This window comes from Pigmentiphaga sp. NML030171 (genome assembly GCF_002188635.1).
GTDB classification, from domain to species: domain Bacteria; phylum Pseudomonadota; class Gammaproteobacteria; order Burkholderiales; family Burkholderiaceae_B; genus Pigmentiphaga; species Pigmentiphaga daeguensis.
The window spans coordinates 54,537-165,397 of sequence record NZ_NINX01000025.1 but is presented as its reverse complement, the minus strand read 5'-3'; the positions used below and the strand labels follow the sequence as shown (position 1 = coordinate 165,397).

At 68.7% G+C, this 110,861-nt stretch carries 110 protein-coding genes and 1 riboswitch (2 of these 111 cut by a window edge); of the genes, 78 read left to right on the top strand and 32 right to left on the bottom strand.

Annotation, left to right across the window (positions count from 1 at the left end; translation table 11 throughout):
• The 7 genes from CDO46_RS08680 to CDO46_RS08650 form a co-directional block, all read left to right on the top strand.
• Window positions 1-395, top strand: the final stretch of a protein-coding gene (locus CDO46_RS08680) for an NADH:ubiquinone reductase (Na(+)-transporting) subunit F (RefSeq protein ID WP_087838140.1). 673 nt of this gene lie to the left of the window's left edge; 395 of the gene's 1,068 nt are visible here — the last part of the coding sequence; the start codon falls outside the window, past its left edge; it ends in the stop codon at window positions 393-395.
• 5 nt (window positions 396-400) lie between these two features.
• Window positions 401-766 carry a 2Fe-2S iron-sulfur cluster-binding protein gene (locus tag CDO46_RS08675; protein ID WP_087838139.1) on the top strand — a complete coding sequence of 122 codons (366 nt, stop codon included), beginning with the start codon at window positions 401-403 and terminating at the stop codon, window positions 764-766.
• Between the two features lie 8 nt (window positions 767-774).
• Window positions 775-1,857: a porin gene (locus tag CDO46_RS08670; RefSeq protein WP_087838138.1), complete on the top strand. Its 1,083-nt coding sequence runs from the start codon at window positions 775-777 to the stop codon at window positions 1,855-1,857.
• 33 nt (window positions 1,858-1,890) lie between these two features.
• On the top strand, window positions 1,891-2,835 hold the full coding sequence (locus CDO46_RS08665) for a catechol 2,3-dioxygenase (protein ID WP_087838137.1): 945 nt from the start codon (window positions 1,891-1,893) through the stop codon (window positions 2,833-2,835).
• A gap of 13 nt (window positions 2,836-2,848) precedes the next feature.
• Entirely contained in the window at window positions 2,849-3,286 is a 438-nt protein-coding gene (locus tag CDO46_RS08660; protein WP_087838136.1) for a heme-binding protein, read from the top strand.
• 176 nt (window positions 3,287-3,462) lie between these two features.
• Window positions 3,463-3,783, top strand: coding sequence for a YciI family protein (locus CDO46_RS08655; RefSeq protein WP_087838135.1), 321 nt, complete (start codon window positions 3,463-3,465; stop codon window positions 3,781-3,783).
• Window positions 3,780-4,745 (top strand): tripartite tricarboxylate transporter substrate binding protein, encoded by a 966-nt coding sequence (locus CDO46_RS08650; RefSeq protein WP_087838134.1) that lies wholly within the window; start codon window positions 3,780-3,782, stop codon window positions 4,743-4,745. The genes CDO46_RS08655 and CDO46_RS08650 overlap by 4 nt, the downstream gene beginning before the upstream one ends.
• Window positions 4,746-4,808: 63 nt before the next feature.
• On the opposite strand, the gene CDO46_RS08645 is transcribed toward CDO46_RS08650, so the two are convergent.
• Entirely contained in the window at window positions 4,809-5,075 is a 267-nt protein-coding gene (locus CDO46_RS08645) for an accessory factor UbiK family protein (RefSeq protein WP_087838133.1), read from the bottom strand.
• Window positions 5,076-5,356: 281 nt separating this feature from the next.
• Here CDO46_RS08645 and CDO46_RS08640 point away from each other — a divergent pair, with 281 nt between their 5' ends.
• The 9 genes from CDO46_RS08640 (at window position 5,357) to CDO46_RS08600 (ending at window position 13,786) form a co-directional block, all read left to right on the top strand.
• The gene (locus CDO46_RS08640) at window positions 5,357-6,079 is read left to right on the top strand and encodes a TorF family putative porin (RefSeq protein WP_087838132.1); all 723 of its coding nucleotides are present in this window, start codon (window positions 5,357-5,359) and stop codon (window positions 6,077-6,079) included.
• Between the two features lie 61 nt (window positions 6,080-6,140).
• Window positions 6,141-6,479, top strand: a complete 339-nt coding sequence (gene glnK, locus CDO46_RS08635) for a P-II family nitrogen regulator (RefSeq protein ID WP_087838131.1) — start codon at window positions 6,141-6,143, stop codon at window positions 6,477-6,479.
• A 120-nt stretch (window positions 6,480-6,599) separates the two neighbouring features.
• Entirely contained in the window at window positions 6,600-7,832 is a 1,233-nt protein-coding gene (gene amt / locus CDO46_RS08630) for an ammonium transporter (RefSeq protein ID WP_087838159.1), read from the top strand.
• Between the two features lie 344 nt (window positions 7,833-8,176).
• Window positions 8,177-8,959, top strand: a complete 783-nt coding sequence (locus CDO46_RS08625) for a GntR family transcriptional regulator (RefSeq protein ID WP_087838130.1) — start codon at window positions 8,177-8,179, stop codon at window positions 8,957-8,959.
• Between the two features lie 135 nt (window positions 8,960-9,094).
• Window positions 9,095-10,270: an ABC transporter substrate-binding protein gene (locus CDO46_RS08620; RefSeq protein ID WP_087838129.1), complete on the top strand. Its 1,176-nt coding sequence runs from the start codon at window positions 9,095-9,097 to the stop codon at window positions 10,268-10,270.
• Between the two features lie 178 nt (window positions 10,271-10,448).
• Window positions 10,449-11,309, top strand: a complete 861-nt coding sequence (locus tag CDO46_RS08615) for a branched-chain amino acid ABC transporter permease (protein WP_087838128.1) — start codon at window positions 10,449-10,451, stop codon at window positions 11,307-11,309.
• Window positions 11,309-12,325 (top strand): branched-chain amino acid ABC transporter permease, encoded by a 1,017-nt coding sequence (locus CDO46_RS08610; RefSeq protein ID WP_087838127.1) that lies wholly within the window; start codon window positions 11,309-11,311, stop codon window positions 12,323-12,325. The genes CDO46_RS08615 and CDO46_RS08610 overlap by 1 nt, the downstream gene beginning before the upstream one ends.
• Entirely contained in the window at window positions 12,322-13,086 is a 765-nt protein-coding gene (locus CDO46_RS08605) for an ABC transporter ATP-binding protein (protein ID WP_087838126.1), read from the top strand. Before CDO46_RS08610 ends, CDO46_RS08605 begins: the two co-directional genes overlap by 4 nt.
• Window positions 13,079-13,786 (top strand): ABC transporter ATP-binding protein, encoded by a 708-nt coding sequence (locus CDO46_RS08600; protein ID WP_087838125.1) that lies wholly within the window; start codon window positions 13,079-13,081, stop codon window positions 13,784-13,786. The genes CDO46_RS08605 and CDO46_RS08600 overlap by 8 nt, the downstream gene beginning before the upstream one ends.
• 47 nt (window positions 13,787-13,833) lie before the next feature.
• On the opposite strand, the gene CDO46_RS08595 is transcribed toward CDO46_RS08600, so the two are convergent.
• On the bottom strand, window positions 13,834-14,691 hold the full coding sequence (locus CDO46_RS08595; protein ID WP_132979489.1) for a helix-turn-helix domain-containing protein: 858 nt from the start codon (window positions 14,689-14,691) through the stop codon (window positions 13,834-13,836).
• Window positions 14,692-14,899: 208 nt separating this feature from the next.
• Here CDO46_RS08595 and CDO46_RS08590 point away from each other — a divergent pair, with 208 nt between their 5' ends.
• On the top strand, window positions 14,900-15,973 hold the full coding sequence (locus tag CDO46_RS08590) for a hypothetical protein (RefSeq protein ID WP_087838123.1): 1,074 nt from the start codon (window positions 14,900-14,902) through the stop codon (window positions 15,971-15,973).
• A complete protein-coding gene (locus CDO46_RS08585; protein WP_087838122.1) occupies window positions 15,970-17,409 on the top strand; it encodes an aldehyde dehydrogenase family protein in 1,440 nt (479 codons plus the stop codon). Before CDO46_RS08590 ends, CDO46_RS08585 begins: the two co-directional genes overlap by 4 nt.
• A 42-nt stretch (window positions 17,410-17,451) precedes the next feature.
• On the opposite strand, the gene CDO46_RS08580 is transcribed toward CDO46_RS08585, so the two are convergent.
• Window positions 17,452-18,441: a tripartite tricarboxylate transporter substrate binding protein gene (locus CDO46_RS08580; protein WP_087838121.1), complete on the bottom strand. Its 990-nt coding sequence runs from the start codon at window positions 18,439-18,441 to the stop codon at window positions 17,452-17,454.
• A gap of 255 nt (window positions 18,442-18,696) precedes the next feature.
• On the opposite strand from CDO46_RS08580, the gene CDO46_RS08575 reads away from it, so the two are divergent.
• The 3 genes from CDO46_RS08575 to CDO46_RS08565 are packed head-to-tail and all read left to right on the top strand — an operon-like array spanning window position 18,697 to window position 21,333.
• Window positions 18,697-19,665 (top strand): tripartite tricarboxylate transporter substrate binding protein, encoded by a 969-nt coding sequence (locus CDO46_RS08575; protein WP_087838120.1) that lies wholly within the window; start codon window positions 18,697-18,699, stop codon window positions 19,663-19,665.
• Window positions 19,666-19,697: 32 nt separating this feature from the next.
• Window positions 19,698-20,615 (top strand): amidohydrolase family protein, encoded by a 918-nt coding sequence (locus CDO46_RS08570; protein WP_087838119.1) that lies wholly within the window; start codon window positions 19,698-19,700, stop codon window positions 20,613-20,615.
• Window positions 20,596-21,333, top strand: a complete 738-nt coding sequence (locus CDO46_RS08565) for an SDR family NAD(P)-dependent oxidoreductase (protein WP_087838118.1) — start codon at window positions 20,596-20,598, stop codon at window positions 21,331-21,333. The genes CDO46_RS08570 and CDO46_RS08565 overlap by 20 nt, the downstream gene beginning before the upstream one ends.
• A gap of 8 nt (window positions 21,334-21,341) precedes the next feature.
• Here CDO46_RS08565 and CDO46_RS08560 read toward each other — a convergent pair whose 3' ends face one another.
• Window positions 21,342-22,109, bottom strand: coding sequence for an SDR family oxidoreductase (locus CDO46_RS08560; protein WP_087838117.1), 768 nt, complete (start codon window positions 22,107-22,109; stop codon window positions 21,342-21,344).
• Window positions 22,110-22,260: 151 nt separating this feature from the next.
• On the opposite strand from CDO46_RS08560, the gene CDO46_RS08555 reads away from it, so the two are divergent.
• From CDO46_RS08555 to CDO46_RS28635, 7 genes are all read left to right on the top strand, one after another.
• Window positions 22,261-24,075 (top strand): ABC transporter ATP-binding protein, encoded by a 1,815-nt coding sequence (locus CDO46_RS08555; RefSeq protein WP_087838116.1) that lies wholly within the window; start codon window positions 22,261-22,263, stop codon window positions 24,073-24,075.
• On the top strand, window positions 24,050-25,462 hold the full coding sequence (gene guaD, locus CDO46_RS08550) for a guanine deaminase (protein ID WP_087838115.1): 1,413 nt from the start codon (window positions 24,050-24,052) through the stop codon (window positions 25,460-25,462). The genes CDO46_RS08555 and guaD overlap by 26 nt, the downstream gene beginning before the upstream one ends.
• Window positions 25,463-25,511: 49 nt before the next feature.
• Complete coding sequence (gene gshB / locus CDO46_RS08545) at window positions 25,512-26,489, top strand: glutathione synthase (protein ID WP_087838114.1); 978 nt, start codon at window positions 25,512-25,514, stop codon at window positions 26,487-26,489.
• Window positions 26,486-26,899 (top strand): PTS sugar transporter subunit IIA, encoded by a 414-nt coding sequence (locus CDO46_RS08540; RefSeq protein ID WP_087838113.1) that lies wholly within the window; start codon window positions 26,486-26,488, stop codon window positions 26,897-26,899. The genes gshB and CDO46_RS08540 overlap by 4 nt, the downstream gene beginning before the upstream one ends.
• 2 nt (window positions 26,900-26,901) lie before the next feature.
• Window positions 26,902-27,171, top strand: a complete 270-nt coding sequence (locus CDO46_RS08535) for an HPr family phosphocarrier protein (RefSeq protein ID WP_087838112.1) — start codon at window positions 26,902-26,904, stop codon at window positions 27,169-27,171.
• A gap of 3 nt (window positions 27,172-27,174) precedes the next feature.
• A complete protein-coding gene (gene ptsP / locus CDO46_RS08530; RefSeq protein WP_254914574.1) occupies window positions 27,175-28,911 on the top strand; it encodes a phosphoenolpyruvate--protein phosphotransferase in 1,737 nt (578 codons plus the stop codon).
• Window positions 28,912-29,067: 156 nt separating this feature from the next.
• Entirely contained in the window at window positions 29,068-29,784 is a 717-nt protein-coding gene (locus CDO46_RS28635; RefSeq protein ID WP_254914573.1) for a response regulator transcription factor, read from the top strand.
• A gap of 26 nt (window positions 29,785-29,810) precedes the next feature.
• Here the strand turns inward: CDO46_RS28635 and CDO46_RS08520 are convergent, their stop codons facing one another.
• Entirely contained in the window at window positions 29,811-30,818 is a 1,008-nt protein-coding gene (locus CDO46_RS08520; RefSeq protein ID WP_087838111.1) for a tripartite tricarboxylate transporter substrate binding protein, read from the bottom strand.
• Window positions 30,819-31,037: 219 nt separating this feature from the next.
• On the opposite strand from CDO46_RS08520, the gene CDO46_RS08515 reads away from it, so the two are divergent.
• From CDO46_RS08515 to CDO46_RS08495, 5 genes are read left to right on the top strand one after another with little or no spacing between them, the layout of a single operon-like run.
• The gene (locus CDO46_RS08515; RefSeq protein ID WP_087838110.1) at window positions 31,038-32,315 is read left to right on the top strand and encodes an aromatic ring-hydroxylating dioxygenase subunit alpha; all 1,278 of its coding nucleotides are present in this window, start codon (window positions 31,038-31,040) and stop codon (window positions 32,313-32,315) included.
• Window positions 32,315-32,815: an aromatic-ring-hydroxylating dioxygenase subunit beta gene (locus CDO46_RS08510; RefSeq protein WP_087838109.1), complete on the top strand. Its 501-nt coding sequence runs from the start codon at window positions 32,315-32,317 to the stop codon at window positions 32,813-32,815. Before CDO46_RS08515 ends, CDO46_RS08510 begins: the two co-directional genes overlap by 1 nt.
• Window positions 32,816-32,828: 13 nt before the next feature.
• Entirely contained in the window at window positions 32,829-33,554 is a 726-nt protein-coding gene (locus tag CDO46_RS08505) for a class II aldolase/adducin family protein (protein WP_087838108.1), read from the top strand.
• Window positions 33,555-33,581: 27 nt separating this feature from the next.
• Window positions 33,582-34,526 carry an MqnA/MqnD/SBP family protein gene (locus tag CDO46_RS08500; protein ID WP_087838107.1) on the top strand — a complete coding sequence of 315 codons (945 nt, stop codon included), beginning with the start codon at window positions 33,582-33,584 and terminating at the stop codon, window positions 34,524-34,526.
• A gap of 17 nt (window positions 34,527-34,543) precedes the next feature.
• Complete coding sequence (locus CDO46_RS08495; protein WP_087838106.1) at window positions 34,544-35,449, top strand: VOC family protein; 906 nt, start codon at window positions 34,544-34,546, stop codon at window positions 35,447-35,449.
• A 10-nt stretch (window positions 35,450-35,459) separates the two neighbouring features.
• On the opposite strand, the gene CDO46_RS08490 is transcribed toward CDO46_RS08495, so the two are convergent.
• The gene (locus CDO46_RS08490) at window positions 35,460-36,296 is read right to left on the bottom strand and encodes an IclR family transcriptional regulator (protein ID WP_087838105.1); all 837 of its coding nucleotides are present in this window, start codon (window positions 36,294-36,296) and stop codon (window positions 35,460-35,462) included.
• Between the two features lie 121 nt (window positions 36,297-36,417).
• Between CDO46_RS08490 and CDO46_RS08485 the strand changes: the two genes are divergently transcribed.
• The 4 genes from CDO46_RS08485 (at window position 36,418) to CDO46_RS08470 (ending at window position 40,702) form a co-directional block, all read left to right on the top strand.
• On the top strand, window positions 36,418-37,461 hold the full coding sequence (locus tag CDO46_RS08485; RefSeq protein ID WP_087838104.1) for a tripartite tricarboxylate transporter substrate binding protein: 1,044 nt from the start codon (window positions 36,418-36,420) through the stop codon (window positions 37,459-37,461).
• Between the two features lie 83 nt (window positions 37,462-37,544).
• A riboswitch (SAM riboswitch) is annotated at window positions 37,545-37,623 on the top strand.
• 60 nt (window positions 37,624-37,683) lie between these two features.
• Entirely contained in the window at window positions 37,684-38,853 is a 1,170-nt protein-coding gene (locus CDO46_RS08480; RefSeq protein WP_243724496.1) for a homoserine O-acetyltransferase, read from the top strand.
• Window positions 38,850-39,470, top strand: a complete 621-nt coding sequence (metW, locus tag CDO46_RS08475) for a methionine biosynthesis protein MetW (protein WP_087838103.1) — start codon at window positions 38,850-38,852, stop codon at window positions 39,468-39,470. The genes CDO46_RS08480 and metW overlap by 4 nt, the downstream gene beginning before the upstream one ends.
• Before the next feature lie 59 nt (window positions 39,471-39,529).
• Window positions 39,530-40,702: a metallophosphoesterase gene (locus CDO46_RS08470; protein WP_254914572.1), complete on the top strand. Its 1,173-nt coding sequence runs from the start codon at window positions 39,530-39,532 to the stop codon at window positions 40,700-40,702.
• Between the two features lie 18 nt (window positions 40,703-40,720).
• Here CDO46_RS08470 and CDO46_RS08465 read toward each other — a convergent pair whose 3' ends face one another.
• Window positions 40,721-41,629 carry a DMT family transporter gene (locus CDO46_RS08465; protein ID WP_087838102.1) on the bottom strand — a complete coding sequence of 303 codons (909 nt, stop codon included), beginning with the start codon at window positions 41,627-41,629 and terminating at the stop codon, window positions 40,721-40,723.
• Between the two features lie 97 nt (window positions 41,630-41,726).
• Between CDO46_RS08465 and CDO46_RS08460 the strand changes: the two genes are divergently transcribed.
• Window positions 41,727-42,494: a helix-turn-helix transcriptional regulator gene (locus CDO46_RS08460; protein WP_087838101.1), complete on the top strand. Its 768-nt coding sequence runs from the start codon at window positions 41,727-41,729 to the stop codon at window positions 42,492-42,494.
• A gap of 19 nt (window positions 42,495-42,513) precedes the next feature.
• Entirely contained in the window at window positions 42,514-42,819 is a 306-nt protein-coding gene (locus tag CDO46_RS08455; RefSeq protein ID WP_087838100.1) for an I78 family peptidase inhibitor, read from the top strand.
• A 10-nt stretch (window positions 42,820-42,829) separates the two neighbouring features.
• Here the strand turns inward: CDO46_RS08455 and CDO46_RS08450 are convergent, their stop codons facing one another.
• A complete protein-coding gene (locus CDO46_RS08450; protein WP_165963115.1) occupies window positions 42,830-43,777 on the bottom strand; it encodes a LysR family transcriptional regulator in 948 nt (315 codons plus the stop codon).
• A 175-nt stretch (window positions 43,778-43,952) separates the two neighbouring features.
• Here CDO46_RS08450 and CDO46_RS08445 point away from each other — a divergent pair, with 175 nt between their 5' ends.
• The 3 genes from CDO46_RS08445 (at window position 43,953) to CDO46_RS08435 (ending at window position 47,691) form a co-directional block, all read left to right on the top strand.
• Entirely contained in the window at window positions 43,953-44,915 is a 963-nt protein-coding gene (locus CDO46_RS08445) for a tripartite tricarboxylate transporter substrate binding protein (protein ID WP_087838098.1), read from the top strand.
• Window positions 44,916-45,040: 125 nt separating this feature from the next.
• The gene (locus CDO46_RS08440) at window positions 45,041-46,195 is read left to right on the top strand and encodes an iron-containing alcohol dehydrogenase (RefSeq protein ID WP_087838154.1); all 1,155 of its coding nucleotides are present in this window, start codon (window positions 45,041-45,043) and stop codon (window positions 46,193-46,195) included.
• A gap of 26 nt (window positions 46,196-46,221) precedes the next feature.
• The gene (locus CDO46_RS08435; RefSeq protein ID WP_087838097.1) at window positions 46,222-47,691 is read left to right on the top strand and encodes an aldehyde dehydrogenase; all 1,470 of its coding nucleotides are present in this window, start codon (window positions 46,222-46,224) and stop codon (window positions 47,689-47,691) included.
• Window positions 47,692-47,775: 84 nt separating this feature from the next.
• Here CDO46_RS08435 and CDO46_RS08430 read toward each other — a convergent pair whose 3' ends face one another.
• Together CDO46_RS08430 and CDO46_RS08425 are read right to left on the bottom strand one after the other, a co-directional pair.
• A complete protein-coding gene (locus tag CDO46_RS08430) occupies window positions 47,776-48,387 on the bottom strand; it encodes a DUF502 domain-containing protein (protein WP_087838096.1) in 612 nt (203 codons plus the stop codon).
• 105 nt (window positions 48,388-48,492) lie between these two features.
• Window positions 48,493-49,551, bottom strand: a complete 1,059-nt coding sequence (locus CDO46_RS08425) for an MBL fold metallo-hydrolase (protein WP_087838095.1) — start codon at window positions 49,549-49,551, stop codon at window positions 48,493-48,495.
• Window positions 49,552-49,728: 177 nt separating this feature from the next.
• Between CDO46_RS08425 and CDO46_RS08420 the strand changes: the two genes are divergently transcribed.
• The 7 genes from CDO46_RS08420 (at window position 49,729) to cls (ending at window position 55,952) form a co-directional block, all read left to right on the top strand.
• Window positions 49,729-50,910, top strand: a complete 1,182-nt coding sequence (locus tag CDO46_RS08420; protein ID WP_087838094.1) for an acetyl-CoA C-acetyltransferase — start codon at window positions 49,729-49,731, stop codon at window positions 50,908-50,910.
• A gap of 13 nt (window positions 50,911-50,923) precedes the next feature.
• A complete protein-coding gene (locus CDO46_RS08415) occupies window positions 50,924-51,784 on the top strand; it encodes an IclR family transcriptional regulator (protein WP_087838093.1) in 861 nt (286 codons plus the stop codon).
• Window positions 51,785-51,794: 10 nt separating this feature from the next.
• Window positions 51,795-52,763: a DNA-binding protein YbiB gene (ybiB, locus tag CDO46_RS08410; RefSeq protein ID WP_087838092.1), complete on the top strand. Its 969-nt coding sequence runs from the start codon at window positions 51,795-51,797 to the stop codon at window positions 52,761-52,763.
• The gene (locus CDO46_RS08405; RefSeq protein ID WP_087838091.1) at window positions 52,760-53,152 is read left to right on the top strand and encodes a sirohydrochlorin chelatase; all 393 of its coding nucleotides are present in this window, start codon (window positions 52,760-52,762) and stop codon (window positions 53,150-53,152) included. Before ybiB ends, CDO46_RS08405 begins: the two co-directional genes overlap by 4 nt.
• 45 nt (window positions 53,153-53,197) lie before the next feature.
• Entirely contained in the window at window positions 53,198-53,821 is a 624-nt protein-coding gene (locus CDO46_RS08400; RefSeq protein WP_087838090.1) for a glutathione S-transferase family protein, read from the top strand.
• 142 nt (window positions 53,822-53,963) lie between these two features.
• Window positions 53,964-54,497, top strand: a complete 534-nt coding sequence (gene def / locus CDO46_RS08395) for a peptide deformylase (RefSeq protein ID WP_087838089.1) — start codon at window positions 53,964-53,966, stop codon at window positions 54,495-54,497.
• An 18-nt stretch (window positions 54,498-54,515) separates the two neighbouring features.
• Entirely contained in the window at window positions 54,516-55,952 is a 1,437-nt protein-coding gene (gene cls / locus CDO46_RS08390) for a cardiolipin synthase (protein ID WP_087838088.1), read from the top strand.
• Between the two features lie 15 nt (window positions 55,953-55,967).
• On the opposite strand, the gene CDO46_RS08385 is transcribed toward cls, so the two are convergent.
• Entirely contained in the window at window positions 55,968-56,390 is a 423-nt protein-coding gene (locus CDO46_RS08385) for a hypothetical protein (RefSeq protein WP_087838087.1), read from the bottom strand.
• Window positions 56,391-56,428: 38 nt separating this feature from the next.
• A complete protein-coding gene (locus CDO46_RS08380) occupies window positions 56,429-57,568 on the bottom strand; it encodes an alpha-hydroxy acid oxidase (RefSeq protein ID WP_087838153.1) in 1,140 nt (379 codons plus the stop codon).
• Between the two features lie 164 nt (window positions 57,569-57,732).
• On the opposite strand from CDO46_RS08380, the gene CDO46_RS08375 reads away from it, so the two are divergent.
• Window positions 57,733-58,137 carry a hypothetical protein gene (locus tag CDO46_RS08375; protein WP_087838086.1) on the top strand — a complete coding sequence of 135 codons (405 nt, stop codon included), beginning with the start codon at window positions 57,733-57,735 and terminating at the stop codon, window positions 58,135-58,137.
• Window positions 58,138-58,169: 32 nt separating this feature from the next.
• Here the strand turns inward: CDO46_RS08375 and CDO46_RS08370 are convergent, their stop codons facing one another.
• Entirely contained in the window at window positions 58,170-58,394 is a 225-nt protein-coding gene (locus CDO46_RS08370; RefSeq protein WP_087838085.1) for a hypothetical protein, read from the bottom strand.
• 62 nt (window positions 58,395-58,456) lie between these two features.
• On the opposite strand from CDO46_RS08370, the gene CDO46_RS08365 reads away from it, so the two are divergent.
• The gene (locus tag CDO46_RS08365; RefSeq protein WP_087838084.1) at window positions 58,457-59,251 is read left to right on the top strand and encodes a DUF2243 domain-containing protein; all 795 of its coding nucleotides are present in this window, start codon (window positions 58,457-58,459) and stop codon (window positions 59,249-59,251) included.
• A 9-nt stretch (window positions 59,252-59,260) separates the two neighbouring features.
• Here CDO46_RS08365 and CDO46_RS08360 read toward each other — a convergent pair whose 3' ends face one another.
• A complete protein-coding gene (locus CDO46_RS08360; RefSeq protein WP_087838083.1) occupies window positions 59,261-60,301 on the bottom strand; it encodes an aldo/keto reductase in 1,041 nt (346 codons plus the stop codon).
• A gap of 160 nt (window positions 60,302-60,461) precedes the next feature.
• Here CDO46_RS08360 and CDO46_RS08355 point away from each other — a divergent pair, with 160 nt between their 5' ends.
• Genes CDO46_RS08355 through CDO46_RS08335 form a run of 5 tightly spaced genes read left to right on the top strand, consistent with a single transcriptional unit; the run spans window position 60,462 to window position 65,711 of the window.
• Window positions 60,462-61,301: an ABC transporter permease gene (locus CDO46_RS08355; protein WP_087838082.1), complete on the top strand. Its 840-nt coding sequence runs from the start codon at window positions 60,462-60,464 to the stop codon at window positions 61,299-61,301.
• Window positions 61,302-61,343: 42 nt separating this feature from the next.
• Entirely contained in the window at window positions 61,344-62,360 is a 1,017-nt protein-coding gene (locus CDO46_RS08350; RefSeq protein WP_087838081.1) for an ABC transporter substrate-binding protein, read from the top strand.
• A 17-nt stretch (window positions 62,361-62,377) separates the two neighbouring features.
• On the top strand, window positions 62,378-63,175 hold the full coding sequence (locus CDO46_RS08345; RefSeq protein ID WP_087838080.1) for an ABC transporter ATP-binding protein: 798 nt from the start codon (window positions 62,378-62,380) through the stop codon (window positions 63,173-63,175).
• 20 nt (window positions 63,176-63,195) lie between these two features.
• On the top strand, window positions 63,196-64,326 hold the full coding sequence (locus CDO46_RS08340; protein ID WP_087838079.1) for an LLM class flavin-dependent oxidoreductase: 1,131 nt from the start codon (window positions 63,196-63,198) through the stop codon (window positions 64,324-64,326).
• Between the two features lie 5 nt (window positions 64,327-64,331).
• Window positions 64,332-65,711, top strand: coding sequence for an NtaA/DmoA family FMN-dependent monooxygenase (locus CDO46_RS08335; RefSeq protein WP_087838078.1), 1,380 nt, complete (start codon window positions 64,332-64,334; stop codon window positions 65,709-65,711).
• On the opposite strand, the gene CDO46_RS08330 is transcribed toward CDO46_RS08335, so the two are convergent.
• Window positions 65,693-66,769 (bottom strand): Ig-like domain-containing protein, encoded by a 1,077-nt coding sequence (locus tag CDO46_RS08330; protein WP_087838077.1) that lies wholly within the window; start codon window positions 66,767-66,769, stop codon window positions 65,693-65,695. The genes CDO46_RS08335 and CDO46_RS08330 overlap by 19 nt on opposite strands.
• 206 nt (window positions 66,770-66,975) lie before the next feature.
• On the opposite strand from CDO46_RS08330, the gene CDO46_RS08325 reads away from it, so the two are divergent.
• Together CDO46_RS08325 and CDO46_RS08320 are read left to right on the top strand one after the other, a co-directional pair.
• Window positions 66,976-69,234: an ATP-binding protein gene (locus CDO46_RS08325; protein WP_176400686.1), complete on the top strand. Its 2,259-nt coding sequence runs from the start codon at window positions 66,976-66,978 to the stop codon at window positions 69,232-69,234.
• Window positions 69,231-69,857, top strand: coding sequence for a response regulator transcription factor (locus tag CDO46_RS08320; RefSeq protein ID WP_087838075.1), 627 nt, complete (start codon window positions 69,231-69,233; stop codon window positions 69,855-69,857). Before CDO46_RS08325 ends, CDO46_RS08320 begins: the two co-directional genes overlap by 4 nt.
• Window positions 69,858-69,867: 10 nt before the next feature.
• On the opposite strand, the gene CDO46_RS08315 is transcribed toward CDO46_RS08320, so the two are convergent.
• A complete protein-coding gene (locus CDO46_RS08315) occupies window positions 69,868-70,704 on the bottom strand; it encodes an NAD(P)-dependent oxidoreductase (protein WP_176400685.1) in 837 nt (278 codons plus the stop codon).
• Window positions 70,705-70,817: 113 nt separating this feature from the next.
• Here CDO46_RS08315 and CDO46_RS08310 point away from each other — a divergent pair, with 113 nt between their 5' ends.
• The 3 genes from CDO46_RS08310 (at window position 70,818) to CDO46_RS08300 (ending at window position 73,030) form a co-directional block, all read left to right on the top strand.
• Entirely contained in the window at window positions 70,818-71,318 is a 501-nt protein-coding gene (locus tag CDO46_RS08310) for an acyl-CoA thioesterase (RefSeq protein ID WP_087838073.1), read from the top strand.
• Window positions 71,319-71,404: 86 nt separating this feature from the next.
• Window positions 71,405-72,355 (top strand): aldo/keto reductase, encoded by a 951-nt coding sequence (locus tag CDO46_RS08305; RefSeq protein WP_087838072.1) that lies wholly within the window; start codon window positions 71,405-71,407, stop codon window positions 72,353-72,355.
• Between the two features lie 114 nt (window positions 72,356-72,469).
• Window positions 72,470-73,030 carry a hypothetical protein gene (locus CDO46_RS08300; RefSeq protein ID WP_087838071.1) on the top strand — a complete coding sequence of 187 codons (561 nt, stop codon included), beginning with the start codon at window positions 72,470-72,472 and terminating at the stop codon, window positions 73,028-73,030.
• On the opposite strand, the gene CDO46_RS08295 is transcribed toward CDO46_RS08300, so the two are convergent.
• A complete protein-coding gene (locus CDO46_RS08295) occupies window positions 73,005-74,240 on the bottom strand; it encodes a PepSY domain-containing protein (protein WP_087838152.1) in 1,236 nt (411 codons plus the stop codon). The genes CDO46_RS08300 and CDO46_RS08295 overlap by 26 nt on opposite strands.
• A 107-nt stretch (window positions 74,241-74,347) precedes the next feature.
• Complete coding sequence (locus CDO46_RS08290; RefSeq protein ID WP_087838070.1) at window positions 74,348-75,550, bottom strand: 3-hydroxybenzoate 6-monooxygenase; 1,203 nt, start codon at window positions 75,548-75,550, stop codon at window positions 74,348-74,350.
• A 111-nt stretch (window positions 75,551-75,661) separates the two neighbouring features.
• Here CDO46_RS08290 and CDO46_RS08285 point away from each other — a divergent pair, with 111 nt between their 5' ends.
• Window positions 75,662-76,609: a LysR family transcriptional regulator gene (locus CDO46_RS08285; RefSeq protein WP_087838069.1), complete on the top strand. Its 948-nt coding sequence runs from the start codon at window positions 75,662-75,664 to the stop codon at window positions 76,607-76,609.
• On the opposite strand, the gene CDO46_RS08280 is transcribed toward CDO46_RS08285, so the two are convergent.
• Entirely contained in the window at window positions 76,563-76,877 is a 315-nt protein-coding gene (locus tag CDO46_RS08280; RefSeq protein WP_087838068.1) for a 2Fe-2S iron-sulfur cluster-binding protein, read from the bottom strand. The genes CDO46_RS08285 and CDO46_RS08280 overlap by 47 nt on opposite strands.
• A 188-nt stretch (window positions 76,878-77,065) precedes the next feature.
• Between CDO46_RS08280 and CDO46_RS08275 the strand changes: the two genes are divergently transcribed.
• Window positions 77,066-78,766, top strand: coding sequence for an ATP-binding protein (locus CDO46_RS08275; protein ID WP_087838067.1), 1,701 nt, complete (start codon window positions 77,066-77,068; stop codon window positions 78,764-78,766).
• Here the strand turns inward: CDO46_RS08275 and CDO46_RS08270 are convergent.
• Genes CDO46_RS08270 through CDO46_RS08250 form a run of 5 tightly spaced genes read right to left on the bottom strand, consistent with a single transcriptional unit; the run spans window position 78,763 to window position 83,867 of the window.
• Window positions 78,763-79,995, bottom strand: coding sequence for a cystathionine gamma-synthase family protein (locus CDO46_RS08270; RefSeq protein ID WP_087838066.1), 1,233 nt, complete (start codon window positions 79,993-79,995; stop codon window positions 78,763-78,765). The two genes, CDO46_RS08275 and CDO46_RS08270, sit on opposite strands and share 4 nt — an antisense overlap.
• 34 nt (window positions 79,996-80,029) lie before the next feature.
• Entirely contained in the window at window positions 80,030-80,989 is a 960-nt protein-coding gene (locus CDO46_RS08265) for a LysR family transcriptional regulator (RefSeq protein ID WP_087838065.1), read from the bottom strand.
• A gap of 36 nt (window positions 80,990-81,025) precedes the next feature.
• Complete coding sequence (locus CDO46_RS08260) at window positions 81,026-81,802, bottom strand: aspartate/glutamate racemase family protein (protein WP_243724476.1); 777 nt, start codon at window positions 81,800-81,802, stop codon at window positions 81,026-81,028.
• Between the two features lie 25 nt (window positions 81,803-81,827).
• On the bottom strand, window positions 81,828-82,805 hold the full coding sequence (locus CDO46_RS08255) for a tripartite tricarboxylate transporter substrate binding protein (protein WP_087838063.1): 978 nt from the start codon (window positions 82,803-82,805) through the stop codon (window positions 81,828-81,830).
• Window positions 82,806-82,829: 24 nt separating this feature from the next.
• Window positions 82,830-83,867, bottom strand: coding sequence for a glutamate cyclase domain-containing protein (locus CDO46_RS08250; protein WP_087838062.1), 1,038 nt, complete (start codon window positions 83,865-83,867; stop codon window positions 82,830-82,832).
• A 162-nt stretch (window positions 83,868-84,029) separates the two neighbouring features.
• Here CDO46_RS08250 and CDO46_RS08245 point away from each other — a divergent pair, with 162 nt between their 5' ends.
• The 6 genes from CDO46_RS08245 to CDO46_RS08220 all read left to right on the top strand — a co-directional run bounded on the left by CDO46_RS08245 (window position 84,030) and on the right by CDO46_RS08220 (window position 90,054).
• Window positions 84,030-84,971, top strand: coding sequence for a LysR substrate-binding domain-containing protein (locus CDO46_RS08245; RefSeq protein ID WP_176400684.1), 942 nt, complete (start codon window positions 84,030-84,032; stop codon window positions 84,969-84,971).
• Between the two features lie 78 nt (window positions 84,972-85,049).
• Window positions 85,050-86,018, top strand: coding sequence for a tripartite tricarboxylate transporter substrate binding protein (locus CDO46_RS08240; RefSeq protein WP_087838060.1), 969 nt, complete (start codon window positions 85,050-85,052; stop codon window positions 86,016-86,018).
• A gap of 44 nt (window positions 86,019-86,062) precedes the next feature.
• Complete coding sequence (locus CDO46_RS08235) at window positions 86,063-86,734, top strand: dienelactone hydrolase family protein (protein ID WP_087838059.1); 672 nt, start codon at window positions 86,063-86,065, stop codon at window positions 86,732-86,734.
• Complete coding sequence (locus CDO46_RS08230) at window positions 86,731-88,059, top strand: M28 family metallopeptidase (protein ID WP_087838058.1); 1,329 nt, start codon at window positions 86,731-86,733, stop codon at window positions 88,057-88,059. The genes CDO46_RS08235 and CDO46_RS08230 overlap by 4 nt, the downstream gene beginning before the upstream one ends.
• Window positions 88,056-89,303 (top strand): FAD-binding oxidoreductase, encoded by a 1,248-nt coding sequence (locus tag CDO46_RS08225; RefSeq protein ID WP_087838057.1) that lies wholly within the window; start codon window positions 88,056-88,058, stop codon window positions 89,301-89,303. Before CDO46_RS08230 ends, CDO46_RS08225 begins: the two co-directional genes overlap by 4 nt.
• Window positions 89,304-89,316: 13 nt before the next feature.
• The gene (locus CDO46_RS08220) at window positions 89,317-90,054 is read left to right on the top strand and encodes a sulfite exporter TauE/SafE family protein (RefSeq protein WP_087838056.1); all 738 of its coding nucleotides are present in this window, start codon (window positions 89,317-89,319) and stop codon (window positions 90,052-90,054) included.
• Here the strand turns inward: CDO46_RS08220 and CDO46_RS08215 are convergent.
• Complete coding sequence (locus tag CDO46_RS08215; protein WP_087838055.1) at window positions 90,035-91,312, bottom strand: cyclopropane-fatty-acyl-phospholipid synthase family protein; 1,278 nt, start codon at window positions 91,310-91,312, stop codon at window positions 90,035-90,037. The genes CDO46_RS08220 and CDO46_RS08215 overlap by 20 nt on opposite strands.
• 112 nt (window positions 91,313-91,424) lie before the next feature.
• Between CDO46_RS08215 and CDO46_RS08210 the strand changes: the two genes are divergently transcribed.
• On the top strand, window positions 91,425-92,108 hold the full coding sequence (locus CDO46_RS08210; RefSeq protein WP_087838054.1) for a Crp/Fnr family transcriptional regulator: 684 nt from the start codon (window positions 91,425-91,427) through the stop codon (window positions 92,106-92,108).
• On the opposite strand, the gene CDO46_RS08205 is transcribed toward CDO46_RS08210, so the two are convergent.
• Window positions 92,090-92,512 (bottom strand): RidA family protein, encoded by a 423-nt coding sequence (locus tag CDO46_RS08205; RefSeq protein WP_087838053.1) that lies wholly within the window; start codon window positions 92,510-92,512, stop codon window positions 92,090-92,092. The genes CDO46_RS08210 and CDO46_RS08205 overlap by 19 nt on opposite strands.
• Before the next feature lie 8 nt (window positions 92,513-92,520).
• Complete coding sequence (locus tag CDO46_RS08200; RefSeq protein WP_087838052.1) at window positions 92,521-93,489, bottom strand: tripartite tricarboxylate transporter substrate binding protein; 969 nt, start codon at window positions 93,487-93,489, stop codon at window positions 92,521-92,523.
• A gap of 173 nt (window positions 93,490-93,662) precedes the next feature.
• On the opposite strand from CDO46_RS08200, the gene CDO46_RS08195 reads away from it, so the two are divergent.
• Window positions 93,663-95,612 carry a choline BCCT transporter BetT gene (locus CDO46_RS08195; RefSeq protein WP_087838051.1) on the top strand — a complete coding sequence of 650 codons (1,950 nt, stop codon included), beginning with the start codon at window positions 93,663-93,665 and terminating at the stop codon, window positions 95,610-95,612.
• A gap of 6 nt (window positions 95,613-95,618) precedes the next feature.
• On the opposite strand, the gene CDO46_RS08190 is transcribed toward CDO46_RS08195, so the two are convergent.
• Both CDO46_RS08190 and CDO46_RS08185 read right to left on the bottom strand, forming a co-directional pair.
• Window positions 95,619-96,260, bottom strand: a complete 642-nt coding sequence (locus CDO46_RS08190) for a glutathione S-transferase family protein (RefSeq protein ID WP_087838050.1) — start codon at window positions 96,258-96,260, stop codon at window positions 95,619-95,621.
• On the bottom strand, window positions 96,250-98,193 hold the full coding sequence (locus CDO46_RS08185; protein ID WP_254914571.1) for a PAS domain S-box protein: 1,944 nt from the start codon (window positions 98,191-98,193) through the stop codon (window positions 96,250-96,252). The genes CDO46_RS08190 and CDO46_RS08185 overlap by 11 nt, the downstream gene beginning before the upstream one ends.
• 292 nt (window positions 98,194-98,485) lie before the next feature.
• Here CDO46_RS08185 and CDO46_RS08180 point away from each other — a divergent pair, with 292 nt between their 5' ends.
• From CDO46_RS08180 to CDO46_RS08155, 6 genes are all read left to right on the top strand, one after another.
• A complete protein-coding gene (locus CDO46_RS08180; RefSeq protein WP_087838049.1) occupies window positions 98,486-99,673 on the top strand; it encodes an alpha/beta hydrolase in 1,188 nt (395 codons plus the stop codon).
• 31 nt (window positions 99,674-99,704) lie between these two features.
• Window positions 99,705-101,393: an AMP-binding protein gene (locus tag CDO46_RS08175; RefSeq protein WP_087838048.1), complete on the top strand. Its 1,689-nt coding sequence runs from the start codon at window positions 99,705-99,707 to the stop codon at window positions 101,391-101,393.
• Window positions 101,390-102,238 (top strand): VOC family protein, encoded by an 849-nt coding sequence (locus tag CDO46_RS08170; RefSeq protein WP_087838047.1) that lies wholly within the window; start codon window positions 101,390-101,392, stop codon window positions 102,236-102,238. Before CDO46_RS08175 ends, CDO46_RS08170 begins: the two co-directional genes overlap by 4 nt.
• Window positions 102,235-103,383, top strand: a complete 1,149-nt coding sequence (locus tag CDO46_RS08165; RefSeq protein WP_087838046.1) for an FAD-dependent monooxygenase — start codon at window positions 102,235-102,237, stop codon at window positions 103,381-103,383. Before CDO46_RS08170 ends, CDO46_RS08165 begins: the two co-directional genes overlap by 4 nt.
• Before the next feature lie 78 nt (window positions 103,384-103,461).
• Window positions 103,462-104,232: a TetR/AcrR family transcriptional regulator gene (locus CDO46_RS08160; protein ID WP_087838045.1), complete on the top strand. Its 771-nt coding sequence runs from the start codon at window positions 103,462-103,464 to the stop codon at window positions 104,230-104,232.
• Between the two features lie 149 nt (window positions 104,233-104,381).
• A complete protein-coding gene (locus CDO46_RS08155; protein WP_087838044.1) occupies window positions 104,382-105,350 on the top strand; it encodes a tripartite tricarboxylate transporter substrate binding protein in 969 nt (322 codons plus the stop codon).
• A 273-nt stretch (window positions 105,351-105,623) separates the two neighbouring features.
• Here CDO46_RS08155 and CDO46_RS08150 read toward each other — a convergent pair whose 3' ends face one another.
• Window positions 105,624-106,820 (bottom strand): MFS transporter, encoded by a 1,197-nt coding sequence (locus CDO46_RS08150; protein ID WP_087838043.1) that lies wholly within the window; start codon window positions 106,818-106,820, stop codon window positions 105,624-105,626.
• A 100-nt stretch (window positions 106,821-106,920) separates the two neighbouring features.
• Window positions 106,921-107,835 (bottom strand): hypothetical protein, encoded by a 915-nt coding sequence (locus CDO46_RS08145; RefSeq protein ID WP_176400683.1) that lies wholly within the window; start codon window positions 107,833-107,835, stop codon window positions 106,921-106,923.
• Between the two features lie 577 nt (window positions 107,836-108,412).
• Between CDO46_RS08145 and CDO46_RS08140 the strand changes: the two genes are divergently transcribed.
• Window positions 108,413-110,641 carry an NADP-dependent isocitrate dehydrogenase gene (locus CDO46_RS08140; protein ID WP_087838042.1) on the top strand — a complete coding sequence of 743 codons (2,229 nt, stop codon included), beginning with the start codon at window positions 108,413-108,415 and terminating at the stop codon, window positions 110,639-110,641.
• 106 nt (window positions 110,642-110,747) lie between these two features.
• Here the strand turns inward: CDO46_RS08140 and CDO46_RS08135 are convergent, their stop codons facing one another.
• Window positions 110,748-110,861 carry the end of a LysR family transcriptional regulator gene (locus tag CDO46_RS08135; RefSeq protein WP_087838041.1) on the bottom strand. It continues 810 nt past the right edge of the window, so only the last 114 of its 924 coding nucleotides appear in the window; its start codon lies beyond the right edge, outside the window; the stop codon is at window positions 110,748-110,750.

Below are 110,861 nucleotides of genomic sequence, written 5' to 3'. Positions count from 1 at the left end.
AACTGCTGGCCGAGGGTTGCCGGCAGCCCATCACGCTGGTGCACGGCGCGCGCCATGCGGGCGAGCTGTATTGCTCGGACTGGTTCCAGGAACTGGCCGTGCGGCATCCCAATTTCCGCTACGTGCCGGCGCTGTCCGAGGCGCACGACGGGGAAGGGCGGTGCGAGACGGGCTTCGTGCACGAGGTGCTGGCGCGGCTGTACGCGGGCCAGGACGGGCGCGCGGATTTTCGCGGCCACAAGGCCTACCTGTGCGGCCCGCCGCCCATGATCGAGGCCTGCATCGCGACGCTGATGCAGGGCCGGCTGTTCGAGCGCGATATCCACGTCGAGAAATTCCTGACGGCGGCGCAGGCGCAGGAAGGCCGCCGCAGTCCGCTGTTCAAGGCGATCTGACACCCATGGACGCCGACACCCACGAGGTCCACATCCTGGATACCGGCGAGCGCTACCGCTGCGCGCCGTCGCAGACCTTGCTGGCCGGCATGGAGGCCCTGGGCCGCAAGGGCATTCCGGTGGGCTGCCGCGGCGGCGGCTGCGGGGTCTGCAAGAGCCGCGTCGTGCGCGGCGCCTACCTGGCCTTGAAGATGAGCCGCGGCTGCGTCAGCGCCGAGGAAGAGGCGGCGGGCGTGGTGCTGGCTTGCCGCGCCATGCCGCGCGGCGACGTCGAGCTCCAGGCGCTGGACCGGATGCGCCGCTGCGTGACCCGGCACGTTTCCCGGGACGCCCTGGAGGAGGGGCGTCCCATTTCAACCTCCGACGAGTGACCATAACGATGAAAACCGCGAGACTCCTGCTTCCGCTGGCACTGGCCAGCGCCACCCCGGCGATGGCGCAGACCACGACCACGCTGTACGGCATCATCGATGCCGGCGTGAACTACCTGTCCAACCAGGGCGGCCATGGCACCTGGTCCATGGACACGGGGCTGTTGTCGCCCAACCTGTTCGGCCTGCGCGGCAGCGAGGCGCTGGGCAACGACCTGAAGGCGGTGTTCACGCTGGAAGGCCAGTTCGCGGCCGACAACGGCGCCAGCGTGGGGCCGCTGTTCGGCCGCCAGGCCTACGTGGGCCTGAGTTCCACGTCCTGGGGCACGCTGACCCTGGGCAAGCAGTACGACTTCAGCTTCGACATGCTGGGGCCGGGCCGCTACGGGCCGTCCTTCCCGATGATCGGCCTGTACAACCTGCGCTTGGGACCCTTCGGCGGATTGGGCGTGCCCGGCATGCCGGGCGGGGCCATGGACTTCGACGGCGTGGCCGGCGCCAAGCGGGTCGACAACTCGGTCAAGTTCACCAGCGCCAACTACGGCGGCCTGACCTTCGGCGCACTGTACGGCTTCGGCGAACAGCCGGGCAGCATGGGGCAGGGCCGCACCTACAGCGCCGGCGCATCCTACGCACGCGGCCCGTTCGCGTTGACGGCCGCCATCACCGACGCCCGCAACGCGGCCATCAACAACGGCAACGACGGCATCCGCACCTGGGGCCTGGGCGGCCGCTACCAGCTCGGCGCCGCCGTGCTGAACGCGCTGTACACCAACACGCGCAATACCTTTACCGGCGGCTCGGTACAGGTGGCGCAGGTCGGCACGACCCTGCCGGTGGCGGCCAGCACCACGCTGCTGCTGGATTACCAGTACCAGTGGGCCAACGCCACGCTGAACAAGGTGCACGCCCACCAGGCCAGCGCCACGCTGGGCTACGCGCTGTCCAAGCGCACCGATGCCTACGCGGCCCTGGTCTACCAGCGCGCCGGCGGCGCGCCCGGCGCCACCGCCTGGATCGCCGGCCTGAACGGCCCCTCGGACGGCAAGACCCAGACCCTGGTGCGGCTCGGCATGCGCCACATATTCTGAACCCACCCCTGTGCACACACCAAGGAGACTCACATGGCAATTACCGGAGTGCTGCGGCCCGGGCACGTCTGCATACGCGTGCTCGAACTCGAGCCGGCGGTACGGCATTACGTGGACACCATCGGCCTGACCGAAATCATGCGCGATAAGGCCGCCGACGGCAGCCCGCGCGTGTTCCTGAAAGGCTGGGACGAATCGGACCATCACAGCGTGGTGCTGCGCGAGGCCGACGAATCCGGCATGGACTACATGGGATGGAAGGTGGACTCGGAAGCGACGCTAGAGAAATTGTCGGCCGACGTGGAGGCCAGCGGGCTGGCCACCGACATGCATTGGATCGCGGCCGGCGAACATCCCGAGACCGGCAAGCGCTTCCGCTTCACCGTGCCCACCGGACACATCATGGAGCTGTACGCCTACCGCAAGGCCACCGGCTGCGCGACGGGTTCGCTGAACCCCGATCCGTGGCCGGACGACATGCACGGCATGGGTGCGCGGCGCTTCGACCACTGCCTGCTGTATGGCGACGACCTGGCCAATACCTACAAGCTGTTCACCGAGGTGCTGGGCTTCGGGCTGAGCGAGGCCGTGGTGGCGGGGCCGGGGGAACAGATGATCGGCGCCTTCCTGAGCTGCGCCAACAAGGCGCATGACGTGGCCTTCATCCAGCAGCCGGTCAAGAACAAGCTGCACCACGTGTCCTTCCTGCTGGACAACTGGGGCGAGGTGCTGAAGGCGGCGGACATCATCTCCAAGCGTCGCGTGTCGCTGGACATCGGGCCGACGCGGCACGGCATCACGCGCGGCGAGACGGTGTACTTCTTCGACCCCAGCGGCAACCGCAACGAGGTGTTCGCGGGCGGCTACACCTGGTATCCGGACAAGCCGGTGATCAAGTGGACGGACGACCAGCTCGGCACGGGCATCTTCTATCACGACCGCAAGCTGAACGAGAAATTCCTGAGCGTATTCACCTGAAGCGGGAGCCGGCATGGAAGACTGGACGCGCATCACGCGCGCGCTGACCCTCGAGGCCGTGCGCACGGCGCTGGACGCCGCGGTGCGGAAAGCCTCGGCACAAGGCATCCGCATCAACGTGGCCGTGGTGGACGCCAGTGGCGTGCCGCTGGGTTTCCTGCGCATGCCGGGGGCGTTCCTGCATTCGGCCGACATCGCGGTCGACAAGGCCTACACGGCGGCCGGTTTCCGGCTGCCCACCGGGGCCTGGAACGACGTCCTGAAGGGGCTTTCCCCGGCGGTGCGCCAGGGCCTGCCGGCCCGGCCCCGGTTCGCGGGCTTCGGCGGCGGTTTTCCGTTGATCGCCGAAGGCGAACTGGTGGGCGGCATAGGGGTGTCGGGCGGAAGCGAGGAACAGGACGAGGCCTGTGCGCGGGCGGCATGCGTAGTATTGGGTATGGCGCCGGACTGAGTTGCCCACGGGCGGATGCGGGTTTGCCCGATCGCCTTTGGTCCATATAACGGACCAAAGGCGATTAATTTTTTTCATGGTCCGAATAACATTCCTGCCTGGTTCATCACGAACGTTCCGTTTTTCGGACTGTGCCCGCTCATGTCCCGTATCCCTTGCCTTGCGGCCCGGCTGCCATGACCGGCCGCGCGCTCTACCTGATGTACGCCGAGGACGTCGACCACAGCGAGGCGCTGCGCGCGCCCCTGCGCGACGCGCACATCCGCCGCCGCAGTGAACTGGCCGCCCAGGGCCGCGTGGTCGTATCGGGTCCCTTGTGGGACTCGGACGCCGGCCAGGGCGACTACTGCGGCAGCCTGCTGGTGGCCGCCTTCGATTCGATGGACGAGGCCCAGGCCTGGGCCGATGCGGACCCGTACGCGCAGGCCGGCGTCTATCGCCGCATGGTCGTGCGCCGCGTCAACACGCACTTCCTGGGCCAGGAGTCCTCTTCATGATCACGCGCCGCGCCTTCGGCCTCGCCTCGCTGGCCACGCTGGGCCTGCCCGCGCTGGCGGCCTTTCCCGACAAGCCTGTCCGCATTCTGGTGGGCTTCGCCGCGGGCGGCCCGGCGGACACGTGCGCGCGGCTGGTCGCGCGCCTGCTGGGCGACAGCCTGGGCCAGCAGGTGGTGGTGGAGAACCGCCCCGGCGCCGGCGGCGCGCTGGCGACCCGGGCGGTGAAGAGCGCGCCGGCCGACGGCCATACGCTGTTGCTGTGCGCCTTCGCCGACGTGCTCAATCCCATCATCGATCCGGCCGAGGCCAACTACAACCTGGTGAACGACTTCGCGCCCATCACGCGCATCACGGGCGTGGGCAACGTGCTGGTCGTGCACCCCTCGCTGCCGGCCAGGACGGTGCCCGAACTGGTGGCGTACGCGCGCGCGCGGCCGGGTCAACTGAATTACGGTTCGGCGGGCATCGGTTCGGCCAGCCACCTGGCGGGCGAGCTGTTCGGCGGGCTGGCGGGAATCAAGGTGACGCACGTGCCCTACAAGGGCACGGCGCAGGCGCAGGTGGACATGCAGACGGGCACGCTGGCCTTCATGTTCGACAGCCTGATCAGCGCGCTGCCCAATATCCAGGCGGGCAAGCTGCGTGCGCTGGCGGTCACCACGGCGGTGCGCTCGCCGGGCGCGCCCGAGGTGCCGACGATGGTGGAGGCGGGGGTGCCGGAGTATGACCTGACGTCGTGGTTCGGCCTGGCCGCGCCCAAGGGCACGCCGGCGCCGGTGGTGGAACGGCTGGCCGGCGCGGTGCGGCAGGCGATCAAGCGCGACGAGGCGGTCGAGGCCCTGCTGCGGCTGGGCGGGCAGCCCGACGACATGGACGGAGCGGCTTTCGATCGCTACCTGCGCAGCGAGGATGCCCGGTGGAAGAAGCTGTTCGCGGCGGGCACGGTGCGCGTCGACAAATAAGAAAAGAAGAGGCCCGCGTTTCGCCGCGGACCTCGCTCATGCCCGCCGGAGCGGGCATGATGCTCACTCCTGCGGAGCCTTCCCCTCCAGCGCGATCACCCGCGCCTCCAACGCCTGCACCTGCGCTTCCAGCGCGTCCACCTTGGCCCGCGTGCGCGCCAGCAATTCGGTCTGGATGTCGAATTCCTCGCGGGTGATCAGGTCCAGCCTGGTGAAGGTCTGGCCCAGGAATCCCTTGACGTTGCGCTCGATGTCGGCCGCCGGGCTGCGGGCGATCAGGTCGGAGATGTTCTTCTGCAGGTCTTCGAACCAGTCGGTGCGATTGATCATGATGTCTGTCCTTTGAGTCGGCTGCCGGCCTCCAGTTTAGTCCCGCCCGGCCGTGCGCGCGCGCCACGACATGGTGCGGGCCTCGGCCCGCGCACCCCGCCGCGCACCAAGTTGGGTCGCAGCGGGAGCGACAGTGGTGCGTTTCATGGGGAAAGCAAGCTGGCACGGGAAATGCTCAGTAACAACCAACCGGGGTCCGCCTGACCGCGAAACCCCGTGACCACGCCAGTTGCGCCACCCACGCACTGGAGCCTGGCTGACAACCCGCCCTGGAACGACCCATGAAAAAACCTCTGCTTGCGACCGCCCTGGCCTTGTGCGCCACCTCGACCGCCTTCGCCGCCGATCCGGAGCCCGACTTTACCTTCACCGGCAATGCCGGCCTGTTCAGCGACTACCGTTTCCGCGGCTTCAGCCAGACCAACCTGAAGCCTGCCATGCAGGGCGGCTTCGACTTCGCCCACAAGTCGGGCTTCTATCTGGGCAACTGGAACTCCAACGTCGCCAGCGAGCTGTTCAGCGGCGGCAACCTGGAGATGGATTTCTACGGCGGCTACAAGTTCAAGTACGAGGATTTCGCCTTCGACGTGGGCGGCCTCTATTACTACTACCCCGGTTCCAAGCTGAACGGCAGCACGATCGACAACTTCGAGCTGTACGGCGCGGTGGGCTGGGGCCCGTTCACGCTGAAGTACTCGCACGGCATGACCGATTTCTTCGGCGCGCCGAACAGCAAGAACAACTACTACCTGGACCTGGGCGCCGCCTTCGACCTGGGCGACGGCTGGGGCGCGAACGCCCACATCGGCTACCAGAAGCTGAAGAACGACGCGACCGGCCTGGATCACTACGTCGACTACAAGGCGGGCGTGACCAAGGACCTGAACGGCTGGATCCTGGGCCTGTCGCTGGTCACCACCAGCAAGAAGGATTGGGTCATCACCAACAAGGGCAAGAACGCCGGCCGCTTCGGCGCGGTGCTTGGCCTGAGCAAGGCGTTCTGATCACGGGGCGGCCGCCGGGCCGCGCCGGTCAATTTCGATTCATCACCATGTGGGGTTCGTCATGAAACTCATCACTGCAATCATCAAGCCCTTCAAGCTTGACGAGGTACGCGAAGCCCTCTCCGGCATCGGGGTCCAGGGCATCACCGTTACCGAGATCAAGGGATTCGGCCGCCAGAAGGGCCATACCGAGCTGTATCGCGGCGCCGAATATGTCGTCGACTTCCTGCCCAAGGTCAAGATCGAGATCGCCCTGGCGGACGATCTGGTGGACCGCGCCATCGAGGCCATCGAGACCTCGGCCCGCACCGGCAAGATCGGCGACGGCAAGATCTTCGTGTTTCCGCTGGAACAGGTCATTCGGATTCGTACCGGGGAAACCGGCAAGGACGCCCTCTGATAGGACGATTCAAAAATGAAAACAACGCATGCTTCATCGATGAAAGCCCTTGGGGCGGGACTGGCACTGGCGATGGCACTGTTCGCCGCGCCGGCGCTGGCGGAGGATGCCGCCCCCACGCTGGTCGGGGCCGATCTGGCCTGGCTCAGCACGTCCACCATCCTGGTGCTGCTGATGGTGGTGCCGGGCCTGGCGCTGTTCTACGGCGGCCTGGTGCGCAGCAAGAACATGTTGTCGGTCCTGATGCAGGTGCTGGTCACGTTCTCGCTGATCGTCGTGCTGTGGTTCATCTACGGCTATTCGCTGGCCTTCACCGAGGGCAATGCCTTCTTCGGCGGGCTTGACCGCCTGTTCCTGAAGGGCCTGTTCGATGCCGACACCGGGACCTTCCCGCTGTCGGGCACCGTGCCGGAACTCAGCTTCGCGGCCTTCCAGGCGACGTTCGCCGGCATCACCTGCGCGCTGATCGTGGGCGCCTTCGCCGAACGCGCGCGTTTCTCGGCCATCCTGCTGTTCATGGTGCTGTGGTTCACCTTCGCCTACATCCCCATCGCGCACATGGTGTGGTTCGGCGGCGAGGTCAAGGGCTTCCTGTTCGAGCGCGGCGCGCTGGACTTCGCGGGCGGCACGGTGGTGCACATCAACGCCGGCGTGGCGGGCCTGATCGGCGCCTACGTGATCGGCAAGCGTATCGGCTTCGGCAAGGAAGCCCTGTCGCCGCACAACCTGCCCATGACGATGATCGGCGCCTCGCTGCTGTGGGTGGGCTGGTTCGGCTTCAACGCGGGTTCGGCGCTGGCGGCCAACAACATCGCCTCGCTGGCCTTCATGAACACGCTGATCGCCACGGCCGCGGCGGTGCTGGCCTGGGTCTTCACGGAATGGGCGGTCCGGGGCCATCCCTCGATGCTGGGCGGCGCGTCCGGCGCGGTGGCGGGCCTGGTGGGCGTGACCCCGGCGGCCGGCGTGGTCGGCCCGGTGGGCGCGCTGGTGATCGGCCTGGCCGCGGGCGTGATCTGCGTCTGGGGCGTGACCGGCCTGAAGCGCATGCTGAAGGTGGACGACTCGCTGGACGTGTTCGGCGTGCACGGCGTGGGCGGCATCGTCGGCGCCCTGCTGACCGGCATCTTCAACGCGAAGGTGCTGGGCGGCCCGGGCGTGGACGGCATGACCATCCTGGGCCAGCTGTGGGTGCAGGTCGAGGCTGTGGTGATCACCATCGTCTGGACCACCATCGTCGCGCTGATCGCCTACAAGATCGCCGACGCGCTGCTGGGGCTGCGCGTGACCGAAGAGGAAGAGCGCGAGGGCCTGGACATCACGACGCACGGGGAAAGCGCGTATCACTCGTAGCTCCCCCTACGCGCTGACGCGCGCCTCCCAGGGGGCGATGCGAGCGGACCGGCAAAGCCGGATCCGCCGCATCCTGGCAACTTCGGGAGTGGGTTCACAGAAGCGGCGTCCAGAATCGGGCGCCGCTTTTTTTTGCGGGGTTGTATACGGGACTTGGCGTTTTCCCTAGGCAGGGTACAAAGTTCTTGTTATTGGCCGGGAACTCTGTATACAGTCTGTATCCAGTAAAGCGGTAAAGAGCTGTAACGGAGACATGACCTACCCCCGCCGTAGTCCGGGCGCCGCCGGCGCCTCGCCCGTCCGGGCATCCTGTCCGCCATCGTCCATTCCGATGGGGGGCGCGCATGGCTGAGAAGGCTGGCGCGGTTGCCCGTGCCGAGGGCAAGGCCAAGTCGGGCGGCGCGCAGACGACCGCGGCCGAACTGGGGCTGCGGGAACTGATCCTGTCGGGCGAGCTGACCCCCGGGGCGCGGCTGTCCGAGCCCAGCGTGGCCGAGCGCCTGGGCATTTCGCGCACGCCCATCCGCGCCGCGATGGCCAGGCTGGAAGACGAAGGCCTGCTGGAAGTGATTCCTTCGGGCGGCTATGCGGTCAAGGCCTTCACCGAATCCGAGATCCGCGATTCCATTGAGGTGCGCGGCACCCTGGAAGGGCTGGCCGCGCGCATGGCCGCCGAACGCGGCGTGTCGGCCGCCGACCTGGATGCGATGCGCGACTGCCTGACCGAGATCGACCGCATCCTGACCGGCCGCGACAAGGGCGTCGCCGACCTGTCCAGCTACATCGAGCTGAATCGCCGCTTCCACCAGATGCTGCACTACCTGCCGGGCAGCTCGGTGCTCGAACGCCAGATCGCGCGCGCGACGAACCTGCCGTTCGCCTCGCCCAACGGTTTCCTGCAGGCCCAGGCGGACGACGAGGAAGCCTGGCTGAGCCTGATCGTGGCGCAGGACCAGCACTGGATGGTGCTGGCCGCCATCGAGAACCGCGAAGGCGCACGCGCCGAAGCCATCATGCGCGAACACGCGCGCATCGCCTTCCGCAACATGCAATCGGTGCTGCGCAACCAGGACATGTTCTCGCAGATCCCAGGAGCCCGCCTGATACGCAGACGCATACCGCGATAACGTTTCGCGCTTGCGGATTACCCGCAAGCGTCACTTTTCCCGTTTACAAGCTGATACGCTATGCCGCGCTTTTCAGCGGCCCCTGGCTTCTGATTTCCCACGTTGTCCCATCTGGTGAGTTAGCAAGGAGACACCATGAACAACAAACGCAATCTGCTCAAGATCGCAGCCGCGCTGATGCTGGCCGGCACGGCCGCCGTGCCCGCCTACGCGCAGGACGTGGTCAAGGTCGGCCTGATCCTGCCGATGACGGGTCCGTTCGCGTCCACCGGCCGGCAGATCGAAGCGGCCGTCCGCCTGTACATGGCCGAACACGGCACCACCGTGGCGGGCAAGAAGATCGAGCTGATCATCAAGGACGACGCCAACGTCGCCGACACCACCAAGCGCCTGGCGCAGGAACTGGTGATCAATGACCGCGTCGCCGTGCTGGCCGGCTTCGGCCTGACGCCGCTGGCCCTGTCGACCACGCCCATCGCGACCCAGGCCAAGATTCCCATGGTGGTGATGGCCGCCGCGACCGCGATGATCACCGAACAGTCGCCCTATGTCGTGCGTTCCGGCTTCACGCTGCCGCAGGCCACGCTGGGCATCGCCCAGTGGGCGCCGAAGAACGGCATCAAGAAGGTCGTGACCCTGGTCGCCGACTACGGTCCTGGCATCGATGCCCAGAACTCGTTCAAGAAGGTCTTCACCGCCAACGGCGGCGAAGTGCTGCAAGAACTGCGCGTGCCGGTGAACAACCCCGACTTCGCGCCCTTCCTGCAGCGCGTGAGCGATGCCAAGCCCGACGCCGTGTTCGTGTTCGTGCCCTCGGGCATGGGCTCGGTGGTCATGAAGCAGTTCGCCGAGCGCGGCCTGGACAAGGCCGGCATCAAGATGATCGGCACCGGCGACGTGGTCGACGACGATCTGTTGAACGACATGGGCAACGTGGCGCTGGGCGTGGTGACGTCCATGCACTATTCCGCCGCGCTGGACAACCCGGCCAACAAGGCCTACGTGGCCGGCATCGCCAAGGCCAACAAGGGCATGCGTCCGAACTTCCACAGCGTGGGCGGCTATGACGGCATGCACCTGATCTACAAGGCCCTGGAAGCCACCAAGGGCGACACCAACGGCGACAAGCTGCTGGCCGCCATGAAGGGCCAGAAGTGGGACAGCCCGCGCGGTCCGGTCATGCTGGATCCGCAGACGCGCGAGATGGTGCAGAACGTCTACATCACCAAGGTGGAACGCGTGAACGGCGGTCTCTATAACGTGCCTTTCGACAAGATCGAAGCCGTCAAAGATCCAGCAAAGATTAAGTAACCCCCCCTACGCGCTTCGCGCGCCCCCCCAGGGGGGGCGGCACTGGCGGACCGGCGGAGCCGGATCCGCTGTGCCCTGGGGTACTACCGGGCTGGCCGGGGGTGGCGTTCTGTAGTGACGTCATGCGGGTCTTGGGTGTTGCCGTGTCTTGAGCGCGGTTTGGAATTGCGGTGGCTTCATGTTGACTATCTTGTTCGATGGCATTGCATATGGGATGCTGTTGTTCGTGCTGGCTTGCGGGCTGTCCGTGACGTTGGGGTTGATGAACTTCATCAACCTGGCGCACGGGGCGTTCGCGATGGTGGGCGGCTATGTGACCGTGCTGGCCATGCAGCGCCTGAACGTGCCTTTCCTTTTGTGTCTGCCGCTGGCCTTCATCGTGTCGGCGGTCATGGGGGCGATCCTGGAGCGCACGCTGTACAAGCGGGTGTACGGGCAATCGCACCTGAACCAGGTGTTGTTCTCGATCGGCCTGACCTTCATGGCCATGGCCATGGTCGACTACTTCATGGGATCGCAGCAACAGCTGCTGCACCTGCCGGAGTGGCTGAGCGGCCGTTCGGTCATCGGCGGCGTGGGCATCGGGCACTACCGGCTGTTCGTGATCGTGATCTGCGTGGCGCTGGTGATCGGGCTGCAACTGATCCTGAGCAAGACGCGGTTCGGCAGCCGCCTGCGTGCCTCGGTGGACGATCCGCGCGCGGCCAGCGGGCTGGGCATCAACATCAACCTGGTGTTCCTGTCGACCTTCGCCTTCGGTTCCGGCCTGGCCGGCCTGGGGGGCGCGCTGGGCGCCGACCTGCTCGGCCTGGATCCGACCTTCCCGGTCAAGTACATGATCTATTTCCTGATCGTGGTGGCCGTGGGCGGCACGTCGTCCCTGACGGGGCCGCTGGTGGCCTCGCTGCTGCTGGGCGTGGCCGACGTGGCCGGCAAATACTACATCCCCACTGTGGGGGCATTCATCATCTATTGCGTCATGATCATCATGCTGATGTGGCGCCCGCAAGGCCTGTTCGCCCGGGCGGGGGGTAAGTAATGAAAGCCACGATCGCACCCCGGGCCGCCGCCGTGGCGGCCCCTGATTCGCTGCGCGCCGTCGGCGCGCGCTGGTCCCGCATCCGGTGGTTCGAAATCGTCTTCTGGGTGGTCGCCATCGGCGCCGCCTTCGTGCTGCCCAGGGGATTCCTGCTGCTGAACGAACTGGCCATCCTGGCCTTGTTCGCGGTCTCGCTCGACCTGATCCTGGGCTACGCCGGCATCGTCTCGCTGGGGCACGCGGCCTTCTTCGGGTTGGGCGCCTATTGCGCGGCGCTGCTGGCCAAGCACTTCGGCATCGATCCTCTCCTGGGGCTGGCCATCTCGGCCGCCCTGAGCGCGCTGCTGGGACTGGTGACCAGCGTGCTGGTGATGCGCGGTTCGGACCTGACCCGCCTGATGGTGACGCTGGGCGTCGCCTTGATCCTGTACGAGATCGCCAACAAGATGGGTTGGCTGACGGGGGGCGCGGACGGCCTGACCGGCGTGACCATGGTGCCCCTGTTCGGCACCTTCGAGTTCGACCTGTTCGGCCGCACTGCCTATACCTACTCGATCATCGTGGTGGCGATATTGTTCTTCATCGCCCGGGCCATCGTGCATTCGCCGTTCGGCATGTCGCTGCAGGTGGTGCGCCAGAATCCGCTGCGCGCCGCGGCCATGGGCGTGGCCGTGAACCGCCGCCGCGCCGCCGTCTACACGCTGGCGGCCGCCTATGCGGGCGTGGCCGGCGCGCTGCTGGCGCAGACCACCGGCTTCGCCTCGCTGGACGTGCTGGCCTTCCACCGGTCGGCCGACGTGATGCTGATGCTGGTGATCGGCGGCGCCGGCTACCTGTACGGCGGCATCATCGGCGCGGTCATCTTCAAGTTCATGCAGGACTGGCTGTCGGGCATCACGCCTCAATACTGGCAATTCTGGATCGGCCTGCTGCTGGTCGTCATCGTGGTCGTCGGCCACGAGAAGCTGGTGCGTCCCTGGACCTGGTTCCGCCGTGGCCATGGAGGCAAGCAATGACCACCGTACTGCAGACCTTCAACCTGACCAAGCGCTTCGGCGGGCTGGTCGCCACCAACGACGTGTCGATCAAGGTCGAGCGCGGCGCTCGCCAGGCGCTGATCGGCCCCAACGGCGCGGGCAAGACCACGCTGATCAACCTGCTGACCGGCGTGTTGTCCGCCACTTCCGGCCGTATCGAGCTGGAAGGCGAAGACGTCACGCGCCTGCCGGTGCACGCGCGCGCACGCCGCGGCCTGGTACGCACCTTCCAGATCAACCAGCTGTTCGCCGAAATGACGCCCGCGGAATCGCTGGCGGTGGCCATCTCCGAACGCGAAGGCAAGGGCTGGCGCTGCCTGCGCCCGCTGGGCAAGCGCGGCGAGATCATGGACGAGTGCGCGGCCCTGATGGAGCAGTGCAACCTGCTCGACGTGAAAGACCGCAAGACGGCGGTGCTGCCCTACGGCAAGCAGCGCCTGCTGGAGATCGCGCTGGCGCTGGCCGCCAAGCCGCGCGTGCTGCTGCTGGATGAACCCGTGGCCGGCGTGCCCGACGGCGAGCGCCGCGAGATCCTCAACACGGTCGGCGCCCTGCCCGAGGACGTGACCATCCTGCTGATCGAACACGACATGGACCTGGTATTTTCCTTCGCCAACCGCATCTCGGTACTGGTCAACGGCGGCTTGTTCGTCGAAGGCACCAATGCCGAGATCGCCCGCGACCCGCGCGTGAAGGCGGTGTACCTGGGCGAAGAAGTGGTGGAGGGCTACCATGACTGAGCTGCTCAAGCTGGAAGGCATCGTCGCCGGCTACGGCGAAGCCAAGGTCCTGATGGGCATAGACCTGAGCCTGGGCGAAGGCCAGGCGCTGGCCTTGCTGGGCCGCAACGGCACCGGCAAGACCACGCTGATCAATACCATCGTCGGTCACACGCGGCGCTTCGCCGGCCGCCTGCACCTGGGGGGCCGGGACATCACCGGGCTGCGTCCGGACCAGCGTGCGCTGGCGGGCATCGGCTGGGTGCCGCAGGAGCGCAACATCTTCAAGTCGCTGACCGTCGAGGAAAACCTGACCGCCGTGGCCGTGCCCGGACCGTGGAACCTCAAGCGCATCTACGAGATGTTCCCGCGCCTGCAGGAACGCAAGGCCAACATGGGCAACCAGCTCTCGGGCGGCGAGCAGCAGATGCTGGCCATCGGCCGCGCGCTGATGCTGAACCCGCGCGTGCTGCTGCTGGACGAGCCGCTGGAAGGGCTCGCGCCCATCATCGTGCAGGAACTGATGAGCGCCCTGCAGCGGATCATCCGCGACGAGGGGATGTCGGTGATCCTGGTCGAGCAGAACGCCCGCAAGGCGCTCAGCATCACCGACTCCGCCATCGTGCTGGAACGCGGCAGCGTGGTGCACGCCAGCTCCGCGCAGGCCTTGCTGGCCGATGGCGCGACGCTGGACGGATTGCTGGGCGTGGCCAAGCATTAGGATGTGGCGAAAGCCGGAAGTCCCTGGCGGCTTCCGGCGCGTTTGCCTCAGAGCCGGGCGTCGGCGTGCTCGCACTGCCGGGGCAGGGCCGGTACCGCTGCGCGGCGGTAGTCCCGGGGAGTGAAGCCCTGCTGGTCGACGAAGAACTTCGAGAAATGGCTTTGCGCGCCAAAGCCGCAGCGCTGCGACAGCTCGGCGATGGGACCCGCGTCGTCGGCCAGATACTCCACCGCGGCATGCAGCCGCAGCATATTGACATAGTGCTTGGGCGACAGGCCCGTGCAGGCAGTGAACAGTTCGAAGAAGCGGGAGCGGGACAGGCCTACCCGCGCGGCGATCTCCTGGGTGGGCAGCGGTTCTTCCAGGTGTTCCTGCATCAACGAGATCGCCCGCCGGATGCGATAGTCGTTGCTGCGGGCAGGCCGTTCGCGATTCGGATAGGTGGGGCCGTGCTGATGGCAAAGATGCTCGGCGAGCTCGCCGAACAAGGCCTGGACTTCGGGGGCGTTGAGCTCGACCGCCTCGAGCATGTGCCTGGCCAGACGCTGGGCGAGCTCGACCGCGCGTGTTCCCAGTTGAACGCTGCTGTGCCGAAAAAAACGCACATAAGAGGGCAGGCCGGGAAACTGTTCCTCGATCCACAGGGGCGAGAAATACAGCATCAGGATCGTGCTCTTGCCCTGGCCGACGGAGAGGTTGGCGTGCAGTTCGTGGCTATTGACGAGGACGGCGTGGCGGGGGGCCAGCATCGCCGACGTTTCTCCAACCTGGTATTCATGGCAGGGGCCGTCCAGTTCGATCATGGCATGGTGGACGGGATGCGCATGCGGGCCTGCGGGACGCACCTTGTCGAGCAGGCAGGCCCGGCCGATATGGCCATGGGTAACGGCTAGGACTCTGGACACGTGGCACTTCCTTCGCCCCGAAGGCGATGAGACGGCGATGTTGCGTGTGTGCGGACAGTATATCCAAGGCCCCGGCGAACGCCATCGGCTGGCCAGACAAAATCGGATGAATTCATAAATCGGCAGACGCAGGCGTAATGGCCGCCCAGGCCCGCGTTCCTACACTCCCTGGCACCCAAGGACACATTGCCAAGAAAGGAGAGACGGAATGACCCAGGATCTGATCGTCGGTGGCGCCATGCTGCCGCATGCCCCGCAGTTCTTTACCTTGCCCGATACCGAGGACAAGAACACCGTCCAGCGCGTTCGGGACGTGGCTGCATCGATCGGGGAGCGGCTGCAGGCGCTGGAGCCGGAGCTGTGGATCATGATTGCCAACGACCATGCGCAGCAATTCTTCCACCAGTGCGCGCCGCCGTTCACGCTGCACGTGGGTGGCGTGGCCAGGGGCGAGTTCGCGGGCCGGGGGTTTCGCTACCAGGTGCCCAGCGACATTTCCTTCGCGATCGTCGAGGACCTGTACCGGTCGGGCTTCGATCCCGCCTTCACCAGCAGTGCCGAGATCGACTATGCGCTCGGCATTCCGTTGACGCACCTGGGGGTATCCGCGCCCGTACTGCCGGTCTACGTGAACGCCTATCTGCCGCCGCAACCGACCACTGAGCGATGCTATGCCTTCGGCGTGGCGTTGGCCAACGCCGTGCGCCGCCTTGGCTTGCGCACGGTCGTCGTCGCCAGCGGCGGCATGTCGCATTTTCCTGGAACGGACCGCTACAGCCAGCCCGACCTGGAGTTCGACAACCGGGTACTGGACACCCTGCGAACCGGCAATCTGAAGTCGCTGATCGGATACGCCGAGTCGAAGCTGGACGATACCGGCAACATCGAGCTGCGCTGCTGGGCGGTGGCCGCGGGAGCGCTGGGCGAGCGCGTTCCCGACGTGGTGCAGATGGATCCGAGCTGGCACCACAACTATGCCTCGGTGGGATTCTTTTCTCCGCCCCGGCCGGCTCCTCGCCCGCACTATCCGCGCATCGCTCCCGAGTTGGCGGAGCTGACGCGCGCCCTGCATGGCCTGGCCTACGATCAGGCCAACCAGCGTGCCTTCGTCGCGGATCCGCGGGCCTACGTCGCCCGCTTCGAACTCAGCGAGGCGCATCGCGGAGCCTTGCTGGACATGGACCAGCTCAAGTTCGCCGAGATGGGGCTGCATCCGCTGATCGGGTTCCTGGCGAACATGAACATCCGGCATTTGCGCGCCGAGCAGGGAGGCGGACGATGAAGGACGCGCTGGCTGGAGAGGTACAGGCCTCGTTCATCGACGGCGCCCGGGTGGCGCCGGGCGTGGCGCGCATGCCGTGGCGCCAGGCCGGCAGCGGCGGCATGCTGGCCATTGCCGAGGCGGACGAAGGCATCGTGGCGCAGGCGGTTGACAGCGCGCGGCGCGCGTTCCAGGCGCAGCGCCCTGCGCCGTCGACCGTGCGCCTGCGGCACCTGCAATGCCTGAAGGACGCCCTGTCCCGGGAGGCCGCGGCCCTGGCGCGCCTCATCAGCGAGGACGTCGGCAAGCCGATACGCGTGGCGCGCGGGGAGGTGGCGCGGGGCCTGCAATTCGTCGAAGCATGCATGTCGGAGCTGTCACATCTGGGGGGCGAAGTCCTGCCCCTGGATGCCGTGCCCGCCGGCGTGGGGCGCATCGGCTACACCCGCCGCTTCCCCTATGGGGTCGTGGGTGCGATCACACCGTTCAATGCGCCGGTGAACCTGCTCGTGCAGAAACTGGCCCCCGCGCTGGCGGCGGGCAACGCGTGCGTGGCCAAGCCCGCTCCGGCGTCGCTGCGCACGGCCCTGCACCTGGCTGCCGCGGCGGTCGAGGCGGGCCTGCCTCCGGGCATGATGAACGTGCTGGCGGGCGACAAGGCGACGGCGCTGGCCCTGGCGGGCCATCCCGACGTCGGCGTCGTGTCGTTCACGGGCGGGGTGCAGGCCGGGGAAGCACTGGCCAGGGCGACGGGCGTGCGCCGATTCGTGTCGGAACTGGGGTCGAGCGCCGCCAATGTCGTACTGGCCGACGCGGACCTGGAGTCGGCCGCCGCCAAGATCGCCACGGCGGCGTTCGAGGCCAGCGGGCAACAGTGCATATCGGCGCAGCGGATCATCGTCGAGGCGCGGATCTACGACGAGTTCGCGGAACGTTTCGCCGCCGCCGCCGGACGGATGCGGGTCGGGCCCGCCGACGACGAGCGCACGGACGTCGGCCCGCTGGTGTCCGAGGCGTCGGCCGATCGCATCATGGCCCTGTGCGACGATGCGATCTCGCTGGGCGCACGCTATCGGCTCGCGCCCCGCCGCGAGGGGCTGGTCCTGTCTCCGGTCATCATCGAGGAGCTTTCACCGTCGGCGCGGCTATGGCACGAGGAAGTCTTCGGGCCTGTGGCCGTGCTGATCCGGGCCAGCGATGCCAACCATGCACTGGAACTGGCCAATGATTCTCCCTTCGGTCTCCAGGGGGCGGTGTTTACCCGCAGTCTGAGCCAGGCGTTCCGGTTCGCCGAGTCTTTCGAGGTGGGGTCGTTGTGGGTGAACGAGGCCAGTCGCTTCCGCCTGGACATGTACCCCTTCGGCGGCATGAAACTGAGCGGCACCGGTAGGGAAGGCGTGCGCTATGCCATCGAGGAGTTGTCGCAACTCAAGTTCACGGGTATTGCCTGGCAGTAGCGCCAAGGCGTGCCGTCCATCAGGGACGGCACGCCTTCTTCTTCAGTTCATCAAGGGAAGTCCTTGCTCGGCCACGACACGCTTCCACTTGGCGACTTCGCCCTGGAAGAACCTGTCGAACTGGGCGGGAGAGCCCGACATGCCTTCCGCTCCGAGTTGCTCGAGCCGGGACTTGAATTCGCCGGACGCCAGGGCCTTGGCCATCATTTCGTTGAGTTGCGCCACGCGTCTGGAATCCATGCCGGAAGGGCCGAAGATGCCGAACCACGAGACGAATGAATACTTGGGATAGCCCGATTCCGCCACGGTGGGAAGATCGGGCAGCGCTTCGGACCGCGCCGACCCGGTGACGGCGATGCCGCGCAGTTTGCCGCTGCGGACGTGTCCCACCACCGCCGGCATCAATTCGAACACCAGGTCGAGATTGCCCGCCATCACGTCGGCCATCGCCGGTCCTCCGCTCTTGTACGGCACGTGAAGGAGGTCCACGCCGACTTCGCCCTTGAACAGTTCGACCGACAGGTGACTGGAGGTACCGATGCCGGCGGTGCCGAAGGTCAGCTTGCCAGGATGTTTCTTGGCCTCTGCGACGAGCTCGCTCACGTTGCGCAGCCGGGAAGACGGATTGACCGCTATGACGTTCTGCAGCGAAGCCACGCCGCTGATGGCGACCAGGTCCTTCAGCGGGTCCACGGGCATGCTGCGCATCAGGCTGGGGTTGCTGGCCAGGCTCGTGGCGCCGAGCAGCAGGGTATGGCCGTCCTTGTCCTGGGCGCGCGCGACGAGCTCGGCGCCGATGTTGCCCCCCGCACCGGGTTTGTTTTCGACCACCACGGGTTTGCCTGCGATGCCCGCCAGTTCCTTGGCGACCGAGCGTCCGAGGATGTCGCCCGCGCCGCCTGGCGCATAAGGCACGATCAGCGTGATGGGCCGCGTGGGAAAGGCCTCGGCGGCAAGCAGGGGGGCATGGGCTCCGAAGGCCAGGGCGAGGAGTGCAGCCTGTTTCAGGACGAGGGGCGGACGACGATGCATGGGGACTCCTGATGGTTGAAAAAGGCATCGGCGAGTGTAGGAGGGGCTTCATTCTTTGTAGTTATCCCACTGTCCTCCCATTTACGCATTGATCTCATTTTTTGCGCCGGCGACGCCGGCGTGGATCGCCTGCGCAATTAATCGGACGCCATCGTAAATGCGGCGACGAAACGGTAATGGGCCGCCGCGACCCCATTCCTATAATCCGCTTCAATTTCCGGATACGCCCTCGTCACCTGATCACAAGGAGGCAGCATGAACCGGCAGTCGAGTCTTTGCGCGACGATCCTCGTCTCGCTGTTGGGAGGCGGCACGGCATGCGCCGCCGGCTATCCCGATCGCCCCATCAAGATGGTGGTGCCGTTCGCGGTGGGCGGACTGAACGACGTGCTCGCCCGCATCATCGCGCCGCGGTTGACGGCCGAGCTGGGCCAGCCCGTGGTGGTGGAGAACAAGGGGGGCGCCGGCAGCGTCGTGGGCACCGAGCAGGCCGCACGCGCCAGGCCCGATGGCTACACATTGCTGCTGTCCAGCGCCGCGCTGGCCATCAATCCCTCGCTGTACAAGAAACTGCCTTACGACGTGCAGCGCGACTTCGTTCCCGTCATCCAGATCTCGAGCACCCAGATGGTGCTGCTGCGTTCGCCCAAGTTCGAGCCGGACTCCGCCCCCGCGCTGGTCGACTACCTACGCAAGCATCCGGGCAAAGTGAACTATGCATCGTCCGGCGTGGGGTCGCCCAGCCACCTGGCCTCGGAGCTGTTCGTGCGCACGTACAAGCTCGACACGGTACACGTGCCCTATAAGGGCGCGGGCCCCGCGTTGGCGGCGATCGCGGCGGGCGAGGCGGAGTTCTGCGTGGACGTGCTGCCCACGGCGATGACGATGCACAAGTCCGGCATGCTGAAGATCCTCGCGCTGGCCGGCGACAAGCGCTCGCCGCTGCTGCCGGACGTGCCGACGCTGGCCGAGGTGGGCTTTCCCGAGTATGCCGCCAGCTCGTGGAACGTCATCATGGCGCCGGCGCACACGCCAGCCGATGTATTGGACAAGCTGCGCGCGACGCTCAGAAAGATCATGGAGTCCGACGACATGCGCGAGCGGATGCGGCAATTGGCGGTGGAGCCCAGGTCGGTGACGGGCGAGGCGCTGGCCGCGTTCATCGCCAGCGAAACGGACAAATGGGGCAACCTGATCCAGTCGGCCTCGATCACGGCCGACTAGCGCGAACCGATACTTGAGGGGAGTGGAGAATCATGCGAGACGGATACCATGTCGTGGACCTGCGAGCCCGCCCGCCTACCAAGGAGATCCTGACCTATTTCACGCCGGATCACTTGAAGTTCTTCGGCGGCCACCTGGGAATGAAGACCATCCCGCCGTCCTACCTGAATGCGTCGGTGGAACTGTTTTTCCAGGAGGCGGATCGCGCCGGCGTGGACCGGATGCTGTGCGTGCATCGGGTGGTGCCGGCCGCGGGCGGATCGCCGCGCAGCGACGTATCCAACGACCATATCGCCGAAGTGGTGCATGCCCATCCCGACCGCCTGTCGGGCGTCGCGGGCATCGACGTGGGCGGGGACTTCGGCGACCCCCTGGAGGAAACCCGCCGGGCCATCGACGACCTGGGCCTGCGCGGCATCCATATCGCGCCCACGCGTAGCGCGCTCGCCACGCACTGGGACGACCGGCGCCTTTATCCGCTGTACGAGTTGTGCGATGACCGCAAGGTGCCGGTGGTGCTGATGTCCGGACCGTTCGCGGGGCCGGAGATCGAGGATACTCACCCGCGGTACATCCAGGGGGTGGCGCGGGACTTTCCCAACCTGTCCATCGTTGCCGGGCACGCCTGCTGGCCCTTTTTCGCCGAGCTGCTGGGCGTGGCCTATCGCCACGAGAACGTATACGTATCGGCCGATGCCTACCTCTTCATGCCTGGGGGAGACCTGCTGGTCCAGGCGGCCAACGGGTTCCTGCAGGACCAGATGATGTACGGGTCAGGATATCCGGTGCGGGAGATCGACGCCTGCCTGGACGCGTACATGCAACTTCCCTTGTCGGATACGAGCTTTCGCAAGACGCTGGGCGAGAACGCGGTGCGAGTGTTCGGACTGCCCGGGCCTGCCGCCGTGGATTCGACCCGGGAGGGCCGGGATGGCCGCGCCGCCCAATGACGGCGTGACGGTGATAACCGGGGCCAGTGGCGGGATAGGAGCGGCTCTTGCCCGGCGTGTGCTGGCAGAGGGCGGACGGGTGGTCAACCTGTCCGACCGGCCGCCCGCGGTGCCGCTCGGTGCCATGGACCGGATCGTCGACCTGACCGACGCCGTGGCCACGCGGGAGGTGTGCGAGGCCATCTTGCGCGAGCACCGCGTGACCGGCTTCGTGCATTGCGCGGGAATACCGCACATGGCGCCAGTCGAGGCTTTCGACGCCGAAGGCTTCGACCGCATCGTGCACCTCCACCTGCGCGCCGCCATGCAATGCATCGGCCTCGTGGTCCCGTCCATGAAAGCCCGGCGACATGGGCACATCGTGCTGCTGGGCAGCCGGGTCAGCCTGGGGCGCGTGCGCAGCTCGCTCTACGGCGCGGTGAAGTCCGGCATCCTGGGCATGGCCAGGGCCTTGGCGGTTGAACTGGCGCCGCACGGCATCAATGTCAACGTCGTCAGCCCCGGGCCGGTGGATACGCCCATGCTACGGGTCTACCACCCCGCCGGCTCGGAGCGGGCCCTGGCGCTGGAGGCCTCGATTCCCATGGGACGGGTAGCGCAGCCCGAGGACGTGGCCAATGCGGCCATGTTCTTCCTGCGGGACGAGACGTCCTATGTCACGGGGCAGAACCTGTTCGTGTGTGGCGGGCGGGACATCGCGGCGGCCGAGCGGGGCTGACGGCGGTCTCAGTCCGCGTCCATGATGGATCCGCAGGTCAGGTTGACGATGGCGCCCGTCATCGCGCCCGCGCGGTCGGAGGCCGCGAAGGCCGCCGCATCCGCCACCTCGGCGATCCGCGGCAGGCGCCCCAGCGCCGTTCCTGCATTCATGTAGTCCCGGATCTCGCGCAGCTCGGCCTCGGCTTCCGGCGGCCAGGTCTCCGGCAGCGCGTCCGAGCGTAGGCAGACGACGCGCACGCCGTGCCGCCCCAGTTCCCCCGCGAAGGTTCGGGCCATTGCCTCGATGGCCGTGCACGCGACGGCGAACCCGCCGGTCCGGTGGTAGACCCGATCCCGGCCGGACAGGCCGGCGGACGTCGCCGAAAGCGCCAGGATGACGCCGTGCCCCTGCCGCACCATGTGCCGGGCCGCGCCGCGCATCGTCAGGAAATTGGCCCGCACGCCCGTCTCCACGGGCGCCATGAAATCGGCCATGGCCATGTCCAGCAGTGGAGTGCCCTGCAGGTCGCCGCGGATACTGGCAGCGTTCAGGCTGACGTCGATGCGTCCGGCCTTGGCCGCGACGTCGGCGGCGTGGCGCTCGACGGCGTCCTCGTCCAGCACGTCCAGCGTCGCCCAGTCCGCGCCGAGTTCCCCGGCCAGCGCCTGCAGCCCGTCGGGCGTGCGGCCGGCAAGAAAGAGCCGGGCTCCCTCCCGGGCGAAGGTGCGGGCGACCTGGCTGCCGATGTGGCCGGCGGCGCCGTAGACGATGGCGGTCTTGTCCTGAAGCAGCATGTGTGTCTCCCTGGGGCGGGCCGCGGGCGGCCTCGTGGTCTGTATCGAAGGCGATCCGGCTGCCTCGCGCATTATTATCGGCCAAGGGTGCCTGGTCCACCCGCAACCCTGGAGGTATCCTCTGGGGCGATACATCGTCCCAAGGATCTCCATGCGCCTCCTGTGGACCTACCTCAAGCCCCACCGCTCCCTGGCCTTCGTCGCGCTGCTGCTGGCGGGCTCCTCCCAGGTACTGGCCCTGGTCGACCCCATCATCTTCGGCCGCATCATCGACGAGTACGCGATCAATCGCGCCGGCAAGACCGAGCACGAGCTGGTCACGGGCGTGCTGGGACTGCTGGGCCTGGCGGTGGGGATCGCCATCCTGTCGCGCCTGGCCCGCGCCTTGCAGGAGTACACGACCCGGCTGGTGGTGCAGAAGCTGGGCACGCATCTCTTCAACGACGGCCTGCGGCAGGTGCTGCGCCTGCGCTTCCAGGAGTTCGAGGACCTGCGCAGCGGCGAGGTGCTGTCCCTGCTGCAGAAGGTCCGGGCGGACAGCGAGCGTTTCATCAACACCTTTATCAACACGGTGTTCGCGGCGGTGGTGGGAGTGGGTTTCCTGACCTGGTATTCGGTCACGAAGAACTGGCTGCTGGTGCCGGTGTTCCTGGTCGGGGTGCTGCTGCTGGGCGGGCTGACCGGCCTGCTCAGCCGCGAGATCAAGACGCAGCAGCGTTCCATCGTGCGCGAGACCAACCGCAATTCGGGCTTCATCACCGAGTCGCTGCGCAACGTGGAACTGATCAAGAGCCTGGGGCTGACCTATCCGGAAATCCGCCGCCTGCAGGCGCAGACGGCGGCGATCTTCGCGCTGGAGATGGAGAAGGTCAAGCGGATACGGGTGCTGTCCTTCCTGCAGGGCATGACGCTGAGCCTGTTGCGGCTGTCCATCCTGTTCGCGCTGCTGTGGCTGATCTTCCGCGAGGTGCTGAGCCCGGGCGAACTGATCGCGATGCAGTTCATCTCGGTAGCGATCTTCGCGCCGCTGCAGGAGCTGGGCAACATCATCCTGGCCTATCGCGAGGTGGATGCCTCGCTGCTGAACTTCGGCGCGCTGATGAAGAAGCCGGTGGAACGGCGGCCACCCGGCGCGGTGGACGTGGGCCCGGTGCGGGACGTGCGTTTCGAGCAGGTCTGTTTTCGCCACAAGGGGGCGCCGGACTACGCGCTGGAAGACGTGTCGTTCGACGCGGAACTGGGTGACACGATCGCGTTCGTGGGGCCGTCGGGCTCGGGCAAGTCGACCCTGGTGAAGCTGCTGGTGGGGCTGTACCCGCCGGCCAGCGGCACGGTGTCGTACAACGGCCAGCCCACGACGGCGCTGCGCTTCAACCGCGTCCGGCGGCAGATCGGATTCGTGACGCAGGAAGCGCACATGTTCGCGGGCACGATCCGCGAGAACCTGCGGCTGGTCAAGCCCGACGCCACCGACGAGGAAATGGTGGCGGCGATGGAGCAGGCCTCCTGCGCCTATCTGCTGACCAAATCGCCGGACGGGCTGGACACGGCGATAGGCGAGATGGGGATGAAGCTGTCGGGCGGCGAGAAGCAGCGCCTGTCGATCGCCCGCGCGCTGATCCGCCAGCCCCGGCTCCTGATCTTCGACGAGGCGACCTCGGCGCTGGATTCGCTGACCGAGGAACAGATCAACGAGACGGTGCGGCGCATCTGCGCGCGCCGCACGCAGATCACGATCCTGATCGCGCACCGGCTGTCGACCGTGATGCAGGCCGACACCATCTTCGTGCTGGAAAAAGGGCGTATCGTGGAGCAGGGCAGCCACGCGCGGCTGCTGGAAGGCAAGGGACTTTATTATGCGATGTGGCGGCAGCAGATAGGCGAGCGGCCCGCCGCGCCGACGTCCGAGGACCTGCCCGCCGACGAACCCGAGGATGCCTATGACCCGCTCCCGCCCGGGCCCTGACGCCCCCGACTCCCGCTTCGGCCCCGGCCGTCACGCCCTGCGCGGCGCCACGCTGAGTTTCCATGCCGATCCTTTCCTGTCGGATCCGCACGCCTCGTACACCCACCTGCCCGATGCGCTGGTAGTGATCGAGGACGGCCGGATCGCGGAAGCCGGCCCCTACGACCGGCTGCGCGCCTCGGTCGAAGGCTCCATGCCGGTGGCGCACTATCCGGACGCCCTGATCTTGCCCGGCTTCGTCGACACCCACATCCATTACCCGCAGACCCAGATGATCGGCGCCTTCGGCGAGCAGCTGCTGGAGTGGCTGAACAAGTACACCTTCGTGACCGAGCAGCAGTTCGCCGACCCGGCGCACGCCGGGATGGTCAGCGAACTGTTCCTGCGCGAGCTGCTGCGGGCGGGCACGACGACGGCGGCGGTGTACTGCACGGTGCATCCGGGGTCGGTGGACGCGTTCTTCCAGGCCTCGCAGCGCTTCGACACGCGCATGATCGCCGGCAAGGTGCTGATGGACCGCAACGCGCCGGAGGCGCTGCGGGATACGGTGCAAAGCGGGTACGAGGACTCCCGGGACCTGATCCGCAAGTGGCACGGCAAGGGGCGGCAGCTGTATTGCATCACCCCGCGCTTCGCGGCGACCTCGTCCCAGGCGCAGCTGGAATCGGCCGCCCGCCTGTGGCGCGAGCATCCCGGGACCTACATGCAGACCCATCTGAGCGAGAACCTGGGCGAGGTGGGCTGGATCGCGGAGCTGTTCCCGGACTGCTGCGATTATTTCGAGGTCTACCGCCGGGCCGGGCTGGCGGGACCGCGCGCGATCTTCGCGCACGCGGTGCACGTCTCGGAAGACGAGTTGTGCGCCTGCCACCGGGCCGGGGCGGCGCTGTCGCACTGTCCGACGTCCAACCTGTTCCTGGGCAGCGGGCTGTTCCGGGTGTTCGACGCCAAGCGGGCCGACCGGCCGGTGCGGGTGGGGCTGGGCACGGACATAGGCGGCGGCACGGCCTTCTCGCAGTTGCAGACGCTGAACGAGGCTTACAAGGTGGCGGCCCTGAACCAGACGCGGCTGACCGCCGCCCATGCGTTCTACCTGGCGACCCGGGGTGGCGCGCATGCGCTTTATCTGGACGACCGCCTGGGAGCGATCGAGCCGGGCTACGAGGCCGACCTGGTGGTGCTGGACCTGAAGTCCACGCCCCTGATGGATTTCCGGATGCGCTATTGCGCCGACCTGATGGAGCGGCTGTTCGTGCTGATGACGCTGGGCGACGACCGCGCCGTCCGCGCCACCTACGTGGCGGGGCGGCCGGTGTACGACCGCTCGCGCCAGCCCGCGCCCTTCCGGTACGCGGACGGTTCGGCGGCGCCCGCGCCGGCTTGCTAGAATCATTATTCCTTTCCGCGCCCGCGTCCGGCGGGCATTCAAGGCCATCATGCACGTACTTTTCATTGTTGACCCGCTTCCCGCGCTAAAGGCCTACAAGGACACCTCCGTGGCGATGATGCGGGCCCTCGTGGCCCGCGGCCACCGGCTGAGCGTGGCGATGCAGGGCGATCTCTACATCATCGACGGCGCGGTGCGCACCGCTTCCCGGCCCGTCGAGCTGGTTCCGGACGCCGACCTGCACGAGCATGCCTGGTGGAAGGAAGGCCCCGAGGGCGACCAGCCGCTGACCGCCTTCGACGCGGTGTTGATGCGCAAAGACCCGCCGTTCGACATGGAATACGTGTATTCCACCCACCTGCTGGAGCGGGCCGAGGCCCAGGGCGCGCGCGTGTTCAATTCCGGGGCCGCGATCCGCAACCACCCCGAGAAGCTGGCGATCGCCGAGTTCCCGCACCTGACGGTGCCGACGCTGGTGACGCGCGACATGGCGCGCCTGCGGGCCTTCCACAACGAATACCACGACGTCATCGTCAAGCCGCTGGACGGCATGGGCGGCACCGGGATCTTCCGGCTGGCGCCGCGGGAGGCGAACCTGAACGCCATCCTCGAGACGCTGACCGACAACGGCCAGCGCAGCATCATGGCGCAGCGCTACATTCCCGAGATCCTGCAGGGCGACAAGCGGGTGCTGCTGATCGGCGGCGAGCCCGTGCCGTATTGCCTGGCGCGCATTCCGCAGGCGGGCGAGACCCGCGGCAACCTGGCCGCCGGCGGCCGGGGCGTGGCGCAGCCGCTGTCCGGGCGCGACCTGGCCATCGCCCGCGAGCTGGGGCCGAAGCTCGCCGCGCGGGGGCTGCTGCTGGTGGGCCTGGACGTGATCGGCGACTACGTCACCGAGATCAACGTGACCAGCCCCACCACGTTCTGTGAAATCACCGAGCAGACCGGCTTCGACGTCGGCGCGATGTTCGCGCGGGCCCTCGAGGACGCCGTCGCCGCGAAACCGGAAGCGAGATCGGCATGACCGGCGTCGTCATCGTCGCGCACGAACCGCTGGCTTCGTCGCTCCTTTCCTGCGCATCGCACATCTTCGGCGAGTTGTCGGGCGTGCTGGCCTACGATGCCGGCAACGACGAGGATCCCGACCAGATGTTCCGCGCGGTGCTCGAGCGCATCGAATCCGCGGCGGCCGGCGAAGGCGTGCTGGTGCTGACCGACGTGGTGGGCGCCACGCCCGCCAACCAGACCGACCGGGCGGCGCGCGAGGCGTCGCGGCTGGGAACGCCCACCACCGTGCTGGCGGGCGTCAACATACCGATGTTGCTGCGCACCTTGCCCTACCGCCACCTTTCCCTTGATGATCTGGCGCAGCGCGCCCTGGCCGGCGGCACGCAAGGCGTCTTGCGCGTCGACGGCGAACCTGAAGACCATTGACCATGCCGAGCATCGACATCGCCGTTATCAACAAGCTGGGCCTGCATGCGCGGGCATCCGCCAAGCTCACGCAGCTCGCCAGCCGGTTCCGCAGCGAGATCCACATCGCGCGCGGCACGCGCCGCGTCAATGCCAAGAGCATCATGGGCGTCATGATGCTGGCGGCCGGCATCGGCACCAAGGTGACCGTCGATGCCGAGGGCGAGGACGCCCAGGAGGCCCTGGACCAGATCCGGGCGCTGTTCGAGCAGAAGTTCGGCGAGGCCGAGTAGCCTATGGAGACCTTGATGCTGGCCTTGCACGGACTGGGGGTGTCGCGCGGCTATGCCATCGGCCGCGCCGTGGTCATCGGCGCGGCCGCTCTAGAGGTATCCCACTATCGTATCGATGAAGAGGAAGTGGAGGCCGAGTGCGCGCGCCTGGCCGCCGCCATCCGCGCCGCTTCCGACGAGCTGGCCCAGCTGGCCGACCATCTCCCCCCCGACGTGCCCCGCGAACTGGGGGCCATCCTCCAGGTGCACAGCATGATCCTGGCCGACGCGATGATCTCGCTCGAGCCGCTGGAGATCATCCGTTCCCGCCACTACAACGCCGAATGGGCCTTGACCGCCCAGGGCCAGGCGCTGGCCGAGCAGTTCGCGCAGATGGACGACGAGTACATGCGCGAGCGGGGCGGCGACGTGCGCCAGGTGATCGAGCGCATCCTGCACGCGCTGGCCGAGGCGAACGGGCGGCCGCGCGGCTTGAAGGGCTCGGCCATCGACGACCATGGCGATCCGCTGATCGTCGTCGCGCACGACATCGCCCCCGCCGACATGCTCAAGCTGCGCGGCGCGCGCTTCGCGGCCTTCACCACCGACCTGGGCGGCGCGACCTCGCACACGGCCATCGTCGCCCGCAGCATGGGCGTGCCCGCCGTGGTGGCGCTGGGCGTGGCGCGCACGCTGCTGCGCGACGGCGACATGGTCATCGTCGATGGCGAGGCCGGCGTGCTGCTGGTCAACCCGCCGCCGCGCGTCGTGGCCGAGTACCGTGCCCGCCAGGCCGACTATGCGCGCGAGCGGGCCACGCTGGCGACGCTGCGCGACGTGCCGGCCATCACGCTGGACGGCGTGGTCGTGTCCATGCTGGCCAACATCGAACTGCCCGAAGAGGCGCAGGCGGCGTTGGACGCGGGGGCCGAGGGCATCGGCCTGTTCCGCAGCGAATTCCTGTTCATGGGGCGCGACGGCCTGCCCGGCGAGGACGAGCAGTACGAGGCCTATGCCTCGGTGGTGCGCACGATGGCGGGACGCCCCGTCACCATCCGCACCCTGGACATCGGCGCCGACAAGACGCTGGACGGCGAGGCCACCGTGGCCACCAACCCGGCGCTGGGCCTGCGCGCGATCCGCTACTGCCTGGCCCATCCCGAACTGTTCGCCACGCAGCTGCGCGCCATTCTTCGCGCCTCGGCCCATGGCCCGGTGCGGATACTGATCCCCATGGTGGCCCACCTGCGCGAGGCGCGCGCTTCCTATGCCGCCATCGCGGCGGCCAGGCAGGAGCTCGACGTCCGCGGTCAGGCCTATGGCCAGAACATCCAGGTGGGCGCGATGGTCGAGATCCCGGCGGTGGCGATCGCCATCGAGCCTTTCGTCGAGGCCTTCGACTTCCTGTCCATCGGCACCAATGACCTGATCCAGTACACGCTGGCCATCGACCGGGCGGATCCCGACGTGGCCGGGCTGTACGACTCGCTGCATCCCGCGGTGCTGCGCCTGGTGGCCAACACCATCAACGCGGGGTCGCGCACCGGCAAGTCGGTATCGGTGTGCGGCGAAATGGCGGGCGATACCGAGTTGACGCGGCTGTTGCTGGGCCTGGGCCTGACGCAGTTCTCGATGCATCCGCAGCAGTTGCTGGACGTCAAGCGCGAGATCCTGCATGCCCATTCGAATGCGCTGCGGACCAAGGTCGCCGCGGTCCTGAATCGCGCGTCGGAAATGGACCTGTCTTTGCTGAACCAATAAGGGCGCGCCTCTCCGGACACTTTCGCATTCAGAAAGTTATTCACAAACCAGTGAGTTCGTCATAGAATGTTACAAAAATGACATTCTGGTGAAATGACGAAGCCCGTCCCTTCATCTTTGGCATTGCGCAGCACGCAGCACGCAGCATCGAAGAGCATGAGACCCAGTACCCGCGCGTTGCGGGCACTGCGCCCGTTGATTGAAGCCTCCTGTCCCGCCGCCATCGGCAAGGTCGTCCGCGAGTTCTCCTGGGAACTTGGCGCCGCCCATTACGCGCTGTGCATCGTCCAGTGCACCAGCGACGGTAATGTGTTGCGGCTGCGGTATGAGGATGCGCCGGGTTGGTGGGAAGGTTTCCGGCCGGAGCTTCCGCCGCTGGTCGCGCCGTCCGGCTGGCGGTCCGGTCAGGTTCGCATGGCCTGGCACGCGCTGGACGACGGCGAACCTTCATCCGCCCACGACGCGTTGCGGCGCCTGGATGCGCACGGCGCGCTGTTCCTGGTGGCCGAGGGCCTGCATCCCGGCGATACGGTAGCCTGCCTGGCGCTGCTGTTCGATTCCCCCGAGGCGGCGAGCCGGCTCGAGACTCATGCGCAATTGGCCGACCTGTGCCATCACGCCGCTTCGTTGCTGGTGGATGCGTATCTGCGCCTGCCGGACCAGGATCAGCCCGCGCTTCCCATCCGGCTTTCCGCGCGCGAGCAGGAGTGCCTGCATTGGGCCTCGATGGGCAAGACCGGTGGCGAGACCGCCCAGATCCTGGGCGTGAGCGAACGGACCGTGAACTTCCACCTGGGCAATGCCTTTGCCAAGCTCCAGGTCAACAACAAGCAGGCGGCCGTGGCCCAGGCCATCCTGCAGGGCCTGTTGTAAGGCCGGAGCGTTCCCGCCGGGCGCCTTCAATCCGCGGCGATCTTTGCCGCGGCCACGACCTTGGCCCAGCGCGCGAGTTCGCTCTGGATCAGCGCTCCCAGTTCCTGCGGGGTGCCGCCCGTTGCCACCAGGCCCTGGTTCTTGAGGCTGGCAATGACGTCCGGATCGCGCAGCAGCGCGTTCAGGTCCTTGTTCCACTTGCCGATGATCGCATCTGGCGTATTGGCGGGCGCCAGTAGTCCATACCAGGTGTCCACCACCAATTCCGGGTGTCCCTGTTCCACCACCGTGGAGGTACCGGGCAGTTCCGGCACCCGGTTCTTGCTCATCACGGCCAGCGCCTTCAATTGCCCGCTCTGCAGGAAAGGCGTGGCCGCGCCCAGGCTCGTCACCATGGCCTGGGCGTGCCCGCCCATGATGTCCGTGAGGGCGCCTGCCGTGCCCTTGTAGGGGATGTGGACCATGTCCAGCTGGGCGCTCTGCTTGAGGAGTTCCATGGCCAGGTGCTGCGCGGTGCCGGTGCCGGGGGAGGCGTAGTTGAGTTTGCCGGGCTGGGCGCGCGCGAGCTGGATCAGGTCTTGCACCGACTGCGCCGGCAGCTTGCCCGGGGCGACCAGGGCCATGGCGCTGGTCGCGGCCAGGCCGATCGGGCGGAAAGACTTGATGGGGTCGAACGGCGTGTGTCTGTTGATGACCGGCGTGGTGCCGAAGGCGGTAGCCGTCATGAGCAGGGTGTAGCCATCGGGTGCGGCGCGCGCCACCAGCTCCGCTCCGATATTGCCGCCCGCGCCCGGGCGGTTTTCGGTGACTACCGCGACCTTCCAGCGTTCGGCCAGCCTGGGGCCGATGACGCGGGCGATGATGTCGGCGCTGGTGCCGGGCGTGAAGGGTACGACCAGGGTGACGGTGCGCTCGGGATAGGCGCCATCCGTTTCGCCGGCCGAGGCCGGTCCGGAACCGGCCACGGCCGTGCATGCGGCGGCCAGCCAGGCGAGAGCTTGCCGTTTCGGCAGCAGGGGGGCGATTGCAGGCATCACTGTCTCCTCGTGGATTAAAAGTCCCTTAATGTGGGATATTTGTTATTCAGATAAGTCCAAATGGTGGGATTCTAATCCTAATGATTTCTCATAAATAACGCTTGGTAAACGAATTTTTCCTAGGGAAATCCGCAAGATGCTGGATTTTTATTCCCAACATATGGGATGATAGATTTAACGATGAGTTAACTATCGTCCCTAATCGTTGGAATAAAGATGAACTACATCATTGACGATCCCGTGAACCAGCGCTTCTTGCTGCATCGGGCCGTGCATGTGTCGCCGGCCGTGCTGGCCGAGGAAATGGACAAGGTCTTCGCCAAGTGCTGGATCTATGTCGGCCATGGGTCCGAACTCGCCAAGCCGGGCGACTTCGTGACGCGCAAGGTCGCGGGCAGGCCGGTCATCTTTGCCCGCGACGCGGAAGGCGCCATCGGCTGCTTCTTCAATACCTGCCGGCATCGCGGGGCGGTGGTGGCCACCAAGCGCGAGGGCAACGCCCGGCGGTTTTTCTGCGTCTACCACGGCTGGAGCTACGGCCTGGATGGCAGCCTGGCGCGCATTCCCGGCGAGGACGCCTACACAGGCTCGTTCGACCGCAACGAATATGGCCTGAAACGGCCGCCGCGCTTCGAGCAATATCGCGATTTCTGGTTCATGTGCCTGGATCCCGACGCGCCTGCCCTGCAGGCCTACCTGGGCCGGGCCACCGAGTACATCGACCTGGTGGTGGACCAGTCGCCGTCGGGCACCATGCAGGTGATCTCCGGCACGCAGGAATACGCGGTGGCGGCCAACTGGAAGCTGATGGTCGAGAACAGCGTGGACGACTACCACCTGCCGACCACGCACTCGACCTGGCTGAATTTCATGGCGAATTCGGGCGTGACCATCGAGCGGCCCCCGCGCGAAGCCGGCCAGGTCCTGCCGACCAAGGGCTATGCCATCAGCCTGGGCAATGGCCACTTCACCACCGACAACGTCAATTTCCGCGGCCGTCCGGTGGCGCACTGGATACCGCTGTACGGCGAGGCGGCACGCGACGAGATCGACGCCATCCGCCAGGAACTGGTGGAGCGGCTGGGCCCGGAGCGCGCCGAGCGCGTGGCCAACACCAATCGCAACCTGGTCATCTTCCCCAACCTGGTCATCAACGACGGTTCGTCGGTCACCATCCGCACCTTCTTCCCCGACGGCCCGGAGCGCATGGAGGTGACGGCCTGGGCGCTGGGGCCGGTCGAAGAGGACGAGTCGGCCCGGGCCCGCCGCCTGGACGCTTTCCTGACGTTCTACGGTCCGGGCGGATTCGCCACGCCCGATGACGTGGAGGCGTTGGAGCTGGTGCAGCAGGGCATGGCCAACTGGCGCAGCGATGAATGGTCGGAGATGTCGCGAGGCATGGGCAAGCCCGAGTCGGAGCAGCTCAACAGCGATGAACACCACCTGCGCACTTTCTGGCGCCATTGGAACCGCATGATGCAGGAGAACGCGTGATGCAACAGAGCGCAGCCGGCCGCCTGACCCGGGCCGAGGCCGAGGATTTCCTGTACTTCGAGGCGGCGTTGCTTGACGAGTGGCGGCTCAAGGAATGGCTGGAACTGTTGACCCCGGATGCCACCTATCTCATTCCGCCCAACGACAAGCCGGACGGCGATCCGCGCAATACGCTGTTCATCATCGCGGACGATGCCGAGCGCATCCGCCAGCGCGTCATACGCGTGCTGGATCCGAACTGCCATGCCGAGGCGCCCAGGTCGCGCCTGCGCCGCAGCATCAGCAACGTGCGCGTGCTGGGGCAGGAGGGCGACCTGGCCACCGTGGCCGCCAACTTCATCTGCCACCGCTACCGCCGGCACGAACGCATACGCGAGTACGTCGGCGGACTGACCTATCAGCTGCGCATCACCGCCGACGGCCTGAAGATCAGGCAGCGGCGCATCGTGATCGATGCCCACGAGCTCGGCTCGCTGGGATCCGTCAGTTTCATTCTCTAGCAAGGAAGTCCGAATGGCGATGCCGCAAGCACTGCTGGAAGAGCTGGTCACGGCCAACCACATACTCGCGTCGGAAGGCGTGGTCGATGCGTTCGGGCACATCAGCGTGCGCCACCCCGACGATCCGGACCGCTACTTCTTGTCGCGCGCGCGTCCGCCCGAGCGGGTCGAGCTGGCCGACATCATGGAGTTCACCCTCCAGGGCGAGCCCGTCGATGCGCGCGGCCGCAAGCCCTACCTCGAGCGCTTCATACACGGCGCGATCTACGAAGCTCGTCCCGACGTGCAGTCGGTGGTGCACAACCACAGCCGCAGCGTGGTGCCCTTCGCCGTGACCGGCGCGCCCCTGCGTCCCGTGGTGCATAGCTGCGCGACCATCGGTTTCGACATTCCGACCTGGGATGCCCAGGACAGGTTCGGCGACACCACGCTGCTGGTCAGCGACATGGAGATGGGCCGGGACCTGGCCACCGTGCTGGCGCGGAACCGTAGCGCGCTGATGCGCGGGCATGGCTGCACGGTGGTGGGCGGCTCGATCAAGGAAGCGGTCTATACCGCCGTCTACCTGGAGGTGAACGCCAATCTGCAGTTGCAGGCAAGCCACCTGGGGCCGATCACCTTCCTGACCGAAGGCGAGGTCGACAAGATATGCGCGCGGCTGCGCGACGGGCTGCCGGGCGAGGGATTCGCCCGCGCCTGGGAATACTGGCGCGGGCGGGCCGAAGCGGCGCGCGCGTAAAGCGATCAACAGGAGGAAGACATACCCATGACGAACATGGCACAACCGGCAGCGGTCCATATCGGCGCCACGCCGTCCTTTCATACCCAGCCGCTGCTGTCCGGGCTGATCGACGTGCCGGGCCTGGCTTACCGTGTCAGCGCGACGCGCACCATAGACGAATGCACGATGAAGGCGCTGCGCGGCGAACTGGACGTGGCGGAGATGTCGTTGGCGACCTTCGTCAAGGCCCGCGAGCGGGACGACTCGCTGGTGGGGCTGCCCGTCTTCGCGCGCAAGCTGGTGTCGCAGTACGCCTTCTGCCGCGAGGGCTCGGAGCTGTCCGGCCACAAGTCGCTGGCCGGCAGGCGCGTCGCGGTGCCGCAGTACTGGCTGACCGCCGCCCTGTGGCACCGCTGGTACCTGGGCATGCACGGCGTGGATACGGCCGGGGTGGTGTGGTGTCCGCTGGCCGATGACCGCCTGGCAGGCATGTCCTATCCCGAGGGCGTGCAAATCGACTGGTCGCTCAAGGGCCGCGGGCCGGCCGACGTGCTGCGTTCGGGCGACGCCGATTGCTTCATCTTCGCGCGCCGGCCGCTGGACATGACGGGATTGCGCTACTTGTCGCCCGATCCGGCGGGGGAAGCCCTGGCGCTGGCGCGGCAGACCGGGGTGGTGCCGGTGACGCACGTGATCGCGGTGCGCGCCGCGCTGCTGCGCGAGCGGCCCGGGCTGGCCGGGGCGCTGGTCGAGTTGTACACGCGGGCGCTGCATCACGCCGCGCAGGAAGTGGCGCACGAGGCGGCGCAGTTCCTGCCGCTGGGCGACCTGGAGCAGGACCGTACCCGCGCCGCGCTGGGCAAGCACTGGAACGAGTACGGCTGGAAGAACAGCGAGCCGGCGCTGCGCGTCTTCTGCGAAGCCGCCGTGGCGCAAGGCATGGTGCGCGAGGTGGACGTGGACCGTGCGTTCCTGCGCCTGGAACCGTGAACGTGACGAGGTGAATCGTGCTGAGATTCAAGAAACTGAGCCATCTGGCGTTGAACGTGTCGGACCTGGACCGTTCGGCGGCCTTTTACCGTGACATGGTCGGCCTGGACCTGGTCGAGCGTACCGCCGATACCGCATTCCTGTCCTGCGATGCCGACCACTACAACCTGTCGCTGCATGCGGCGGCGCAGCCCAGCCTCAAGCGCATCGCCTTCGAGCTGGAGTCGGCGGCGCAAGTGCCGGTGGCGCGCGAGGTGCTGGAACGGGCCGGCGTGCGGCATCGGCGCCTGGGCGCCGGCGAGTGCGCCGACCTGCGCGTGGAAGAAGGCATCCGGCTGGTGGATCCCAATGGCATCACCCTGGACCTGCTGGCAGGCATGCGCCAGCGGACCGAGGCCTTCACGCCGCACCCCATGAAGCTGCTGCGCCTGAGCCACGCGGTGATTCGCGTGCCCGATTTTGCGCAGAGCCTGCGTTTCTATACCGAAGTGATGAACTTCCGGGTATCGGATTTCCGTCATGAAGACGACGGCGACCCGTACTTCGCGTTCATGCGTTGCTTCCCGAATCCTTTCCACCACTCGTTCGCCATCCAGCAGGGCAAGGCGCCGGCGTTCTTCCATTCGGCGTATTCGGTGGAGAGTCTCGACGACCTGATGGCGGGGCGCAACCGCTTGCTGGATGAAGGCGCCATCGTGGCGCCTTCGCCTGGCCGGCACAAGGCCTCGGGCAGCGTCTTCCAGTATTTCGCGGATCCGGACGGCTTCACCGTCGAGTTCACGCTGGGAATGGAGGAGTTTCCGGAAACGGGGCCGCGGCAGCCGCGCCAGCTGGACAAGAGCTATCGCACCACGGACATCTGGAACGGGCCCAAGCCCACCAACCTGCCCAACCTGGGGGCGATCGAACCCGCGGCCTGGTGAGCCGGCGGTGTCAGTCGTCCTCGCGCATCGGGTCGGGCGGCGTCCGCGCGTGTGCGGTGCGCAGGGCCTGGTCGCGGGCGCGCGGCGTATCGCTGGCGATGGTCTTGCTGACGATGCCGGCGCAGAACGCGATGCGGTCGGCCGCGGCGGCGGTTTCCCGTTCGTCCAGGCGGGCCTTGCCTATGGTGACGCTCAGGCTGCCCACGACGCTGCCGCGGCTATCCAGGATGGGCGCGGCAACGCCGGTGACGCCATGGGTGACCTGTCCGCTGGTGGAGTCCCAGCCGCGTTGGCGGATGGCGGCCAGGGTGGCCTTGACGGCTTCGAGCGAGTCGCCCAGGCCGGCCTGGGCGAACGCGGCCGGATCGGCTTCATAAAGCCGGCCGACGGTTCGCGCCGGGGTGTAGGCAAGGATGATGCGGGAGGCCGATCCGCGCAGCAGGGGCCGGGCGTAGCCGCGTTCGTAGCTGCTGTTGAAGGCGTCGGTATTCGACTCCTGGTGCACGCACAGGACCTTGTCCCGGTACCTGCGGCATAGCAGGGCGATGCCCGGCACGGCCTTGACCAGCTCGATCATGATCGGGCGGCTGGCGATGATCAGCGGGTCGCGCATCCGCATCTTGTAGTCGAGTTCGGAAATCCTTGGCCCCAGCGTGTAGCCCACGTCCGGCAAGGAGGTCAGCAGGCCGGCTTCCGTCAGCACTTTGAGGTAGCGGTACAGCGTCGAGCGCGCGAGCCCCAGTTTGTCGGAGAGATCGTCGTAGCTCTGTCCGGCGTCGCTGTCCTCGATCAGGTCGAGGATGGACAGCATTTTTTCCAGGCTGGTGGCGGGCGGGTCGGCGGGCATGGCGGATCGGGGCAATCGTTACGGGAGGGCGGCGCGCAGGAAAGCGCTTCGCCGCAGCGGTAGATGATAAATGCAAACCCACGCATCGAACCGGGCGCAGGCCCGGACATAAGGAGGAGACATGAAAGACACGAACATCGAATCCCCATGCGACGCGGCCGGCGACCTGCCGGTTCGCCCCGGCAGGCGCGCGGCGCTCGGCCGGGTGCTGGCCGTGGCCGGTGCCGCGTGGCTGGGCCGCGCGGGCGCGGGCCAGCCAGGCCAGCTTGACGACAGGCTGGTGCGTATCCTGGTGCCGCAGACGCCGGGTACCACGCCCGACTCGGTGGCGCGCATCCTGGCTCCGCGCATGAGCCGCGAGCTTGGTGTCGCCTTCGTGGTCGAGAACCGGGTGGGCGCCTCGGGCATGATAGGCATGGAGGCGGTGGCCAAGGCGCCGCCGGATGGCCATACCTTGATGAGCAATGTGTCGACCACCCTGACACTGCCTTATTTCTACGACAAGCTGCCGTTCGATGTCCTGGCGGATTTCACGCCCGTCGGGCTGGTGGGTTCCGGCAATTTCGCGCTGGTGGTGAACCAGGCGCTGCCGGTCGCCGACGTGGCGCAACTGGTGGCCTACGCCAAGGCTCGTCCGGGCGCGCTGCGCTACGCGTCGCCCGGACTGGGTACCCACCATCACCTGTGCATGGAACTGCTGATGGCGAAGACGGGCATCCAGCTCCAGCACATTCCCTACAAGGGTTCGGCGGGCGCGACCACCGACGTGCTGTCGGGGCAGGTGGAGGTGATGTTCCTGCCGGTACAGGTGGCGATGAACCATGCCGCGAGCGGGCGCATCAAGGTGTTGGGCGGCACGCGCCGGCAGCGGCAGCAGCCCTATATGGACCTGCCCACGCTGGACGAGCAGGGCGTGGCCGGCTACGACGTCGATCCCTGGTACGCGCTGTGGGGGCCCAAGGGCATGGCGGCGCCGATCGTGCAGCGCTACAACGCCTTGCTGCAATCCCTGCTTGCCCGCGACGACGTCAAAGGGGAACTGGCGGCCGTGGGCCTGACGGCTCGTCCCGGGCCGCCCGCCGACCTGGCGCGCACCGCGCAGGCCGAGCAGCGGCTGTGGGCCGGGCTATTGAAGACCGCGCAAGGGTCGACCAGGGCGGGGTGACGCCCTGGCGCGCGGCGCCGGGCAAGCGACGGGTGTTCCCGCGGGAGGGCGCCCGTCCATGGCCCGGTGCTACAATTCCCGTACTTTTCATTGGCGCCGATTTGCCTGGTCCGCTTGCGGGCGCCTGATAAATCCAGCTAAAGAGCTCCGTCCATCGTGTCTTCCGATTCGCATCTCGAAGAGGCGTTGACCGCCTTTCTCGACACTCCCGCATCTCCTCCCATCGGTCCCGATTCCGTCGGCGTCGTCCAGGCGCAGGCCATGACGTTCGACGAGCCGCTGCAACTGGCCAGCGGCACGGCCTTCGGCCCGTATTCGCTGATGATCGAGACCTACGGCCGCCTGAACGCCGACCGCTCCAACGCGGTGCTGGTCTGTCATGCGCTGAACGCCTCGCACCACGTGGCCGGCGTCTCGGCGGACGATCCGTCCGACGTCGGCTGGTGGGACAACATGGTGGGGCCGGGCAAGCCGCTGGACACCGATCGCTTCTTCGTGATCGGGATCAACAACCTGGGGTCCTGCTTCGGATCCACCGGGCCCGCCAGCATCGATCCCCGCACCGGCCGCCCGTACGGCGCCTCGTTCCCCGTGGTCACGGTCGAAGACTGGGTCCATGCGCAGGCGCGCGTGGCCGACAGGCTGGGCATCGCCCGCTTCGCCGCGGTCATGGGCGGGTCGCTGGGCGGCATGCAGGCGCTCAGCTGGGCCATCACCTATCCCGAGCGCGTGGCGCATTGCGTGGTCATCGCTAGCACGCCGCGGCTGTCGGCGCAGAACATCGCGTTCAACGAAGTGGCGCGGCGCGCCATCATCACCGACCCCGAGTTCCACGGCGGCGACTTCTATGCCCATGGCACGGTGCCGCGCAACGGCCTGTCGGTGGCGCGCATGATCGGCCACATCACCTATCTGTCGGGCGACGACATGGCCGAGAAATTCGGGCGGGCGCAGCGTTCGCCCGGGGCCGACGGCGCGTTCCGCTATGGCTACGACGTGGAATTCGAGGTGGAGTCCTACCTGCGCTACCAGGGCGAGAAGTTCTCGAAGTACTTCGATGCCAATACCTATCTGCTGATCACGCGGGCGCTGGATTATTTCGATCCGGCCAAGCAGGCCGGCGGCGACCTGGCGCGGTCGCTCGCGCCGGCGCAGGCGGAGTTCCTGCTGACGTCGTTCACGACGGACTGGCGTTTCCCCCCCTCGTGTTCGCGCGAGATCGTGCAGGCGCTGCTGCGCAACGGCCGTCCGGTCACCTACGCCGAGATCGAGGCGCCGCACGGCCACGATGCCTTCCTGCTGGACGATGTCCGCTACCACGCGGTGGTGCGGGGATATTTCGACCGCGTGGCCCGCCAGTTGGGCCTGGGTGCGGCGGGAGGCGCGCGATGAACCGCAACGCCGCCCCCCTGCGTCCCGACCTGGCCCGCATCGCCGGCTGGATCGCCGATGGCTCGCGCGTGCTGGACCTGGGCTGCGGCGACGGCACGCTGCTGGCCCACCTGCGCGATGCGCAACAGGCCAGCATCGTCGGCGTCGAGATCAGCGACCAGCACGTGATCGAATGCGCGCGCAAGGGCGTCAACGTCATCCAGCAGAACCTGGAGGACGGACTGGCGCTGTTCGAGGACGGCCGCTTCGATACGGTGGTGCTGTCGCAGACGCTGCAAGCCGTGCACAACACCGAGCGCATCCTGCTCGAGATGGCGCGCGTGGGAAGCGAGGGCATCGTCTCCTTCCCCAATTTCGGCCACTGGACCCACGGCCTGTCCATCCTGCGCGGACACATGCCCGTGACCGGGCAGATGCCCTACCAGTGGTACAACACGCCCAACATCCACCTGTGCACGCTGAAGGACTTCGAGGCGCTGGCCGCCAAGCTCGGACTGCGCATCCTGGCCCGCGCGACCTTCGCCGACGCCCGCGAAATCTCGTGGCTGCCGGGCTGGCGCAGCACGCTGGCCGTGTACCGTTTCGCCTCGCCGGCGCGGCGCGGAACGGCGGCGTGACACGCGGGCGTGCCGCCTCGTCCTAGCAAGGATGTCGCGCAGCGACAGGAGAGCCACCAGTGAGCCAGCGGCGCGCCCTGCACAGGTTCTACTTCTTCGGCCTGATCGGCCTGGTGCATGCCTATGTCGGGCTGCGCCTCGTGCCCGACCTGGGCGTGGTGCCGGGCCTGGCTCCGGCGCTGGCGGCCGTGCTGGCGGCGTCCGCCATCCTGATCCCAACCAGCATGCTCGCGCGGCGGCGCTCGGCCGGGCCCCTGCTGCTGGGCGCGATCTGGCTGGGGCTGCTGTGCATGGGCCTGTTCTCGTCGTTGTTCGTGCTGACGCTGCTGCGAGATCTCGTGCTGGCTGGCGCGTCCGCCATGGCGTGGTTCGGGACCGGTGACGGACACGCCGCGCTGGCGGTACCGTCGGCCCTGTTCGTGGTGGCGGCTTCGCTGCTGATGTCGGTGGCCGGCTTCGTCGGCGCCCGCCGCGTGGCGCGCGTGGTCCGGATCGACATCCCGCTGCGGGCGCTGCCCGCCGAGCTGGAAGGATTCACCATTGCGCAGATCAGCGACATCCACGTCGGCCCCACCATCCGCGCGCCCTACGTGCGGCGCATCGTCGACGCGGTCAACCGGCTGCGGCCGGACATGGTGGCAATCACCGGCGACCTGGTCGACGGCAGCGTGGCCGATCTCGCGCCCCACGCGCGGCCCCTGGCGGAACTGGCCTCGCGCCACGGAACCTTCTTTGTGACCGGCAACCACGAGTACTACTCGGGCGCGCACGCGTGGATCGACGCCCTGCGCGGGATGGGCATGCGGGTGCTGCTGAACGAACACGTGGTGCTGCGGCACGCGGGCCAGGAACTGGTGGTGGCCGGCATTACCGACTACAGCGCCCACCAGTTCGACCCGGCGCATCGCAGCGATCCGCAACGCGCGATGGACGGCGCGCCGGCCGGTGCCGGCGCCCGCGTGGTGCTGGCTCACCAGCCGCGCAGCGCGGCCCTGGCCGCCCAGGCGGGCTTCGATCTCCAGTTGTCGGGCCATACGCACGGCGGGCAGTTCCTGCCCTGGAATTTCTTCGTGCCGCTGCAACAGCCGTTCGTGACGGGACTGCATCGCCAGGACGGCATGTGGGTGTACGTGAACCGCGGCACGGGCTACTGGGGGCCTCCCATGCGCTTCGGCGTGCCGTCGGAAATCACGTTGCTGCGGCTGGTGCGGGCGCCGGACGGCGAGACCTGACCCGACAGCGCGGGGGCGTTACCGCGCCAGCGATGCCCGCGCCGCGAACAGCGGGCGCTGCACGGTCTGCGCGATCAGCACGCCGGCCAGGCTGATGCCGCCGCCGATCACGTGGTAGGCGCGCATGGGTTCGTCCAGCAGGGCGATGGCCAGGCCCGCGGTCAGCACCGGGAGCAGGTTGATGAAGATCGCGCAGCGATTGGGGCCCAGCAGCTTGACGCCCTGTATCCAGAAGAAGGTCAGGATGATGGACGAGAAGATGCCGGCGTAGGCGATCAGCGGCACGGTCCTGGCGTCCAGCGTGGCGGTGCCGGCGGGCAGGGCCAGGAACAGCGGGAACATGAACACCAGCGCGAAGGCCGCCTGCATGTAGGTCGATTGCCAGGCGGGAATGGCCATGCGCCAGCGCTTGAGCAGCACGCCGTACAGGGAATAGGCCAGCGCGGCGAACAGCATCAGCACGTCGCCCAGGTGGGCGCCCTGAGCCAGTACCGCGCCGATGTCGCCGTGGCCGACCAGGTACAGGATGCCACCGAACGACAGCAGGCCGCCGGTCGCCATGCCCACGGTGACGGGCTCGCCCAGCAGGGCGGCGCTCAGGATCGCCGTCAGCAGCGGGATCAGCGCGGTGACGATGGCCATGTTGGTGGCCGTGGTGCTTTCGGCGGCGCGGTAGGACAGGGCCTGGAACAGGGCCATGGACAACAGGCCGCCTATGGCCAGTTGCCACCAGTGGCGCCGGATCGCGTCGCGGTTGCGCCAGATGGGGCGCGCGAGGAAGGGACTCAGCAGCGCGATGGCCAGCACCAGCCGGTAGAACGTGATGGCGGTGGGCGAGATGGCCGAGGCCGCCATCTTGGACACGATCACGTTGCCGGCCCAGAAGACGATGGCCAGGAAGGGGAAGAGATACGCGGCGGGGGACATCGAAAGGGCTCCGGAAAGAATGGACTCCTATGCTCCGCGCTTGCTGGTCGGCTGTCTCACGCTAATATGAAGAAAGTTATCTTAAAAGTGACAGATCATGGATGTCGATGCGCATTTGCGGGATACGGCCCGGGCCGGGGTGCCCGTCACCGCCATCGCCGCGGATTATCCGCACGGCCACGTGATCGCTCCGCACAGCCATGCCTACAGCCAACTGCTCTACGCCATCGAAGGCGTGATGCGTATCGACGCCCAGGGCGGCCGCTGGGTCGTGCCGCCCACGCGCGGCGTGTGGCTGGAAGCCGGGATCGCGCACCAGGTGCGCATGAGCGGCGACGTGAAGATGCGGACCGTGTTCGTCGCGGCCGACGCCGGCGCGCAGTTGCCGCAGGGCAGTTGCGTGCTGGCCATTCCGCCGCTGCTGCGTGAGCTGATCCTGGCCGCCATCGACCTGCCGCCGGGCGGGGGGCCGGCGTCGCGCGCCGGTTGCCTGAGGCAGTTGTTGTTGCACGAGCTGCGGGCGCTGCCGGTGCTGCCGCTGCATCTGCCGCTGCCGTCGGACCCGCGCCTGCGTGCGGTGTGCGAGCGGCTGATCGCGGCGCCGGACGACGGCCGCACGGTCGACGCCTGGGCCGGCGGCGCGGGCATGTCGGCCCGCACGCTGCACCGGCTGTTCCAGCAGCAGACGGGCATGCGCTTCGGCTACTGGCGCCAGCAGGTGCGCCTGCTGGCCGCGCTGGAGCGCCTGGCCCGGGGTGATAAAGTGGTCGACGTCGCGCTCGACCACGGCTACCAGAGCCAGAGCGCCTTCGCAGCGATGTTCCGCCGGCATTTCGGGATGCCGCCCACGCTGTTCTATCGATGAACGCCCACAAGGAGAACCCATGATCCGGAGCGCCTTCGCCCTTGCCACGCTGGCCTTCGCCGCCGGCTGCGCCGCCCCCGTGCCCATCGCCGATACCCAGCCCGCGGCGCAAGCGCCGCAGGGACAATGCCAGGCCGACGCGGCCCAGACCCTGGTCGGCCAGCAGCTCAGCTCGGTGCTGGTCGAGGAAGCCCGCAAGGCCTCGGGCGCCGGCAGCGCGCGCGTGCTGCGCCCCGGGCAGGCCATCACTATGGAATTCAATCCGTTCCGGGTGAACGTCGAGGTCAACCGCCGCGAGGTCGTGACGGCGATACGCTGCGGTTGAGGGCGGCCTTTCAGCCCGGCGCGGGCTTGCCCAGCGGCGCGTGCCCGCGCAGCGCCGAGGCCGCTTCCTCGATATAGGTGGCCAGCGCCCGGGCCTCGGGGCTGAGCGGCCGGATGGACGAATAGTAGATTTCGGTCCACAGCTCGATGCGAGGCCGGAACGGCCGGGTCACGACGTCGGGAAAGATGCCGGTGGACAGCAGCATGGGATTGATCAGGCCGATGCCCACGTCCTGCTGCACCAGCGCGCACACGCCCATGGACGTGCTGGCGAAGATGGTCTTGGGTATGCTGACGCCCGCTTCCTGCAAGGTGGCGCGCACCAGGATGGAAGTGGGCGACTCCTCGGGCAGGGCGATGACGGTGGCGCCGACCAGGTCTTCCGGGCGCACCACGGACTTGGCCACCAGCGGATGGCGCCGATGCAGCGCCGCCACCAGCAGGTCCTCCGATATGGTGTGGCGCTGGCACAGGTCGACGCTGCTGGCCGTGTTGGGCGCCGGCGGGTTGGTCACGCCCAGGTCCACCTCGTGGTGGGCCACCGACTCCAGCACCTTGGGCGGGCCTTCCACGCGCAGGTGCACGTTGACGTCGGGATGGCTTTCCTTGAAGCGCTGGATGGCGCTGGGCAGGATGGCGATCAGCGGCGGCGCGTGGGCCGCGACGACGACGGTGCGCACCGACCCCTGGTCCAGCGCGTAGGCCTCGTCCAGCGCCCATTCCAGGTGCTTGGCCGCCTGTTCGGCGCGCGGCAGCAGGCGGCGCGCCGCGGCCGTGGGCTCGAGCCGCCCGTGCGCCAGCGTGAACAGCGCGACGCCGGTTTCCCGCTCCATCAGCCGCAGGGTCTTGCTGACCGCCGCCTTGGAAATACCCAGCCGCAGCGCGGCTTCGCTCATGCCGCGGCTGCGCATGAGGGTGGCGAAGATCTGGAAATGGCGGCTGTTCAGCAGGCGTGACATGGCGGAACCTGGCATGGGCCCGGCAACGGGCGTGTGGCGAATCGTTAACCTCTGGTTAACCAGAAATGCCATTGTCACACAGCCTGGCTGCCTACAATTTTTCGCATGGACGAGCCGCAGACGCCGCACCGGGCGGTCCGGCCGCCGCTGTCCCACCCTTTACGAGATCGATGTGATGATGCGCAAGCTGTTTTCCCTCGTGGCCGTGTCGGCCCTGGTTCCCGTGGCCGCGATGGCCGATACCTTCCCGTCCAAGCCCGTGACCATCGTGGTGTCCGTGCCGGCCGGCGGCACCATCGACGCGATCGCGCGCATGGTCGCCAAGGACCTGGGCGAATCGATGGGCAAGCAGTTCGTGGTCGAGAACCGGCCGGGCGCGAACGGCAACATCGCCGCCGACTACGTGCGCCGCGCGCCCGCGGACGGCTACACCTTGCTGATGCTGGCCTCGAGCACGCTGGCGCTGGGCCCGTACGTGATGCAGAACGTGCCGTTCGACCCGATCAAGGATTTCTCCCCGGTGGCGATGACGGCGGGCCTGAACATGGCGCTGCTGGTCAATCCCAAGGTGGGCGTCTCGGACGTCAAGGGCCTGGTCGAGAAGATGAAGGCCAACCCCGGCAAGCTGAACTATTCATCCACCGGCAACGGCTCGTTCCCGCACGTGGCCGGCGCGCTGCTGAACCTGGAAACCCACACCGACGCGACCCACGTGCCCTACAAGGGCCTGGCGCCTTCCATCCAGGACCTGCTGGCGGGCCAGGTGGACTTCACCTTCGATTCGGGCAGCGCCGTCCACGTCAAGTCGGGCAAGCTCAAGGCCCTGGCGGTGATCGGACCCAAGCGCGCCTCGGCCCTGCCCGACGTGCCGACCTTCCGCGAAGCCGGCCTGCCCGAGCTGGAGAAGGTCAGCGGCTGGCACGGCGTGTTCGCCCCGGCCGGCACGCCGGCCGACGTGATCAAGCGCCTGAACGCCGAGATCAACAAGAGCCTGAAGAAGCCCGACTCGGTCGAGCGCATCCAGGCCATGGGCTTCGAGAGCGTGGCCACCACGCCCGAGGAGCTCGGCAACGCGCTGCGCACCGAGTACAAGAACTTCGGCGACCTGATCGCCAAGACCAAGATCTCGGCGTACTGATCCGCGTCCTGGCCGGCGCGCCGCGCGCCGGCCGTCCCTTCTTCCTGCTTTCCGCATCACCGCGCATGGGGTGAGGGCCGTGCTCACCCCGGCCGCCCCGCGCGGCCCGGACGGAGCCGATGTCCATGCCCAGCTTCCATTTCGAAACCACGCCTCGCATCGTCTGCGAGCGCGGGGCCGCCCTCGGGCTGGCCCGGATCCTCCAGGCCGGCGGCCATCGCCGCGCGTTCCTCGTCACCGATCCCGGCCTGGTCGCCGCCGGCCTGATCGATGCGCCCGCCGCCGCCCTGCGCGCCGCCGGCGTGCACGTGACCGTATACGACCGCGTCCAGGCCGACCCGCCCGAGCACGTGGTGCTGGAGGCGGCGCAGGCCGCCCGCGACGACCGCGCCGACTGCGTGATCGGCCTGGGCGGCGGCAGCTCGCTCGACACCGCCAAGCTGGTGGCCCTGCTGGCCGCCAACCCGCAGCCGCTGGCCGACATCTATGGCCCGCAGCGCGCCCGCGGGCCGCGCCTGCCGCTGATCCAGGTGCCGACCACCGCGGGCACCGGGTCCGAAGTCACGCCCACGTCGGTGGTGTCCACGCCCGACCACCAGAAGCGCGGCGTGATCAGCTCCCTGCTGTTCCCCGACGTGGCGGTGCTGGATGCCGCGCTGACGGCGGCGCTGCCGCCCGGGCCCACCGCGATGACCGGCATCGACGCCATGGTCCACGCCATCGAGGCCTACACGACCCGGCACAAGAAGAATCCCATGTCGGACATGCTGGCCGTGCGCGCGCTGCAACTGCTGCACGGCCACCTGGGCGGCGCGGTGCGGCAGGGCGGCGACCTGGACAGCCGGGAAGCCATGCTGCTCGGTTCGCTGCTGGCGGGCATGGCTTTCGCCAACGCCCCCGTGGCCGCCATCCACGCGCTGGCCCATCCGCTGGGCAGCCACTTCCACGTGCCGCACGGACTGGCCAACTCGCTGGTCATGGTCCCCATCCTGCGGTTCAACCTGCCGGTGGCCGAAGGCGCGTATGCCGAACTGGCGCGCGCGCTGGATCCCGGCCTGCGCGACGCGGCCGATGCCGAGGCGGCGTTGGCTTTCATCGCCGCCATGCAGGCCCACGTGGCGGCATCGCCCATCCCGCAGCGGTTGCGCGATGTGGGGGTCGGCGAATCCGATCTGCCGGCGCTGGCCGAAGCGGCGATGACCGTGGACCGCCTGTTGATGAACAACCCCCGCGACCTAACCCGCGACGACGCGCTCGCAATCTATACCCAGGCCTTCTAGCGCCCGGCCTTTCATGGAACCCTGACATGACCGAACACATCCAGACCCTGATCGCCGGCTCCTGGCGCGACGCCTCGGGCCCCCGGTACGTGACCGAATATCCCGCCGACGGCAGCCAGGTCGCCACGCTGCACGCGGCCACCGCCGACGACGTGGACCAGGCCGTGCGGGCCGCCGAGGCCGCCCGCCTGCGCCCCGAATGGGCGAGCCTGAAGCCGCACGAGCGCGGCGCCATCCTGACCCGCATCGCCGCCGGCATCCGGGCCCGGGCCGAGGAACTGGCGCAGCTCCAGCGTCTGGACAACGGCAAGCCCATCAACGAGACGCGCGCGCTGGTGGCCAGCGCGGCGGGCACCTTCCAGTTCTTCGCGGCGGCCTGCGAGACGATGGAAGACACCATTACCCCGTCGCGCGGCGACTACGTCAGTATGAGCGTGCACGAGCCGCTGGGCGTGGTGGGCGCCATCACCCCGTGGAACTCGCCCATCGCCAGCGAGGCGCAGAAGCTGGCGCCCGCCCTGGCGGCCGGCTGCGCGGTCGTGTTCAAGCCGGCCGAAATCACGCCGCGCATGGCCATCGAACTGGCCCGCATCGCGCAGCAGGCAGGCGTGCCGGACGGCATCATCAGCGTGGTGCCCGGCAAGGGCTCGGTGGTCGGCGACGCGCTGGTGCGCCATCCGCTGATCCGCCGCATCGCCTTCACCGGCGGCACCACCGTGGGCCTGGGCATCGCCCGGCTGGCGGCCGAGCGCCTGATGCCGACGTCGCTGGAGCTGGGCGGCAAGTCGCCCACCATCGTCTGCGCCGACGCCGACCTGGACCACGCCGTGGCCGGCGTGCTGTACGGCATCTTCAGTTCGTCGGGCGAATCGTGCATCGCGGGCTCGCGCGCCTTCGTGCATGCCAGCGTGTACGAAGCCTTCAAGGAACGCCTGCTGGCGGGCGTGCGGGCGCTGCGCGTGGGCGATCCGGCCAGCGAGCGGACCCAGATGGGACCGCTGGTCAGCCAGGCCCATCGCGAGTCGGTGGAGCGCTACGTGCAACTGGGCGTGGACGAGGGCGGCAAGGTGCTTGCCGGCGGCCAGCGGCCCACGGGCGCCGGCTACGACCGCGGCAGCTACTACCTGCCCACCGTGATCGAAGGCCTGCCCAACCAGGCCCGCATGTGCCAGGAGGAAATCTTCGGCCCGGTGCTGGCGCTGCTGCCGTGGACCGACGAGGCCGACCTGATCGCCCAGTGCAACGACAGCGTGTTCGGCCTGGCCTCGGGCATCTGGACGAACGATTACAAGACCGCCTGGCGCATCGGCGCCGCGCTGCAGACGGGCACCGTCTGGATCAACACCTACAAGCTGTTCTCGGTCAGCACGCCGTTCGGCGGCGTGAAGATGAGCGGCACGGGACGGGAAAAGGGCCGGCTGGGCATCCTGGAATACACCAACCAGAAGAGCTACTACTGGGGGATGAACGCGGCGCCGCTGCCGTGGAGCCGGTGATGGGGCGGCGGCGTCCCCATGCATGATCGACCCGCTTGCACGGCACTTTGAGGCAAGGGCGGCGGATCCGCCGCCCCGGTTTCGTCACTCCTGCCTGGGGGCGGGCGCCGCCTGCGGTGCGCGTGCCATCCAGGCGATGAGCGACGAGCGCATCGCTTCTTCCACCGACATCTCGATGGGCGTGACCCACGAGATCGGCACGAATACCGTGTAGCCGCCGATCATGTATCCCATGGGCAGGTACACGGCGACCCGTTCGCCCGGCAGGAAGCCCTCGGGCAGGCCGGCCGTGCTGCGCCGGGTGACCAGTCCCACCAGTTCGATCTCCTGGCCCGGCATGCGCAGGATGACGACCTGCTGCCCGCCCTGGCTGGTGCTGGGGGTGAAGTAGTCGGCGAAGCTCTTGAGCGAGGAATAGATGCTTTTGACCACCGGGATGCTGGTGAACGGCCATTCCACGTAGGAAAGCATGCGGCGCACCCGGTGCTTGGACACCAGCATCCCGACCGCGACGATGCCCAGCACGCCCAGGATCAGGCCCATGCCGGGAAAGTAGAAGCTGCCGACGAAGGGGTGGAGCACCGCCAGCGCGAGGGCTTCCATCCATGCCACGCACACATACAGCAGGTACAGCGTCAACGCCAGCGGCAGGATGGTGATCAGGCCACGGAAAAAATACTTGTAGACGTTCTTCATCTCGGACTCCTGCGTCGACAGGCCCAGGGAAGCCGCCCCGCGCGGCGGCGGCCGGGGCGCCAAGCATAGCAGTGGAATGCGCGCCGCCGGGGGCCGCGCGGAAGGTCAGGCGGGGACCCGGTAGCGGACGATGTCGTCGGCGCCGATCTCGCGGGCGACCGCGCCCTGGTAATACAGCATGTGCAGGTGGGCGATGGCCTCGCCCAGCGCGAAGGTCATCTGGTGCAGGTCCAGCTTGCGCTTGAACAGCACGGGCACGATGTCGTAGGCCGAGGCGGCCTTGCCGGTACAGGCCTCCTTGACGCGTGCCAGGTGGTCGGCGTGGTGGGCATGCTGCTGCGCGATGCGGGTATGGATGCCGACGAAGGGCCGGCCGTGCGAGGGCAGCACCAGTGCGTCCGCCGGCACGTGGGCATAGCCGCCAAGCGAATCCAGGTAGAGCTGCAGCGGATTGCTTTCGGGGTCGATGTCCGTGACGCTGACGTTGGTGGAGATGCGCGGCAGCACCATGTCGCCGGAAATGACGATGTTCAGTTCCTTGCAATACAGCGAGATGTGCTCGGGCGCGTGCCCGTAGCCGGCGATGGCATGCCATTCGTGGCCGCCGATGCGCAGCACGTCGCGGTCCATGATGCGGTTGAAATGGGCGGGGACCCGCGGCACCAGTTGCGGGTAGTAGCGGGTGCGGGCGCGCACGCCGTCCAGCGAGGCCTGGTCGGTCATGCCGTTGCGGGCGAAGTGCGCCGCCATGCGTTCGCCGCCCGAGATGGCCTGGCCTTCGACGAACAGGTGGGCGGTCAGGAAGTCGGTGGCGCTCATCTGCAGCGGAACGCCCCATTTCTCGGTCAGCCAGTGGGCCAGGCCGATGTGGTCGGGGTGCATGTGGGTGACGATGACCCGCACCACGGGCAGCCCGTCGAGCTGGGTGGCGAAGACCTGTTCCCAGAGCGCCTTGACCTCGTCGCGGGCGATGCCGCAGTCGACGATGGTCCAGCCGTCCCGTCCCTCGAAGCGATCGCGCAGCAGCCACAGGTTGATGTGGTCCAGCGCGAAGGGAAGGGGCATGCGGATCCAGCGGATGCCGGGCGCGACCTCGATGGCCGTGCCGGCCGCGGGCAGGGTGTCGCCCAGCGGGTACTTCAGTTCGTGTTCGAGAGGATTCATGACGGATCGGGGGGGCCTGGCCGGTTCGTGCGGCGCTGCTTGGGCAGGTCTAAAATGGGCAGGCCACTTGTTGGTAAATTACAGCTAGTGTACCTAGGTGCCGGCGGATGCATTCCCGGAACGCAGCCGCCGCCCTTGCCCGTGGCGCCCGCCGCTTTTCAGAGTCAGGAGTCGAAGATGTCGGATCCCGTTGTTATCGTATCGGCCGCCCGTACCCCCATGGGCGCCATGTTGGGCGAGCTTTCAGGGCTTTCCGCCAACCAGTTGGGCGCAATCGCCATCAAGGCGGCGATCGAGCGTTCGGGCCTGAAACCCGAACAGATACAGGAAGTGCTGATGGGCAACGTGCTGCAAGCCGGCCAGGGCCAGGCTCCGGCCCGCCAGGCCGCGCTGGGCGCGGGCCTGCCGCTCGGCACCAGTTGTTCCACCATCAACAAGATCTGCGGGTCGGGCATGAAGGCCACGATGCTGGCGCACGACCTGCTGCTGGCCGGCAGCGTCCAGGTCGCGCTGGCGGGCGGCATGGAAAGCATGAGCAATGCCCCCTACCTGCTGCCCAAGGCGCGGCAAGGCTATCGCTACGGCCACGCCACCATGTACGACCACATGGCGATGGACGGCCTGGAAGACGCCTATGACAAGGGCCGCGCCATGGGCGTGTTCGCCGAGGACTGCGCCGCCAAGTACAGCTTCACCCGCGAGCAGCAGGACGCCTATTCGCTGGAGTCGCTGCGCCGCGCCAAGGCCGCCAGCGAGGACGGCAGCTTCGAATGGGAAATCGCGCCGGTCACCGTGGCCGACCGCAAGGGCGAGAAGATCATCGCGCGCGACGAGGCCCCCTACAAGGCCATGCCCGAGAAGATTCCCACCCTCAAGCCCGCGTTCAAGAAGGACGGCACCGTCACCGCCGCCAACTCCTCGTCGATCTCGGACGGCGCCGCCGCCCTGGTGCTGATGCGCGCCTCCACCGCCGAGAAGCTGGGCGCCACGCCGCTGGCCCGCGTGGTCGCCCACGCGCAGCATTCGCAGGAGCCCCAATGGTTCACCACCGCGCCGGTGGGCGCGCTGGCCACGCTGTTCGCCAAGACCGGCTGGAAGCCGGGCGACGTCGACCTGTACGAGATCAACGAAGCCTTCGCCGTGGTGACCATGGCCGCGATGGCCGAGCACAAGCTGCCGCACGAGAAGGTGAACGTGCATGGCGGCGCCACCGCCCTGGGCCACCCCATCGGCGCCAGCGGCGCGCGGCTGATCGCCACCCTGCTGGGGGCCATGCGCCAGCGCAACGCCAAGCGCGGCGTGGCCTCGCTGTGCATAGGCGGAGGCGAAGCCACGGCCATGGCCTTCGAACTGATCTGATCGCCAGGGCTGCATGACGCAACACCCATCGGCCGGCGGCAAGCCGGCCGGCATCGGCGCGGGCCGCCAGGAGGCTGCCCGCGTGTCCGCGGTCGCCGAGGGCGACGCGGTCAAGCCCAGCGATGCCTACGTGCAGTCCTTCGCGCGCGGATTGACCGTCATCCGGTCCTTCAGCGCCGAACGGCCCGCCATGACCCTGACCGAGGTGGCCGAGGCCGCCGGCCTGACGCGGGCCGGCGCGCGCCGCATCCTGCTGACGCTGGTGCAGCTGGGCTACGTGGCCACCGAGGGCAGGCTGTTCCGGCTCACGCCCCGCATACTCGAACTGGGTTTCGCCTACCTGACGTCCATGCCGTTCTGGGACCTGGCCGAGCCCATCATGGAGCAACTGACCAACGAGGCCCACCAGTCCTGCTCGGCCACCGTGCTGGACGGTACGGACATCGTCTACGTGCTGCGCATCCCGACCGGGCGCATCATGTCCATCAACCTCGGGATAGGCAGTCGCCTGCCCGCCTACTGCTCGGCCATGGGGCGCGTGCTGCTGGCCGGCCTGGCCGATGCCGAGATCGATGCGGTGCTGGCGAATTCCGACCTGCGGGCCCACACGCCATTGACGGTGACCGATCCGGCCCAGCTCAAGGCGGCCATCCTGAAAGTGCGCGAGCAGGGCTGGTCGCTGGTGGACCGCGAACTCGAGACCGGGCTGGTCGCCATCGCCGCGCCCATCCGCGACCGCAGCGGCCGCACGGTCGCCGCCTTGAACCTGAGCGGCCAGGCGCACCTCGTGACCGCGCGGCAGATGCAGGACGAACTGCTGCCGCTGCTGTGCCGCGCCGCCGAACGCATCAACGACCTGATGAAGCGCGTGTAATGGAGCGCCCATGACCGAACCCTATGCGTGCGCACCGCTGATCCGCGAGATCGGCCGCGGCAAGGACGGATCGCGCGCGCTGGCGCGCGGCCAGGCCGGCGAACTGATGGGCGCCATCCTGGATGGCCGGGTGTCCGAACTGGAACTGGGCGCGGTGCTGCTGGCCCTGCGCATGAAGGGCGAGTCCGTGTCCGAGGTGGCCGGCTTCCTGGACGCGGCCGAGGCCAGGATGGCGCGCGTCGAAGCGCCCGCCGGACGCCCCGTGGTCGTCCTGCCCACCTACAACGGTTCGCGCCATGCGCCCAACCTCGTGCCGCTGCTGGCCTGGACCGTGGCGCAGGCCGGCCTGCCGGTGCTGCTGCACGGGCAGGCCTCCGATCCGGCCCGGGCGGGCGCGGGTTCGAACGCCGCGCGCGTGCCCACCATCGATATCCTGGAACAACTCGGCATCGAGGCCTCGTCCGATGCCGACGCCGCCGCGCGGGCGCTGCGCGACCGGGGGCTGGCCTATCTGCCGCTGGCCGTCGCCAGTCCTGGCCTGGCCCGGGTCGTGGGCCTGCGCCGCATCCTGGGCGTGCGCAACGTCGCGCATACGCTGGCCAAGCTGCTGCGGCCGGTGCAAGGCCCCAGCCTGCTGCTGTCCGCCTACACCCATCCCGAATTCGGCGCCATGCTGGCCGAGCTTTTCGCGCTGCGGCGCGAGGCGGCGCTGCTGATGCGCGCCACCGAAGGCGAGGCGGTCGCCAGCACCCGTCGCCCCCAGCGCATCGCGCGCTGGCTGGACGGCGTCGAGGCCACCGCGGTCGAGGGCGCGGAACGCGCCGAGGCCGGGCTGCCGGCCCTGCCCGCGCGCGAGGCCGCCTCGACGGCGGCCTGGGTGCGCGCCATCCAGCAGGGGCGCGAACCGCTGCCGGCCGCGATCGCGGCCCAGCGCGACGCCATCCTCGATGCCGCGGCGCGCCTGGGGGCGTCCGCATGACGCCGCGCCGAGGCATCGTCCTGTTCGCGCACGGGTCGCGGGATCCGCAATGGGCGCGTCCCATGGCGGAACTGGCCCGCGTGCTGCGCGGGCGCGATCCCGGCACGCCGGTCGAGATCGCGTTCCTGGAATTGATGCCGCCCACCCTGCCCGAGGCCATCGCCGTCCTGGCGAGCCAGGGGGTGGCCGAGATCGCCGTCCTGCCGGTATTCTGGGCGGCGGGCGCGCACGTGACGCGAGACCTGGCGCGTCTTCTGGACGAAGCGCGCGCGGCGCATCCCGCGGTGCGGTTCGCGTCATTGCCGGTGTTGTCGGAGCTGCCCGGCGTGCTGGACGCCGTTGCCGAGGCGGCCTTGCGCCCGGCGGCGGATCCGGACCCGCGGGCATAGCACCCTTTATTCCATTCCTTGCACCCGTACACGGAGATTTCCACCATGATGACCATCTGGGGCCGCCTGACTTCCATCAATGTTGCCAAGGCGGTGTGGGCCGCGCGAGAGCTGGGCCTGCAGTTCGAGCGCATCGACGTGGGCGGCCCCTATGGCGGACTGGACAAGCCCGAGTACCTGGCGCTGAATCCCAACGGCAAGATCCCCACGCTGGATGACAACGGCTACATCCTGTGGGAATCGAACTCCATCGTGCGCTACCTGGCTGCCCAGTACGGCGCCGGCACGCTGTGGCCGACCGACCCGCGCGAGCGCGGCCTGAGCGATCGCTGGCTGGACTGGCAGGCCACCGAGTTCGGGCCCGCCATGGGGCCGGCCTTCATCGGCCTGATCCGCACGCCGGAAGACAAGCGCAACCACCAGGCCATCGCCGAGTCCGTGGCGCGCGGCAACAAGCTGATCCTGCTGCTGGAGAAGTTCCTGGCCGACGGCCGCCAGTACCTGGCGGGCGACCGCTTCACCATCGGCGACATCGCCGTCGGCTGCGCCATCGACCGCTGGTTCCTGCTGCCCATCGAGCGCCCGGCCACGCCGCTGCTGGCGCAATGGCACGAGCGCGTCAGCACCCGGCCGTCGGCGCAGGGCGTGCTTGGACAGGAATTGAAGTAGCGGCACCCGCGGGCAAGTGCCGCAGTCATCCCTGCGGCACCTGCGTGGGACGCCATCGGCCTCGCGGCGGTGCCGATCTGGCACAATCCGGATAGGCACCCCCCGGGCAAAGGGCCCGGCAGGACCGTTCCAGGGCAGTTCCATGATCCGCGAAATATTGAAGATGGGCGACGAACGCCTGCTGCGCGTCGCCAAGCCGGTTCGGGAAACCGGTACCCAGGCGCTCGATGCGCTGATCCAGGACATGTTCGATACGATGGAGGCCGCGGGCGGCGTGGGGCTGGCCGCGCCGCAGATCGGCGTCGACCTGCAGGTGGTGATCTTCGGCTTCGACAGCAGCGAGCGCTATCCCGACGCGCCGGCGGTGCCGCGCACCATACTCATCAATCCCGTCATCACGCCCCTGTCCGACGAGAAGGAAGAGGGCTGGGAAGGCTGCCTGTCGGTACCGGGCCTGCGCGGGGCGGTGCCGCGCCACGTCTCCATCCGCTACACCGGCATCGACCCCGCCGGGGTTCCCATCGACCGCGTGGCAGACGGTTTTCACGCCCGGGTGGTGCAGCATGAATGCGACCACCTGATCGGACGCCTGTACCCGTCGCGCATCGAGGATTTCTCGAAGTTCGGCTTCACCGAAGTGCTGTTCCCCGGTCTCGATCCGAACCGCGACGACTGATACCGGGAGGTCGCCAACATGGCGGAAAGTCTGCTGTCGATCGGTCTGGAGGTCGCCACCCTCCATGTGCTGGGCATCATCGCAGCGTGCCACGCGATCATGAACACCCGCACCTCGCAGGGCGCGGTGGCCTGGGCCGTGGCGCTGGTCTCCGTTCCCTACCTGACGCTGATTCCGTATCTGTTCCTGGGCCGCAGCCGCTTTGCCGGCTACGTGGACGAACACCGGTTCAACAGCGCGCGGGCGCGCGCGCGTACCGAGGCCGACGTCAACCAGTCGCAGCTTACCGTGGCCGCGCGCCGCGACGCCGCGACGGAGCCGGCGCTGCGGCGCTTCCTGGCGCTGGACCGGCTGATGGGCCGCCGCTTCCTGGCCGGCAACCAGGTCGGCCTGCTGGAGAACGGCCGGGAAACCTTCGATGCGATTTTCGAGGCCATCGACCGGGCGCGGCGCTACGTCCTCGTGCAGTTCTTCATCGTGCGCGACGATCCGCTGGGGCGCGAACTGCACCGCCGCCTGCTGGCGCGCGCCGCGGATGGGGTCAAGATCCATTTCCTGTACGACGGCATCGGCAGCCACGCGCTGGCCCGCCGCTACGTCGAGTCCCTGCGCGCGGGCGGCGTGCAGATCCATGCGTTCTCGGTGCGCCGGGTCAGCAACCGCTTCCAGCTGAATTTCCGCAACCATCGCAAGATCGTCGTGGTCGACGGGCAGGTGGCCTTCGTCGGCGGCCACAACGTGGGCGAGGACTATCTGGGCGGCAATCCGCGCCTGTCGCCGTGGCGGGACACCCACATCCGCCTGGCCGGTCCCATCGTGGCGCAGATCCAGCGCACGTTCAGCGAAGACTGGTATTGGGTCACGCAGACCCTACCCGAGCTGGCCATGCCGGAGGAAGCCCCGGGCGACATGACCTGCCTGGCCATCGCCAGCGGTCCGGCCGACCACCAGGAGACCGGTTCGCTGTTCATGACGCAGGCCATCCAGGCGGCGCGGCGGCGCATCTGGCTGACCTCGCCGTATTTCGTGCCAGATTCGGCCGTGCAGTCGGCGCTCCGGCTGGCGGTGCTGCGCGGGGTGGACGTGCGGGTGCTGTTGCCCTGCCGGCCCGACCATTTCACGGTCTACCAGGCTTCGCTGTTCCACACCTACGAGGCGGTGCGCGCGGGCGTGCGGATCTATCGATACCAGCCGGGGTTCCTGCACCAGAAGGTGATGCTGATCGACGACGACACGGTCGCGGTGGGCAGCGCCAACCTGGACAACCGCTCGTTCCGGCTCAATTTCGAGCTGAGCGTGCTGACCGTCAGTCCCGAATTCGCGGCCCAGGCGCAGGCCATGCTGCTGGCCGACTTCGCGTTGGCCAAGGAAGTGGGGCCGGGCGAGTGGGAGACCGTGCCCCTGCTGCCGCGCGTGGTCATGCACGTGGCGCGGCTGTTCGCGCCCGTGCTGTGACGGCCGCCGCCCGGATCAGCGCTTGTCGAATACCTCGGCGCAGCGCGAGAAGCTGAACCCGGCGCCGGAGGATTCACGCGTGGTCTGGATGGCGGTGATGCTGCCGGCGGCATTGGCATTGATCTGCAGCTCGCAGAACAGCTCTTCGGTGCGGGCCGGCGACACCATCACGCGGTCGGTCTTCTTGGAGTCCTTGTCGCGCGGCACGTCGCGGTACTGCGCGGCGTGCTGGATGCTTTTCTCGCCGCCGCGCCAGTTGTAGACGGCACTGCCGTCGCCCAGCTTGTACGAACGCTGCGGCGGGCCGTACTGCGAAAAGAAGGCGTCGGTGGACTGGCCGATCCAGCGTGCCCGTATGGCCGAATTGGTTTCCTCGGTGGTGGCGCAGCCGGACACCAGGAGCAGGGCGGCCGCCAGGCCGGGCAACAGGACCTTCATGGGATTCTCCAGGACGGGTGGGTGGGGTTGGGTTCTCGTCAGGGGCGGATCAGGATGTCGGGGCCGATCTCGGCGATGGTGCGCGTGCCGGTCAAGGCCATGCTGACGTCCAGTTCGCGCTGGATGATGCCGAGCGCGGCATCGACGCCGGGCCGGCCCATGGCGCCCAGCCCGTACAGGAAGGCGCGGCCTATCATCGCGCCGCGCGCGCCCAGGGCCAATGCCTTGAGCACGTCCTGTCCGCTGCGCACGCCGCCGTCGAACAGGACCTCGGTCCTGTCGCCCACCGCCTCGACGATGGCGGGCAGGGCGGCGATGGAGGACTGCGCGCCGTCGAGCTGGCGGCCTCCATGGTTGCTGACCACGATCGCATCCGCGCCGCACGAGGCGGCGATGCGCGCGTCCTCGGGGTCCAGGATGCCTTTCATGATGAGCTTGCCGCCCCATTGCTGCTTGATCCACTCCACGTCCTTCCAGGACAGCGTGGGGTCGAACTGGCGGGCGGTCCAGCGGGCCAGGCTGTTGATGCCGTCGGCGTCCTTGACGTGGCCGGCCAGGTTGCCGAAGGTCCGGCGCCGGGCGCCCAGCATGCGCAATGCCCAGGCGGGCTTGCTCGCCAGGTCCAGCAGGTTGGCCAGCGTGGGGCGCAGCGGCACGGTCATGCCGTTCTTCAGGTCCTTGTGGCGCTGGCCCAGGATCTGCAGGTCCAGGGTCAGCACCAGGGCCGAGCACCGGGCCGCCTTGGCGCGCTGGATCAGGTCGGCGATGAACTCGCGGTCGCGCATCACGTACAGCTGGAACCAGAAGGGCTTGGTGGTGGCCGCGGCCACGTCCTCGATCGAGCAGATGCTCATCGTGGACAGCGTGAAGGGGATGCCGAACTGCTCGGCGGCCTGGGCGCCCAGGATCTCGCCGTCGGCCCATTGCATGCCCGCCAGGCCGGTCGGCGCGATCGCCACCGGCATGCTGACCTCCTGGCCGAGCAGGGTGCTGCGGGTGGAGCGGTTGTCGACGTTGACCGCCACGCGCTGGCGCAGCTTGATGGCCGCCAGGTCGTCGGCGTTGGCGCGATAGGTGCACTCGGTGTACGAGCCGCTGTCGGCATAGTCGTAGAAGGCGCGCGGGACGCGCTTCCTGGCGAGCTGACGCAGGTCTTCGATGCAGGTGATGACGGGCATGGGGAAATCCGGGTATTCGAAGGGCGCGGCACGCGGCCGCATGGGCGCTATTTTGCTACAGATGAGCAAGGCGGCCCATCTCGGGCGTCGTCGTTGCGGCCAGGCGGCGCCAGGCCCCGGGCACGAATGCTGCTGCCCATGCCGTATCCAAGCAGGAGCCGACCATGAAACCACCTCCCGATCCCAATGCCGGCGCGCCGCGCCCGGAGCATGTCTCGTCCGACGATGCCCCGCGTCCGGACATGGACCATCCGCCCGGTCCCCAAGGCGCCACCACCGAGTTCGACCAGGCGGCGGCCGAGGCCAGCCGCGAAGCCAGGACCGGCACGCTGCCCGGGTCCGACGATTTCACCCCCGCCCAGCGCGGCCAGCAGGGCGCCGACGTGGAAGTGCGCAGCGACGGGGCCGCCGGCAATGACAGGCGTGACGGGGATTCGGAAGAGCGCGATGCGCCTGTGGCCGGCAGCGGCAATACGCTGGGCGACGGCATGACGGCCGGCGGCACGGAAGGCGTGCAGCGCCGGCGCGACTGGCTCGAGCGTGTCGAGCAAGACGAGAGGGAAGATTGATGCCCGCGCCGCGCGGGCATCCGGCCGCGGTGTCAGGCCAGGTCGGGGTCGCGCCCCCGGGGCGAGGGCGGCTTGCCAGCGGGCGGGACCTCGCCCGGCATCTTCCTGCCGACGTCGGCGGGTTCGGCACCGGTCTGCGGTTCGACTTCCTCGCGCGGCCGGTCTTCGGAGCCGACGCCCAGCCAGTTGGGATCGGCCGGGCGTTGGCGTATGACGGTGGCGGGCTTGGCCGGGGATGGGCGGTTCGGGTCCTTCATGGTCGGGCCTCCGGAAAGCCGGTCAGCAGCAAGAGACGTGCCGCGTGCATGGAGGCCTGCTCATGAGAAGCGTTCCTCCGGCCTGCGCAGCATGGGTGCCATCCGCTTCGTTCCGATGGGCCGGCTATCTGCTGGGCTTTGCCCTGGGCGGATTCTTCGACGGCATCCTGCTGCACCAGATCCTGCAATGGCACCACCTGCTCAGCGGCTTGCAGGGGGAAGCCTGGCGCGACCTGCGTGTGCAGGTCATGGCGGACGGCTTGTTCCATCTGTTGATGTACCTGGTCGCGCTGGCGGGCCTGTGGCTGCTGTGGCGCGCCCGGACCGAGGCCGGGCGGCCGGGCGCCGGCCGGCTGTCCTGGGCGCTGGTGCTGGTCGGCTTCGGGGCGTGGCACGTGCTGGACGCCGTGTTGTCGCATTGGCTGCTGGGCATCCATCGCATACGCATGGATGCCGCGCACCCGCTGTGGTGGGACCTGGCGTGGTTCGCGGTATTCGGCCTGGGTTCCGTCGCCGCCGGCGCGTGGCTGCGCCGCCGCGGCGGCAAGGGCCGGGGCGGGCAGGCCGGGATACTGGCGCTGCTTGCCGCCGTGGCCATTGCCCTGCCATGGTCGCTGCGTCCGCCGCCCGGCATGGATACCGTCGTGGTCCTGTTCCGGCCCGGCACGTCCGCGCCGCAGGCCCTGGCGGCGCTGGAGCGGGTCGATGCGAAGCTCTTGTGGGGCGATGCGTCTGGGCAGCTCTGGGCAGTGCGTCCGGGACCCCGCTATCGGGCGATGGCGCTCTATCGCCACGGTGCGCTATGGGTGGCCGGGGCCATGCTGCCCATGGGTTGCCTCGGATGGTTCAAGGCCTGAGCCGCCGCATCAGCCGGGCGCCGGGCCGGGCGGCTGGCGGCGGAACAGCCGCAGCAGGTCGGGCGATGCCGTTTGGCCGGGCGTGGGGGCGACGTTGCGGTCGAGTTGCACCTGCTGCGGCACGTACGGCGCTTCCAGCCGTTCCAGCTCCTCGGCGCCGAGCGCGATATCCAGCGCCGCCACGGCATCGTCCAGGTGGCCGGCGCGCGTGGCGCCGACGATGGGCGCGGTCACCGCGGGGTTGTGCAGCAGCCAGGCCAGCGCGATCTGCGCCGGCCGGGCGCCGCGCTCGGCGGCGACCTGGATGACGCGGTCCACCACCTGCTCGTCCTCGGGCCGCGCGAAGTCGCGCACCACGCGCGAGCGCTCGGTGTCCCGGCGCCGGCTGCCGGCCAGCAGGCCGCGCGCCAGGGGGCTGTAGGGCAGCACCGCCACGCCCTGATGCAGGCACAGCGGCAGGGTCTCGCGCTCTTCTTCCCGGTATAGCAGGTTGTACTTGTTCTGCATGGTCGAGAACCGTGTCAGCCCGTCACGCCCGGCCAGTTGCTGCAAGGTGGCGAACTGCCAGGCGTGCATGCTGCTGGCGCCGATGTAGAGCGCCTTGCCGGCGCGCACCACGTCATCCAGGGCCAGCATCACTTCCTCGAGCGGCGTGTGGGGATCGAGGCGGTGGATCTGATAGAGGTCGATGTAGTCGGTTCCCAGGCGCCGCAGGCTGTCGTCGATGGCGTGGCGGATACGCTTGCGCGACAGGCCGTGGCTGACGCCCTCACCGCTGCTCAGGCCCGCCTTGGTGGCGATGACGACCTTGTCGCGGCCCGTGCCGTAGCGCTTGATGGCGCGGCCCAGGATTTCCTCGCTCAGGCCGCTGGAATAGGACTCGGCGGTGTCGAACAGGTTGAAACCGTGCTCGAATGCCGCGCGGTAGTGGGGCTGGGCGTCGTCCTCGGACAGGGCCCAGGGCATCCAGTCCCTGGAGCCGTAGCTGGAGGCGCCGAATGCCAGCCGCGAGACGCGCAGGCCGGTGGTGCCCAGATCGATGTATTGCATGCGTGGTCCCGAAGGCGGAAAAGTGCTGGAACGCGCAATCTAGCAACGCGCGCGGCGCGGCGGAAATGCGATTTGCGGCATTGCATATGCGGACAAATTCCTTCGGCGCCGGCCGGCGGCGGCATAGAGTAGTCCTCCGACGTCTTTCCGCCTTGCCGCCATGTCCAGCATTCCGTCGCATCTCCATGCCGTACCCGCGCCTCCCCTCGCGGCCCGCGAGCCACGGCCGCGCAAGCGCGTGCCCGCCGCGCTGCTGATCGTCGCGGGGCAGGTCCTGCTGCTGGCGGCCATCCTGCTGTCCATCCAGTTCCTGGTGGACAGCGGCGCGGTCAAGCCCATCTACCTGGCATCGCCCACGCAGGTCCTGGAGGCCTTCCCCCGCCTGGTGACGCAGGATGGCCTGCTGCGCCACCTGCTGGTGACCCTGTCCGAGGCGCTGCTGGGACTCGCCATCGCGTTCGTGGCCGGCGTCTCGACCGGCGTGGTGATGGGCCTGCTGCCGGCGGTGCACCGGTTTCTCAATCCGTTCCTGGTCGCGCTGATGGCCGTCCCCAAGGTCGCGATCATTCCGCTGCTGACGCTGTACCTGGGCATAGGCTATGCGCACAAGGTCTTCATCGTCTTCCTGTTCGGCTATTTCATCTTCGTGTTCAACACGATCGCGGGCATCCGGCAGGTGCAGGAGAACCACCTGAAAGTCGCCCGGGTGCTGGGCGCGACGCAGGCGCAGCGCATCTTCAAGGTGGTGCTGCCGTCGGCCATCCCTTCGATCATGGCGGCGGTACGGGTGGAGGCGGTGATGTGCGTGGTGGCCGCGCTGCTGGCCGAGATCGTGGCCTCGAAGGCGGGCATCGGCAACCTGCTGAACCGGGCCACCGGTGTCTACGACACCGCCGCCGTGTTCGCGCTGGTCGCCACCATCACAGTGTTCGCGCTGCTCATCATCTTCGCGGTCGAGCAACTGGAGAGGCGCGTGCTGCTCCGGTGGAAGCATGCCTGACCGTTCGTCATTTCCCCGCTTCGCTTTCCTGTGGATTCCATCATGAACAAGAACCGACGCGACATGCTGTCGCGCCTTGCCGCCCTGGCGGCCCTTTCCGCCTCCGTTCCCGGATTGTCGTCCGCGCAGGGCGCCGCGACGAAGAAGCTCAAGCTCGTGGCCACCAACAGCTACACCCAGCAGCCCATCGCCTTTGGCGTGGAGAAAGGATTCTTCCGCGAAGAGGGCCTGGAGGTGGAGTTCGTGGACGTACAGGATGCGGTGACCGGCGTCGCGACCGGCGAGCTGTCGTTCGCGTTCGGGCCGACCAGCGTCTACCTGCGCGCCGCGGCGCTGGGCGCGCCGATCAAGATCGTATCGTCGGGCTTTCGCAGCAAGGGACCGTACTTCCTGATCGCCCGGCCCGGCATCCAGAGCATCGCCGGCCTGAAGGGCAAGACCGTGGGCAATGCCCATGCGGGTTCGAACCTGGATACGGTGCTGCGCACGATCCTGGTCCGCAACGGCCTCGATCCCCGCCGCGACGTGACGCTGTTCGGCAATGGCTCGACCCAGCAGGCCTACGGCACGCTGATCTCCGGCCAGGTGGACGCGACCATCATCCACCAGCCCTTTGCCGCGCTGGGCGAGCTGGAGAAGACCAGCCGCACGCTGGCCCGGGGCTGGGACTACCTGCCCACTTATCACACCGGCGTGCTGATCGCGGGCGACCGGCTGATCGCGAACGATCCCGACCTGCTGCGCCGCGGGCTGCGGGCCTATTTCAAGTCCTACACCTACGCCAAGGCGAACTACCCGGAGTACCTGCCGTGGCTGCAGGCGCGGCTCAAGCTCAACCCCCGCGCGGTCGAACTGGCGCTCAGGCAGGAGGACGACGTCTGGGACAACAATCCCGACGTCGATCCGGTCGCCATCCAGGATACGCAGCGCATCGAGATCGAGCAGCGGAACCAGAAGGCGCCGTATGACGCGAAGAAGTACATCGACCTGCGCTTCGTGCCGCGGGAATACGTCAAGCCGTTCCAGTACCCCGATAGATCGGCGGCGCTGAAAGGCTGATCGCAAGGAGTCGCCCGGTGTCCATTTTCTCGATCCGCAAGCTGAGCCAGGTCTATGGGGGCGCGAAGCCCGTGCATGCGCTGGCCGATATCGACCTCGATATCGATGAAGGGGAGTTCGTGGTGCTGCTGGGCCCCAGCGGTTGCGGCAAGAGCACGCTGCTGGAGATCCTGGCCGGCCTGCAGCGCCCCACCGCCGGGCAGGCCCTGTTCGACGGCCGGCCCATCGCCGGGCCGTTCCCCTCGGTGGGGGTGGTGTTCCAGGACGCCTCGCTGCTGCCCTGGCGCACGGTGGCGCGCAACGTCCAGCTGGGCCTGGAGATCCGGGGACGCGACAAGGCGCTGCGGCGCCGGACCGCCGAGGCCTATCTGGAGCTGGTGGGGCTGGCGGGATTCGGCGACAAGTACCCGCACCAGTTGTCGGGCGGCATGCGCCAGCGGGCCGGCATCGCCCGCGCGCTGGCTAATGAACCCAGCGTGCTGCTGATGGACGAGCCCTTCGGCGCGGTGGACCACATCACGCGCATCCGGCTGCAGGAAGACCTGGTGCGCATCTGGCAGGCGCACCGGCGCACGGTGGTGTTCGTCACGCACGACGTGGGCGAGGCGGTGTTCCTGGCCGACCGCATCGTGCTGCTGTCGCCCCGGCCGGGCCATATCCACGACACCTTCCGCGTGGCCGTTCCGCGGCCGCGCCGGCGCGGCGACCTGTCGCTGCTCAAGCTTGAGGCGTCGATCTACGACGCCCTGCATGCGATCGACACAGGCGCCTCGCCGGCCCGGGCTCCGCTGCGCGCGCTGGCCTCGGCGCGCTGACTCTTCACCTGGGGTTCCACATGTCTTCCACATCCGTATCCCTTCCGCGTGCCGGCGGCCCGCTGCTGGCGTATCTGCATCGCGGCGCCGAGCCCTCGATCGAGACGGCGTTCGCCGGCTCGCTGCTGACCAGCCTGGCGCTGGAAGTCGAGCGCGCCGGGTTCGACCTGCTGGTGCTCGATGACGAACCGCGCGTCGAAGGCGCCGCGCCGCGCGTGCGCCTCGACCCGTTCACGGCGGCTTCCTTCATCGCGACGCGCACCCGCCACCTGGGCCTGGCCGTGACGGCCGACGCCGCCTACTACGAACCGTTCAACCTGGCCCGCCTGACCGCTTCGCTGGACCACATCACCCATGGGCGGGCGGCGCTCAACCTGGTGCACGATCCCGCGCGCGCGGCGGCGGTCAACTTCGGCGTGCGCGATCGCGCCGCGCCGGCGGATCCCGGGCGGCATGCCAGGGAGTTCCTGCACGTGGTGCGCGCGCTGTGGGACAGCTGGGAGGACGACGCTTTCCTGCGCGACAAGGCTAGCGGCCGTTTCGTGGACGGCGCCAAGATCCACGCCATTGCGCACCGGGGCGAGCATTTCCAGGTCCAGGGACCGCTGAACGTCGCGCGGCCGCCGCAGGGCCAGTTGCCGCTGGTCCATGTCGAACGCTCGCCTGCGTCGCGGCCGTGGGCAGCTGCCGAGGCCGATGTCGTGGTGGTGGCGGCCGGGGACGAGGGCGGTGTGCGCGAGGCGGGCCAGGCGCTGCGCGCGCTGGCCGTGCGCGAGGGGCGCGCAGCGAACTCGCCGCGGGTGCTCGCGCCCATCGTGCCCTGGGTCGCCGATACGCCCGACGAGGCGCGGCGGCTGCGCGCCCGCGTGGCCTCCCGTCCCGACGCCGTCGCGGCGATCGGCACGCCGGACGAGATCGCCGCCACCTTGCAGGCCTGGGTGGCGCGGGGCCTGGCGGACGGCTTTGCGGTGCTGCCCGCGCCCGAAGCCGGCCAGTGGCCGCGCTTCGCGGAACAGGTGGTGCCGGCGCTGGCCCGGTGCGGCCCGATCGGGCCCGCGGCCGCAGGCTTCGCGCCGACGCTGCGCGGGCGGCTGGGCCTGGCTCGTCCCGCCAATCGCCACGCTTCCCTTGCGCAACCCGTCAACGGATGACCGCCATGAGCCAAGCAATCCGCCGCCTGCACCTGGGCCTGATGTTCTGGGCCACCGGCACCCACGCCGCCGGATGGCGCCTGCCGGACGCCAGAGAGGACGCGGCGTTCGACATCGAGTTCCTGCAGCACGTGACGCAAGTGGCCGAACGGGCCCGGTTCGACTTCCTGTTCCTGGGCGACCGGCTTGCCACGGATCCGCGGCTACAACGCACCAACCCCGCGCAGATGTCGCGGCTCGAGCCGTTCACGACGGCCGCCAGCCTGGCCGCCGCCACGTCGCGCATCGGCATCGTCGTCACCGCCAATCCCACCTACTACGATCCCTATTCCGTGGCGCGCCTGATGGGCTCGCTGGATCACGTCAGCGCGGGCCGGGCGTCCTGGAACATCGTGACCGGCGCCGACGACATCGCCGCCGCCAACTTCAGCCGCACCGAGCATTGGGAAACGGGCAAGCGCTATGACTGGGCCGACGAGTTCGTCGACGTGGTGAAGGCATTGTGGGACGGCGCACCGTCGGTCGAGGCGCCGGCGGGCGTCCCGCTGGATCACGACGGACGGCACTTCCGCATCGCCGGCCCGCTGGACGTGCCGCGGCTGCCGCAGCGCCATGCGGTCATCCTGCACGCGGGCACCTCGGACCGGTCGCGCGAACTGGGCGCGCGCGAGGCCGACGTCATCTTCGCCGGCCAGCCCGACATTCCGTCGGCCCAGGCCTACTACGCCGACATCAAGCAGCGCGCCGCCCGCTACGGACGCGGCGAAGACGAAATCGCCATCCTGCCGGGCCTCACGCCCATAGTCGCGCCCACCACCGAAGAAGCCGTGGCGATCTACGACAGGTTGAACGCCTTCCTGCCGCTGGACCCGGAAGAGGCGGCGGGCGAGGTCCGCAAGGGCGGGCTGGGGCGCGGCCGCCGGCGCAACCTGAGCGCGCTGTCCGAGACCCTGGGCGTGGACGTGCGCGGCAACGACCCCGGCGCCGTGGTGGAACCCGCGCTGTACGGGCAGGCGTCCGAGGCGGGGCGCAGGCTGATCGACGAGACCGCCCGCCGCACCCGCCGGTCGCTGACGGGTGCGGCGCGTATTTCCTATCGCGACCTGATCGATACGGCGGGGGCCATGGGCGCCATCGTGGTGGGCAACCCCGAGGAGGTCGCCGATTTCATCCAGGCCTGGTTCGACCAGCGGGCGGCGGACGGCTTCAACATCTTTCCCGCCTACGTGCCAGGGGCCGTCGAGGCATTCGCGGAACTGGTCGTGCCGGTGCTGCAGCGGCGCGGCCTGTTCCGCCTGGACTACGAAGGCCCGACCTTCAGGGATCACCTGGGGCTGGGCCTGCCCGGCTCCCGCCGGGACCGGGATCAACTGGTGCGCCTGTAGGTATAGGTGTAGTCGAACCGGGTCGTGGTGGGCGGGATCGTGATGCCGTTTGCGGTGCCCGAGACCGACACCGAGCCCTTGCTCTTGAGCACGATGGTGCTGCCGACGCCGCAGCCTCCGCAGCCCTCGTAGCTGGTCGACAGGTCGCTGTAGCTGTAGCTCAGGCTGACCCCGGGGCCGGACACGCCGCCCGAGACGCCGCCGTACTGCTGCACCACCTGTTGGGCACCGTCGGCCGAGGCCGGCACGGCGCCGAATTCGATGTTGCCGATGGTCTGCTCGAAAGGCACGCCGTTGGCCGAGCCCCGCACGGTCAGTTCCCACTTCGAGCCGGCCGGGATGGTGCTGCTCGTGCCGCCGCCGCTGAACGAGATGCCGGCCACGCTGATCGAGAAATCATAGGTGGTGACGCTTTCGCCGACCTTGATCGTTTCCGAGCAGGACGTGGTGGAGCAACTGAGCGAAATCGATACGCCGTCCAGCACCGCATCGAAGCCCTTGCCGTCGGCGGCGAAGCCGCGGCTGAAGAAATCGAAGGTCTTGGGATCCACGCCCTTGGCGGTGTAGAGCGCGGCGAAGTTGGCGTTCACACGCTTGGCAGCGGCTGTGATCGCGTCGCCTGCGAGGCGAGTGGTCTTCCAACCCTCGAACAGCGCGGCCAGCGGTTTCCTGCCGCCGGCATCATGCAGCGCCAGCGTGGTCAGCGGCGTGATGTTGGCCGTGCCCGCGGCCGCCGCGAACGAGTACAGCACCGATCCCGATCCGGTCGAGACCTTGAGCAGGTAGGGCGGCGCCGATTCGATGGTGATGCTGTAGCGGCCATCGGCGCCGCTCTTGCCGGTGGCGGTGGCGCCCGCCGCGTTCACGACGGTGACGGTGGCGTTGGCCACGGCGGCGCCGGTGGCCGCCGTGCCCGACAGCGTGTCCGTCTTCGGTGCCGGCGGACTCGCGCCGCCCGACGAGCCGCCGTCGCCGCCGCAGGCGCCCAGGGCAAGTGCGAGACAGGCGCACGCGGCAAGGCGCGCAATGCGTGGCGGGAAGAACGGTAGCTTCATCATGGAATACCTTCGTGGCGTGGATGAGACCTGCCGCGTTCGCGGCCGGTCGGGTGGTGTCCGGCGATTCTTCCCATGTGGAGCGGGGCGGGCAATCCCGCGAACACGGGGTTGCCGGCAGGCGACGAATGGCTTGTACTGGCCGGGGTCTTTCTTCATCATCAGCGTGCCGCCCCCGTTCGCGTCCCGATTGCCGCTGGAATCCCGACATGCCCATCAATTCGTTCCTGGCCGTGCCTGCCCGCATCCTGCTGGCGGTGCTGGCGCTGTGCGCGGCCGCCGCCGCGGCGGCCACCTGGGGGGCGTTGCAGACGCCCTGGCTGGGCATCGCATTCACTGTCGACGAAGCCGGCAGCGTGCGCGCGCGCGGACTGTCCGGCGGCCCCGCCCATGGCCTGGAGGAAGGCGCGTCGCGCCTGGCGCTTTCGCGTCCCGGAGAGCGCACCGGCCTGGACGTGGAGCCCGACGACCTGATCGAAGAGCCCGACTTCTTCGACGAATACGCGCGCATGAACAGGTTCTTCGACCGGCAGGCAAAATTCCGCGCGCTGCTGGACGGGCCCGTGCGGGCCGAGTGGACACGGGTCGATGGTTCGCGCGCGGCCGAGGTCTGGACGCCCGCGACCCGGCCGCTGGGATCGCTGCCGGCGACGTTCTGGTTCCAGCTCGTCGTCAGCTTCGCCGGGTGCCTGATCGCATGCTGGGTCTGGGCCTTGCGGCCGACGGACCTGGGCGCGGGCATGTTCGCGCTGACCGGCCTGGCCTTCCCCGCCTTCGCGGTGCCCGCGGCGGTCTATAGCAGCCGCGAACTGGCGCTGGGCGGGGAACTGTTCCACGCGCTGTCCGCCGCCAACCACGCCGGCGCCTTCATGTTCGGGTGCGCGCTGCTGGCGGTGTTCCTGTGTTATCCGAGGCGGCTGGTGCCGGTGGGGGCGCTGTGGGCGCTGCCCGTGGTGTACGGGGCCTGGTGGCTGGCCGACACGATGCAGTGGCTGCCCAGCCAGAACTGGACCCGCATGGGCATCATGTCCGAGATGCTGGGCGCGATCGCGCTGGCCGGCGTGCAATGGAGAATGAGCCGGGGCCGTCCGCTGGATCGGGCCGCGCTGCGCTGGCTGGCACTGTCCATGCTGGTGGGCAGCGGCCTGTTCGTCTTCTCGACGACGGGATCCAAGGTGCTGGGCTTCTTTCCGCCCATCTCCCAGGGCTACGCCTTCGGCTACTTCCTGATCATCTACGTCGGGCTCGCGTTCGGCCTGCGCCGGTACCGGCTGTTCGACCTGGACCGCTGGGCCTACCGGATCCTGCTGTGGCTGGCCGGGGCGCTGGCGGTGGTGCTGATGGACGCGGCGCTGATCGTCTGGCTGCGCTGGAACCCGGCGTTCTCGATGGGCGTGTCGCTGCTGCTGTGCGGCTGGCTGTACTTCCCGTTCCGACAGTGGCTGTGGCGCCGGCTGACCGGCGCCCGGGGCGCGCGGGTCGACTCCACTTTCCCCGAGCTGATCCGCATTGCCTTCTCGCCCTCGCGAGGGGAACAGGAGCGCCGGTGGGACGCGCTGCTCGGGCAGTTGTTCGATCCGCTGGACATTCGCCGCCTTGCGCATGCCGAGGCCGAGGACCCCCGTTCGGCCACCCTGCTGGAGTCGGGGCAGGCGCTGTGGGTGCCGTCCTGCGGCGGCCTGGAGGCGCGGGTGCTGCGCCTGGCCGATCGCGGCCGCAGGCTGTTCGCGCCGCACGACGTCGAGCTGGCGGTATCGCTGTCCAGCCTGGTGCAGAAGGCGGGCGAGGGGCGCGATTCCTACGAGCGGGGCGTGCGCGAAGAACGCCATCGCATCGCGCAGGACATGCACGACGACATCGGCGCGCGGCTGCTGATGCTGATCCACCAGGCGTCGCGCGCGGGCGACGGCGTGGCGGCCGATGTCGCGCGCGCGGCGATGAGCGACCTGCGCACCACGCTGTCGGCCCTGGAGGGCCACAGCCAGCCGCTGGCCGATGCACTGGCCGATTGGCGCGCCGAGATGGCCACCCGCTGCGACGCGGCGGGCGTGGATTTCGTCTGGAACGAGTTCGTGCCGGCCATGCCGCTGCCCGACATGCAGTCGGCCCTGCCGGCCCGGATGAAGGCCACCCTGGAACGCGCCCTGCGCGAGGGCCTGTCCAACGCGCTCAAGCATGGCGGTCCCACCCGTATCGAGGTGGAGGTGCGAGCGGGCAACGGCCGGCTGGACATCGTCATGGTGGACGATGGCATGCGCGGCTCCGGCCGCAGCGCGCCCGTTGCGGGGCCGGCCAGCATCGGCCTGGGCCTGGCCGGCATGCGGCGGCGCCTGGCCGAGTACCAGGGGGTGGTCGGGCTCGAACGCGGCGAGGACGGCTGTATCCTGAGGATCTGCCTGCCGCTGGGGCCCGGGAATTCAGCCGTGGCGTCCGTGGAGCCGGCGGCGCCGGCGGAGGTGCGGGCATGAACGACATCCTGATCGTCGAAGACCTGCCGGAAGCGGCGGCCATGCTGAGCGAGGCCGTGGCGCTGGCCTTTCCGGAAGCGCGCGTGCGCTGCGGCCAGGACCTGGCGCAGGCGGGCGCGGCCATCGCCGAGCGGGTGCCGGACCTGGCCCTGGTGGACCTGGGACTGCCCGACGGCGATGGCACGGAACTCATCGCCACCCTGACGCTGCGGCATCCGCGCTGCACCGTGGTGGTGTCCAGCATCACGGGCGAGGACAGCAAGCTGTTCGCCGCCTTGCAGGCCGGCGCGCAGGGCTATGTGCTGAAGGAACATCCGCCGGCCCAGCTCGCGGCCATGCTGACCGGCATCGCCCAGGGCCAGCCGCCGCTGTCGCCCGCCATCGCGCGCCGGCTGCTGGATCATTTCCGCTTGAGGCCGTCCACGGTCATCAGCCCGCTGTCGGCCCGGGAGAACGAAGTGCTGGTGCTGCTGGCGCGTGGCCTGCGGCTGGGCGAGATCGCCACCGCGCTGGGCATCTCGCGCCATACCGTGGGCGACCACGTCAAGCACATCTACGAGAAGCTCAACATTGCCTCGCGCGCCGAGGCGGCGCTGCGCGCCAAGTCCTTCGGCCTGGTCTGAAGCCGGCGGGTCAGCGCCGCAGCCGGTCCAGCGCCTCGTCCATGGCGGGCGGCCGGGGCGCATCCTTGTAGACGTCCAGCCGCCGGAAGATGTCCGCGGCCGCGAGGTGAAAGCCCGAAGGCAGCCCGGAGGCATGGAAAGTGGACGCGATTTCCTCCATCTCGCCCACCCAGCGCCAGGCCTTCTCGGCCTTCTGCGCGACCTCTTCCGACCGTGCCGGGGTCTGCGGGCTGGACCGCTGCCATTCGGCCAGCAGGGCCGGCTCGACGCCTTCGTGGCGGGCCAGCGCGCGTATGCCGGCCAGCAGCGCGGTGGCGCCCTTGCTCCAGGCGGCATAGCAGATCTTCAGCGCCGAAGCGCTGCCGGCGGGGGAGTCCAGCGCGATGGCTTCGAGCGCGCTGCCTTCGAACAGCGCAGCGATGTCCGAAGCGCCGTCGCCGGCCAGGTAGAGACGGGTGCTGCCGGCCGCGCGCGGCGGCTGGCCGATGATGCCGCCGTCCACGAAGCGCGCGCCGCCGGCGCGCACGGCTTCCTCGATCTGCCGGAGGGTGGCCGGCGAGACCGCGTTGGCGTCGACGAAGACGCCGCCGTACCGGTGCCGCGCGACCTCGCGCGCCAGGTCGAGCGCGTTGTCCGGCGGGCAGACCGAGATGGCGATGTCGGCGGCGCGCAGGGCGTCGGCCAGGGAGCCTGCGTCTTCCAGACCGGCCTGGCGCGCCCGCGCGGCCGTGGCGGCGCTGCGCCCGGCGGAACACCAGAGCACGCGGTGGCCGGTGGAGACCAGGCAGGCGCCGATGGCCGCGCCCATGGCGCCGGGATGCAGGAGGGCGAGGGTGGGGCTGGGCATGATGACGTCTCCCGGAGGCGGATGATGGCGGAGGTCCATGTTAACGCCGCCGCGCGGGCCGCGTCCGCGCTGGCTACAATGGCGCTGCTTCATATTCGCGCAGAAGGTTCGCCATGAACGATTCCCAGCACAAGCTTTCCATGACGATCCTGATGACGCCCGACATGGCGAATTTCTCGGGCAACGTCCATGGCGGCACCATCCTCAAGTATCTCGACCAGGTCGCCTATGCCTGCGCCAGCCGCTACGCCGGGCGCTACGTGGTCACGCTGTCGGTCGATCAGGTCGTGTTCCGCCAGCCCATCCACGTGGGCGAACTGGTCACCTTCTACGCGGCGGTCAACTACACCGGGCGCACGTCCATGGAGATCGGCATCAAGGTGGTGACGGAAGATATCCGCAGCAAGACCGTGCGCCACGCCAACAGCTGCTATTTCACGATGGTCGCGGTGGGCGACGACGGCGTGCCGGTACCGGTGCCCCCGCTCGAACCGCAGGACGAGGAAGAGCGCCAGCGCTGCGAGGCGGCGCTGCTGCGGCGCGAGCTGCGGCAGGAAATGGAAAGGCGGCATCAACTGATCAAGGAACGCACCACGCAGGCGGGCGGCGCGTGAACTAGCTCATGCGTGGCGGCTATTTGGTCGGGAGGCCGGAATCTCCTACTATTTTCGATTCCGTTTCCCTTCCGCACGAGGCAGCCATGACCTATCGACCGCTCGGCACCACCGGCCTGCAGGTATTCCCCATTGCCTTCGGCGGCAACGTATTCGGCTGGACCCTGGACGAGGCCGCGTCGTTCGGCATCCTGGATGCGCTGGCCGACCGGGGCATGAACTTCATCGATACCGCCGACGCCTATTCGCGCTGGGTACCCGGCAACCAGGGCGGCGAATCGGAAACCATCATCGGCAACTGGTTCAAGCGCAGCGGCAAGCGCGATCGCGTGATCCTGGCCACCAAGGTGGGCAAGCCCGCGCTGGGCAATCCGGGCGGGCTGTCGGCCGCGTACATAGAAAAGGCGGTGGAAGGTTCGCTGCGCCGCCTGCGGACCGACTACATCGATCTGTACCAGGCCCATGACGACGATGCGGCGACGCCGCTGGAGGAAAGCCTGGCGGCCTTCGACCGGCTGGTGAAGGCCGGCAAGGTCCGCGCGATCGGTGCGTCCAACTACACCGCCGCCCGCTTCCAGGAGGCCCTGGACGTGAGCCGTGCCAACGGTTTTGCCGCCTATGCCACGCTGCAGCCCGAGTACAACCTGATCGAGCGCCAGGCGTTCGAGACGGAACTGGCGCCGGTGGCGCTGCGCAATCAGGTGGCCGTCATCAACTATTACGCGCTGGCCAGCGGTTTCCTGAGCGGCAAGTATCGCACCGCCGCCGACCTCGAAGGCAAGGCGCGCGGCAGCCGGGTGGGCACGTACCTGAACGAGCGCGGCCTGCGCATCCTGGAGGCCCTGGACCAGGTGGCCCAGCGGCATGGCTCGACCCCGGCGGCCGTGGCGCTGGCCTGGCTGCTGCACCAGCCCGCGGTCACGGCGCCCATCGCCAGCGCCACCTCGGCCGCCCAGCTCGATTCGCTGCAGGCTGCCGCCACGCTGGCACTGGACGCGGAATCGCTGGACCTGCTTTCGAAGGCTAGCGCCTACTAGCGGTAAAAACCTTGGCCGGCGTGGCTGCGCCGGCCAGTGTGTTGCACATTGTTTGCAGTGGGATGGATCGCTCTTCCGTAGACTCGCCCCAAGCTTGTCTCTGCGAGCACTTCCATGACCGAACTTACCGGCGAGCTGTCCGAGCGCCGCGCGGCGGGGCCGCTGTGCGACCTGGGGCGCGTGATCCAGTCAGCCGTGGAGGACTACGACCTCTCGCCGGACGGCAACGTCCGGTACGTGGAGGCCGATGTACCCGACCATCCGCTGCTGGTGGCCGGCTCCGCCGACCATGTCTGCGCGCTGATCGACTCCGCCATCGCCTGCATCGCCAGCCGTCCCGGCATTAACCGGCGCATCGTGGTCGGCGCGCGGCTGGACCTGGATCGCGTGCAGTTGCGGGTCGGCCATGGCAACGGCGCCAGCGGCCACACCTCCGTGCCGGTCTCGCTGGACGAGCTCCAGCCCTGGGGGCCGACGCGGGTCCGCGCCTCGTTCGCCAAGGAACGGGCGCGCATGCTGCGGCTGCTGGATGTGCTGGACGCGACGCTGGTGATAGGCGTGGACGTCACCCTGGATGCGGCCGTCCTGTCCATCGCCTTTCCCGCCATCGGTGGCGGGCTTCGCCGCCGGCGACCCTACCCTGTGGCCGTCAAGACAGGCCAGGCAAGTTCGTAGCCGCGGCGGGCCGCATGCGGGCCTGCGCCGCCCTGGCCGAGGCCATCCGGCCCTTGCGTTTCTTCGCCCAGATCACGACGCCCGTCACGCTCAGGATGGCCACCGACAGTCCCAGCAGCGACACGAAGATGCGTCCGGGAATGCCCAGAATGCGGCCGGAATGCAGCGGGAACTGGGCCTGCATGAACACGTCCCCGGCGCTGCCCGTGCCGGGGATGTGCTTGCCCAGCAGCGCGCCGCTCTTCTCGTCGAAGTAGAGCCAGCTGTTGCCCAGCCCGCCATCGCCGTGGTCGTTGCCCGGCTCGTAGAAACCCACGCCGTAGATGCCCTGCAGCGCGCCATAGAACACGGCGCCGGCCGGCTCGGCGATACCCAGGCGGCCGGCCTCGGCCTTGCCCAGTTCGACGATCTGCGTCCGGGTCAGCGTCGGCATGATGGGCTGGTCGAGCGGGCGCAGCGGACGCGTCTCGAATGGCGTGGGTGTCAGCGGCGAGATCTGGTTGACCACCGGACGCACGACCTCGTTGCCGAGGTTGAGCGAGATCGAGGTCACCGCCAGCAGGAGCAGCAGCGCCCACAGCCAGACGCCGCCGGAGCGGTGCACGTCGAAGTTGAGCGCATAGCCGCCTTTGCCGACGCGGAACGCGAACGACTTGCGCCAGGCGCGCCACGAGGGGAAGGACAGGTACAGCGCGACGAAGCAGTCCAGGAACCAGGCGATGCTGACCAGTCCCATGAACCACATGCCCAGTTCCACGCCCTTCACGTCGGGCAGGTGCATGGTGTAGTGCAGCTTGTACAGGAAAGGCAGCAGGTTCTCGCGGCTGAGCGAGATCGCGCCCCATTCGCGGCGGCCCTGGACGTCGCCGGTGACCGGATCGAGCGCGACCTGGTTGAAGTCCAGCGGGAACGCCTTGCCCGTGGCCGGATCGATGCGGCCGGTGACCGAGACCAGCAGGGCGTGGCCGGGTTCGACCTCCAGCGGACTGAAGGTGACCATCAGCCGCGGATCCTCGGCCTCGAGCCTGGCGATCAGGGTCTCCACCGGCAACGGTTCTCCCTGCGTGGCCGGTTCGAACAACTGCGGATTCAGCCAGGCGTCGAGTTCGTGGTCCCACGAAATGAAGGCGCCCGTCAGGCCGGCGATGAACAGGAAGGCCGCGACGCCCAGGCCCAACCAGCGGTGCAGCAGGACTCCGAATTTGCGCAACATGAGGCTAAGGTCGCGCCTGTGGAGAGGCCGCGATTCCCGGAATGTTGAAATTCCAGGAATGATAACGCGAATTAGTATTATTTGATGTATCGGCGGCCGGTCGGTTACACCAAGGGTTTCAGGCAGGTCTCCACGCGCCAGCCGTACAGCCACTGCATCGCGTCGTAGTACTGATCCTGGGTGCGGCCCACCCACAGCGAGTTGCGCACCAGGCGCTCGACGCCCTTGGCGTGGTAGAGCGTGCCCATGGCGCGGGTGGACAGCACCACGCGCGCGGTGCGGGTGATGCGGGAGTTCTCGTACAGCCGGAACGCCGCTTCCAGGTCGCCGCGGGCATGGCGCACCGCCGCGCCCAGCGTGGCGGCATCTTCCAGTGCCATGCAGGCGCCCTGTGCCAGGTACTGGGTCATGGGATGGGCGGCGTCGCCCAGCACCGTGGCGCGGCCCTGGCCCCAGCGCGGCTGCGGGTCGCGGTCGGCGGTGGCCCAGCGCTTCCAGGACGTGGGACGGTGCAGCATCTGGTGCGGACGGGGATGGATGCCCTCGAAGTAGGACAGCACTTCCTCCTTGCTGCCCTCGCGCACGCCCCAGACCTCGGGCTCGCGGCTGTGGAAGGTGACCACCAGGTTGTACTGGTGTCCGTTGCGCAGCGGATAGTGCACCAGGTGGCAGTTCGGGCCGGCCCACACCACCGGGGCGTTGATCTTGAGGTCGTCGGGCATGTCGGCCTCGTCCACCACGGCGCGGTAGACCACGTGGCCGGTCACCCGGGCCTCGTCGCCGATCAGCGTGTCGCGTATCACCGACTTCACGCCGTCGGCGCCCACCACGGCATCGGCCGTATGGCGGCCGCCCTGGTCGTCCACCACCGTGGCTTGGCCGTCGCCCAGTTCCAGGGCCTGCACGCGGGTGGAGGTCTTGAAGCGGATCAGCGGATGGACCTGCACCGCTTCCAGGATGGACAGGTGGATGTCGGCACGGTGGATGACGGCGTAGGGATTGCCGAAGCGCGCACGGAACGCCTCGCCCACCTCGAAGCCGCCGACCTCGGTGGCGTCGACCGCGTCCATCATGATCAGGCGCTCGGTGAAGACGGCGCGGCGCCGCGCGGCCTCGCCCACGCCCAGCGCGTCCAGCGCGGCGAAGGCGTTGGGGCCGAGCTGGATGCCGGCGCCGATCTCGCCTATGGTCGGGCTCTGCTCCAGCAGTTCGACCGACACGCCTTCCCTGGCCAGGGCCAGCGCGGCGGCCAGGCCGCCTATGCCGCCGCCCACCACGATGGCGGTCGCTTGGGTTCCGGTACTCATGGTGTCTCCTCGCGTGAAATCTGGCGCCATGTTAGTAAGCGGGCGCGCTTGACTCCATGGAGCGGTATCGATACGCTGAATCGAATTTATCGATATGGATCAATAAGAAAATTGGAGAATATCGATACGAAGCTGCTGCGCGTGTTCGACGAGATCCGCCGCACCGGCAGCGTCTCGGCCGCTGCCGAGCGCATGGGCATGAGCCAGTCGACGATGAGTTTTTTCCTGGCGAAACTGCGCGAACTGTTCGACGATCCGCTGTTCGTGCGCACCACCTCGGGCATGGAGCCCACGGCGCGCGCGCTGGAACTCGAAGGCCGCGTGGCCGCCGCGCTGGCCGCGATGCAGGCGCTGCTCGAGCCTGCCGTCTTCCTGCCGGCGGCCTCCGATCGCGTCTTCCGCCTGTGCATGACGGACATCAGCCACATCGTGCTGCTGCCGCGCATCGTCAACCGCCTGCGCGACGTGGCGCCCGCCGTGCGCATCGAGATCTTCCGTATCGGGCCCGACACCCCGGCGCGCATGGAAAGCGGCGAAGCCGACCTGTCCATAGGCTTCATGCCGCAGCTGGATGCCGGCTTCTACCGCCAGCGGCTGTTCGAGCAGGACTTCGTGTGCGTGGCGGGACCGCGCCATCCGCGCATCGGCCGCACCTTCACGCGTGCCGATTTCGCCCGCGAAGGCCACGTCGACGTCTCGCCCTCGACCACCAGCCAGTTGATCGTGGAGCAGGCCATCCGCCGTGCCGGGCTGGAGCGGCAGGTGGTGCTGCGGCTGCCCAGCTACCTGGGCCTGGCGGCAATCATCGCGCAGACCGACTTCGTCGCCACGGTGCCGAGCCTCCTGGGCGGGATCGTGGCGCGGCAGGAAGGGCTGCGCGTGCACGCGCCCCCCATTCCGATCGAGCGCTATGCGGTCAATCAGTACTGGCACGCGCGCTTCCACCGCGATCCCGGCCACGCCTGGCTGCGCCAGACCCTGGCCGAGCTGTTCATGGATACGGGCGTGGGCGTCAGCCCGCCGCGTCGGCGGTCTTCTCGGCGTGCGGGTTCACCATGACGATGGGCGAGGTGGCCACCGCCACGCAGGGCAGGATGAAGCCTTCCTGCTTTTCCTGCGCGCTCAGGCCCGGCCATTCGACCAGATAGCGGACGCTGCCGCTTTCCATGCGGGAAAAACAGGTCCGGCAGGTGCCGTTGCGGCAGATGGTGGGCAGCCGTATCCCGGCGCGCCGCGCGGCCTGGAACAGGCTCTCGTCCTCGCCGGCGGCGAAGGTCCATTGCTGCGGATCGAGGGTGACGGAATGGGTATCGGTGGGAGCGTTCACGGCGGATGGAGCAGGGCGGGGCGAGGTCCGATGGGCGGGATGCTAGCATCCCCGGCGCGGCCCGGCGGCCGGGCCGCGCCGGACTCACAAGGGTCATGCCTTGAAACACATGCTCCCCGAGGAGGCTACGCGCGCGCGGGTACACTTCGCCATCGATCGCCAACCAGCGGATGGGAGCAACGACGCGTATGCAGCCGTGGGATATCGCGTCCTACAGGTTCCGGGGCCAGCGCCGCCTGGACGACCAGGCCGCCGCTGACGCCTTGCGGCGCAGCGAGGACCGCTACCGGCAATTGTTCGAATCCATCGACCAGGGATTCTGCGTCCTGCAGATGATCTTCGACAACGGCAAGCCGGTCGATTATCGCTTCCTTGAGATCAATCCCGCCTTCGAGGCCCACACCGGCCTGCGCCATGCGCTGGGCAAGCGCATGCGGGAGCTGTCTCCCGACCACGAGGAACACTGGTACCAGATCTATGGCGACGTCGCGCTGACCGGCCAGCCGGCGCGCTTCGAACATCATGCCGAAACGCTGGAGCGCTGGTTCGACGTCTATGCGTTCCGCCTGGGGGAACCCGACGAGGCGACCGTCGCCGTGCTGTTCAGCGACATCACCGAGCGCTACGTCATGGAAGCACAGCGCGAGCAGTTGCTGGAGGCCGAGCGCGCCGCCCGGCACGACGCCGAGGCCGCCACCCGCATGAAGGACGAATTCCTGGCCACGCTGTCGCACGAACTGCGCACACCGCTGTCGGTCATCATCGGCTGGAGCCAGCTGCTGCTCAAGCGGGCGCCCGACAACGAGCAATTGCGCAAGGGCCTCTCGACCATATTGCAAAGCGCCCGCACCCAGGCCACGCTGATTTCCGACATGCTCGACATGAGCGCGATCTTCCTGGGCAAGATCAAGCTCGACCTGGAACCCCTGGATGGCTTCGAGCAGGTTGCGCGGGTCGTGCAGTCCAGCGAGCCGTCCATGCAGAGCAAGGGGATACGGCTGGAGTTCCAGCACAGCTTCGAGGTTTGCCTGGTCCTGGCGGACCCCGCGCGATTGCAACAAATCTTTTGGAACCTGCTGTCCAACGCGATCAAGTTCACGCCGCCCAACGGCCGGATCAGCATCGCGGCTCGCCGTACCGATACGCGGTTCGAGATCTCGGTGGCCGACAGCGGCGTGGGCATCGAGCCCGATTTCCTGCCCCACCTGTTCGACCGCTTCCGCCAGGCCGACGGTTCGACCTCGCGGCGCTACGGCGGCCTGGGGCTGGGCCTGTCCATCGTCAAGCAGCTGGTGGAAATGCACGGCGGCGAAGTGTGGGCCGAGAGCGAGGGCATGAACCGCGGCGCCTGCTTCACGGTCAGCCTGCCCGTGTACCGGTCGCCGCTCATCGCTTCCGAGACCGGCGACATCCAGGGCGAGAAGGGGGACCTGCTGCATGCCGACAGCCTGGCGGGCCAGCTCATCCTGGCCGTGGAGGACCAGCCGGACATGCTGGAGTACCTGACCCACCTGCTGCGCGAGTACGGCGCCGAGGTCACGGGCGTGACCTCGGCCTACGCCGCGCTCGAGGAACTGGCCGAGCGCGGGGCCGGTTTCTATTCCGCGCTGGTGGCCGACATAGGCATGCCGGGCATGGATGGCTATCAGTTGATCGAGTCGGTGCGCAAGGGCATGGGCCTGGACGGCGCGGCCTTGCGCGCGGTGGCGGTGACCGCCCTGGCGCGCGAGGATGACCGCAGGCGGGCGCTCGCAAGCGGTTTCCAGGCCCACGTGACCAAGCCCTACCGGGCCGCGACGCTGATCGCGGCGATACGCGGCGTGAACGAAGACGCCGCGGGCCAGCGGCCCGTTCCCGGCGAGCCTCCTTTTAGCGGGACCAGGCCCTAGACGGCGTCGCAGGCCTGGGCGAAGTCGCCCAGCAGGTCCTCGGGATCCTCGATGCCGACCGAAACGCGTATCAGCGAATCGGCGATGTCCATCTCCCGCCGCCGCTCGGGGCCCATTTCCCAATAGATGGTCTGTGCCACCGGGATGGCCAGCGTGCGGTTGTCGCCCAGGTGGGTGGCCGAGATGACCACGCGCAACTGGTTCTGGAAATGCACCGGATCGATTCCGTCCAGCAGCTCGAAGGCCAGCAAGGCGCCGCCGCGCTTGAACAGGGCGCGCGCGCGCTCGTGCTGCGGGTGGTCGGGCAGGCTGGGGTGATAGACGCGCTTGACCTTGGGATGGGCGGCCAGTTGCGCGGCCAGCGCGGCGGCGGTCGAGCAGGCGCGCTCCATGCGCAGGCTGAGGGTCTCGGCGCCGGCCGCGATGCGGTGGGCGGCCTCCGAACCCAGGGTGGCGCCCATGTCGCGCAGGCCCTTCTTCTTGATCTGCTGCAGGCCCTGCATGGCCGGCTTGGTGTTGCGGTACGACGGGCTGATGTTGGGATAGGCGGTCCAGTCGAACAGCCCGGTGTCCGTGACCGCGCCGCCCAGCGCGTTGCCGTGGCCGCAGATGTACTTGGTGAGCGAGTTGATGCTCAGGTCGGCCTGGACCGCCTTGGGACGGAACAGGTAGGGCGAGGTCATGGTGTTGTCGACCACGTACAGCACGCCGCGGGCCTTGCACAGCACGCCGATCTCGGCCAGCGCGGCCACCTGCGTGCGGGGATTGGCGATGGTCTCGACGAACACCAGGCGGGTGTTGGGGCGCAGCGCCCGCTCGACGTTGGCGGCGTCGGTGGCATCGACGAAGTCGATTTCCACGCCCAGCCCCTTCATCGTCGCGAACAGGCTGTTGGTATTGCCGAACAGGAAGCCGCTGGAGACCACGTGGTCGCCTTCGCGCAGCAGAGTGGTCAGCACCGCGGCGATGGCGGCCATGCCGGTCGAGAAGGAGACGGTGCCGATGCCGTCCTCCATCTCGGTGATCTTGGCCTCGAGCGCGGCGGTGGTGGGGTTGCCCTGGCGGCCGTACGAGTATCCCGGATTGCGGCCCTGGAACACGTCGACCAGGGTTTGCGCGTCGCCATAGCCGAAGGCGGAGGCGGTGTGCATGGGTTTGTGCAGGGCGCCATGCTCGACCGAGCCGCGGCGGTCGCTATGCAGGATGCGGGTGGTGAAGCCTTCGGACATGATCTGGACTGGGACTATCTAGGGAGGGGGGCCGTCATTTTAATCCTTGCCCGTCACGCGGCGGGCGGCGCGCAGGGATCCCGGCGCCCAGTTGCCCCAGCTTCTCCTGCACCACCTGCCCGAGCGCCCGGGTAAGCGCGGCGGCGGCATCCGGCCGGGGCACGTTGCGGCGGTAAACGGCCGAGAAGTCCAGCGATATCGTAGGGGTGAAGGGGCGGATGGCGACCTTGGGCGTGTGGTGGCCGATGACGGCGATGGGATCGATGACCGCGATCCCTATCCCGCGGCTCACATAGCCGATCACCGAGGACGAGTGCATGGTCTCGACGCGGATGTTGGGCCGTACCCCGGCCGCCAGCATCGCATTGTTGAGCTGGATGCGCTGGCGGCTCGCCTGGCCCAGCGCGACGAAGTCCTGGCCGTCGAGATCGTTGACCGTGACCCGTTTCTTGCGCGCGAGAGGATGGGCGGCAGGCATGACGCAGACCGCCTGGGTCGAGGGAAAGGGGTCGTGTTCCAGTCCGCTCGGATCGGGCGGCAGCGTGCCGAACACGATGTCCAGCTGCGCGTGGAGCAGCATGGAAACGAGGTTGATCGAGCTGTCGGGATGGACGGAAACGACGACGTCGGGGTGGTGCCGCAGCAGCAGGCCGATGGCCTCGGGCAGGCAATGCGAGGCGAGGTTCGGCATCGTCCCCACGTGCAGATAGCCGGCCGTCGACAGCCGGATCGCGCGCGCGGCCTCGCGGATCCGGTCGGCGCCCGAGAAGTGCCGTTCCACCTCGCTGTACAGCCGGACCGCCGCTTCGGTCGCAATGATCTGTATGCCCTGGCGCTGGAACAGCACCAGCCTGAGCTCGTGCTCGAGATCGTGGATCAGCCGCGAGACCGCGGGCTGCGAAATGGACATCGCGTGGCCGGCGGCCGTCATGCTGCCGGTCAGAATGACGGCGCGGAATGCTTCGAGCTGGCGGAAGTTCAGCGGGCGTGCCAAGGTGGCGATGCGGTTATCGATGCTCGGACGCGCCGATCATACTTCGAAGGCCGAATCGTCGATAGGCGCGAGGCACGATTCGAGCAGCCTTCCATGGCCCCCGATCGCATCGTTCAGCCCCAGGCGCCGCAGGCATGCCCAGAAGCAGGCCTGGTTGCTGGTGATGACGGGCTTGCCCAGGTCGCGTTCCAGGGCCGCCACCACGCCCAGCGAAGCCAGGTTGGTGCAGGAAATGAACACGGCGTCCGCCTCGGGGCGGTCGGCCAGGCGGGCCAGCCGGTAGAGGGCCTCGGGAGGGACCCGGCCGATGCCGCGGCGTTCCTCCTGCGTCTCTCCCAGTTCCAGGCCGTGCAGCGAGGCCACGCGGAAGCCGTACTCCTCCAGGAATTCCCGCTCGCGCCGGTTGACGAATTCCACGTAGGGCGTGGCCACGGCCACGTTGCGCACGCCCAGCGCCCGCAGCGCGGCGACCACGGCCCCCGAGGCGGCCAGCGCCGGCGCGCCTGCCCGCTGGCGTATGTCCGCCACGATCTCGGACATGGGGCACATGAACGACCCGGAGGTGCAGCCGTAGGCGACGATGTCGACCTCGGCCGTGGCCAGCTGGTCCGCAGCCGTCCGGGTCGCTTCGGCCATGGCGACGTAGGATTCCTGGGTCATGCTGCCCAGCAGCATGGCCCGGGCCGTGAACACTCCCACGCCCTCGGGCGCCATGCGCCAGAACTCGGGTTCGTTGATGGTGTTGGTGGATGGGACGATCAGGCCGATCTTCGCCTTCCAGCCATAGGGCGCGTACAGGGAAACGGCCTTCATGGACATGCTCCTTCTGGTTTCCGGGTCATTCGAGCCGTATCCCCATGCGGCGGATCAGATCTCCGTATTTCTTCTCCTCGGCCACCAGGGTCTGGCCCAGTTCGGCGGGCGTGCTGCCGACCACCTGCGCGCCGGCGTCCTCGAGGCGCTTGCGGACCTCCGGCAGGTTCAGTGCCGCGACGATCTCGCGATTGAGCTGGTCGATGCGGGCGGCAGGGGTGCCGGCGGGCGCCAGCACGGCGCCCCAGGACTCCGCGCGGAATCCGGGATAGCCGGCCTCGGCCACCGTGGGGATGTCCGGATACTTCGGGAGCCGTTCGGCGCCGGCGGCCAGGATCTTGAGGTTGCCCGCGGCCACGTGCGGCTGCACCGCGCCCAGCGTATCGAACACGATCTGCGTGCGGCCCGCGATGAGGTCCATGTGCGCCGCCGCGCTGCCCTTGTAGGGAACGTGGGTCATCTTGAGCCCGGCCAGGTCGGCGAACCACTGGCCGAAGACGTGGACGTTGCTGCCGTTGCCGGCCGAGGCGAAGGCGAGCTGGTTCGGCCGGGCGCGCACGTAGGCCACCAGTTCCGGCACGTTGTTCACCGGCAGCGAGGGCGAGGCCACCAGCACCATCGCGGTGCGCGTCGCCAGCGTGACGGGCGCGAAATCCTTGATGGGATCGAACGGCAGGTCGGGGATGAGGGCGCGGCCGAAGACGTGCGAGCTGACGACGTACACCAGCGTGTTGCCGTCGGGCGCGGCCTTGGCGACCTGGGCGGTGCCGATGGCGCCGTTGGCGCCCGGCTTGTTTTCCACCACCACGGGCTGGTGCAGCCGCGCGGCCAGGTGCTCGGACAACAGCCGCGCCGTGATGTCGGCCAGGCCGCCCGAGGCGTAGGGAACGACGATGCGCAGCGGCCGGCCGGAGGAGGCCGCGGGCGACTGGGCGTGGGCGGGGCCGAGCGCGCCCAGCGCGAGGGAAAGGCAGGCGGCGATGCGCCTGAACGAAGCGGACATGTCGGTTCTCCGAAGTAGGGAAATCTAGCGGTCGAGCGTGCCGTGGGACAGCCCGCGGTCGGGCGGCGCGATGTTGACGCGCACCATGTCGCGCAGAAGCTGGATGATCGCCATCGAGCTCTCGCCCTCGGTGCCGTCGACGATGAAGCGCGAGGTGCAATAGCGCATCTCCCAGCCACCCGCGTCCAGGCAGGCGCGCAGGACGTCGCGTTCGATGGCCGGCGTATGCAGGACGTCGAGCCGGCGGCACAGGAAGGCCAGCATGGCGCAGAGGCCGTAGGCGCCCCAGTTGGAGATCGAGGCCGGCAGGAAGATGTCGGTGGCGACGGTGGTGGGCACGCCCACCCCCCCTTCGTACTGGCAACGCCGGCCGTAGGGGTGGAAGGACTTCATGAAGTCGAAGATCCGGCCAAAGCCGATCTCGTTGCCGTTGTCGCCGATGCCGATGGACAGGATCCCGCGCCGCGCGGCCTGCGTGAAGAGCGGCGAGAGGTCGACGCACTCCTGCGGCCGCACGCCCGTGGAATAGTGGATCAGCCCGTGCTCGTTGGGCCCCAGGCGTTCGATCGACACGATGGCCCGGGGCTGGCAGTCGTCCAGCAGCGCCGCGGCCCAGCCCGGTACTTCGTCCTGCCGCTCGGGCGAGGTGGACAGCGCCGCGCCCATCCTGCGGTCGCGGCACAGCGCGTAGTCGCGCACCATGATGCCCGCGGCCTGGCTGCTGGCCACGACCGGGGGGGCGTGGCAGGGTTCGGTCACGAACACCGGCACCGCCTGCAAGCCCCAGAACAGTGCATGGGCGAGGGCCGCCGCGCCGGGCGGGCCGTCGCTTTCGCCGTTGGGCGCCTCGGGCGCGTAGCCGGCGCCGGTCACGATCAGGACGCGGTCGCCGGGCCGCACGCGGTCGAACAGCGCCTGCGCGGCGCGCGCGCTGATCGGCCGTCCGCCGCCTTCGGCGCGCGCCCGGTCGTAGATCGGGCCGATGATGTTGTGGTTCATTGCGCGGTTGCGCATCTCGACCGTGACGAGGCGGTCGACGTACTCGCCGATGATGTCGGGCATCGGAGGCTCCCGGATGGCTCTGGATTAGACTGGAGCCATTCTGAGTCGTCTCGCGTCCGGGGGCATAATCGAATTCTCGGCGCGATCGATAAGCAAATGTTATGCGGCGCCGCGGCTGCGTTCGACGGCCCCGGGGCGGCTTTCCGGCTCGCGTCCTACACCATGAACATTCCTTCCATACCGGTCCTGCGCGCGTTCATCGAAGTCGCCCGCTGCAACAGCTTCACCCGCGCGGCCGATACGCTGTGCCTGACCCAGAGCGCCGTCAGCAAGCAGGTTCAGGCGCTGGAAGAGCAACTGGGCTGCCGGCTGTTCGTGCGTTCGGGAAAGCTGCTGGCGCTGACGCCCGCCGGCCACGCCTATCTTGCGCACGCCGGCGATGCGCTGGCCATGCTGCAGGAGGGCAGGGCGATCGCGCAGGAGGTAGCCGGGGAAAAGGCGCCCGCCACCGCGGTGGAGATATCCGCGTCCCCGGCCTTCGCGTCGTACTGGCTCATTCCCCGCCTGCCGGGATTCCGCGAGCGTGCGCCCGGCACGCGCCTGGCGGTCCGCCCGCGCCTGCCGGATTTCTCGCCGGTGACCGAGCGCTTCGACGTCGAGGTCCGGGTCGGCGCCGGACGATGGCCCGATGCCCGGGCGATCCGCCTGCTGGGGCGCGAAATGGCGCTGGTGGCCAGCCCCGATCTGCTGGGGGACACGCGCGCCACGCTGCGGCAGGTCCAGGCACTGCCCGCGCTGCACCGCGCGCAGCGGGGCTATGACTGGAGGGAATGGAGCGCGGCGGCGGCGCCCGCCTGGACGCCTCGCGCCGGCACCGGCCTGCTGTTCGAAGGGTTCTCGGTGCTGATCCCGGCGGTGGTGGCCGGGCTGGGCGTGGCGATATGCCCGCTGTTCCTGGTACTGGACCAGCTCGAAAGCGGCCGCCTGGTGCGGCCCCTGGGCGAATGCGTGCGGACGCGATACGCCTATCACGCCGTGCTGCCCACCGGCGCCGGGCATGGCGCCGCCCGGGACCGGTTCCTGGACTGGATGCTGCCCGAAGCCGAAGCGACGCAGATGCGCATACAGAAGCATCTGGATTTGGGGTATTCCATGGCGGAATGAGGGTCCCGAAGTTTTCGTTTGACCCTCCCTGGAGCGGAACTTAATGTGGCGCCTCTCATTCTTCCAGGCGTCCGTGACATGCGCGTCCTTTCCATTCTCCGTCTTTGCACCGCGGGCGCGGCTGGCGCCGTGGCTGCCGCCCCCGCCCTGGCCGATTCCTATCCCTCCAGGCCCATCGAGTTCGTCGTGCCCTACGCGCCCGGCGGCGCCTCGGACATCGTCGTCCGGGCGCTGGCCCCGCAACTCCAGAAGCAGCTGGGCGTATCGGTCGTCGTCATCAACCGCGCCGGCGCCAACACGGCAATCGCCGCCACGCAGCTGGCGCGATCCGCCCCGGACGGCTACACGATCATGCTGGCCGACGTGGCGCTGGTGCTCAACGCCGCGGTGCGCCAGACGTCGCCCGGCTACGACGTGGCCAAGGATTTCTCCACCATCGCCCAGGTGGGCTCCGCGCCGCTGGTGCTGTTCGTGCCGGCCTCGGGCGCGGCCGACCTGCCGTCGTTCCTCAAGCAGGCGCACGATCGCCCCGTGAACATCGCCAATGCCGGCCCCGGCTCGCTGGGCCACCTGGCGGCCGAACTGCTGCAGCTGCGCACCAAGACCACGCTGGTGAGCGTGCCGTATCGTGGATCGGGACCCGCCATGAACGAGACGATCGCCGGGCAGGTCGATGCCATCTTCACCAGCACCGCTTCCGGCATGCCGCTGGTCAAGAGCGGCCGCCTGCGGCCGCTGGCCGTCGCCTCGCCCGAGCCGTTGAAGGATTTTCCCGAGATTCCCACCTTCGACCGCCTCGGGGTGCAGGGCGTGCACGTCCTGAACTGGTGGGGCCTGATCGCGCCGGCGGGGCTGCCCGCCGACATCTCGGCCCGCATCGCGAAGGCGGTGACGGCGGCCATGCGCGATCCCGCCATCGTGGAACGCTTCGCGGCGCTGGGCATCTCGCCGTCGACGCGCGACGCGGCGGCCTTCGCCGGCCTGATGAGCAAGGAATTCGCCGCTTGGCGCGACGTGGCCACGCGGGCCGGTATCAAAGTGGATTGATGGACGGCACCAACAGGTGTTCGTGAGAACAAGGAGGATACAAGATGAGTGGTGAACGGATGCGCCTGACCGCGGCGGACGGTTTCGAATTCGACGGCTACGTGGCCCGGCCGGCGGGCACGCCCCGCGCCGGCGTCGTCATCCTGCCCGAGATCTTCGGCGTGAACAGCCACATACGCAGCGTGGCCGACCGCTATGCCGGATGGGGTTATCTCGCGATCGCGCCCAGTGTCTTCGACCGGGTGGAGCCCGGGCTGGACCTGGGCTACGGCGACGACGACGTCCGCAAGGGGCAGGCCCTGATGAAGCTGATCGACTGGAACGATGCGGTCAAGGACATCGAGGCCGCCGGCGCGTTCGCGGCCCAGGCGGGCAAGGTGGGCATCGTCGGCTTCTGCTGGGGCGGCACCGCGGCATGGGTGACGGCGGGGCGCGGCACGGGATTCGCGTGCGCGGTCTCGTACTACGGCAACGCCATTCCAACGGTGATCGAGCCGACGCCGCGCATCCCCATGATGCTGCATTGGGGCGAGCGCGATCACCTGGTGTCCAAGGAAAAAATGATGGAGCCGGGCCGGGCCGCGCCCGAGGTGGCCGTGCATTTCTATGCCACGGGGCATGGCTTCAACTGCGATCAGCGCGACCTCTACCACGCGGAATCGGCGGCCCTGGCACAGCAGCGTACGCTGGACTTCCTTGGCGAGCACCTGGCATGACGCGCGACGACATCGGCGCGCAGGCAGCCGAACAGGCGGCCTTCGACGAGGTCGCCGCGCGCCTTCGGCGGGACGAGGAGTTGTGGACCGATTTCCGGGCCCTGTGCCGGCATGGCGGACGCATGGCGGGTACCGCCAGCGAACGCGCCGCGCAGGATTGGTGCGAACAGCAATTGAGCGTTTTCGGAACGGTCGCGCGCGAGTCCACGCCTTACGCCGGGTGGCGGTGCGACCATGCGGTGCTGATGCGCCTGCCCGATGGCCGGCAACTGGAGGCCGTGCCGCTGCTGGGGACGGCGTTCACGCCGGAAGAGGGCATCGAACTGCCCGTGCTGGACCTGGGACGCGGAACGCCCGACATGATCACCGCCGCGGGCGACGCGGTGCGCGGGCACGCGGTGATGGTGCAGCACGAATACCCCTTTTCCACCCGGACGGTCCATCGCCGGGTCAAGCTGGCCGCGGCGCAGCAGGCGGGCGCCGCCGCGCTGCTGGTGGTGCAGCCCGAGGCCGGAATAGGCCCGGTGTCGGGATCCTCGGGACGCGGGGGCGGGCCGGGCATCCCGGCCATGGGCATCTCGGCCGAGGCCGGGCTGGCGCTGCGGCAGCCCGGGGCGCGCGTCCGCCTGTGCATCGGCGGCGAAGACCTGCCGCAGGCGCGTACCGACACGCTGGTGCTCGACCTGCCGGCCGGGCAGGCCGCTCACCCGGACGAGCGCGTGGTGCTGTCCGCCCACATCGACGGCCATCCCCTGGCCGAGAGCGCCCTGGACAATGCGACCGGCGTGGCGGCGGCCATGGCGCTGGCCCGGGCGTTCGCGCCGCGGATGCACGTCATGCGCCGGGGCCTGACCGTGTGCCTGTTCAGCGCCGAGGAATGGGCGCTGAACGGCTCGCGCGAGTGGCTGGCGGCGCTGCCGCAAGCGCGGCGCGCGGCGATGGCGCTCAACGTCAATCTCGACTCGCTGGCGGGATCGCCGCGCCTGACCGCGCTGACGTCGGGCTTCGAACGGCTGGGCGGGTTCGCCCGGTCGGGGGCGTCGCTGGCCGGAGGCGACCTGGGCGTCCATCTGCCGCTCATGTCCAATAGCGACCACGCGAACTTCGCCGCCTGGGGCATTCCCGCGCTGCGCCTGATCGCCGGCTTCGACGAACCCGACAGCGCGCTGCGCCTGCTGCTGACGCCCGCCGATACGAGGGCGCTGGTGGACCAGGGCCATCTGCGCGGCGCCACGGTGCTGGCCGCGGGCGTGCTGTGGCGCGCGCTGCGCGCGGACAGCCTGGGCGGCTTGCGCAACGAACCGGCGCCCGGAGGCGGCGCATGAGCGCATCGGCACGCGGTTCGATCGTGGTGCTGGGCGCGGGGCTGGTGGGCCTGGCTTGCGCCCATGCCCTGCAGCGCGACGGATACGACGTGACGGTCATCGATCGCGGCGGCGTGGGCGAGGGCGCGAGCTTCGGCAACGCCGCCCACATCGCCATCGCTTCCATCTTCCCGCAGGCCACGCCCGGCATACTGGGGCAGACGGTCCGGATGCTGCGCGATCCCCGGGGCCCGCTGATTGTGCGGCCCGGCTATGCCGCCCGGCATCTCCCGTGGTTCGCACGCTTCATCGCCCAGGGCACCGCCGAGCGCGCGCGCGTCGGGACCCATGCCACGGCCGCGATGCTGGCGCAGGCCTGGGAGGCCTGGCAGCCCGTGCTGGACGACATCGGCGGCAACGACCTGGTGCGCCGGTCCGGCGCCCTGCACGTGTTCGGGTCGCAGGCGGCGCTGCGCGCGGCACAGGGGGCCTACGAGCTGCGGCGCAGCCTGGGGGTCGCGTGCACGCCGCTCGACGTGGACGAGGCGCGGGCCATGGAGCCCGCGCTGACCGATCGCATCGGCGGCGCGATGTCGATACCGGGAATGGGATACGTCACCGATACACTGATGCTGGCCCGGCGCCTGGCCGCCCGGGTCGAGGCGCTGGGCGGGCGCATCGTGCGCGCCCAGGCCACCGGCATCGATGCCGGTGGCGTGCTGACCCGGGACGGGCGCCTGCGCGCCGACCGCGTGGTGCTGGCCGCCGGCGCCTGGTCCCACCGGCTGGCGCGGGGGCTGGGCGTGGACATTCCGCTGGTGGCCGAGCGCGGCTATCACGTCATGCTGGCGCCGGGCAGCAGTCCGCTGCGCATGCCGGTGCTGATGGTGGAACGCAAGGTCGCGCTGACGCCCATGGCGGCGGGCATCCGGATGGCGAGCGTCGCGGAATTCACGCACGCCGATGCTCCGGCCGATCACGTGCGCGCGGCGCCGGTGTTCGACGGACTCGAACGCTTCGTCCAGGGGGTGGATGCCGAACCGGTATCGAAATGGGTGGGGCCGCGCCCTTCCGTGCCCGACAGCCGTCCCATCCTGGGGACGGCCCCGGCCGCGCCCCACGTCCTGCTGGCCTACGGCCATGGCCATCTGGGCGTGACGCTGGCCGCGCTGACCGGACGCATCATCGCCGACGTGGCGAGCGGCCGCGACCCGCGCGTGGACATGCGCGCCGTCGCGCCGCTGCGCAGCCTGCGCCTCAGGTGATCCGGGGGGATACATGTCGGAACTGCTGCTGTTGGCGGCCGCCTTCGGCGCGGGCATGCTCAACGCCGCGGCGGGCGGGGGAAGCTTCCTCACGCTCCCGGCCCTGGTCTCCGTGGGCATGCCCGCGGCGGTTGCCAACGCCACCGGCACGCTGGCGCTGCTGCCCGGCTATGTGACCGGCGCCTGGGCGCTGCGGCGCGACATCGCGCGGTCGGAATCCGGCTCGCTCGCGGGCCTGTCGGGCATCGCGCTGGCGGGCGGGAGCGCGGGGGCACTGCTGTTGCTGTGGACCTCGGGCGCCGTCTTCCGGAACGTGGCGCCCTGGCTGCTGCTGTTCGCCACCGCCCTGTTCCTGTGCGCGCCCATCATGCTGAGGGCGGCGCGCGGGCGGATGTTGTCTTCCGGTGCGGCGGCGGCGGGCCTCTTCGCCGTCAGCCTGTATGGCGGCTACTTCAACGGCGGCGTGGGCATCATGCTGCTGGCCCTGTTCGGGATGTCCAAGCGCGGCGATTTCAGCGCCCTCAATGGGCTCAAGAACCTGCTGTCCGGCGTGCTGACCGTGGTGGCCGTCGTGGTCTACGTGGCCGGCGGGCTCGTGCAATGGCGCGAGGCGGGCGTGATGGCCGTGGGCGCGACGGTGGGCGGATTCGCGGGCGCACGGTTGGCGCGCCGCGTGCCCGCCGTCGTGATGCGGGCCATCGTGGTGCTGGTGGGCGTGTCGATGAGTGCGTTCATGTTCCTGAAGGCGTGAGGCCCGGCAGGACCGCGCGCGCCTCGGCTTCCCGCAGCCGGGCTTCCCGCTCGCCCACGTAGTCCCGCGTCAGCGGCACGCTTTCCTGGCGCCTGGCCAGTTGCACCTGGAAGATGGCGATGTCCTGGTAGCGGAACGCCGTCTCCGACATCGACAGGTAGTACTCCCACATGCGGGCGAAGCGTTCGTCGTACAGCGCCACGGCCTCGGCCCGGCGCGCCAGGAAGCGCTCGCGCCAGATGCGCAGCGTGCTGGCGTAGTGCAGGCGCAGCACCTCGATGTCGGTGACGACCAGGCCCGAGCGTTCGATGGCGGGCGTGAATTCCGACAGCGACGGGATGTGGCCGCCGGGAAAGATGTACTTCTCTATCCACGGATTGTTGAAGTCCGGGACGTCGGAGTTGCCGATGAAATGCAACAGCATCACGCCGTCGTCCGTCAGCAGTTCGTGGCATTTGCGGAAGAAGGCGTCGTGATAGCCCACGCCCACGTGCTCGAACATGCCCACCGACACGATACGGTCGAAGCGGCCGGGCGTCGCGCGGTAGTCCTCCAGGCGGTAGTCGTAGGCCTGGGGATGGGCGGTGCGGGCGGCCAGTTCGCGCGCGCCCTTCAGTTGTTCCTCGGACAGCGTGATGCCGGTGGCGTGCCCGGCGCCGGCGACCTCGACCAGGTAGCGCGTCAGGCCGCCCCAGCCGCAGCCGATGTCGAGCACGCGGTGGCCGGGCTCGACCAGCAGCTTGGCCGCGATGTGGCGCTGCTTGGCCCGCTGGGCCGATTCCAGGTCTTGCCCGGGGTGCTCGAAATAGGCGCAGGAATACTGTCGCTGCTCGTCCAGGAACAGCGAGTACAGGCGGTCGTCCAGGTCGTAGTGGTGGGCGACGTTGGCGCGCGCGCGGCCCGGGCGGTTGTTCTGCAGGAAGCGCCGTATCGACATGCGCATCGCGTCCAGCACGCGCACCATGACGCCGGGCCGCACCGCGTCGGCATCGCGCAGCAGCAGTTCCAGCACGTCGTAGATACTGCCTTCGTCGACCACCAGCCGCTGGTCCATGAACAGCTCGCCCAGGCGCAGGTCGGGGTCCATCAGCAGCGCCAGCACGGCGCGGGTGTCGGTGAAGCGGATGGCGGCGCGCGGCAAGGTGCCGTCGCCGAAGGCCAGGCGGCGGCCGCCGGGCAGGGTGACATCCAGCGTGCCGCGCCGGACCAGGTCTTTCAGGGTATTGGCAAGCAAGCGTTCCGCGTACGTTTGAAGCATCGTGGTTTCCGCGATGGGTCGACAGGACAGGGTGCTGCTACGCGGCCAGTGTAATGAATCCCCGGGAACCGGGTGCGGTTGATTTTTCCGCAGGCGGCAAGAAGAATGCGCCATGGCATTGCCCCATACCGCCTTTTCGCTGTTGTTCGAGCGCCTGTCCGATACGCAGGCGCGGGCCGTGCTCGACCGCATGACGGCACGCGAACTGGCGCGCGGCCAGGGCCTGTTCGCGCAGGGGGACCCCAGCCCGCGCCTGTGGGTGATACGGGCGGGCCGGTTGCGCACCTATCATTTGGCGCCGTCGGGCGAGGAGTTCACGACCGCCGTCTGGACGTCCGGGCAGACCCTGGGGCTGCTGAGCACGCTGCTGGACCAGCCCCGCGCGATCTCGTGCGAGGCGCTGGAGCCGGCGTCGTTGCTGGCCATGGAGCGGGCAGACCTGCTTGCGCTGATGGAAGCCGTGCCCGTTTTCGCCATCAACGTGGCGCGCGTGGCCGCCATGCTGGCGACCCACAGCATCGCGCGAGCCGGCCCCAGGGTGCTGGATTCGGCCACGGCGAAACTGGCGCGCATCCTGCACGATCTGGCGCTGGCCGACCCCGGCTACGACGGGCATGGCGCCGAGATAGCGGGCGTGACGCGCGCGGACCTGGCCAAGATGGCAGGCATCAGCCGCACCTGGGCCAGCCTGCGGCTGGCCGCCCTGGAGCGCGCGGGCCTGGTGCTGCGCAGGCGCGGCGGGCTGCGCGTGCCCGACGTGGCCAGGCTGGCCCGGCTTTATTCGGACGGGTACTGAGGCGGCAGCAGCGCCAGGCACTCGACCTCCAGCAGCAGGTCGGGCTTGGCCAGCGCGGCTACGCCCACCAGCGTGCTGGCCGGCGGCCGGTCCGCGTCCAGGTACGGTGCGCGCACGCGCCGTATGGTCGCCACCGCTTCCTCGGTCAGGTCGCGCACGAAGTAGTTGAGCTTGACCGCATAGGCCAGCGCCGAACCGGCGGCCTCGAGCGCCGTCGCCAGGTTCTCGAACACCTGCCGGGTCTGGGCGGCCAGGTCGCCCTTGCCGACGATGCTGCCGTCGGGCGCGTAGGCCACCTGGCCCGAGACGACGATCAGCCGGTCCACCGGGGCGATGGCGACGTGGGTGAAGCCGTTCGGGGCGGGCAGGCGGTCGGGATTGATGAACGAGACGTAGGGGTGCATGGCGGGCGTCAGTTGAGCGTGATCCGGGTGCGTTCGATGATACGGGCATACAGCTCGCGCTGGCGCGCGGCGAACTCGGCGAACCGGGCCGGTGTCGAGCCCGCGGGCTCGATGGCGGCCTGCTTCAGGGTCGCCGCGACGCCGGGATCGGCCAGCGCCGCGCGCACGGCGGCGTTCAGGCGCTCGACTACCGGAGCCGGCGTGCCGGCGGGCGCGACGATGCCGAACCACGAATACAGGTCGACCTCGCCCGCGCCCTGCTCCTGCGCGGTGCCGATCTCGGGCGCCAGCGGCGATCGTTTGGCGCTCAGGATGGCAAGGGCCTTGAGCTTGCCGGCGCGCACCTGCGGCAGCGTGGCGGCCAGCGTGTCCACCACCACGTCGACGTTGCCGCCCATCAGGTCCACCAGCGCCGGCGCGCTGCCCTTGTAGGGCACGTGCAGCAGGGTGGCCGACCGTTGCAGGCCCACCAGCTCCATGCCGATGTGGTTCGAGGTGCCGGCGCCCATGGAGCCATAGGCCAGGCCCTTGGGGCGCTCGCGCGCCTGGTCCAGCGCCTGGACCAGGGTGGTCCACGGGGCATCGGGGCGGGCGACCACCACGTTGGGCACGGTGCCCAGCAGCGAGACGTGGCCGAAGGAGTCGGTGGGCGAGTAGCCCACGTCCTTCATCAGCAGGGGATTGATCGCCAGGGTGGCGTTGCTGGCAACCAGCAGCGTGTAGCCGTCGGCCGGCGCCTTGGCCACCGATTGCGCGGCCACCACCGTGCCGGCGCCCGGGCGGTTGATGACGACCACCGCCTGGCCCAGTTGCCGGCTCATGCCGCCGGCCACGGTGCGGGCCAGCAGGTCGGTGGTGCCGCCCGCGGCGAAAGGAACGATCAGATTGATGGGGTGGGCCGGGAAATCGGCCGCCGCGGCCGGGGGCGTCGCGGCCAGGGCCAGCAGCGCGGCCAGTGCGGTACGCAGGATAGTCATCGCAAGTCTCCACCTTGAATGACGCCATTCTGCGGGGGGACCGCGGGGCTGTCGGTTAACTGGTTAACGCACGGCGTTTGCCTGGAAGGGGCCAGGGGTGAAAAAATGCGGGGCAGGCGATACCCGCCGCGCGCGTTCCTGGCGCGCGCATGCATGTTCAACGGGGAGTCCTCATGAAAACAACGATAGATCGCCCAGTGTTCTTCACCGCGGCCGCTTTCATCCTAGCGCTGGTGGTCTGCGCCGTCTCCGCCCCGCGCATCGTCGGGGACGTCTTCGACACGATACAGCGGTGGATACTGACCAACGCGAGCTGGTTCTACATCCTGGCGGTGGCCATCATCCTGCTGTCGGTCGTGTTCATGGCCGTGAGCCGCTACGGCAACATCAAGCTCGGTCCCGACCACAGCGAACCCGACTACCGGAACTTCACCTGGTTCGCGATGCTGTTCTCGGCCGGCATGGGCATAGGCCTGATGTTCTTCGGCGTGGCCGAGCCCGTCATGCACCTGGTGGCGCCGCCGGTGGGCGAGGCGGGCACGGTGGCGGCGGCCCGCGAGGCCATGAAGATCACCTTCTTCCACTGGGGACTCCATGCCTGGTCGCTGTACGCGGTGGTGGCGCTGGTCCTGGCCTATTTCAGCTACCGCCACAACCTGCCGCTTACGCTGCGGTCCGCGCTGTACCCCTTCATCGGCGACCGCATCCACGGTCCGCTGGGCAACGCGGTGGACATCTTCGCCATCATCAGCACCGTGTTCGGCGTCGCGACCTCGCTCGGGCTGGGGGTGGCGCAGATCAACAGCGGCCTGCACCATCTGTTCGGCACGCCCATCGGCACGGCCACCCAGATCATTCTGATCGCCATCGCATGCGGCCTGGCCACCCTGTCGGTGGCCAGCGGGCTGGATCGCGGCATCCGCATCCTGTCCGAGCTCAACCTGTACCTGGCCGTGATCCTGCTGCTGTTCGTGCTGGCCGTCGGACCGACCATCTTCCTGTTCCAGAGCTTCCTGCAGAACACCGGCGCCTATCTGTCGGACATCGTCGCCAAGACCTTCAACCTGTACGCCTACCGCCCCACGGACTGGATAGGCGGCTGGACGCTGTTCTACTGGGGCTGGTGGATCGCCTGGTCGCCGTTCGTGGGCCTGTTCATCGCCCGCATCTCGCGCGGCAGGACCATACGCGAATTCGTGATGGGCGTGCTGCTGGTGCCCACCGGCTTCACCTTCCTGTGGATGACGGTGTTCGGCGGCTCGGCCATCCATCTCGTGCTGTTCGAACACCTGGACAGCCTGGCCGACACCGTCAAGGCGGACAGTTCGCTGGCGCTCTTCGCCTTCCTTGAACACTATCCCTGGGGCCACGCGATCTCCATGCTGGCCATCGCGATGGTGGTGGTGTTCTTCGTGACCTCGGCCGATTCGGGGGCCCTGGTGGTGGACCTGCTGGCCTCGGGCGGCGCCGAGTCCACGCCGGTGTGGCAGCGCATCTTCTGGTCGGTGCTGACCGGCGTGGTGGCCGTGGCGCTGCTGCTGGCCGACGGGCTGCAGGCGCTGCAGACCGCGACCATCGCCAGCGCGCTGCCGTTCTCCATCGTGCTGCTGGCCTCGGTATGGGGGTTGTTCAAGGCCTTGAAGCTCGATGCCACCAAGCGCCGCATCCACCATCAGTCGCTGGCGCTTTCACGGCCGGCGGGTGGCGGCGAGCCGTGGGAATCGCGGCTGCGCAACATGGTCATGATGCCGCGCCGCGCCCATGTGCTGCGTTTCCTGTCGGACGTGGTGCGGCCGGCCATGGAGGCGGTGGTCGAGGAGTTGCAGAAGCTGGGCTACGAGGCGCGGGTGCGCGACGGCGAGGAAGGCGAGGTGGCGCTGGAGGTGGTGCACCAGGAGGCCCTGGATTTTTCCTACGCCGTGCGGCCGGAGTCCTTCGTGCGTCCCGGCCTGACCGCCGCCGAGGTGCGCGACGAAGAAGGGCGCAAGTACTTCCGGGCCGAGGTCCACCTGCGCGAGGGCGGCCAGGACTACGACATCATGGGGTGGAGCCGCGACGCCGTGATCGGCGACATCCTGGACCAGTACGAGCGCCACCGGCATTTCCTGCACGTGGCGCGCTAGCTGCCGTCAGCCGGCCTTGCCGGCCTGGAGGGCCGCGCCCAGCTCGTCGTCGATCCGCTGGGCGCGGACCGCCGCCGGGCGGCTGGTCAGGCGCTGCACGTAGCGCTGGTAGGCCGGCCGCTTCTCTATCGTGCCGAACATCATGCCCCAGGCCAGCTGCGAGCCCACGTAGACGTCGGCCGCGGTGAAACCGTCGCCCGCCACGTAGCCTTCGCCGGCCACGGCCGTCTCCAGCACGTCCAGCACCTCGGCCAGCGAGCCGTAGCCCACCATGCGCCGCCGGTCTTCCGGCACGCTGATGCCCAGTGCCTGGTTGGTGACCGCCGCTTCCACGGGGCCGGCACAGAAGAACAGCCAGCGGTAGTAGGCGCCGCGCAGCGGACTGTGCGGGGGCGGGGCGAGCTGCGCCTGCGGGAAGGCATCGGCCAGGTAGGCGCAGATCGCCGCGGATTCGGTGACCACGGCGTCGCCGTGGCGGATGGCGGGCACCTTGCCCATGGGGTTGATGGCCAGGTACTCCGGACCCTTCATGGTCGTGGCGAAATCCAGCACCTCGGTACGGTAGGGCTGGCCGACCTCTTCGAGCATCCAGCGCGCGATGCGGCCGCGGGACATCGGGTGGGTGTAGAAGACAAGTTCATTGTTCATCGCAAGTTCCTGCATCGTCGGGTGCGCTGGGTGGAGCGTCGGATGGTACGGCAGGCTCGACCCCGTCGACAATGGGTCCGAGTTGGGAGACGTCCAGCGGCTTGACCAGGTGCATGTCGAAGCCGGCTCGCGCCGTGCGCTGCCTGTCTTCTTCCTGCCCATAGCCGGTCATGGCGATGAAGACGGTGTGCGCCAGTTGCGGGATGGCCTTCAGGGCCCGCAGCGCCGCGAAGCCGTCCATGGTGGGCATGGCCAGGTCGATGAAGACGATGTGCGGCTGGAAGCTGGGCGCCATGCGCAGCGCGGCTTCCGCCGTGTACAGCGGACGCGCCTGGTGGCCGTTGATCTCCAGCAGCATGGCCAGGCTGTCCGCCGAGTCACGGTTGTCGTCCAGCACCAGGATGCGCCTGGCGGTCGACGTCCGGCGCGAGCTGGTGGCCATGGCCCGCGCGGGCGGCGCCGGCTCGTCCAGGGGCAGGCGGACCGTGAACGTGCTGCCGAGGCCGGGCCCGGGGCTGGACGCGGAAATGGCGCCGCCGTGCATGCGTACCAGCGACCGGCACAGCGTCAACCCTATGCCCAGTCCGCTGTCGGTGGGGTTGGTCTCGCGGTCTTCCTGTACGAACAACTGGAAGACCGCATCCAGGGCCTGTTCCGGCATGCCGCGGCCCTGGTCGGCCACCTCGATCAGCGCCGACCGGCCTTGCCGGGAGGCGCGTATGGTGATGGCCGTGCCCGGGGGCGAGAACTTGGAGGCGTTGTGCAGCAGGTTGTGCAGCACCTGCACCAGCCGCGTCATGTCGCCCTTCACCATCAGCGGCTCGGCGGGAAGGTCCACGTCGATCCGCTGTTCGCGGGCATCGGTGTGGAAACGCGACGATTCGATGCTGCGTTCGATGATGGTGCGCATGTCCACCGGCGCCAGGCGCAGCTCGATCTTGCCGGAGGTGATGCGGCCGATGTCCAGCAGGTCGTCGACCAGCCGGGCCAGGTGCGTGATCTGGCGATCGATCATGTCGCGGCAGCGGGCCACGGTGGGGTCGATGTCCAGGTCCTTCTGCAGGATGCCGATGGCGTTGCGCACCGGGGCGAGCGGGTTGCGCAGCTCATGGCCCAGGGTGGCCAGGAACTCGCTCATGCGCCGGTTGGCCAGCTCCAGTTCCTCCAGGCGCTTGCGCTCGCTCATGTCGCGCATGATCTTGGCGTAGCCCTGCAACTGGTCGGCCTCGTCGTAGACGGCGGTGGTGGTCACGTTCGCCCAGAACAACGAGGCGTCCTTGCGCTGGCGCCAGCCTTCCTCTTCATAGCGGCCCTCGGCCTGGGCGATGCGCAGCACCCGGTCGGGGCTCTCGGGGGACGCGTCGTCGGCGGGATGGAACATGGAGAAGTGCCGGCCGATGACTTCGTCCCGCCGGTAGCCGGTGATCTGCGTGGCGCCGGTGTTCCAGCTCGTGATCATGCCTTCGGTGTCGAGCATGTAGATCGCGTAGCCTTCCACGCCTTCGAGCAGCAGCCTGAACCGTTCCTCGCTCTGCCGCAGCGCCTCGGTCTGGCGGCGGCGTTCGCTCAGGTCCCGGGTGATCTTGACGTAGCCCTTGAGGGTGCCGGACTCGTCCCGCAGCGCGGTAATGACGACATTGGCCCAGAAGGTCGAGCCGTCCTTGCGCACGCGCCAGCCCTCGTCCTCGAAGCGGCCATGCAGGGCGGCTTCTTCCAGCTCGTAGCGCGGCCAGCCCCGCGCCACGGCCTCGGCGTTATAGAAGACCGAAAAATGCTTGCCCAGGATTTCGTCGGCTTCATAACCCTTGATCTTGGCCGCGCCGGCGTTCCAGGTCCTCACCCGTCCGTCGGGGGACAGCATGAAGATCGCATAGTCTTCGATGGCATTGACGAACATACGGAAGCTGATGTCCGTATCGCTTCCGACCCCCATTGCCGTCTCGCCCGTCCCGGGCTCTTTTTCCCCGGCCTGGAGTCGGGCCGAGTCCATGGCTGAGAAGCTCAAGGCATCACCTCGTGGTGCTCGAACAACGAGTCTATACACGCTCCATCATGGGGCCTGTAACAAGGTGAATCGCCATACGATGAAAATAATTGACATGATATCAAATAAAGCATAATTTAATTGACAGGGTGATATTTAATTCGAGGAGACTGCCTTGGCCACTACCGACAAGCCGGTCGTCACGGCCGGCATGAGAGGCGCGTCGTGGGACCCACGGCTGATGAGCCGGCCTTACCAGGTGGTGCCCTACGCGTTGGGCACGGCCGACGGCCAGCGCACACTGGGTTTCCTGTTCACCACGGCCGAGTCGGGCAAGACGGTCGTGTCGCTGATGCATCCGCGGGAAATGGCGGTGACGCACTATATGGTGCCTCATGTGCTGGACGCCGGCTGCGCCTGCTGGGTGCAGGGATCGCGTTCCATCGGCAACGACCTGCGGCTCGAGCATGAGGTGGCCTTGTTCGACGTGGCGGCCGGCATGGCGCACCTGCGTTCGCTGGGCTACGAGAACATCGTGCTCTTGGGCAACTCGGGCGGCGCCGGCCTGTACACGCTGTACAACCAGCAGTCGTCGCTGCCGGCCGGGCAGCGCATTGCCCGCACCCCGGGAGGGCGGCCCACCGCCCTGGCCGAGCTGGAGATGCCGCGCGCCGACGGCATGATCCTGCTGTCCCCGCATCCCGGGCAGGGAAGGCTGCTGATGGCGGGCATCGATCCTTCCGTGGTGTCGGAGGACGATCCCCTGGAGACCGATCCCGCGCTGGATCCCTTCTCACGGGACAACGGCTACGATGCCGAGACGGGCGCCGCGTCCTACGATCCCGCATTCGTCCAGCGCTACCGTGCCGCCCAGGCCGAGCGCGTCGCCCGCATCGATGCCCGCGCGCGGCAGATGCTGCGGCGCAAGGCCGAGGCCAGGGCGAAGGTCAAGGCGGGCGGGGCGTCGATGGCCGAGCAGCGGATCGCGGCGCACGCGCCCATCTTCCAGGTGTGGCGCACCGACGCGGACCTGCGTTCGTGGGACATTTCCATCGATCCGTCGGACCGCAGGACCGGATCGTTGTGGGGCAGGAGTCCGCTGGTCTCGAACTGGGGCAGCGTGGGATTCGCCCGGGTGGTCACGCCCGAGTCGTGGCTGTCCACCTGGTCGGGACTGTCGTCCAACGCTTCGCTGGAGAAGACCGCGGGCGCCATCACCCAGCCCACGCTGCTGGTGGAGTACACCGGCGACCAGTGCACCTTTCCGGCCGACATACGGAAGATCCACGAGCAGATCGGGGCGGCCGACAAGCGCCACGTGCGCGTGCGCGGCAATCATCATGGCCTGGCGCTGGCCCCGGGCGAGGAGCCCGGCCAGCGTATCGCCGGGCGCGCGGTCGGCGAATGGCTGCGCGAAAAAATGGCCTAGGCCCCAGCTCAAGCATGACATGGACGCAGACATGATGAACGTGGAACCAAGGGTCCGGCTCGAGGGCGTGCGCTATCCCGATGCCGATCGCCTGCGCCGCTACGCGCGGCTGGGACTGCTGGGCGGCGAGACGCTGGCTGGCGCGTTCGCGCGCTCGCTCGCACTGCATGCCGACCGGTTGGCGCTGGTCGGGCCGCAGCTAAGGATGAGCTACCGCGACCTGGACCGCGACAGCGACCGGCTGGGCGCCGCCATGCTGGCGCTGGGGCTGGTCCGGCATGACCGCGTGCTGCTGCAGAGCGGCAATTGCGCCGAATTGCTGGTGGCCTTCCTGGCCTGCCTGAAGGCCGGCCTGATTCCCATCTGTGCCCTGCAGGCCTTCCGCAAACTGGAAGTGAGCTACCTGGCGAAGCTGGCCGATGCCCGCCTGCATCTCGTCCAGGGCGACGACGCCCGGTTCGACGACGTGGCCTTCGCGCGCGAGATGCAGGAAGCCGTGCCCACGCTGCGCCACATCGTGCAGGCGCGGGGCGAGCCGCGCGCCGGCGCGCACGGGCTGCGCCAACTGATCGATGCCATGCCCTGGGAGCGCGCCAGGGCGATGCTGGCGGACATCGAGCACGACCCATGGCAGGTCGCGGTATTCCAGCTGTCCGGCGGCACGACCGGCGTGCCCAAGATCATCCCCCGCTTCCAGAGCGAATACGTGTACAACATGCGGGCCGTCGCCGCCTGCAACGGCTACACCCGCGACGACGTGCTGTTCTTCCCCACGCCGTACATGCACAACCTCAACATGGGCTGCTGCTTCGGCCCCTTCCTGCTGTGCGGCGGCGCGATCACGGTAGCCCCTGACCTGGGCGAGGAAACGCTGCGTGCGCTGGTCCGGGACCATCGCCCCACGTGGTTCGGCGCGCCGGGTCCCATCCTGACGCGCATCGCGCCAGAACTGGCCCTGGCGGACGAGCGCGAGAAGGCGCGCCGGCGTTTCATCACCTCGAAGAACGCGGGCGGCATGGCGCGGCTGACGGGATCGCCGGCACGGCACATCTTCGGCATGACCGAAGGCGTGATCATGTTCACGCGCGAAGACGATCCGCCCCATCTGAACGACGGTTCGGTGGGCCGGCCGGTATCCGAGCACGACGAAGTGAAGATCGTGCGCCCCGGCACGGAAGAGCCGGTGGCCGACGGCGAGATCGGCGAAGCGCTGTTCCGCGGCCCGTACACCATCCAGGGCTACTACAAGTCCGCCGCCGAGGATGCGCACCGCTTCACGGCGGACGGCCATTACCGTTCGGGCGACCTGATGTCCAGCCGGATCGAGGACGGGCGGCGCTACTACTTCTTCCAGGGCCGCATCAAGGACGTGATCGACCGGGGCGGCGAGAAGATCAACGCCGAGGAAGTCGAAGGCGTCGTCAGCCGCCATCCCGCCATCCTGAACTGCGCGCTGGTCGGCATGCCCGATCCCGTCTACGGCGAAAAGGCCTGCCTGTTCGCCACGCTCCGGCCGTCGGCGCACGCGCCGGACGTCGAGGAACTGGGCCGCTTCCTGCATGGCGAGGGGCTGGCCAAGTTCAAGTGGCCCGAACGCATCGAGGTCCTGGCGGATTTCCCGCTCTCGGCCTCCGGCAAGCTCAGCAAGCAGATCCTGCGGGAACGGATCGCCGCCATCCTGGCGCAGGCCGCGCCCAGCAACGAGGAACTTCCGACATGACTACCGAAGCGCTTTCCCCTCTGCGATTGCACGGCGTGCACCATACCGCCCGCCCCACCTGGAAACTGTCCGAGACGGTGCGCTTCTACCGCGACCAGCTCGGCCTGCCGCTGGTGCACGCGATCTCCGCGCGCGGCTGGGGGCCGGGCGACCATGCCGACTTCCTGCACTTCTTCTTCGACAGCGGCAATGGCAGCACCATCGCGTTCTTCTACTACATCGGCACGCAGCGTCCGGACAAGCTGCGCGTGAGCGACCATTACCAGGAACGCGCGACGCACACCGCGTGGCGGGTGCCGGACGAGGCCGAGCTGCTGCGGTGGCGCGCGCGCGTGGAAGCCGCGGGCATCCCGCTGCGCTACCAGATCCGCCACGAGGTGATCGAGTCCATCTACTTCAACGATCCCAACGGCTACCCCATCGAGATCACCACCCAGTTGCGGCCCTTCGGCCAGGCCGATGCGGACGATGCCGCCCGTACGCTGGAGGCCGCGATGGCGCTGGAGGCGGGGCAGGGCGAGCGCCTGGACGGCATCGAGCCCGTGTGGCGGCGCAAGGCGGCGGCGCTGGACGACGTGGACCGGCCGGCCGGCGTGGCGTCGGTGTACGTGCTGGACGTGCCCGAGTTCGCCCCGCTGCTGGACGATGCGCGCGCCCGAGGCTATGCGGTGGGCCGGGGCGCGGCCGGCTACGCCCGCATCGATGGCACGCCCGGCCTGCGGTTCCGGCGCAAGGAGCTGGGCTTCAAGCCCGCCGTCTGGTACGGCGCGCTGACGGGCGGCCTGGCGGGCCGCATCGCCGCGTTCGACATGGACACCCTCGCCATCGACCCGGAGTCGCCATGAAGGTCATCATCGTCGGTGGAGGCCCGTCGGGGCTGTTCCTGTCCATCCTGCTCAAGCAGCGCCTGCCGCATGCGCGCATCGCGGTGCTCGAGCAGAACCCGGCCGGCGCGACCTTCGGCTTCGGCGTGGTGCTGGCCGACACCGGCCTGGCCTCGCTGCGCGAGGCCGCGCCCGAGGTGGTCGAGGACCTGATGGGCGCCATGCGCTTCAACGACCGCCAGACCATCGTCATGCGCGAGCGGCCCATCGTCGTGCGCCGGCCGGGGGCGGGCGGCGGCGCGATTCCGCGCATCGACCTGCTGCGCATCCTGCAGGACCATGCCCGCCGCCTGGACGTGGACGTACGCCACGAGCACCGGCTGGCCGACGTCCATGCGCTGGACGCCGACCTGGTGGTGGGCGCGGACGGCGTGAATTCGACGCTGCGCGCGGCCGACGAAGCCGCCTTCGGCACGACGCACGGCCGGCTGACCAACCACTTCGCCTGGTATGGCGTCGACAAGGCCTTCGAGACGCCGGCACTGGTGTTCCGCGAATGGCGGGGCGGCTGCTTCGTCGCGCACTACTACCCGTACTCGGCGGCCATGAGTACTTTCGTGGCCGAGTGCGACGACCGGACCTGGGTCGAGTTCGGCATGGAGGCGATGGACGCGCAGGGGCGGCAAGCCCTGTTCGAACAGGTGTTCGCGCCGGAGCTGGGCGGGCATGGGCTGGTGTCCAACCATTCCAGCTGGCGCCAGTTTCCGGTGGTGCGCAATCGATCCTGGCATGCGGGCAACCGCGTGCTGCTGGGCGATGCGCTGGCCAGCGCGCATTTCTCCATCGGTTCGGGCACCCGCATCGCGATGGAGGACGCCGTCGCGCTGGCCGAGGCACTGCGGCAGCGCCCGGACGACGTCGGCGGTGCGCTGGCGCTGTACGTGGCGTCGCGCAAGCCCGCCAAGCAGCGGCTCATCCGCGCCTCGGAAGCGTCCTACACCTGGTACGAGCGCGTGCGCGAATGGATGCGGATCGACTCGCCGCACGAATTCGTCTACCGCTTCATGACCCGCACGGGGCGGGTCGATCGCGACCGCCTGAAGCTCCAGTATCCGGAACTGGTCCGCGAGATGGAGGAGGCCGGGGTGGCGGCGCTGGCCGGATAGCGGGCGCGACGGACGCGGAAATTGCCGCCCTGGCAATAATTTTCTACGATAGAGCCGTCTCCACCCGCCCCGCCCGCCATGCCCGCCCCCAAGAAGGCCGCCGCCCAGGCCCCCGTTCCCCGCCGCCGCGGCCGGCCTCCCAAGGTCGAATCGCCGATCACCGCCGAGCCCATGCTGAGCCGCTGGGCCATACTCCAGCGCGCGATAGAACTGGCCAAGAGCATGCCGCTGGACCAGATCTCGATGGTGCAGCTGGCGCGCGATTTCGGCGTCGCGCCGGGCCTCATCCACTACTACATGGGCGGACGCGACAAGCTGGTGTCGGGCGTCCTGAACGACTATTACCGCCAGCGGGTCGAGAAGCTGCCCGCGCTGACTGGCGACTGGCGCTCGGACGTCGAGACCATCGCGCGGCTGAGCTTCGCGGTGGCCATCGCCAATCCGGGTGCCAGCATGTACGTGGCCTCGCACAACCGCTACCGCCTGTTCCAGGACGTCGAGCCGGACGAGACCGACTACGGCATGGTGTTCTTCAACCATATGGCCTCGGCCATCATGCAGGGCGGCTTCACGAACGACCAGGTGGCGCTGGCCTACCACCTGATCGCCCAGTACCTGGTGGGCGCCAGCATGGCCGAGGCTTCGCGGCAGATGCCGGCCTACCACGAGGATTTCATCCGGGCGCGGCTGGAGTCGGCGGATCCCTACCCCGCCGCGCGCGCCATCAGCCGCTCGTTCGCTCGCCTGAGTTCGGCCACGGCTTTCGACGAAGGGCTGCGCATCACGCTGGACGGCATCGCCGCCTGGCGCGCGGGCGCTTCCTCTACCCGGCGCCCGCGCCAGGGATAGGATCGCCATGGCGCGGCGCGCGTCCTGCCTCCGTACAAACCATTATTTGATACTCAATCAATTATTCGTACATTAATTGAATGCATATCAAATATGGTCGAGGAGCGGGTGGCGCCCAGCCTGCCCGCGCGTACCGGAGGAGACACGACATGGATCGCAAACTGGCCTGCGCCGCCGCGCTGGCGGGCATCCTGGCCGCGGTGCCGGCGCTTGCCGCCGAGACCTATCCGGCCCGCATGGTGAAGATGGTGGTGCCGTCCATCGCCGGCAGCGCCCCCGACATCATCGCGCGGCTGGTGGCCGAACGGCTGACCGCGGCCTGGGGCCAGCAGGTGGTGGTGGAGAACCGCCCCGCCGGCAACGGCATCGCCGCCATGCAGGAACTGGCCCAGGCCGCGCCCGACGGCTATACGCTGGGGCTCTTTCATGCCGCGGCGGCCGTGACCACGCCGGTCATGTACAAGGAAGCCCGCTTCGACATCGAACGCGATGCCGAGACGGTGGCCACCATCGCCTATACGCCGATGCTGTTCGTCGCCAATGCCCAGGCGCCGTACAAGAGCGTGGCCGAGATCCTGGCCGCCGCCCGCGCCAGGCCCGACGACGTGGTCATCGGCAGCCCCCGCCGCGGATCCGTTCCCCACCTGACCTCCGAGATGATGGGCCAGTACGCCCATGCCCGGTTCCGGCAGATCGGTTTCAGCGGTACGACGCAGGCCATCCAGGCGCTGATCAAGGGCGACATCCCGCTGTACGTCGACGGCACCGCGCCGCTGCTTCCGTTGGTGCGCAGCGGCCGCATCCAGGCCATCGCCGTCACGGCCGACGAAGCGCTGCCCGGCCTGGAAGGCATTCCCCTGGCCAAGGACGCCGTACCCGGCACCGTCGCTTCCGGCTGGTTCGCCATGTTCGCCCCCAAGGGCACGCCCCAGGCCGTGATCGACCGGACCAGCGCCGACGTCAACGCGGCACTGCGCCAGGGTCCCTTCGCCGCCCGCCTGGCGGAACTGGGCACCTATCCGATGATCAAGTCCCACGCCCAGGCGCGCGACTTCATCCGCAGCGAAAAGAAGCGTTGGGAAGAAGTCATCGCCGAAGCCGGCGTAAAACCCGAGTAACGAAGAGCAGACCCAGGATCCGACTCCGCCGGTCGGGGAAGCCCACCCCCTACCCGCTTGCGCGGGCCCCCTCGAGGGGGCGAACCGGCGGACTGCAAAGCCAGATCCGCGGTTTCCTGGGTCTGGGGAAACTGTCTTGGGATGAAGCACCGGTGCTGTCGCCGGCAGCCAGCGATAGCACCGGCGCCACAACCCAAGAAACGGGTACTAGACCCAGGATGCGGTGGATCCGGCTCCGCCGGTCCACCCGCATCGCCCCCTGGGGGGCGCGCGTCAGCGCGTAGGGGGGGCCCTCTTCGGCAGCCACCGCCAAAGGACGGCCGCCGCTGCGAGCCCCAGCGTGCCTACCGATGCCACCCCTATGGTCAGCGACGCCACGGCCGTGATGGCCGACAGGATGACCGGTCCGAGGCTGTTGCCCACGTCGGCGATCAGGCGCCAGATGCCCAGGAACTCCGTGCGTCCATGGGCGGGCGAGGAGTCGGCCCCCAGTGTCATGACGATGCCCGAACTGATGCCGTTGCCGAAGCCCAGGATCAGCGACACGATCAGGAAGGACACGACGCCGGTCGTCAGCGAGGTGGCCATCAGCGCGCCGCCCATCAGCAGCACGGAGGGCAGCGCCACCCACAGCCGGCCGTGCCGGTCCATGATCGTGCCGGCCGGATAGAACACCGACATGTCGATGGCGGCGACCAGCCCGTAGATGATCGAGGCGGCGGTCGGCGCGAGCCCCAGGTGGTCGGCCCACAGCGGGATCACGACCTGGCGCGACGAGCGCAGGGCGCTGACCAGCAGGATGCCCAGGCCCAGGGTCAGGAACACCTTGGCATGGTCGCGCGCGATGTCCTGGACGCGCGGCTTGGCGCGCGCGGAATCGGCATGGAGCTGGCCGCCCATCTCGGGGGCGAGGTGAGCGATCAGCCCGGCGCCCGAGATCGCCACCGCGGCCACCCAGTAGGCACCGTTGATGCCCACGAAGTGAATCATGGCCGCGCCGGCGAAAGGGCCGATGAAGACGCCTATCCGGTTGGTGCCGCCCAGTGTGGAGAGTGCCCGCGCCCGCATGTAGGAGGGCACGGCATCGATCAGGTAGGTCTGGCGGGCCAGCATGAAGACCGACGCCGCCATGCCCACCAGGAAGACCCCCACGGCCAGCATCCAGGCATGCGTGGCGAAGATGCACAGCAGCAGCGCCAGCACGCTGAACGCGGCCGCGCCCGCCATGGACCGGCGTTCCCCGTGGCGGGACGTGATCATGGCGGCCGGGATGTTACTGACCAGCGAACCTATGCCCATCAGGGACACGATCAATCCGGCCAGGGCCACCGAGGCGCCGAGCTCGCGGGCGCTGAGCGCGATGATCGGGAGGATGGCGCCGTTGCCGACGCCGTAGAGGACTGATGGACCGAATGCCGGGACGGCGATCTGCTTGAGGCTGAAGGGAGTGTCGCTGCGCGGCGCTGTCATTGCGGGGGGAAGGGGCTGGGGCGGGCCGGCGGGCGCCGCGTGTGGTCGATGCCGCAATTGTCGCGCAAATCGACGCCCGCGGCCGGCCCGGCCCGTTCCGCTAGACGATGTCGTCGCGGCTCCGGCCTCCCACGGTGGCCATCCAGCTTGCCACGAAGGCGCCGATCAGCATGGCCGCGAAGGCCCACAGGGCGAACGCAGCGGCCGCCTTGCGGGCCGTGTCCGCCGCCTGCCGCGCGGTCTGCTCGGCCTGCTGGGCCGCCTGCCGGGCGCGCGTGACGACGTCGTCCACCCGCTTCTCGGCCGTGGCCTGGTCGGCGCCGGTCTGCGCCGAGACGACCCGCGCCAGGTAGCCGCGGTCCTCGGCGCTCAGCTCCCCGCGGGCCACGCTGGCGGCGACGATGCGGCCGACCTCGGCCCGCACCGCGCCGGGGTCCCCGGCCGGGTTGGGCTGTTCGCTCCGCAGCAGCAGGTCGGCCACGTAGCCGGTCGGCATGCCGCCCTGGTCCGTCTGCATCGCCTGCCCGGCGGCGGCCGTGGCTGCGGCGCCGGTGCCCGCGGCGATGGTGGCGCCGGCCTTCGCCGTGCCGGCCGCGGCGGACATCAGCGCTGAACCGAGCACGATGGCGCTGACGACGGCGCTCAGCGCCCACACCAGGAAGCCGTGCGCGGTGTCGCGGAAGTAGGTCTCGTCGGTGTGGATGCCGACCCATTTCGTGCGCAGCCGTCCGGCCAGGTAGCCGCCCAGGCCGTACGCGATGATGTGGGTCAGGATCATCCAGACGATGGCGCCTATGCCCAGCGCGGTGGCCGAGGCCCCTTCGCCGGACCACGGGGACATCGAGACGAAGCCCAGTCCCGCGCCGCCGGCGAGCAGCATGAAGGAGACCGCCGAGGCGATGACGGCGCCGGCGATGATGGCGGCCCAGGAGACCGCGGACGCGGGGGATTCGTTCGCGCGTGCCAGGGTGGGGCTGGAAACGTAAGAATTACCTGCGGATGTAGCGTTTTCCATGAGGTGGCCTTTTCTTGTGGTTGGAAGGAGGCGTGGACCGCGAAGCGGCGCGGGCGCTAGTGCCAGAACAGGGCGAGCAGGATGATGATGGGAATGGGAACGCCCAGGAGCCAGAGCAGGATGGCGCGCATGAAGATCTCCGATTGGAAGGTGGATGGACGGCGGCGGGCACGCATGCCCGCCACGGGCGACCCGATTGCGCAAGTGCCGTGCCCGGTCGAGCCGGAAAGGCGCGGTTGTCGCCGGAGTCGCGTCCGGCGCGGCCGAGCGCTGGCGGTCCGCGTCGTGCTCGGATGTGCATGACGGGACGGCTTTCCCGTCGTTGCCGCCCGGGGCGCCGACCAGGCAGGCAGTGATAAAATCTCACTCCGCATTGTGAAAGCCGCGGATCCGGGGCCGGGAGGCCCGGGCCGCCACGGCATTCGCGAGGACGCGATTCTTCAGGCAATCGAAGCCGGCGCGCGGGTGTCAGGGCGCCCGCGCGACGTCCCCTGCATGGCCGCCAGTGCATGCCCGGTCCCAGGGGGTTGTCCGAGAATCTCCGCTACTTCCGTAATCGAGTGAGATTCAATAAAGAATGTCTACCACGTCGAAGATCATCTACACCCTCACTGACGAAGCGCCTGCACTGGCGACGTACTCGCTGCTGCCCATCGTCCAGGCTTTCACCCGTTCCGCCGGCGTCGACGTCGAAACGCGGGACATCTCCCTTTCCGGCCGCATCATCGCCGTGTTCCCCGAGTACCTGACCGACGCGCAGAAGATCTCGGACGACCTGGCCTACCTCGGCCAGCTGGCGACCAAGCCGGAAGCCAACATCATCAAGCTGCCCAACATCAGCGCCTCGATCCCGCAGCTCAAGGCCGCGATCAAGGAACTGCAGCAGAAGGGCTACAAGCTTCCCGACTATCCGGACGAGGTCAAGAACGACACCGACAAGGACGTCAAGGCCCGCTACGACAAGGTCAAGGGCAGCGCCGTGAACCCGGTCCTGCGCGAAGGCAACTCCGATCGCCGCGCGCCGCTGTCGGTCAAGAACTACGCCCGCAAGCACCCCCACAAGATGGGCGCCTGGAGCGCCGACTCGAAGTCGCACGTCGCCCACATGGAAAGCGGCGACTTCTACGGCAGCGAGAAGTCCGCCGTGGTCGAGAACGCCGGCAACGTCCGCATCGAGCTGGTGGGCAAGGACGGCACGACCAAGGTGCTGAAGGAAAAGACCGCGGTCAAGGCGGGCGAGATCATCGACGCCTCGACCATGAGCAAGAAGAAACTGGCCAGCTTCATCGAAGCCCAGATCGAGGACGCCAAGAAGCAGGGCGTGCTGTTCTCGGTGCACCTGAAGGCCACCATGATGAAGGTCTCGGACCCCATCCTGTTCGGCCAGGTGGTGTCCGTGTTCTTCAAGGATGTGCTGGCCAAGCACGCCGACGCGCTCAAGCAGGTCGGCTTCGACCCCAACAACGGCCTGGGCGACCTGTACGCCAAGATCAAGGACCTGCCGGCCGACAAGCAGGCCGAGATCGAAGCCGACATCAAGGCCGAATACGCCAGGCGTCCCGAACTGGCCATGGTGAACTCCGACAAGGGCATCACCAACCTGCACGTGCCCAGCGACGTCATCATCGACGCCTCGATGCCCGCCATGATCCGCGAGTCGGGCAAGATGTGGGGCCCGGACGGCCAGCTGCATGACGCCAAGGCCGTGATTCCCGATCGCTGCTACGCCGACGTCTACCAGGTCGTCATCGAGGACTGCAAGAAGAACGGCCCGTTCGACCCGGTCACGATGGGCACCGTGCCCAACGTCGGCCTGATGGCCCAGGCCGCCGAGGAATACGGTTCGCACGACAAGACCTTCCAGCTGCCGGCCGACGGCACGGTGCGCGTGGTCGACGAAGCCGGCAAGGTGCTGCTGGAGCAGCCGGTCGAAGCCGGCGACATCTTCCGCATGTGCCAGACCAAGGACGCGCCGGTCCAGGACTGGGTCAAGCTGGCCGTCAGCCGCGCCCGCGCCACCGGCGCCCCGGCCGTGTTCTGGCTGGACAAGAACCGCGCCCACGATGCCCAGATCATCGCCAAGGTCGAGAAGTACCTGAAGGACCACGACACCAGCGGCCTGGACATCCGCATCCTGTCGCCGGTCGAGGCCACCCGGCTGTCGGTCGAGCGCATCCGCAAGGGCCAGGACACCATCTCGGTCACCGGCAACGTGCTGCGCGACTACCTGACCGACCTGTTCCCCATCATGGAACTGGGCACCAGCGCCAAGATGCTGTCCATCGTTCCGCTGATGGCCGGCGGCGGCCTGTTCGAGACCGGTGCCGGCGGCTCGGCGCCCAAGCACGTGCAGCAGTTCCTGGAAGAAGGCTTCCTGCGCTGGGATTCGCTGGGCGAGTTCCTGGCCCTGGCCGCTTCCATCGAACACCTGGCCGACACGTACAAGAACGCCAAGGCCAAGGTGCTGGCCACCACGCTGGACCAGGCCACCGGCAAGTTCCTGGACGAGGACAAGTCGCCCGCCCGCAAGGTCGGCGGCCTGGACAACCGCGGCAGCCACTTCTACCTGGCCCTGTACTGGGCCCAGGCCCTGGCCGCCCAGACCGGGGACAAGGAACTGCAGGCCGCGTTCGCGCCCGTCGCCAAGGAATTGGCCGACAACGAAGCCAAGATCGTGGCCGAGCTGGGCGCGGTGCAAGGCAAGCCGAACGACATCGGCGGCTACTACCGTCCCAGCCCCGAGCTGGCCAGCAAGGCCATGCGTCCCAGCGCCACGCTGAACGCGGTCTTGGCCAAGCTGGGGTAGAGCTCCGCCGGGACTGCGGCGCGCCAGTACGCGGCGCTGCTGCCTGGATCTGGAACGCCCGCCTTGCGCGGGCGTTTTTCTTTTTCGGGACGGCGCGAACGACCGCCTACAGCCGGGCCGCCGGCGCCGACGGATAACCCGGATCGCCGTAGGCCTGTCGCAGGTGATCGATGAACACCAGCACCCGCGACGGCATGTGCCGGCGCTGGGGCACCACGGC

Bases quoted from the DNA above. Each gene is read 5' to 3' on its own strand.
- CDO46_RS08640 (WP_087838132.1), top strand. From the start codon at position 5,357: ATGAAAAAACCTCTGCTTGCGACCGCCCTGGCCTTGTGCGCCACCTCG.
- CDO46_RS08145 (WP_176400683.1), bottom strand. From the start codon at position 107,835: ATGGAAAACGCTACATCCGCAGGTAATTCTTACGTTTCCAGCCCCACC.
- CDO46_RS08170 (WP_087838047.1), top strand. From the start codon at position 101,390: ATGACTACCGAAGCGCTTTCCCCTCTGCGATTGCACGGCGTGCACCAT.
- CDO46_RS08375 (WP_087838086.1), top strand. From the start codon at position 57,733: ATGAAACCACCTCCCGATCCCAATGCCGGCGCGCCGCGCCCGGAGCAT.
- CDO46_RS08215 (WP_087838055.1), bottom strand. From the start codon at position 91,312: ATGCTTCAAACGTACGCGGAACGCTTGCTTGCCAATACCCTGAAAGAC.
- CDO46_RS08140 (WP_087838042.1), top strand. From the start codon at position 108,413: ATGTCTACCACGTCGAAGATCATCTACACCCTCACTGACGAAGCGCCT.
- glnK (WP_087838131.1), top strand. From the start codon at position 6,141: ATGAAACTCATCACTGCAATCATCAAGCCCTTCAAGCTTGACGAGGTA.
- CDO46_RS08220 (WP_087838056.1), top strand. From the start codon at position 89,317: ATGTCGGAACTGCTGCTGTTGGCGGCCGCCTTCGGCGCGGGCATGCTC.
- CDO46_RS08440 (WP_087838154.1), top strand. From the start codon at position 45,041: ATGCCCAGCTTCCATTTCGAAACCACGCCTCGCATCGTCTGCGAGCGC.
- CDO46_RS08455 (WP_087838100.1), top strand. From the start codon at position 42,514: ATGATCCGGAGCGCCTTCGCCCTTGCCACGCTGGCCTTCGCCGCCGGC.
- CDO46_RS08620 (WP_087838129.1), top strand. From the start codon at position 9,095: ATGAACAACAAACGCAATCTGCTCAAGATCGCAGCCGCGCTGATGCTG.
- CDO46_RS08565 (WP_087838118.1), top strand. From the start codon at position 20,596: ATGGCCGCGCCGCCCAATGACGGCGTGACGGTGATAACCGGGGCCAGT.
- CDO46_RS08580 (WP_087838121.1), bottom strand. From the start codon at position 18,441: ATGCATCGTCGTCCGCCCCTCGTCCTGAAACAGGCTGCACTCCTCGCC.
- CDO46_RS08460 (WP_087838101.1), top strand. From the start codon at position 41,727: ATGGATGTCGATGCGCATTTGCGGGATACGGCCCGGGCCGGGGTGCCC.
- CDO46_RS08625 (WP_087838130.1), top strand. From the start codon at position 8,177: ATGGCTGAGAAGGCTGGCGCGGTTGCCCGTGCCGAGGGCAAGGCCAAG.
- CDO46_RS08425 (WP_087838095.1), bottom strand. From the start codon at position 49,551: ATGAATCCTCTCGAACACGAACTGAAGTACCCGCTGGGCGACACCCTG.
- metW (WP_087838103.1), top strand. From the start codon at position 38,850: ATGAACCGCAACGCCGCCCCCCTGCGTCCCGACCTGGCCCGCATCGCC.
- CDO46_RS08510 (WP_087838109.1), top strand. From the start codon at position 32,315: ATGCAACAGAGCGCAGCCGGCCGCCTGACCCGGGCCGAGGCCGAGGAT.
- ybiB (WP_087838092.1), top strand. From the start codon at position 51,795: ATGACCGAACCCTATGCGTGCGCACCGCTGATCCGCGAGATCGGCCGC.
- CDO46_RS08150 (WP_087838043.1), bottom strand. From the start codon at position 106,820: ATGACAGCGCCGCGCAGCGACACTCCCTTCAGCCTCAAGCAGATCGCC.
- CDO46_RS08360 (WP_087838083.1), bottom strand. From the start codon at position 60,301: ATGCAATACATCGATCTGGGCACCACCGGCCTGCGCGTCTCGCGGCTG.
- CDO46_RS08255 (WP_087838063.1), bottom strand. From the start codon at position 82,805: ATGTCCGCTTCGTTCAGGCGCATCGCCGCCTGCCTTTCCCTCGCGCTG.
- CDO46_RS08515 (WP_087838110.1), top strand. From the start codon at position 31,038: ATGAACTACATCATTGACGATCCCGTGAACCAGCGCTTCTTGCTGCAT.
- CDO46_RS08310 (WP_087838073.1), top strand. From the start codon at position 70,818: ATGAACGATTCCCAGCACAAGCTTTCCATGACGATCCTGATGACGCCC.
- def (WP_087838089.1), top strand. From the start codon at position 53,964: ATGATCCGCGAAATATTGAAGATGGGCGACGAACGCCTGCTGCGCGTC.
- CDO46_RS08570 (WP_087838119.1), top strand. From the start codon at position 19,698: ATGCGAGACGGATACCATGTCGTGGACCTGCGAGCCCGCCCGCCTACC.
- CDO46_RS08245 (WP_176400684.1), top strand. From the start codon at position 84,030: ATGAACATTCCTTCCATACCGGTCCTGCGCGCGTTCATCGAAGTCGCC.
- CDO46_RS08520 (WP_087838111.1), bottom strand. From the start codon at position 30,818: ATGCCTGCAATCGCCCCCCTGCTGCCGAAACGGCAAGCTCTCGCCTGG.
- CDO46_RS08200 (WP_087838052.1), bottom strand. From the start codon at position 93,489: ATGACTATCCTGCGTACCGCACTGGCCGCGCTGCTGGCCCTGGCCGCG.
- gshB (WP_087838114.1), top strand. From the start codon at position 25,512: ATGCACGTACTTTTCATTGTTGACCCGCTTCCCGCGCTAAAGGCCTAC.
- CDO46_RS08175 (WP_087838048.1), top strand. From the start codon at position 99,705: ATGATGAACGTGGAACCAAGGGTCCGGCTCGAGGGCGTGCGCTATCCC.
- CDO46_RS08190 (WP_087838050.1), bottom strand. From the start codon at position 96,260: ATGAACAATGAACTTGTCTTCTACACCCACCCGATGTCCCGCGGCCGC.
- CDO46_RS08380 (WP_087838153.1), bottom strand. From the start codon at position 57,568: ATGCCCGTCATCACCTGCATCGAAGACCTGCGTCAGCTCGCCAGGAAG.
- CDO46_RS08235 (WP_087838059.1), top strand. From the start codon at position 86,063: ATGAGTGGTGAACGGATGCGCCTGACCGCGGCGGACGGTTTCGAATTC.
- CDO46_RS08400 (WP_087838090.1), top strand. From the start codon at position 53,198: ATGATGACCATCTGGGGCCGCCTGACTTCCATCAATGTTGCCAAGGCG.
- CDO46_RS08205 (WP_087838053.1), bottom strand. From the start codon at position 92,512: ATGCACCCCTACGTCTCGTTCATCAATCCCGACCGCCTGCCCGCCCCG.
- CDO46_RS08655 (WP_087838135.1), top strand. From the start codon at position 3,463: ATGACCGGCCGCGCGCTCTACCTGATGTACGCCGAGGACGTCGACCAC.
- CDO46_RS08230 (WP_087838058.1), top strand. From the start codon at position 86,731: ATGACGCGCGACGACATCGGCGCGCAGGCAGCCGAACAGGCGGCCTTC.
- CDO46_RS08540 (WP_087838113.1), top strand. From the start codon at position 26,486: ATGACCGGCGTCGTCATCGTCGCGCACGAACCGCTGGCTTCGTCGCTC.
- CDO46_RS08600 (WP_087838125.1), top strand. From the start codon at position 13,079: ATGACTGAGCTGCTCAAGCTGGAAGGCATCGTCGCCGGCTACGGCGAA.
- CDO46_RS08575 (WP_087838120.1), top strand. From the start codon at position 18,697: ATGAACCGGCAGTCGAGTCTTTGCGCGACGATCCTCGTCTCGCTGTTG.
- CDO46_RS08590 (WP_087838123.1), top strand. From the start codon at position 14,900: ATGACCCAGGATCTGATCGTCGGTGGCGCCATGCTGCCGCATGCCCCG.
- CDO46_RS08490 (WP_087838105.1), bottom strand. From the start codon at position 36,296: ATGCCCGCCGACCCGCCCGCCACCAGCCTGGAAAAAATGCTGTCCATC.
- CDO46_RS08585 (WP_087838122.1), top strand. From the start codon at position 15,970: ATGAAGGACGCGCTGGCTGGAGAGGTACAGGCCTCGTTCATCGACGGC.
- cls (WP_087838088.1), top strand. From the start codon at position 54,516: ATGGCGGAAAGTCTGCTGTCGATCGGTCTGGAGGTCGCCACCCTCCAT.
- CDO46_RS08615 (WP_087838128.1), top strand. From the start codon at position 10,449: ATGTTGACTATCTTGTTCGATGGCATTGCATATGGGATGCTGTTGTTC.
- CDO46_RS08210 (WP_087838054.1), top strand. From the start codon at position 91,425: ATGGCATTGCCCCATACCGCCTTTTCGCTGTTGTTCGAGCGCCTGTCC.
- CDO46_RS08665 (WP_087838137.1), top strand. From the start codon at position 1,891: ATGGCAATTACCGGAGTGCTGCGGCCCGGGCACGTCTGCATACGCGTG.
- guaD (WP_087838115.1), top strand. From the start codon at position 24,050: ATGACCCGCTCCCGCCCGGGCCCTGACGCCCCCGACTCCCGCTTCGGC.
- CDO46_RS08260 (WP_243724476.1), bottom strand. From the start codon at position 81,802: ATGAAGGCCGTTTCCCTGTACGCGCCCTATGGCTGGAAGGCGAAGATC.
- CDO46_RS08535 (WP_087838112.1), top strand. From the start codon at position 26,902: ATGCCGAGCATCGACATCGCCGTTATCAACAAGCTGGGCCTGCATGCG.
- CDO46_RS08290 (WP_087838070.1), bottom strand. From the start codon at position 75,550: ATGAGTACCGGAACCCAAGCGACCGCCATCGTGGTGGGCGGCGGCATA.
- CDO46_RS08155 (WP_087838044.1), top strand. From the start codon at position 104,382: ATGGATCGCAAACTGGCCTGCGCCGCCGCGCTGGCGGGCATCCTGGCC.
- CDO46_RS08500 (WP_087838107.1), top strand. From the start codon at position 33,582: ATGACGAACATGGCACAACCGGCAGCGGTCCATATCGGCGCCACGCCG.
- CDO46_RS08405 (WP_087838091.1), top strand. From the start codon at position 52,760: ATGACGCCGCGCCGAGGCATCGTCCTGTTCGCGCACGGGTCGCGGGAT.
- CDO46_RS08435 (WP_087838097.1), top strand. From the start codon at position 46,222: ATGACCGAACACATCCAGACCCTGATCGCCGGCTCCTGGCGCGACGCC.
- CDO46_RS08325 (WP_176400686.1), top strand. From the start codon at position 66,976: ATGCCCATCAATTCGTTCCTGGCCGTGCCTGCCCGCATCCTGCTGGCG.
- CDO46_RS08670 (WP_087838138.1), top strand. From the start codon at position 775: ATGAAAACCGCGAGACTCCTGCTTCCGCTGGCACTGGCCAGCGCCACC.
- CDO46_RS08225 (WP_087838057.1), top strand. From the start codon at position 88,056: ATGAGCGCATCGGCACGCGGTTCGATCGTGGTGCTGGGCGCGGGGCTG.
- CDO46_RS08300 (WP_087838071.1), top strand. From the start codon at position 72,470: ATGACCGAACTTACCGGCGAGCTGTCCGAGCGCCGCGCGGCGGGGCCG.
- CDO46_RS08160 (WP_087838045.1), top strand. From the start codon at position 103,462: ATGCCCGCCCCCAAGAAGGCCGCCGCCCAGGCCCCCGTTCCCCGCCGC.
- CDO46_RS08330 (WP_087838077.1), bottom strand. From the start codon at position 66,769: ATGATGAAGCTACCGTTCTTCCCGCCACGCATTGCGCGCCTTGCCGCG.
- CDO46_RS08335 (WP_087838078.1), top strand. From the start codon at position 64,332: ATGAGCCAAGCAATCCGCCGCCTGCACCTGGGCCTGATGTTCTGGGCC.
- CDO46_RS08240 (WP_087838060.1), top strand. From the start codon at position 85,050: ATGCGCGTCCTTTCCATTCTCCGTCTTTGCACCGCGGGCGCGGCTGGC.
- CDO46_RS08415 (WP_087838093.1), top strand. From the start codon at position 50,924: ATGACGCAACACCCATCGGCCGGCGGCAAGCCGGCCGGCATCGGCGCG.
- CDO46_RS08185 (WP_254914571.1), bottom strand. From the start codon at position 98,193: ATGGGGGTCGGAAGCGATACGGACATCAGCTTCCGTATGTTCGTCAAT.
- CDO46_RS08370 (WP_087838085.1), bottom strand. From the start codon at position 58,394: ATGAAGGACCCGAACCGCCCATCCCCGGCCAAGCCCGCCACCGTCATA.
- CDO46_RS08195 (WP_087838051.1), top strand. From the start codon at position 93,663: ATGAAAACAACGATAGATCGCCCAGTGTTCTTCACCGCGGCCGCTTTC.
- CDO46_RS08165 (WP_087838046.1), top strand. From the start codon at position 102,235: ATGAAGGTCATCATCGTCGGTGGAGGCCCGTCGGGGCTGTTCCTGTCC.
- CDO46_RS08555 (WP_087838116.1), top strand. From the start codon at position 22,261: ATGCGCCTCCTGTGGACCTACCTCAAGCCCCACCGCTCCCTGGCCTTC.
- CDO46_RS08270 (WP_087838066.1), bottom strand. From the start codon at position 79,995: ATGTCCGAAGGCTTCACCACCCGCATCCTGCATAGCGACCGCCGCGGC.
- CDO46_RS08445 (WP_087838098.1), top strand. From the start codon at position 43,953: ATGATGCGCAAGCTGTTTTCCCTCGTGGCCGTGTCGGCCCTGGTTCCC.
- CDO46_RS08450 (WP_165963115.1), bottom strand. From the start codon at position 43,777: ATGTCACGCCTGCTGAACAGCCGCCATTTCCAGATCTTCGCCACCCTC.
- CDO46_RS08645 (WP_087838133.1), bottom strand. From the start codon at position 5,075: ATGATCAATCGCACCGACTGGTTCGAAGACCTGCAGAAGAACATCTCC.
- CDO46_RS08355 (WP_087838082.1), top strand. From the start codon at position 60,462: ATGTCCAGCATTCCGTCGCATCTCCATGCCGTACCCGCGCCTCCCCTC.
- CDO46_RS08305 (WP_087838072.1), top strand. From the start codon at position 71,405: ATGACCTATCGACCGCTCGGCACCACCGGCCTGCAGGTATTCCCCATT.
- CDO46_RS08660 (WP_087838136.1), top strand. From the start codon at position 2,849: ATGGAAGACTGGACGCGCATCACGCGCGCGCTGACCCTCGAGGCCGTG.
- CDO46_RS08320 (WP_087838075.1), top strand. From the start codon at position 69,231: ATGAACGACATCCTGATCGTCGAAGACCTGCCGGAAGCGGCGGCCATG.
- CDO46_RS08430 (WP_087838096.1), bottom strand. From the start codon at position 48,387: ATGAAGAACGTCTACAAGTATTTTTTCCGTGGCCTGATCACCATCCTG.
- CDO46_RS08275 (WP_087838067.1), top strand. From the start codon at position 77,066: ATGCAGCCGTGGGATATCGCGTCCTACAGGTTCCGGGGCCAGCGCCGC.
- ptsP (WP_254914574.1), top strand. From the start codon at position 27,175: ATGGAGACCTTGATGCTGGCCTTGCACGGACTGGGGGTGTCGCGCGGC.
- CDO46_RS08340 (WP_087838079.1), top strand. From the start codon at position 63,196: ATGTCTTCCACATCCGTATCCCTTCCGCGTGCCGGCGGCCCGCTGCTG.
- CDO46_RS08465 (WP_087838102.1), bottom strand. From the start codon at position 41,629: ATGTCCCCCGCCGCGTATCTCTTCCCCTTCCTGGCCATCGTCTTCTGG.
- CDO46_RS08675 (WP_087838139.1), top strand. From the start codon at position 401: ATGGACGCCGACACCCACGAGGTCCACATCCTGGATACCGGCGAGCGC.
- CDO46_RS08485 (WP_087838104.1), top strand. From the start codon at position 36,418: ATGAAAGACACGAACATCGAATCCCCATGCGACGCGGCCGGCGACCTG.
- CDO46_RS08605 (WP_087838126.1), top strand. From the start codon at position 12,322: ATGACCACCGTACTGCAGACCTTCAACCTGACCAAGCGCTTCGGCGGG.
- CDO46_RS08180 (WP_087838049.1), top strand. From the start codon at position 98,486: ATGAGCCGGCCTTACCAGGTGGTGCCCTACGCGTTGGGCACGGCCGAC.
- CDO46_RS08350 (WP_087838081.1), top strand. From the start codon at position 61,344: ATGAACAAGAACCGACGCGACATGCTGTCGCGCCTTGCCGCCCTGGCG.
- CDO46_RS08385 (WP_087838087.1), bottom strand. From the start codon at position 56,390: ATGAAGGTCCTGTTGCCCGGCCTGGCGGCCGCCCTGCTCCTGGTGTCC.
- CDO46_RS28635 (WP_254914573.1), top strand. From the start codon at position 29,068: ATGAGACCCAGTACCCGCGCGTTGCGGGCACTGCGCCCGTTGATTGAA.
- CDO46_RS08560 (WP_087838117.1), bottom strand. From the start codon at position 22,109: ATGCTGCTTCAGGACAAGACCGCCATCGTCTACGGCGCCGCCGGCCAC.
- CDO46_RS08610 (WP_087838127.1), top strand. From the start codon at position 11,309: ATGAAAGCCACGATCGCACCCCGGGCCGCCGCCGTGGCGGCCCCTGAT.
- CDO46_RS08650 (WP_087838134.1), top strand. From the start codon at position 3,780: ATGATCACGCGCCGCGCCTTCGGCCTCGCCTCGCTGGCCACGCTGGGC.
- CDO46_RS08365 (WP_087838084.1), top strand. From the start codon at position 58,457: ATGAGAAGCGTTCCTCCGGCCTGCGCAGCATGGGTGCCATCCGCTTCG.
- CDO46_RS08420 (WP_087838094.1), top strand. From the start codon at position 49,729: ATGTCGGATCCCGTTGTTATCGTATCGGCCGCCCGTACCCCCATGGGC.
- CDO46_RS08315 (WP_176400685.1), bottom strand. From the start codon at position 70,704: ATGCCCAGCCCCACCCTCGCCCTCCTGCATCCCGGCGCCATGGGCGCG.
- CDO46_RS08250 (WP_087838062.1), bottom strand. From the start codon at position 83,867: ATGCCCGACATCATCGGCGAGTACGTCGACCGCCTCGTCACGGTCGAG.
- CDO46_RS08505 (WP_087838108.1), top strand. From the start codon at position 32,829: ATGGCGATGCCGCAAGCACTGCTGGAAGAGCTGGTCACGGCCAACCAC.